The following is a 115,343-nucleotide window of genomic DNA, read 5'->3' on the forward strand; positions in this document are numbered from 1 at the left end:
GAGGGTTTCCCGAGCGCGCCGTAAGGGCGGGGGCGGCCGGTGCGGCAGGGGTCACCTGCGACGGGCACGGCGCCTCATCCGCCATTCGCTGATGGAGCGAGACGTTCGGCTCCTACCAAAGTAAGGGCTGAAAGCTGTAATGTCCCGCCGGTTAGTTGGCCTTCCTACTATCTGAGACGGGGCCTTCTCCGACCTGCGGTTTCGTCACTGTGACGCCGCACACTTCACCCGTTCGAGCGAGGGTTGGGGTCTTGTGGGCGCGCACGGGCGGACGGGCTCCGGCGTCCCCGGCCTGTTCGTCCCCCCGAGGACGACGCCGAGCACGTCACCGAGGACGGGCTGGGGCTGAAGGCGTCCTGTGTGGAGATGGTCGTCGAGGTGGTCTCCCGGGCACCGCGCGATCGAGCGCGACCGCATCCACAAGCGCCGCGCGTACGCCCGCGCAGGGGTGCCGGTGCACGTCCTGATCGACGACCACGACGACCACGACGGCCACGGCACCGTCACCGTGCTGACCTCCCCCTCCCCCGGCGAGGCCGTCTACGCCGCCGAGACCCGCGTCCCGTACGGGACCGAGGTGGCGATCCTCGACGGCGCGGCGAAGGGCTTCGTGATCGGGGAGGCGATCACCGGCCCGTGCCGCAACGCCTGACACCGCCTGGCCCGCACGCGGCGGCGCCCCCGCCCGGACGGATCCGGGCGGGGGCGCCGCTCATGGGCCGCTGAGGGAGGTCAGCCCATGTGGGGGTAGCGGTAGTCGGTCGGCGGGATCAGGTTCTCCTTGATGGAGCGGGTGGACGTCCAGCGCGTCAGGTTCTGCTTGGAGCCCGCCTTGTCGTTGGTGCCCGAGGCCCGGCCTCCGCCGAAGGGCTGCTGGCCGACGACGGCGCCGGTGGGCTTGTCGTTGATGTAGAAGTTGCCGGCGGCGAAGCGCAGCTTCTCGCAGGCGTGCGCGGCGGCGGCGCGGTCCTGGGCGATGACGCAGCCGGTCAGGCCGTAGGGGGCGACCGACTCCATCTGCTCCAGCACCGCCTCGTACTCCGCGTCCTCGTAGACGTGGACGGCCAGGATCGGGCCGAAGTACTCCTGCCGGAAGACCTCGCCGGCCGGGTCGGTGCAGGTGATGACGGTCGGGCGGACGAAGTAGCCGACGCTGTCGTCGCAGCTTCCGCCGGCGACGATCTCGCAGGCCGGGTCGGACTCCGCACGCTCGATGGCGGCCTTGTTCTTGGCGAAGGCGCGCTCGTCGATGACGGCGCCCATGAAGTTCGACAGGTCGGTGACGTCGCCCATGGTCAGGCCCTCGACCTCGGCCGTGAACTCCTCCTTGAAACCGCCCTCCCAGATGGAGCGCGGCACGTAGGCGCGCGAGGCGGCCGAGCACTTCTGGCCCTGGTACTCGAAGGCGCCGCGGGTCAGCGCGGTCCTGAGCACCGCCGGATCGGCCGAGGGGTGGGCGACGACGAAGTCCTTGCCGCCGGTCTCGCCGACCAGGCGCGGGTAGGTCTTGTAGTTCTCGATGTTGTTGCCGACCGTCTTCCACAGGTACTGGAAGGTCTTCGTCGAGCCGGTGAAGTGGATGCCGGCCAGGTCGGGGTGGGCCAGCGCCACCTCCGAGACCTCCTTGCCGTCACCGGTCAGCAGGTTGATGACGCCGTCCGGCAGCCCCGCCTCCTCCAGCAGGCGCATCAGCAGCACGGCGGCGTGCGTCTGGGTCGGGGAGGGCTTCCAGATCACCGTGTTGCCCATCAGGGCCGGTGCGGTGGGGAGGTTGCCCGCGATGGCGGTGAAGTTGAAGGGCGTGATCGCGTAGACGAAGCCCTCCAGCGGCCGGTGGTCCATCCGGTTCCACACGCCCGGGGAGTTGGCGACCGGCTGCTCGGCCAGGATCTGGCGTGCGTAGTGGACGTTGAAGCGCCAGAAGTCGATCAGCTCGCAGGGGGTGTCGATCTCCGCCTGCTGCGCCGTCTTGGACTGGCCGAGCATGGTGGAGGCGGCCATCGTCTCGCGCCAGGGACCGGCCAGCAGTTCGGCGGCCCGCAGGAAGACCGCGGCACGGTCGTCGAAGGAGAGCGAGCGCCACATCGGGGCGGCGGCCAGCGCCGCGTCGATGGCCTCCTGCGCGTCCTGCCGGGTGGCGTGGGCCGCGGTGCCCAGCACCGCCTTGTGGTTGTGGGGCTGTACGACGTCGAAGCGCTCACCGCCGCCGAGCCGCCGCTTCCCGCCGATCGTCATCGTCAGGTCGATCGGGTTCTCGGCCAGCTCCTTGAGCCTGGCCTCGAGACGGGCGCGCTCCGGGGTGCCGGGTGCGTAGGTGTGCACCGGCTCGTTCACCGGCGTGGGGACCTGGGTCACAGCGTCCATGAGCCGTGCCTCCTTCGAGGGTTCGGGTCTGTCGTCGTGCGTCGGGGCCTTGCGCGGTAGCGCCCCGCTCAGCCTCTGGTGGCCAGCGAGCGCAGGAAGAACGCCAGGTTCGCGGGGCGCTCGGCCAGGCGCCGCATGAAGTACCCGTACCAGTCGGTGCCGTACGGGACGTACACGCGCATCCGGTGGCCGGCGCCTGCCAGCCGCTCCTGCTCGGCGGTGCGGATGCCGTACAGCATCTGGAACTCGTACTCGTCCGGCTTGCGGCCGGCGCGGCGGGCCAGTTCCTGGGCGATGGCCACCATCCGCGGGTCGTGGGAGCCGATCATCGGGTAGCCCTCGCCCGCCATCAGGATCCGCAGGCAGCGGACGTACGCCCGGTCCACCTCGCGCTTGTCCTGGAGGGCGACGGACGCGGGCTCCTTGTAGGCGCCCTTGACCAGCCGGACCCGGGATCCCTCGCCGGCCAGGGCGCGGCAGTCGTCCTCGGTGCGGTACAGGTACGACTGGAGCACCGCGCCCGTGGCGGGGAAGCGCTCGCGCAGCTTCGCCAGGATGGCCAGCGTGGAGTCGACCGTGGTGTGGTCCTCCATGTCCAGGGTGACGGTCGTGCCCGCCTCGGCGGCGGCCTCCGCGACCCGCAGGACGCCCTCGTAGGCGATGTCGTCGCCGTCCGGCAGGGACTGCCCGAAAGCGGAGAGCTTCACCGACATCTCGGCCCGAACCCCGAGGCCGGCCTCCCGCAGCGCCTCGGCCAGGGCCAGGTAGGCGTCGCGGGCGCGCAGGGCCTCGGTGCGGTCGGTGACGTCCTCGCCCAGGTGGTCGAGGGTGACCTCCAGGCCCCGGCCGGTCAGGGAGCGGACGGTCTCCATGGCCTGGTCGAGGCGCTCTCCGGCGATGAAGCGGTCCACCACGGGACGGGTGACCGGTGCGGCCGACACGACGCGGCGGATGTTGTCGCTGCGCGCGGCCGCGAGGAGCACGGGACCCAGCACGGGGCACCTCCACGGGCGGTTCTCTGACGGTGTTCGAGCGGCTGGTGAGCCACCGTCGAAACTAAGGATCGCTCCGCTTTCCCGCCATCGACAGCTGTCACGCTTCCATGGCCCGGATCTCATACACCTGTATGACAATGGCGGTGTCCGCGGGTGTGCCGCGGGCGGTGTGCGAAAGGCGGCGCGAAACGGTGCGCGAGGACTACCAGGTGCTGATCGACGAGGTGACCGCTCTCCTCGGTACCCCCGCGACACTGGAGAACCGCGACTTCGGGCTGATCGCCTTCGGTGCCCACGAGGGGGAGGGCGACGAAGAGGACGGCGCCCTTCTGATGGACCCGGTGCGCACCCGCTCGATCCTCCAGCGCCGCTCCACCGCCCGGGTGCGGGCGTGGTTCGAGAGCTTCGGCATCACCCGGGCGGTGGAGCCCGTACGGATTCCGCCGGACCCGTCGGCCGGGGTGCTGCGGGGCCGGATCTGCGTGCCGGTGCGGCACGGCGGTGTGGTGCTGGGTTACATCTGGCTGCTGGACGACGGTGCGCTGGAGCTGTCCGATCCCCGGCTGGCGGACGTGCAGGCCGTCGCGCGCCGCATCGGTGCGCTGCTGGCCGACGAGTCCCGGGCGGGCGCGCGCCGGGGCGAGCTGCTGTGCGCGCTGCTCACCGCGGCACCGGGGCACCGGGCGGCCGCGGAACTCGCGGAGGCGGAACTGGCCGGGGAGCTGGGGCCGGTGGCGGCGGGTCCGCTGGCGGTGGTGGCCGTGGTGCCGTGGGAGGGCGAGGCGGAAGCGGAGACGGAGGGCCGGTCGGCGGCGGCGCCCGGGATCCCCGGCGCGGTCGCGATGTGCGCGGTGCCGGGGGCGGAGGGCCTGGCCGTGCTGGTGCGGCTGCGCACCCCCGGCGGCATGGATCCGGCCCGCACCGCCGCCGAACGGCTGCTGCGCTCGCCGCGCGCCGGGGCGGCGGCGGGGATCGGCGAGCCCTGCACGGGCCTGGGAGGAGTGCCCGGCGCCTGGCGGCAGGCGCTGGCCGCGGCACGGGCGGCACGGGCGGAGAGCAGGTTCGGGCCGGTGGCGCGGTGGGACCGGATCGGGCCGTACCGGCTGCTGGCCATGCTCGCCCGCCCGTCCGGCTCGCCGTCGGCGGCCGGTGCGCCGGACCCGTCGGTGCGGGCGCTGCTGGAGCCCGGCCACCGGGAGATGGCCCGTACCGCCGAGGCGTTCCTGGACTGCGCGGGCCAGGCGGGCCGCACCGCGGCGCTGCTGGGCGTCCACCGGCAGACGCTGTACTACCGGCTGTCGCGGGTGGAGCAGCTCACCGGCCTCGACCTGGACGACGGCGAGGACCGGCTGCTGCTGCACATGGCACTGAAGACGGCGCGGCTGCTCCGGGGCTGACGGGCCGCCCCCGCGGGGCGCCGGCTGCTGTGCGGCGGACCGCCACGGCCCCGGCGCGGACGTCCGCGCCGGGGCCGTGGCGGTCTGCGGATCCCACCCCCGGAAGTTCACCCGGGAGAGGGACCTGAGATCAGTCCTCCAGGTTGACGTTGCGGGCCGAGGTGGCGCCGATCTCCTGGGCGATCTCACCCATCACCGGAAGCGGGATGGGGCCGTCCACGGTGAGGGCGACCAGTGCCTCACCGCCCTCCTCGGCGCGGGAGACCTGCATGCCGGCGATGTTGACGCCGGCCTCGCCCAGGATGCGGCCGACGGTGCCGACCACACCGGGACGGTCGGCGTACCGCAGGAAGGCCATGTGCTCGGCCAGCGCCAGGTCGACGTCGTACTCGCCGACGGCGACGATCTTCTGGACGTGCTTGGGACCGGAGAGGGTGCCCGAGACCGAGACCTCCTGGCCGTCGGCCAGGGTGCCGCGCACGGTCACCACGTTGCGGTGCTCCGGGGACTCCGAGCTGGTGGTCAGCCGGACCTCCACCCCGCGCTCCTGCGCGAACAGCGGCGCGTTGACGTAGCTGACCGTCTCGTCGACGACGTCCTCGAAGACGCCCTTGAGCGCGGAGAGTTCGAGCACCTTGACGTCGTGCTGGGTGATCTCGCCGTAGACCTCGACATCGAGCCGGACGGCGACCTCGCCCGCCAGCGCGGTGAAGATCCGCCCCAGCCGCTCGGCCAGCGGCAGCCCGGGCCGGACGTCCTCGGCGATCACGCCGCCCTGGACGTTGACCGCGTCCGGGACCAGCTCGCCGGCCAGCGCCAGCCGCACCGAGCGGGCGACCGCGATGCCCGCCTTCTCCTGGGCCTCGCCGGTGGAGGCGCCCAGGTGCGGGGTGCACACGACGTTGTCGAAGGCGAACAGCGGGGAGTCGGTGCACGGCTCGGTGGCGTACACGTCCAGGCCCGCGCCCGCGACCCGGCCCTCCTTCAGGGCCGACAGCAGCGCCGCCTCGTCCACGATGCCGCCGCGCGCGGCGTTGACGATCCGCACGCTCGGCTTGACCTTGTGGAGCGCCTCGTCGCCGATCAGACCCAGCGTCTCGGGGGTCTTGGGCAGGTGGACGGTGATGAAGTCGGCGGTCTCCAGCAGCTCGTCCAGGGAGAGCAGCTTGACGCCCATCTGCGCGGCCCGGGCGGGCTGCACATAGGGGTCGTAGGCGACGACCTTCATGCCGAAGGCGGACATCCGCTGGGCGACCAGGACGCCGATGCGGCCGAGGCCGACGACGCCGAGGGTCTTCTCCGACAGCTCCACGCCGGTGTACTTGCTGCGCTTCCACTCGCCGTTCTTCAGGGCGGTGTTGGCCTGCGGGATGTTGCGGGCGGTGGCGATGAGCAGGCCGCAGGCCAGCTCGGCCGCGGTGACGATGTTGGAGGTCGGCGCGTTGACGACCATCACGCCGGCCTTGGTGGCGGCGGAGACGTCGACGTTGTCCAGGCCGACTCCCGCGCGGGCGACGACCTTCAGCCGCCGGGCCGCGGCGATGGCCTCGGCGTCGACCTTGGTGGCGCTGCGCACCAGGATCGCGTCGACGCCGGCGATGGCGGTCAGGAGCTCGGCTCGGTCGGCTCCGTTGCAGTGCCGGATCTCGAAGTCCGGGCCGAGGGCGTCGACCGTGGCCGGGGAGAGTTCTTCGGCGATGAGTACTACGGGTTTGCTCACTTCGGTCTTCAGTCCTCACTGGTCCGTGCCGGCGGCCGCGTCCCGACGGCCGAGGGCGGTGGAGGTGGGCAGCCGCGTGGAGACGCACGACGCTGTGAGCCTGTGACGCGCTTGTGTGTGCAGTGTATCGGCGGAGGGGCGGCCCGGTGGCCGATCACCGGGGCCGCCCCGTCCCGTCGCGGGCCGCGGCGTCCACCTGCGGGCGGGGCGGGCGGCGCCGGGCCGTCAGGCCGGCCCGGCGGTCCGCTCAGTTCTCGTCGTCGACCCAGCTCATGAGCTTGCGCAGCTCACGGCCGGTGGTCTCCAGCAGGTGGTCGCCGTCGGCCTTCTTGTACTCGTTGTACTTGGGCAGGCCGGCGTTGTACTCGGCCATCCAGTTCCTGGCGAAGGTGCCGTCCTGGATCTCGGCCAGGACCTTCTTCATCTCGGCCTTGGTGTTCTCGTTGATGATCCGCGGGCCGGTGACGTAGTCGCCCCACTCGGCGGTCTCGGAGACCGACCAGCGCATCTTCTCCAGGCCGCCCTCGTACATCAGGTCCACGATCAGCTTCAGCTCGTGGAGGCACTCGAAGTACGCGATCTCGGGCTGGTAGCCGGCCTCGACCAGGGTCTCGAAGCCCGCCTTGACCAGGGCCGAGGCGCCGCCGCACAGCACGGCCTGCTCACCGAACAGGTCGGTCTCGGTCTCCTCGGTGAAGGTGGTCTTGATGACGCCTGCGCGGGTGCCGCCGATGCCCTTGGCGTAGGACAGGGCCAGCTGGAAGGCGCCGCCGGTGGCGTCCTGCTCGACGGCCGCGATGCAGGGGACGCCGCGGCCCTCCTCGAACTGGCGGCGGACCAGGTGGCCCGGGCCCTTGGGCGCGACCATGCAGACGTCCACGCCGGCCGGGGGCTCGATGAAGCCGAAGCGGATGTTGAAGCCGTGGCCGAAGAAGAGGGCGTCGCCGTCCTTGAGGTTCGGGGCGATGGACTCCTCGTAGACCTTGGCCTGGATCGGGTCCGGCACCAGGACCATGATCACGTCGGCCTCGGCGGCGGCCTCCGCCGGGGTGACCACGCGCAGCCCCTGCTCCTCGGCCTTGGCCCGGGACTTGGAGCCCTCCGGGAGACCGACTCGGACGTCGACGCCCGAGTCGCGCAGGGACAGGGCGTGGGCGTGGCCCTGGCTGCCGTAACCGAGGACCGCGACCTTGCGGCCCTGGATGATGGACAGGTCGGCGTCGTCGTCGTAGAACAGCTCGGCCACTTGGGATATCTCCTTGTTGTTCTTGCCGCACCGGCGGTCTCGCCGTACGGGTCGGGGGTGCGGGGCCCGTCCCCGGAACCGCCGCCGGAGCCACCGTATGCCGGTGCGGGCGGGGACGGGCTGGGGTCTCGCTATGCGGTCCGGTCGAGCGCGCGCAGCGAACGGTCGGTGATCGACCTCGCTCCGCGGCCGATCGCGATAGTGCCGGACTGGACCAGTTCCTTGATGCCGAACTGCTCCAGCATCTTGAGCATGGCCTCCAGCTTGTCGCTGCTGCCGGTCGCCTCGATGGTGACGGCCTCCGGGGAGACGTCGACGGTCTTGGCGCGGAAGAGCTGGACGATCTCGACGATCTGCGAGCGCGTCTCGTTGTCGGCGCGGACCTTCACCAGGACGAGTTCGCGCTGGACGGCGGAACCCGGCTCCAGTTCGACGATCTTCAGTACGCTGACGAGCTTGTTGAGCTGCTTGGTCACCTGCTCCAGCGGCAGGTCCTCGACGTTCACCACGATGGTGATGCGGGAGATGTCGGGGTGCTCGGTGACGCCGACGGCGAGCGAGTCGATGTTGAAACCGCGACGGGAGAACAGGGCGGCGATCCGGGCGAGGATGCCGGGGGTGTTCTCCACCAGGACGGAGAGCGTGTGCTTGGACATCGGGCTGGGTGCTCCGTTCCTCTGGGTACTCAGTCGTCGCTGTCGCCGAAGTCGGGGCGGACGCCGCGCGCCGCCATGACCTCGTCGTTGGAGGTGCCGGCCGCGACCATCGGCCAGACCATGGCGTCCTCGTGGACGATGAAGTCCACGACCACGGGGCGGTCGTTGATGGAGTTGGCCTTCTCGATCACCGCGTCGAGCTGCGCGGGGTCCTCGCAGCGGATGCCGACGCAGCCCATGGCCTCCGCCAGCTTCACGAAGTCCGGGACGCGGGTGCCCCTGTTCTCGGGGCTGACGGCGTCCGGGCCGCTGTGCAGCACGGTGTTGGAGTAGCGCTGGTTGTAGAAGAGGGTCTGCCACTGGCGGACCATTCCCAGGGCGCCGTTGTTGATGATCGCGACCTTGATCGGGATGCCGTTGAGCGCGGCGGTCACCAGCTCCTGGTTGGTCATCTGGAAGCAGCCGTCGCCGTCGATCGCCCAGACGGTGCGGTCCGGGACGCCGGCCTTCGCGCCCAGCGCCGCCGGGACGGCGTAGCCCATGGTGCCCAGGCCGCCGGAGTTGAGCCAGGTGGCGGGCTTCTCGTACTTGATGAAGTGGGCGGCCCACATCTGGTGCTGGCCCACGCCGGCGGCGAAGACCGTGCCCTCGGGGGCCAGTGCGCCGATGCGCTCGATGACCTGCTGCGGGGCCAGGGAGCCGTCCTCGGGGTGGTCGTAGCCCAGCGGGTATGTCTCGCGCCAGCGGTTCAGCTGCTGCCACCACTCGGTGTGGTCGCCGGTGTTGCCCGCCTCCTGCTCGGCGCGCACGGCCACGATCAGGTCGGCGATGACCTCGCGGGCGTCACCGACGATCGGGACGTCGGCGGCGCGGTTCTTGCCGATCTCGGCCGGGTCGATGTCGGCGTGCACGATCTTCGCGTACGGCGCGAAGGAGTCCAGCCTGCCCGTGACGCGGTCGTCGAAGCGGGCGCCGAGCGCGACGATCAGATCGGCCTTCTGCAGGGCGGTGACGGCCGCGACGGTGCCGTGCATGCCGGGCATGCCCAGGTGCTGCGGATGGCTGTCGGGGAAGGCGCCCAGCGCCATCAGGGTGGTGGTCACGGGGGCGCCGGTCAGCTCGGCCAGCACCTTCAGCTCCGTGGTGGCCCCGGCCTTCAGGACGCCGCCGCCCACGTACAGCACCGGGCGTGCGGCCTCGGTGATCAGCCGGGCGGCCTCGCGGATCTGCTTGGCGTGCGGCTTGGTCACCGGGCGGTAGCCGGGCAGGTCCGTGGCGGGGGGCCAGGAGAAGGTCGTCCGCGCCTGGAGGGCGTCCTTGGCGATGTCCACCAGGACCGGGCCGGGCCGGCCGGTGGAGGCGATGTGGAACGCCTCGGCGATCACCCGCGGGATGTCCGCCGGGTCGGTGACCAGGTAGTTGTGCTTGGTGACCGGCATGGTGATGCCGCAGATGTCGGCTTCCTGGAAGGCGTCGGTGCCGATCGCCTTGGAGGCCACCTGGCCGGTGATCGCGACCAGCGGGACGGAGTCCATGTGCGCGTCGGCGATCGGGGTGACCAGATTGGTGGCGCCGGGGCCGGAGGTGGCCATGCAGACGCCGACCTTGCCGGTGGCCTGGGCGTAGCCGGTGGCGGCGTGGCCCGCGCCCTGCTCGTGGCGGACCAGGACGTGGCGCACCCGGGAGGAGTCCATCATCGGGTCGTACGCGGGCAGGATGGCGCCCCCCGGAATGCCGAATACCGTGTCGGCGCCGACTTCCTCGAGAGAACGGATGAGGGACTGGGCTCCCGTGACGTGCTCGACGGTGGCGGGCTGCGGCTGCGCTCCGCCGGTACGGGCCCGCGGCTGCGGGCGGGGGGCCCCGGTGGCCTGCTCGGTCATCACTTGTCTCTTCTCGGAGAGTTGAGGGTTTGACGCTCGTTGTAGGTGGCTGTGGGTGGGTCGCGCTCGAGTGCCGCTGGCACCGGTGCAACAAAAAACCCCTCGTGCCGTCAGGCAAGCGAGGGGAGCGCGTCGATGTCGTCCACGGGGCGGGCGTGCCCTGTGTCAGTCGACGCGCTTTCCAAGTACGAGAATTCGGGTGCGCATGGCACTGACCTTCCTCCCGCGGTGCCTGAGGTGTCAAGTGGGTGGGACGGACGTCTCACTATTTGAGCGCAATGGGGGATGCGCCGCCGGGCCGTGCGCGGCCGGTCCGCTCCTGCGCGCGGGCAGCGAACCGGCGACCACCACCGAGCGGCCGACTCCCGAGAGATGCTGCTCCTCACCGGAGACGGGGTAGCTCCCGCGGGCCAGTGCGCGCCTGAGCCGGTGCTCGTCCAGGGGCTTGGAGAAGGCGGCCCCCTGGGCGTGGGTGCAGCCCAGGGCGCGCAGCGCCGCGGCCTGCTCGGGCAGGTCCACGCCGTCGGCGACGGAGAGCATCCCGAGGTCGTCGGCGATCCGCAGCAGCCCTGTGGTGATTTTCCGCACCCTGGGGGAGTCCAGCACGCCGTCGACCAGGGCGCGGTCCAGCCTGAGCGCGTCGGCGGGAAGCCTGCGGAGCGCGGCGAGGCCGGAGTGGGCACCGCCGAAGCCGTCCAGGGTGATGCCGACCCCGATCCGCCGCAGCGCGGTGACCCACAGCTCCAGTTCGTCCAGGGAGACGCGGGGGTCGGTGTCGGCCAGTTCGATGACGAGGGCGTCGGGCGGCAGTCCGTGCCGGGACAGCAGCGCCTCGACGGTGGCCGGGGTCGTGGAGCGGTCGGTGAGGCGGCGCGCGTCCAGCCGTACGGACACCGGTACGCGGTAGCCCGCGTGGTGCCGTTCGGCGGCCTGCTCGACGGCCCTGCGCAGCAGCCAGCGGCCCGCGTCCGCGCCGCCGTCACCGCGGGGGTCGGCGGCGGGGACGTGCGGGGGCTGCGGGCCGTACTGCCCCGGCGGCGCGGTCTGGGCCTGGGGGGCGGGCTGGGGCCCGCCCGGCGGGAACAGCACGCCCCGGGCGGAGCGCCTGCGGGCCTGGGCCGCGACCGAGGCGATCTTTCCGCTGGAGAGTTCGACCACGGGCTGGTGGAGCAGCGCGAACTCGCTCTCGGCCAGCACTCCGCGCAGCCGGTCGGTGGTCAGCTCCGCCCGGCGGACGGCCTCGGCCTGCGGCTGCGAGGCGTACAGCTCGACCCGGTTCTTGCCCGCCTGCTTGGCGCGGTACATCGCCAGGTCGGCGTGGCGCATCAGCACGGCCGGGGTCACTCCGGGCTCGGCGAAGGCCACTCCGATGGAGGCGGCGACCCGCGCCTCGCCGCCCTCGACCCGGTAGGGCCGGGAGAGGGTGGTGCGCAGCCGCTCGGCGATCTCCAGGACGCGGTACTCGCGCTCGGCCCGGTCGCACTTCCCGTCGCCGACGATGAGCGCGGCGAACTCGTCGCCGCCGAGCCGGGCCGCGGTGTCCCCCGCGCGTACGGCCTCCCGCAGCCGGCGGGCCGCCTGGACCAGCAGTTCGTCCCCCGCCTGGTGTCCGATGGTGTCGTTGACGGCCTTGAAGCCGTCGAGGTCGATGTAGAGCACCGCCGTGTGGCCCGCCCCGGCGTCGCCCCGGCGCCGGCCGCCGAGCGCCTGGCGGACGCGCTCGGTGAACAGCGAGCGGTTGGGCAGGTCGGTCAGCGGGTCGTGGGAGGCGTTGTGCTGGAGCTGCGCCTGGAGCCGCACCCGTTCGGTCACGTCGCGGCTGTTGAAGATCAGGCCGCCCTGGTAGCGGTTGACCGTGGACTCCACGTTGAGCCAGCGGCCCGAGGCGTGCCGGATGCGGCACTCGATGCGGGTGGAGGGCTCCTCCCGGGGCGGGGTGGCCAGGAAGCGGCGCAACTCGTGCAGGACCCGGCCGAGGTCCTCGGGGTGGATGAGGGAGGCCAGTTCGGAGCCGACCAGCTTGTCCGGCTCCCGGCCGTAGACGCCGGCGGCGGCCGGGGAGACGTAGCGCAGCATCCCGGCCGGCGAGGCGATCATGATGACGTCGCTGGACCCCTGCACCAGTGACCTGAAGTGGTTCTCCTTCTGGGCCAGTTCCTGGGTGAGGCGGATGTTCTCCATCAGCATGATGCCCTGCCGGAGCACCAGGGCCAGGACGACGGTGCAGCCGGTGAGCAGCACCACCGGGTCGATGGCCCCGCCGCCGCGGACGTTGTAGAGGATCCCCAGGGTGCAGACGGCGGCCGCCAGGTACGGCGCGAGGGCGGCCAGCGATCCGGCCATCGCTCCGTTCGCCGGCGCGGGCGGACGGCCGGCCTGGCGCAGGGGCGCGTGCCGGCCGCCGCTCCCCTCCCGGGCGCCGACCCAGGGGGCGTACGCGAGCAGCAGCGAGCCGGCGAACCAGCCCGCGTCGAGGATCTGGCCGGAGGAGTAGTTCTCCCGCAGCAGGGGCGAGGTGAACAGGGCGTCGCAGAGCACGGTGAGGGCGAGGGCCCCGATGACGGTGTTGACCGCGGACCGGTGGGCGGACGAGCGGCGGAAGTGGAGTGCGAGGACCATGCTGATCAGCACGATGTCCATCAGGGGGTAGGCCAGCGAGAGGGCCACCAGGGAGAGGGACTCGCCCTGCCAGTACGAGGGGTGGTCCAGCGCCAGGCTCCAGGAGAGGGTGAGCAGCGAGCCGCCGACCAGCCAGGTGTCCAGGACCAGGCGCGTCCAGCCCGCCCGGGTGACCGGCCGTTTGGCGAGGACCAGCAGTCCGACGATGGCCGGGGGCGCGAACAGCAGGAAGCAGAAGTCCGCCGCCGAGGGGCTGGGCACGGGCACGCCCAGCACGACCTCGTACCAGCCCCAGATCCCGTTGCCGAGCCCGGCCATGGCCGAGGAGATCCCGAACAGCGTCCAGGCGGGCCGGAACGGCGTGTCCGGGTGGGTGCGGGCGTAGTGCACACACGACCCCGCGGCCGTGAAGGCCGCGGCGCTCAGCCCGAAGTCGCCCATGAACAGCGCCACCGCCGGCGATCCCCAGCCCAGCGCCGCGCCCACCGCGTACACCCCGCACACGGCGGCCAGCACCAGTCGCGGGAACGCCCGCCGCTCCCCGGCGCCCGCTCCGCCGTGCGGGCGGGCCGTACGGGGAAGCCGCGGGAAGCGCGGCTGCTCCGCCCCCCGGGCGCTCATCGCGCCGCCTCCGGGTGCGGCAGGCCCTCTCCCGGCCCGGGCCCCGCGGGCCGGGGCCGTGTCCAACACCGTTCGTGCGTCCGGTGGTTCGTCCGGTGGCCGTGCATGTCGCCCGTCCCCCCTCGCTGGTCTGGTACACCCCCGGATCGGACGATACACCAGGTCGGTCACTCAGGGACATAGGTCTTCTACACAGCGTGACGAATGGATGAATTGCCGATACAATCCGCAGCCACCCGTATCCGGAGCGTGCGGGCGACGGTGTGGGCGGTCATCCGCGCCTACACCACCCGCCTCACGCCCCCGCCCTCTTCCCGTCCCCTCCGCCGCCCGGACGGGTCGTCACCCGGCCGCCGCGACGACGTTCTCCGGTTCCTCCCCGGCCGCGAAACGCCGCAACTGGGCACGGAGGAGCCGCTTGGCACGCGGCATGAACGCGGACGTCGGCCCCCCCACGTGCGGCGTGATCAGGGTGCCGGGCGCCTTCCACAACGGGTGGTCGCCGGGCAGCGGCTCGGGGTCGGTGACGTCGAGCGCCGCCCTCAGCCGCCCGGACTCCAGCTCCGCCAGCAGCGCGCCGGTGTCCACGACGGCGCCGCGTCCGACGTTCACCAGCAGCGCTCCGTCCTTCATACGGGCCAGGAAGTCCGCGTCCACCAGACGGCGGGTGGCGTCGGTGAGCGGGGTGGCCAGGAAGACCACGTCGGCCCCGGGCAGCAGCCGGGGCAGGTCGGCGAGGGTGTGCACCGGACCGCGCGGAGTGGTGCGGGCGGTACGGGCCACCCGGTGGACCGCCTCCGGTTCGAAGGGCTCCAGCCGGTCCTCGATGGCGGCCCCGATGGAGCCGTAGCCGACGATCAGCGCCGTCCGGTCGGCGAGGGAGGGCCTGAATGCCTGACTCCACCGGCCGGCGTCCTGGGCGCGGACGAAGGAGGGGATGCCGCGCAGCGAGGCGAGGGCGAGGGCGAGGGCGAGTTCGGCGGTGCTCGCGTCGTGGACGCCGCGGGCGTTGCACAGCAGCGTGCCCCGGGGCAGTTGCGGTACGGCGGACTCCACGTGGTCGATGCCGGCGGTGAGCGTCTGCACCACCCGCACGTTCGGCATGTGCGCCAGCGGGCGTACGGCGACGGCCGGACCCTTCAGATAGGGAACGGCGTAGAAGACGCAGTCCGCGGGGTCCGCCGGGAACTCCTCCTCCCCGTCCCAGTGGACGTAGCGGAACGACTCGGGCAGTCCGTCCATCTCGGCGGGCGGAATGGGCAGCCAGACATCTGCGGAAGCCATGGCCAGAGGCTATCCGGAGGCTGTGCGGAGGCGCCGGGAGGCACCCGTTAGGTTGGGAGCGCCCTACGGGGGCGACCCCGCGGGGGCGAGGAGGGAGCACGTCCAGGTGGAGCGCAGGACAATCGGTGCGGGGGCACTGGAGGTGGGTGCCATCGGGCTCGGCTGCATGCCGATGAGCTGGGCCTACACCGCGTCCGAGCGGGACGGCGAGTCCTCGCTGCGCACGGTGCACGCGGCCCTGGACAGCGGGGTGACGCTGCTGGACACCGCCGACATGTACGGGCCGTTCACCAACGAGCTGCTGCTGGGCCGGGTGCTGCGGCGGCGCCGCGCGGACGTGTTCGTCTCCACCAAGTGCGGCCTCCTCGTCGGCGAGCAGCACATCGTCGCCAACGGGCGCCCCGGCTATGTGAAGCGCGCCTGCGACGCCTCGCTGCGCCGGCTGCAGACCGATGTGATCGACCTCTACCAGCTCCACCGCGCCGATCCCGAGGTGCCGGTGGAGGAGACCTGGGGCGCGATGGCCGAACTGGTCGCGGCCGGCAAGGTGCGCTCGCTGGGGCTGTGCGCGGTGGGCGCGCGGGATCGGCGCCGCGGCTCCGACGCGCCCGCGTACGCCGGAACGATCCGGCAGCTGGAGCGGATCCAGCAGGTCTTCCCGGTCGGTTGTGTGGAGGCCGAACTGTCGGTGTGGTCCCCCGAGGCCCTGGTCTCGCTGCTGCCGTGGTGCGAGGCGCGCGGGATCGGCCTCCTGGCGGCGATGCCGCTGGGCAGCGGCTTCCTGACCGGCACCCTCACCCCGGGCGGCGGCTTCGAGCGCGACGACGTACGCGCCCGGCATCCAAGGTTCACAGCCGAGATGATGGCCGCCAACCAGCCGATCGTCGCCGGGCTGCGGCGCGTCGCCGCCCGGCACGGCGACGCCACCCCGGCGCAGGTGGCCCTGGCCTGGCTGCTGGCCCAGGGGCGGCACGTGGTACCGGTGCCGGGCGCCAAGAAGGAGCGCTGGGCGGTGGAGAACGCGGCGGCGGCGCGTCTGGAGCTGACCGCGCGGGACCTGGCGGAGATAGCGGCGCTGCCCCCCGCGCAGGGGTCGTGGGACTGAGACGGGCACACCCGGCGCCTTTCCGTCGTACGGTCGGGTGTACGGGCCGGCGGCGCACACCGCGCACGACCGGACCGCGCACCGCCGGCCGAGAGCTGTCCGTAGTCGAAAGGCGCACCGATGCTGCGAAGCCGTCCCCTGCCCGTACGTCCGCACCCGCGACCGCCGCTGCGCAAGGCCGCCGCCGCCCTCGCCGGGCTCGCCCTGCTCGCGGCGGGCTGCTCGGACGGCGGATCCGGTGACGGCGCCCCGGAGCGCACCGGCGCCACCTCCTCCCCCTCCCCCGGCGGGTCCCGCTCCCCCGGCCCCTCCGCAGCGCCCGCCGAGGGTTCGGCCGAGGTCACCGGCACCGTGGCGGAGAACCTGGACTCCCCCTGGGGGCTCGCTCCGCTGCCCGACGGCGGCCTGCTGGTCTCCTCCCGGGACGAGGGCACGATCTCGCTGATCGACCCGGAGGACGGGAAGGCCACCGAGCTGGGCTCGGTGCCCGGGGTCGAGCCGGGCGGCGAGGGCGGCCTGCTGGGCATCGCCGTGTCACCCGACTTCGCCGAGGACCGCTACGTCTACGCGTACTTCACCAGCGCCTCCGACAACCGGGTCGTGCGCATGCTCTACGACGCCGGCAAGGAGGAGGGCAACCGCCTCGGCGCGCCCAGCACGGTCCTGCGCGGCATCCCCAAGGGGATGGTCCACAACGGCGGCCGGATCGCCTTCGGCCCGGACCGGATGCTCTACGTGGGCACCGGCGACTCCGGCGACCGGAGCCTCGCCCAGGACAGGGAGTCCCTCGGCGGCAAGATCCTGCGCATGACGCCGGAGGGTGAACCTCCCGGCCGCGGCAACCCCGAGGCGGACTCGGTCGTCTACTCCTGGGGCCACCGCAACGTCCAGGGGCTGGCCTGGGACGCGGAAGGGCGGCTGTGGGCGGCGGAGTTCGGCCAGAACACCTGGGACGAGCTCAACCTGATCCGGCCCGGCGGCAACTACGGCTGGCCCGAGGTGGAGGGCGAGGCCGGCGAGGAGGGCTTCATCGACCCCGTGGCGCAGTGGAGGCCCGCCGAGGCCTCCCCCAGCGGCATCGCCGTCGCCGAGGGGTCGGTGTGGATGGCGTCGCTGCGGGGGGAGCGGCTGTGGCGCGTTCCCCTGGACGGCGCGAAAAGGGTGGCGGAGCCACAGGCGTTCCTGGAAGGTGAGTACGGGCGGTTGCGGACGGTCGTCTCCGACGGCGGCGACGGGCTGTGGCTGGTGACCAGTGAGACCGACTCGCGCGGTACGCCCGCCGAGGACGACGACCGCATCCTGAAGCTGGAGGTCAGTTGATGTTCAACCTGATCGAGGAGCTGTTCAGCCCCGGGCGCCGCCACGCCGACGACGAGCGCAGGCGACTGGAGAACACCCGGGTGGAGGAGGGCAGCCACGATCCGGGGCGCGGCCCGATCGACCTCTCCTCCGGGCACGTCCTGATCAGGACCCGCGGTTCCGCACCGAAGTCGGCCTGACCCGGACACCGGCCCCGGACACGGCGGACGGCCCGGCCCCCGCGCTCCCGGACGGGGAGTGCGGGGGCCGGGCCGCGGCGGCCGGGCGGGCGTCAGCCCTGCACGCCCAGCTTCTCCAGGATGAGTTCGCGCACCCGGGCGGCGTCCGCCTGGCCGCGGGTGGCCTTCATGACGGCTCCGACGAGGGCGCCCGCCGCGGCCACCTTGCCGCCGCGGATCTTCTCGGCGATCGCCTCGTTGGCGGCGATCGCCTCGTCCACGGCCGCGCTCAGCGCGCCGGTGTCCGAGACGACCTTCAGACCGCGCTTCTCAACGACCTCGTCCGGCTCGCCCTCACCGGCGAGGACGCCCTCGATGACCTGACGGGCCAGCTTGTCGTTGAGGGAGCCGTCGGCGACCAGCTCGCACACCCGGGCGACCTGCGCCGGGGTGATCGGCAGGGCGGACAGCTCGGTGCCCTGCTCGTTCGCCCGGCGGGCCAGCTCGCCCATCCACCACTTGCGGGCCTGGTCGGCCGGGGCCCCGGCGTCGATGGTGGCGGTGATCAGGTCGATGGCGCCGGCGTTGAGGACGGACTGCATCTCGTGCTCGGAGATGCCCCACTCCTCGCGCAGCCGGTTGCGGCGCAGGCGCGGCAGCTCGGGCAGCCCGGCCCGCAGCTCCTCCACCCACTCGCGCGCGGGCGCGACGGGCACCAGGTCCGGCTCGGGGAAGTAGCGGTAGTCCTCCGCCTCCTCCTTGACCCGGCCGGAGGTGGTGGAGCCGTCGTCCTCGTGGAAGTGGCGGGTCTCCTGGACGATCGTCCCGCCCGAGCCCAGTACCGCGGCGTGGCGCTGGATCTCGAAGCGGGTGGCCCGCTCCACGCTGCGCAGCGAGTTGACGTTCTTGGTCTCCGAACGGGTGCCGAACGTCTCGGTGCCGTGCGGCCGCAGCGACAGGTTGACGTCGCAGCGCATCTGGCCCATCTCCATCCGGGCCTCGGACACCCCGAGGGCCCGGATGAGTTCGCGCAGCTCGGCGACGTACGCCTTGGCCACCTCCGGCGCGCGCTCGCCTGCGCCGGTGATCGGCTTGGTGACGATCTCGATCAGGGGGATGCCGGCGCGGTTGTAGTCCAGCAGCGAGTGCACGGCGCCGTGGATGCGCCCGGTGGCACCGCCGATGTGGGTGGACTTGCCGGTGTCCTCCTCCATGTGGGCGCGCTCGATCCCGACGCGGAAGACCTCCCCGTCCTCCAGCTGGACGTCCAGGTAGCCGTCGAAGGCGATCGGCTCGTCGTACTGGGAGATCTGGAAGTTCTTCGGCATGTCCGGATAGAAGTAGTTCTTCCGGGCGAAGCGGCACCACTGGGCGATCTCGCAGTTCAGCGCGAGGCCGATGCGCACGGCGGACTCCACCGCGGTGGCGTTGACCACCGGCAGCGAGCCGGGCAGTCCGAGGCAGACGGGGCACGTCTGCGTGTTGGGCTCGGCGCCCAGCGCGGTGGAGCAGCCGCAGAACATCTTGGTCCTGGTGCCCAGTTCGACATGGACCTCAAGGCCCATGACGGGGTCGTAGGAGGCCAGCGCGTCCTCGTACGACACCAGTTCGGTGACAGTCACGGAAAGTCAAACCTTTCAGGCGCTGCGGTCAGTCGTCGGCGAGGACGTCGTCGATGTCCAGGCGCCGCACCTCGCGGACGAGGATGGCGACGCTGGTCAGGATCGCGGCGCCGGAGACGATCGCGTCCAGGAGCTGGAGCTTGTCGTCCTCCCGCCGGGCGAGCTGCATCTGCTTGACGACGCCGACGGCGCCGAAGAGCGAGGTGCCGATGGACAGGTACAGGCCGGGCCGGGACTTCTTGAACCCCTTGGCCTTCTTCAGCGCGCTCACAGCCTGTCTCCATTCGCTTCTCCGCCCGCGCGGCGCAGAGGTGCGGCTCCGTATGTCGTCTGCGGCCCGGTGGCCGCACGTGCGACGCTCACAGCGAGGGTGCCTCCTCCAGCAGCGGGTGCCCCCAGCGTGCGTGGTACGCGGCCTCGACCGCCGCTCCGACACGGTAGAGCCGGTCGTCGGCCATGGCGGGGGCGATGATCTGCAGGCCCACCGGGAGCCCGTCCTCGGGGGCCAGGCCGCACGGCAGCGACATGGCCGCGTTGCCCGCCAGGTTGGACGGGATGGTGCACAGGTCCGCCAGGTACATGGCCATCGGGTCGTCGGCCCGCTCCCCGATGGGGAACGCGGTGGTCGGCGTAGTCGGCGAGACCAGCACGTCCACCCTCTCGAAGGCGGCGTCGAAGTCGCGCTTGATCAGGGTGCGCACCTTCTGGGCGGAGCCGTAGTAGGCGTCGTAGTAGCCGGAGGACAGCGCGTAGGTGCCCAGCATGATGCGGCGCTTGACCTCGGGGCCGAAGCCGGCCTCGCGGGTGAGGGAGGTGACCTCCTCCGCCGAGCGGGTGCCGTCGTCGCCGACGCGCAGGCCGTAGCGCATGGCGTCGAAGCGGGCCAGGTTGGAGGAGCACTCCGACGGCGCGATCAGGTAGTAGGCCGCCAGCGCCTTGTCGAAGGACGGGCAGGAGATCTCGACGATCTCGGCGCCCAGCTCGCGCAGCAGCTCCACCGACTCATTGAAGCGCTGCATGACCCCGGCCTGGTAGCCCTCGCCCGCGAACTCCCTGACCACGCCGACGCGCAGGCCCTTGACGTTCCCGTTGCGGGCGGCCTCGACCACCGGCGGGACGGGGGCGTCGATGGAGGTGGAGTCCAGCGGGTCGTGCCCGGCGATCGCCTCGTGCAGCAGGGCCGCGTCCAGGACGGTGCGGGCACAGGGCCCGCCCTGGTCGAGGGAGGAGGAGAAGGCGACCATGCCGTAGCGGGAGACGGCACCGTAGGTCGGCTTGACGCCGACGGTGCCGGTGACGGCCGCCGGCTGGCGGATGGAGCCGCCGGTGTCGGTGCCGATGGCCAGCGGGGCCTGGTAGGAGGCGAGCGCCGCCGAGGAGCCGCCGCCGGAGCCGCCCGGGATGCGGGTGAGGTCCCACGGGTTGCCGGTCGGGCCGTAGGCGCTGTTCTCCGTGGAGGAGCCCATGGCGAACTCGTCCATGTTGGTCTTGCCCAGGATCACCACGTCGGCGGCCTTGAGCCGCTTGGTGAGCGTGGCGTCGTACGGCGGGATCCAGCCCTCGAGGATCTTCGAGCCGACCGTGGTGGGCACGCCCTCGGTGGTGAAGATGTCCTTGAGCGCGAGCGGGACGCCGGCCAGCGGGCCGAGCCTCTCGCCGCGGGAGCGCTTGGCGTCCACGGTGCGGGCACGGGCCAGCGCGCCCTCGCGGTCCACGTGGAGGAAGGCGTGCACCTTCTCGTCCACGGCCTCGATGCGGGCGAGGTGGGCCTCGGTCACCTCGACGGCGCTCGCCTGGCCGGAGGCGATCCTCGCGGCGGTCTCGGCCGCGGTGAGCCTGGTCAGATCGCTCGAATGCGTCACGGCGTTCACTCCTCCCCCAGGATCTGCGGCACCTTGAAACGCTGCTGCTCCTGGGCGGGGGCGCCGGAGAGCGCCTGCTCCGGGGTCAGCGACGGACGGACCTCGTCCGGGCGCATGACGTTGGTCAGCGGCAGCGGGTGGGAGGTCGGCGGTACGTCCTCGTCGGCGACGTCGGAGACGCGGGCGACCGCGCCGATGATGTCGTCGAGCTGTCCGGCGAAGTGGTCGAGCTCTTCGTCCTTCAGCTCCAGACGTGCCAGCCGGGCGAGGTGGGCGACCTCCTCGCGCGTGATGCCAGGCATGCAGCGATTCCTCGGGGTGAGTGGTGGATCCTTCGGGGCTCGGCGGACTCTTCCGCCTTCCGCCCCGATCCTGTGACTCCTCCGTCTCCTGAGCGGGACGGCTTCCCCCCCGGCCTTCCGGCCGGGGCGCGGCCAAGTCCTGACCGCTGCCCGGAGGGCAGAACAGCATGCTAACAGTTTGGCCGCGGCGCACGGCGGTGCCGGGGACGGGGGCGGAGGCGGCCTCCGCCCCGCCCGGGCGCCCGGAGGGGCCCGCGCGCCTACCGCGCGGGCTGTCCTCGGTGTCCCGGGGCGGTCCTCCCGGCCGGTCCCGGCAGCGCGGGGTGCGCCGCCTCGACCGGGGGCGGCGCCCCGTCGCGCGCCCGCAGCCAGGCGGTCGCCTCGGACGGGGGCATCGCGGCCGACACCAGCCAGCCCTGCACGGCGTCGCAGCCCAGGTCGCGCAGGCGCTCCCAGGTCTCGTCGTCCTCCACTCCCTCGGCGACGACGAGCAGGCCGAGGGAGTGCGCGAGGTCCACCGTGCAGCGCACGATCTCGGCGTCCTCGGCGTCCACCGCGAGGCGTGCCACGAAGGAGCGGTCGATCTTCAGCTCGCTCACCGGCAGCCTCCGCAGGTGCACCAGGGAGGAGTAGCCGGTGCCGAAGTCGTCCAGGGACATCCGCACGCCGTGGCCGGTGAGCGCGGCGAGGGTGTCGGCGGCCTGCTGCGGGTCCTCCAGCAGGACGTGCTCGGTGATCTCCAGCTGGAGCGCCCCGGCCGGGACGCCGTGCCGGGCCAGCCGGGCGGCCACCGATCCGGCGAAGCCGGGGCTGTGGACGTCGCGGGGCGAGACGTTGACGGCGACCGGCACGGTCAGGCCCCAGGACCGCCAGCGGGCGACCTGGGCGAGCGCGGTCTCCAGCACGTAGTCGGTCAGGCGCGGCATCAGGCCGGAGGACTCGGCGATGGCGATGAACTCGTCCGGGGGCACCCTGCCCCGCTCCGGGTGCACCCAGCGGACCAGTGCCTCCAGGCCGCAGACCGAGCCGTCGAAGGCGACCTTGGGCTGGTAGTGCAGCTCGACCTCGCCCGCGTCCAGGGCGCGGCGCAGATCGCCCAGCAGGCCCAGCCGGTCGGGTGTGTTGCCGTCGCGGGTGGCCTCGTAGACCTCCACTCCGCTGCGGTCGCGCTTGGCCTGGTACATCGCGACGTCGGCGCGGCGCAGCAGGCCCTCGGCCTCACCGGCGTGGTCGGGGAAGACCGCGACCCCCGCGCTGGCCTCCAGCTCCAGGGTCAGCCCGTCCAGGTCCAGCGGCGAGCCGAGGGCGCAGACGAGCGCGCGGGCGACGCGCTGGGCGCTGGTGGGCGAGTCGGCGAACGGGAGCAGTACGGCGAACTCGTCGCCGCCGAGCCGGGCCACCTCGGCGCCGCGGGGCAGCGCCGTCCGCAGCCGGTCGGCGATCTGCAGCAGCAGCCGGTCGCCCGCCAGGTGGCCGAGGGTGTCGTTGACCGACCGGAAGCGGTCGAGGTCGATGAGGACGAGGGCGGAGCGGGCGCCCAGCCGGTCGGCCTCGTCCAGGGCGGACCAGGTGCGCTCCAGCAGCCACTGGCGGTTGGCGAGCCCGGTGAGGGGGTCGCGCAGCTGCTCCTCGGCGCGGGCCCGGGCGATCCACAGGGCGGAGTCCAGGGCGATCAGCGGTACCGAGAACAGCGGCAGCAGCAGCGGCATGTGGACGGCGACCACGACGATCAGCGGGGAGATGGCCAGCAGGGCGAGGGCGACCAGCCCCTGCCGCACCAGGGCGGTGCGGGCGACGGTGGGCAGTCCTCCCTGGCGCGGGGCCAGGATGTACCACAGCAGCGTCCGGGTGACGAGCAGGTAGGCGGCGGCGGCGAGCAGGACCTCGGGGAGCGCGTACACGCTCCAGGCGGCCGGGCGCCAGGGCTCCTCCACCGAGGGGTGCACGCCGAAGGCCGCCAGGCACAGCGCCGCGGCGCCGATGCCGAGGATGTCCACCGCGCCGTGCCGCAGCGCCTGGCGCCAGCGGTGCCGCCGGGCCGCGCCGACCAGGACCACCACCGCGAGGCTGACCAGGGTGGCCGGGATCCAGCCGTACAGCAGCAGGATGGCCAGGGTGAGGGCGGCGCCGGAGCCGGTGCCGCCCCACCAGCGGTCGCGGCCGAGGGCGACGAGGTGTCCGACGATGAGGCCGGTGAGGACGGCGAAGGACCAGCCCGCCGTGCCGCTGGGGAAGAGGGCGTGCCCCTCGGAGACCACCCGGTGGACCCCGGCGGCCAGCGCGGCGGCGGCGACCGCGACGACCGTGCGGGCGAGCCAGGGCACCTCCAGGGAGGCGACGCGCTGCAGCTTCGGCGCGCCGTCGGGGCTCTCGCCCGGCGGCGCCGTGACCGGCCGGGGCCGCCCGTGGCGGAGCCACTGCTGTCCCCGGTCCCGGGGTTTGTGCTGCATGCGCGTCCCTCTCACAGCCGTCGGTGCCCACGCCACGGCAGGCGCACCCCGTCAACAGTAGGGCGCGGACGGCCGGCTGGGCAGTGATCGTTCAGGGTTGCCCGAATGCGGACCGGTCGATCGCGTCCGTCTGATAAGCGCCGCGCGGCCCCTCCTCATCACTCAGTCAACGGCATTGTCCGAAAAGGGATTTGGCGGCGGTGACACCACCGCCGCCGACGCGCCGTCACTGTGCGGGCGGCTCCGCGGCGGGCTCGACGGGAACGACGGCGGCCTCCCGTGCGGCGTCGGGTCCCTGCTCCAGCAGGACGGCGAAACCGTCGTCGTCCAGGATCGGGACCTTCAACTGCACGGCCTTGTCATATTTCGACCCGGGACTGTCGCCCGCCACAACAAAACCGGTCTTCTTTGAAACAGAACCGGTCACTTTCGCTCCCAGGCCCTGCAGCGCCTCTTTTGCGCCATCCCGCGTGTACGACCGCAGGGTCCCGGTGACCACCACGGTGACCCCCTCCAGCGGACGCGGCCCCTCCTCGGCGCCGCCCTCCTCCTCCATCCGCACGCCGGCCGCCCGCCACTTCTCGACGATCTCGCGGTGCCAGTCCTCGGCGAACCAGGCCTTGAGCGAGGCGGCGATGGTCGGGCCGACCCCCTCGGTGGCCGCCAGCTCCTCCTCGGACGCCTCGGCGATCCGGTCCAGCGAGCGGAACTCCCTGGCCAGCGCCTCGGCCGCGACCGGGCCGACATGGCGGATCGACAGCCCCGCGATGATCCTGGCCAGCGGACGCTCCTTGGCCGCCTGGATGTTCTCCAGCATCGCCAGGGTGTTCTTCTTCGGCTCGCCCCTGAGGTTGGCGAAGAAGGTGACGACCTTCTCCTCCCCCGTCTTCGGGTCCCGCTTGGGCAGGCCGCTGTCCGGGTCCAGGACGTAGGTCCTGATGGGCAGCAGCTGCTCGACGGTGAGGTCGAACAGATCCCCCTCGTCCCGCAGCGGCGGTGCGGCCGGCTCCAGCGGCTGGGTCAGCGCGGTGGCGGCCACGTACCCGAAGTGCTCGATGTCCAGGCACTTGCGCCCCGCCAGGTAGTAGAGCCGCTCGCGCAACTGGCCCGGGCAGGAGCGGGCGTTGGGGCAGCGCAGATCGACGTCCCCCTCCTTGGCCGGCTTCAGCCCGGTGCCGCACTCGGGGCACTCGGCGGGCATCACGAACTCCCGCTCGCTGCCGTCCCGCAGATCGGCGACGGGGCCCAGGATCTCGGGGATGACGTCACCCGCCTTGCGCAGCGCGACGGTGTCCCCGATCAGCACGCCCTTGGCCCTGACCACGTCCTGGTTGTGCAAGGTGGCGAACTCCACCTCCGAGCCGGCCACCGTCACCGGCTCCACCACGGCGAACGGCGTGGCCCGCCCGGTGCGGCCGATGCTCACCTTGATGTCCAGCAGCCTGGTGTTGACCTCCTCGGGCGGGTACTTCCAGGCGATCGCCCAGCGCGGCGCCCGCGAGGTGGAGCCCAGCCGCCCCTGGAGGGGGATCTCGTCCAGCTTGACGACGACCCCGTCGATCTCGTGCTCCACCGAGTGCCGGTTGGCGCCGTAGTACGCGATGTACTCCCGCACCTCCTCGACGGAGCCGACCACCCTGGCGTGCGCGGCGGTCGGCAGCCCCCACTCGTGCAGCAGCTCGTAGGCGTGCGACAGCCGGTCGATGTCGAAGCCCTCGCGGGCGCCGATGCCGTGCACCACCATGTGCAGCGGGCGCTCCGCGGTGACCTTGGGATCCTTCTGCCGCAGCGAACCGGCCGCCGCGTTGCGGGGGTTGGCGAACGCCGGCTTGCCCCCCTCGACCAGCCGCGCGTTCAGCTCCTCGAAGCGCTCCATGGGGATGAACACCTCCCCGCGGATCTCCACCAGATCCGGGATGCGCTCCCCCTTCAGCCGCTCGGGGATCTGCGCGATGGTGCGGACGTTGGGCGTGATGTCCTCCCCGGTGCGCCCGTCGCCGCGGGTGGCGGCGCGCACCAGCCTGCCGTGCTCGTACGTCAGGTTGACCGCGAGGCCGTCCACCTTCAGCTCGCACAGGAAGTGGTAGGGCACACCGCCCAGTTCGCGTGCGATCCGGTCGGCCCAGGACTCCAGTTCCTCGTCGTCGAAGGCGTTGTCCAGCGACAGCATCCGCTCGCGGTGCTGTACGGCGGTGAACTCCGTCTCGTAGGAGCCGGCCACCTTCTGGGTCGGCGAGTCGGGTGTGACCAGCTCCGGGTACCTGGCCTCCAGCTCCTGGAGCTCGCGCATCAGGGCGTCGAACTCGGCGTCGCTGACGACCGGCGTCGTCACGTAGTACCGGAAGCGGTGCTCGTCGACCTCCCGGGCCAGCCGTGCGTGCCGTTCGCGCGCCTCGCTGTCCGGGCTCACCGTCTCCATGTATCCAAGCCTCCCGTTACTCAGGGTCGTTTACGAGCGAGCGTGCGGCCCGGACACAGTGCGCGAGCGCGGCCCGCGCGTAGGCGGGCGAGGCGCCCGCCAGACCGCAGGCGGGCGTGACGACCACCGATCGCGCCAGCAGCTTCGGAGACAGCCCCAGCCTGCGCCACAGCGTCCTGACACCCATGACGCTACCGGCAGGGTCTGACAGTGCCCTCGAGTACGGCTCCACCGCCGGGACCGCCCCGGCGAACAGCGCCGTGCCCGCCTCGACCGCCTCCCCGACCGCCTCGTCGTCACGTTCTGTGAGCAGCGAGAGGTCGAAGGAGATCCCGGCGGCGCCCGCCCTGCGCAGCAGCCCGAAGGGCACCCCCGGAGCGCAGGAGTGCACCACCACCGGGATCTCCTGCCCCGGTTCCGGCGCCGGGCCCCCCGCCTCCCTCACCGCCTCGACCACCTGCCGCAGCGCGCCCTCGGCCACGCCGCGGTCCACGGCCGGATGGGTGCGGTACCCGCTGGCGGTGGGCACCCTGCCCAGCAGCACCGCCGTCAGCGACGGCTCGTCGAGCTGGAGGACCGGCCTGGCCCCCGGCACCCTGCGCCGCACCTCGGCGAGATGGGCCCGCAGCCCCTCGGCCAGGGACTCGGCCAGGTAGCGGCAGGCGCCCGCGTCGCCGAGCATCGCCTCGCCGCCGCGGCGCTCCAGCGAGGCCGCCAGCGTCCAGGGCCCGACGGCGGAGACCTTCAGCGCCCCGGTGTAGCCCTGGGTGAACTCCTCCAGCGCGTCCAGGTCCTCCCCCAGCCAGGACCGGGCCCGCCGGGTGTCGCGCCCGGGGGCGTCGCCGACCCGCCAGCCGCTGGGCTCCAGGCGGGCGTACAGCTCCACCAGCAGCCCGGCCGTCCGCCCGATCATGTCGGCGCCGGGCCCGCGCGCGGGCAGCTCCGGCAGGTACGGGAAGTGCTCGAGGCTGCCGGTGACGGTCTTCACGGCCTCCCGGGCGTCGGTGCCGGGCATCGATCCGACGCCGGTCGCCGCCCCCTCCCCCCACACGTGCTCCCTCACGCCGACGGCCTCACCCTCAGATCGGTGATCTCCGAGCCCGCCGGCAGGTCGAGGGCCGTGAGGACGGCGGTCGCCACCGCGGACGGGGGGATCCAGCGCGCCGGGTCGTACTCCCTGCCCTCCTGCCGGTGCACCTTGGCCTGCATCGGCGTGGCGGTGCGCCCCGGGTAGACGGAGGTCACCCGCACCCCGGCGCCGCCCTCCTCCGCGCGCAGCGAGTCGGCGAGCGCCTTGAGCCCGTGCTTGCTGGCCGCGTACGCGCCCCAGTCGGCGTTGGCGTTCAGGCCCGCGCCGGAGTTGACGAAGACCACGTGGCCGTGCGCCAGGCGGATCTGCGGCAGCAGCAGCCGGGTCAGCTCGGCGGGGCCGACGAGGTTGACCGCCAGGGTGGCGTTCCAGACCTTCGGCGCCAGCTCCCCGACCTTCCCCAGGTCCACCACCCCGGCGACGTGCAGCAGCGAGTCCACCCGCTCCGGCAGCTCCTGGTGGGACAGCGCCCACGACAGCCTATCGGGCTCGGCCAGGTCTCCGACGAGGGTGCGGGCGCCGGGGAAGCGCTCGGCCAGTTCCCTGGCGCGGCCCGCGTCCCGCGCCAGCAGCCACAGCTCCTCGCCCCGCTCCCGCAGGCGCTCGGCGATCTCGGCTCCGATGCCGGAGCCCGCCCCGGTGATCACATGCGTTCCCATGGGCCCATCGTCCCATCCGGCGGGCCGTCCGACGGGCACCGCACCCGTCACCGGCGGGCACCGCGTCCGTCAGCAGAGCCCCGGCGTGCGAGCGGTGTCCTCGCCGCGCCGCGTGCGCTCCCGGGCCGCCGCCCTGGACTCGCGCCGCACCCGCACCCGCACCCGCACCGGTGTCCGGTCCGCTCCCCGTCCCACGGCGAGGCTGCCGCCGTCCACCCGTTCCAGGTGGTTGACGTCCACGACGAGTCCGTGGAGCCGAGTTCCCCGGGCGGCCGCCGGACGTGGTCGAATGATGTGTCATGGCCACCTCGTCCCCTCCGCCCACTCCCCCCGTGCCGGGGCCGGCCGTCCCGCCGCAGGGCGGGCGCCGGAGCGAACCGGCCGGCCTGGCCGGCCACATGGTCGTGTGCGGCGACAACTCCCTGTCCCAGCGGCTGGTGCGCGAGCTCGCCTCCGTCTACGGCCAGAAGGTCACCGTCGTCCTGCCCTCGCTGCGCGGCGGCGACCAGGGCCCGCAGATCGCCGCGCTGGTCGGCGACCGGTGCCTGGACGTACGGGCGGTGGAGGCGCAGGCGCCCGACGACGAGGCGCTGCGGGAGGCGGGCATCGAGCACGCCGCCGCGCTGGCGCTGACCTCCGGCGACGACCAGCTCAACATCCACACCGCACTGCGGGCCCGCCGTATCAACCCCGAACTGCGCCTGGTCATCCGGATGTTCAACCGGACCCTGGGCAGCTATCTGGAGGACCTGCTCGACCGGACCATCGCCGCCCGCGTCCCCGGCCTGGACCAGAGGGCCGTGGACGCCTCCACCACCGTCCTGTCCGACGCGGACACCGCCGCACCCTCCATGGTGGCGGCGGCCGTGGTCGGCACCAGCAAGGTGATCCACGCCGGCGGGCTGCTGCTGCGGGCCAAGGAGCGCACCGTGGGCACCGCCGACCGCCGCGACCCGCTGTGCACCCTGGCCCTGCTGCCCGACTCCCCGGACTCCGACGAGGGCGACGTCTACACCGACCCCGAGGACCACGACGGCCCCGTACTGCTGCCCGACCCGCGCGAGCTGGAAGGGCTGCCGGACGAGCGCGGCACCGTCGTCCTGGAGGCGATCACCCGCCGCCCCGACCGGGCCGGCGCCCCCGCTCCCCGCGTGCCGCGGTTACCGGTGGGCAGCTTCTTCTCCCGGAAGCTGCGGGCCGCCCTGCTCGGGCTCACCGCGGTGGTCGTCCTGCTCGCCGCCGCGAACTGGTACGTCACCCGCGAGACGCCGCTGCACGCCGCCTACGTCACCCTGCTCAACGTCATGTCCATCAACGAGCCCGAACTGGAGGGCAGCACCGGGGAGCAGGTCCTGCAACTGCTGGGCGGGCTGGCGGGCACCGCGCTGCTGCCGCTGATGGTCGCCGTCGTGCTGGAGAGCTACGGCACCTTCCGCCGGGCGGCCACCCTGCCGCCCCCGCCGCACGGCATCGAGAAGCACGTCGTCCTGCTGGGCCTGGGCAAGGTCGGCACCCGTGTGCTGGACCAGCTGCTGGAACTGGGCATCCCCGTGGTGTGCATCGAGCGCGACGACGAGGCCCGCGGCATCGCCACCGCCCGTGCGCGCCGGGTGCCGACCCTGGTCGCCGACGTCACCGAGGGCGGGGTGCTGGAGGAGGCGGGGATAGCGCGCAGCCGCGCCCTGCTGGCACTGACCAGCGACAGCGGCACCAACCTGGAGGCCACGCTCTACGCCCGCCAGGTCAACCCCGGCCTGCGGGTGGTGATGCGCCTGTTCGACGACGAGTTCGCCGCCACCGTCTACCGCACGCTGCGTGACACCTATCCCGGGGCGCAGACCCGCAGCCGCAGCGTCTCCGCGCTGGCGGCCCCGGCCTTCGCCGGAGCCATGATGGGCCGCCAGGTGCTGGGCGCCATACCCGTCGGCCGCCGGGTGCTGGTCTTCGCCGCGGTGTCGGTGACGGGCAACCGGCTGCTGGAGGGCCGCACCGTAGGCGAGGCGTCCCGCCCCGGCTCCTGGCGGATCCTGGCCCTGGACACCGCCCCGCCCGACCGCCGCCGCGCCGATCTGGGCTCCCTCACCTCCGGCGCCCGCACCTACACCCTCACCGGCGACCTCGCCTGGCGGCTGCACGACGGCTACCTGATGACGCCGGGCGACCGCGTGGTGGTGGCCGCCACCCGCGAGGGCCTGGGCGTCCTGCTCTCCGGCGAGGACCCGCGCGGGGCGGACGGGGCGGGTGCGGACGGCGTGCACGGCGCGGGCGGCGCCGGAGCGGGCAGCCCGGCCCCGGCGCCGTGAACCGCGCCGCCGCCCGCCCCGGCGCGCGCTACACGGGACTGCGCTCCGGTTCCGTCCCGCCCGCCGCCGCCCGGTCCGGCGCCGGAAGGGTGACGCGGATCTTGGACTGGCCGTGCGGGAGCCGCTCCCAGTCGTCCATGAGGCGCGCCGTCAGGCCGTGGCTGGCGGCGAGGTCGGTCAGCGTCTCGGTGCGGTAGTAGAAGTCCTCGCGCAGCACGTGGTGCTCGCGGCCCTCGGTGCGGTCGAAGGTGAAGTCGAAGAAGCCGCCCGGGGCGAGGATCCGCCCCACGTTCTCCAGGCACTGGTCGATGACGTCCAGCGGGGAGTGGGAGAAGACGCTGTGGGCGTGGACGACCGTGAAGTGCCCCTCGGGCAGGAAGTCGAAGGTCAGATCGTCGGCGATCGCCAGGTGGGGCAGCTTGTCCTGGAGTCCGTAGCGCACGACGGTCCGCTCGGCCTCGATCAGGATGTGGGGCGATATGTCGACCCCGTAGTAGTGGCCGGGCTGGAGATGGCCGATGAACAGCCGGCCGGCCCGCAGGTTGCCGCAGCCGATCTCCAGCATCCGGTCGTCCGGCTTCAGCCCGTGTTCCAGCAGGTAGTCGAACTGCATCCGCCCGATGGCCAGCCAGCGCTCGTACGACGGCCTGCCGCCGACCGCCGCCTCCGGGCTGCGGGCGGCGTCGGAGGCCATCACGGCCCGGTAGTACCCGATGTGGTCGTCACGGTACTTCGCCCGCAGCCAGGCGTCCCGGGCGGCCCGGCGCAGATGGGCGGGGACGCGTTCGGGATGGCCGATCGCGTAGCGCACCTTGTGGGCGAGGGTGGCGCGGTTCCGGGAGAGCCTGGAGTCGGATGGGGTCTTGGTTCCCATGGAGACCTCCGCGTCGCTCGGGGTCGGGCCGGTGGCGTCAGTATGGGCGCGGCGCCCTCGCCGCACCCTCCGGCTGATCCGATCGGGTGCCCGCCGGACGTCCCGGGTAAGCCCCCGCCCGGCGGGCCGGGGAAGGCATGGAGGCCGGGGCTCCGTGGTACCCGGCCGCACCAGGCCCTCTCCCCCGGCAAGGAAGCACACCATGATCGTCGTCACCGGAGCCGCCGGACAGCTCGGCCGTCTCACCGTCGAGGCCCTCCTGGAGCGCGGCGTGCCCGCGTCCCAGGTCGTCGCAGCCGTGCGCTCGCCGGAGAAGGCCGCCGGCCTCGCCCGGCGGGGCGTGCGGGTGCGGGAGGCCGACTACGACCGGCCCGGCACCCTGGCCGCCGCGTTCGAGGACGCCCGGCGGGTGCTGCTGGTCTCCGGCAGCGAGGTCGGCCGCCGCGTCCCGCAGCACCGGGCCGTCATCGACGCCGCCGGGGAGGCCGGGGCGGAACTGCTGGTCTACACCAGCGTCCTGCACGCCGACACCACCACCGTCCCCGTGGCGCCCGAGCACCGCGAGACCGAGGAGTACCTGCGCGACTTTGGCCTGCCCCACTGCCTGCTGCGCAACGGCTGGTACACGGAGAACTACGAGCAGGCCGCCCGCCAGGGCCTGAAGACCGGGATGATCGCCGGGGCCGCCGGAGACGGCCGGATCGCGTCCGCCTCCCGCGCCGACTACGCGGCGGCGGCCGCCGCCGTCCTGGCCGACGAGGGAACCGACGGCCACGGCACCCACACGAACGCCGTGTACGAGCTGTCCGGCGACACCGCCTGGACCATGGCCGACTTCGCCGCCGTCCTCACCGACCTGACCGGCACCGAGGTCGTCTACCGCGACCTGTCGGCGGACGGATACGCCAAGGCGCTCACCGGCGCCGGGCTGCCCGAGGAGACGGCCCGGTTCCTCGCCGGGACCGACGCCGCCATCGCCGCGGGCCACCTCGGCGACACCCCCGGCGACCTCTCCCGCCTCATCGGCCGCCCCACCACCCCGCTGCGCGACACCCTCGCCGCGCTCCTCGGGAGCTGACGCGGCACCCGCCGCGCCGCCGGGCGGCGGACACCAGGGTGGACGGATGCGGTGGCCCGCCCGGGGACACCACCGACCGCACCGCCTTCCGCTCGCTCGTCCAGGGCGCGAAGGCCGGAGCGTCCGACCGTCTCGCCCGGCAGGGCCGCCCGGGTTAGGCTCCCGGGCGGGACACGCCACCGGCGAAGGGGGCCGCTCCATGGGCGGGACGGGGACCGTGGTCGCGGTCAGCAGCAGCGGCGAGCACTCGTTCGGCAAGCCGAACCGGGAGAGCATCAGACTGCTGGCCGGGCTCGGGGTGGAGGGGGACGCGCACGCCGGACGGACGGTCAAGCACCGCTACCGCGTCGCCAAGGACCCCACCCAGCCGAACCTCCGGCAGGTGCACCTCATCCACGAGGAGCTGTTCGCCGAGGTCGGCGAGGCGGGCTTCACCGTGAAGCCCGGTGAACTGGGTGAGAACATCACCACCCGCGGTCTCGACCTGCTCGGCCTGCCCACCGGCACGCTGCTGCGCATCGGCGCCGAGGCGGTCGTCGAGGTCACCGGCCTGCGCAACCCGTGCTCGCAGATCGACGGCTTCCAGCGGGGTCTGCTGAAGCGGGTCGTCGGCCGCGACGAGGACGGCAACGTGGTGCGCAGGGCCGGGGTGATGGGCGTCGTGCGGACGGGCGGCACGGTGCGCCCCGGCGACGCGATCGGGGTCGAGCTGCCGGACGGCCCGCACCGCCCGCTGCAGATGGTCTGACGTCCGTCGGGCAGCCCGGGGTTACCGGGTGGCGGCGGCCGCCCCGCGGCGCTCGGTGGCGGCGATGGTGGCCGAGCCGACCACGCGGGTGCCGTCGTAGAGGACGATCGCCTGGCCCGGGGCCACGCCGCGCACCGGCTCGGTGAAGGCCACCTTCAGCTCGTCCCCGACGAGTTCGGCGGTGACCGGCGTCTCGCCGCCGTGGGCGCGCAGCTGGGCGGTGTACGCGCCCGGCCCGGTGGGCGGGGTGCCGCACCAGCGGGGGCGGATCGCCCTGAGGGCGACCACGTCCAGGGCGGAGGCCGGGCCGACGGTGACGGTGTTGTCCACCGGGGAGATGTCCAGTACGTAGCGCGGCTTGCCGTCGGGGGCGGGGTGGCCGATGCGCAGGCCCTTGCGCTGGCCGACGGTGAAGCCGTACGCGCCGGTGTGGGTGCCGAGCTTGTTGCCGTCCTCGTCGAGGATGTCGCCCTCGGCGGTGCCCAGGTGCTTCGCCAGGAAGCCCTGGGTGTCGCCGTCGGCGATGAAGCAGATGTCGTGGCTGTCGGGCTTCTTCGCCACCGCCAGGCCCCGGCGCTCGGCCTCGGCGCGGATCTCCTCCTTGGTGGTGGCGGTGTCGCCGAGGGGGAACATGGCGTGGGCGAGCTGCCGCTCGTCCAGCACGCCCAGCACATAGCTCTGGTCCTTGGCCGCGTCGGCGGCGCGGTGCAGCTCGCGGGTGCCGTCCTCGCGGACGACGACGGTGGCGTAGTGGCCGGTGCACACCGCGTCGAAGCCCAGCGCCAGGGCCTTGTCCAGCAGCGCGGCGAACTTGATCTTCTCGTTGCAGCGCAGGCAGGGGTTGGGGGTGCGGCCGGCCTCGTACTCGGCGACGAAGTCCTCCACCACGTCCTGGCGGAAGCGCTCGGCCAGGTCCCACACGTAGAAGGGGATGCCGATGACGTCGGCGGCGCGGCGGGCGTCGCGGGAGTCCTCGATCGTGCAGCAGCCGCGGGCGCCGGTGCGGAAGGACTGCGGGTTCGCCGAGAGGGCGAGGTGGACGCCGGTGACGTCGTGGCCCGCCTCCACCGCGCGGGCGGCGGCGACGGCGGAGTCCACGCCGCCGGACATGGCGGCGAGGACGCGGAGGCGGGGGGCGGGGCTGGGCGCACCGGTCGTGTCAGTCATAGCGCCCTCCAGGGTACGGGGCCGTGCGCGGCCCGGCGGAACCGTACGGGCGTTCCCGGGCGTTGTGCGGTCTGTGAACGAGAGAAACGCCCCGGACCACCGCAGGAGCCACCGGGCGGACGGCACGGGCCGCACGTCCCGGACCGCGATCGGCCGCCGCGCCCTGCTGGTCGGCGGCGCGGCGGTGGGGCTGGGCGCCCTCGGGTACGCGGCCCGCGACGAGGTGGCCCGGACGTGGTGGAGGGTGCCGGGCGTGGACCGGCCGCGCACCGAGGGCGAGGTGGACCATCCGGGAGCGGATTGGCTGCCGGCGTCCGAGGCGAACTGGCGGCGGGCCGACCGGCCCTACGACTACACCGTCGACCGGGTGGTGATCCACGTCATCCAGGGCCCCTACGCGGTGGCCCTGAAGGTCTTCCAGGATCCGTCCCACCGCGCCGCGACCCACTACGTGGTGCGCACCTCCGACGGGAAGGTGACGCAGATGGTGCGGGAGCTGGACGTGGCCTACCACGCGGGCAACCGCGAGTACAACGAGCGCAGCGTCGGCATCGAGCACGAGGGCTTCGTGGACCGTCCGGAGACGATCACCGACGCCACCTACCGGGCGTCGGCGGCGCTGACGGCCGGGATATGCGACCGGTACGGCCTGCCCCGGGACCGCGAGCACATCATCGGCCATGTCGAGGTGCCCGGCACCGACCACACCGACCCCGGGCCGCACTGGGACTGGGACCGGTACATGCGGATGGTGCGGGACGTTCCGGTCCGCAAGGCGTGAGCGGGCCGTGAACAGGCCGTGAGCGGGCCGTGAGCGGGCCGCCGCCGGAGGCGGACCGGCGGCCTGCTCACGGCTACGACAGACCGGCGCCGCGGGCGCGCTCCACGGCCGGGCCGATGGCGGCGGCCACCGCGTCCACGTCCGCCTTGGTGGAGGTGTGGCCCAGCGAGAAGCGCAGGGTGCCCCGGGCCAGCTCCGGATCGGTGCCCGTGGCCAGCAGGACGTGGCTGGGCTGGGCGATGCCGGCGGTGCAGGCCGATCCGGTGGAGCACTCGATGCCCTGGGCGTCCAGCAGGAGCAGCAGCGAGTCGCCCTCACAGCCGGGGAAGGAGAAGTGCGCGTTGGCGGGCAGCCGCCCGGCCGGGTCGGGGTCGCCGCCCAGGACCGCGTCCGGCACGGCCTCGGTCACGGCCGCCACCAGCGCGTCCCGCAGGGCGCCGACCTCACGGGCGAACTCCTCGCGCCGCTCGGCCGCCAGCCGCGCGGCGACCGCGAAGGCGGCGACGGCGGGCACGTCGAGGGTGCCGGAGCGCACGTCGCGCTCCTGGCCGCCGCCGTGCAGCAGCGGTGCGGGGGCCCACTGCCGGCCCAGCAGCAGTGCGCCGACGCCGTACGGACCGCCGATCTTGTGGCCGCTGACCGTCATCGCGGCCAGTCCGGAGGCTGCGAAGTCCACCGGCACCTGGCCGACGGCCTGGACGGCGTCCGCGTGCATCGGGATGCCGAACTCGGCCGCCATCGACGCCAGTTCGGCCGTGGGCTGGAGGGTGCCGATCTCGTTGTTGGCCCACATCACGGTGATCAGGGCGACATCCTCGGGCCTGCGCTCGACCGCCTCGCGCAGCGCCTCGGGGTGGACCCGCCCCAGGCGGTCGACCGGCAGCCACTCCACCCGGGCGCCCTCGTGGTCGGCGAGCCAGTGGACCGCGTCGAGGACCGCGTGGTGCTCCACGGGGCTGGCCAGGACGCGGGTGCGGACGGGATCGGCCGCGCGCCGGGCCCAGTACAGGCCCTTGACGGCGAGGTTGTCGGCCTCGGTGCCGCCGGAGGTGAGGACCACCTCGCTCGGCCGGGCGCCGAGGGCGGCGGCGAGGGCCTCGCGCCCCTCCTCAACCGTGCGCCGGGCCCGCCGCCCCGCCGCGTGGAGGGAGGAGGCGTTGCCGACGAGGCCGAGCTGGGCGGTCATCGCCTGCACCGCCTCCGGAAGCATCGGGGTGGTGGCGGCGTGGTCAAGGTAGGCCATGGTTAACCGATTCTACGAGCCGCCCGGGCCGGGACGGGAGCGAGGACCGGCCAGACGGCCGGTCCTCGCTCCGGAGCCCCGCCCCGGACGCCGCGGGGCGGGCGGGCGCCCCTCAGTCGACCTTGTGCTCGGCCTGGAACATCCAGTGGTGCTTCTCGAGGTCGGCGATGATCGAGATGAGGATGTCCTGGGTCACCGGGTCCGGCTTCTCCGTGGCGTCCATGCGCTCGCGCATCCGGTTCACCACGGAGGCCAGCGCGCCGACCATGACCTCGACGGCCTTGTCGTCCTGGTGCCAGCCGCTCTCCACTCCGGTGATGGCGCTGCCGGAGGCGAGGGCGGAGGCACGGCCGTCGGGGGCCAGGCCCAGGGCCGCGGCGCGTTCGGCGACGGTGTCGGAGTAGGTGCGCGCGGTCTCCACGACCTCGTCGAGCTGGAGGTGGATGGAGCGGAACCGCGGCCCGATCACGGTCCAGTGGACCTGCTTGGCCACCAGCGACAGATCGACCAGGTCCACCAGTGCGCCCTGCAGCGCCTCTCCGACGACCTTGAGGTCCTGGTCGGGCAGTGTGCTCTTCACGGCGTACATCCGTTGACCACCTTCACTTCTCTCACGGGGGAGATTTGTCGCATTTGGCGTTTTTCGTCCCTTTTCAGGCTACCCGTGAAGGGCTTCGCCACTCCCGCGCCACCGGCCCCGCCCACCCGGTCGCGCACCGCGTTCGCGCCGGTCACGGCGGGTGCCGGGGCACTCGGGCGACGTCGTTACGTGTGCCCCGTACCGCCCTCCGCATGCGGTCGCGGCCCTGGCCCCCGCGGAGGGGGCCAGGGCCGCGACCGGGTCCGGGACCGCGCTCAGGCCGGCAGGGCGCGGGCGAGCTGGCGGGACTGGGCGACGAGCCGGTCCTCGCTGTCCCAGACGTCGGCGTCCTCCTCCAGGAAGCCGCCGGCCAGGTTGCGGGTGGTGACGGCCACCCGCACCGGCCCGGGGGCCGGGCGCCGGCGGACGTGGACGGTCAGCTCCACCGTCGGGACCCAGCCCGACAGGCCCAGCTCGAAGGCGGTGGGCGGCAGGGCGTCCACGGCCAGCAGCAGGGAGAGGGGGTCGTGGTCGCGGCCGTCGGCCAGCCCGAACCAGCCGCGCATCTCGCCGCGCCCGCTGGGCGCGCCGACCGCCCACCCGACGGTGGCCGGATCCAGACGCAGGTCGATCTGGTGGGTGATGGGCGGAACGGCGGACGGGTCCATGCCGTCCCTGGCCCCGAGGCAGCTCTCGTACGGCGGGATCTGCGGCGGCTTGGCGCTGGTGCGGACGTCGTCGGGCAGCGCGGCCAGGTCCCCGTAGCTCGCCAGTACGCGGATGCGCTCCACCTCCCGCCCGTCCTCGTCCCGCTGGAGGAGGGAGGCGGCGCCGGTGGACAGGGTGCGGCCGGCGCGCACGGCGGTGGTGCGCACGGTCGCCGGGCCGGGCCGGGAGGCGGTGAGGTAGTGCGCGGTGATGGTGAAGGGGTCGGGGTGCGGCAGTGCGTCGCCGAGGGCGCGGCCGAGCAGGGCCAGCAGGTAGCCGCCGTTGACGGCGTGCCCGATGGTCCACTGGGCGGAGAGGTCGGCGCCGTAGACGCCCTCTCCCTGTGCGGTGACGGCCGTGTCGCGATCGAACGCGCTGGTACCGATGGTTGCCTCGGTCATGGCAGTACACGGTACAGGCTTTTATTACCGGCTAGTAGCCAGGTCTCGGCAGCCCTCACGCCTCCTCCTCGCTCCCCTCGGTCCGCTGGCTGCGGCGGTGCCAGGCCCTCGGCGCGCGCCAGTTGCAGCGCAGGGCCAGCAGCCGCAGCACGAAGGCGAGGGCGGCCGCCGCGCCGCTGGTCACCCCGTTCAGCTCCCCGGCCTTGATCAGCAGTGCCACCGCCGTCGCCCCGACGACGGCCGGCACCGCGTAGACCTCGCGGTCCCAGCGCAGCAGCGAGGGGACCTCGTTGGCCAGGACGTCGCGCAGCACACCGCCGCCCGCCGCCGTGGCCAGCCCCATGACGACCGAGGCGGTCAGGCCGAGCCCGTAGGCGTGCGCCTTGACCGTGCCGGTGACGCAGAACAGGCCGAGCCCGGCCGCGTCGAAGACCATCACCGCCCGGTTGATCCGCTCCACCTGCGGGTGGAGGAAGAAGACCAGCACCGTGGCGGCCAGCGGGGTCAGCAGATAGCCGAGATCGGTGAAGGCGGCCGGGGGCACCGCCCCGATCACCAGGTCCCGGAAGAGCCCGCCGCCCAGCCCGGTGACCGAGGCGAGCAGCGCCATGCCGACGACGTCGAAGTTCTTGCGGACGGCGAGCAGCGCGCCGGAGACGGCGAAGACGAAGATCCCGGCCAGGTCGAGCCAGTGCTGGACGGAGGGGGTGAACAGATCCACCCCCCGGTTGTAACAGGTGCCGCGTACGCCGCACCGCCCGCCTCCGCGCTCATGGGGCGGAGGCGGGCGGTGCGGGGGGACACGGCGCCCGAGGGGCCGGGAGAGCGGGGCGTACGGCTCACTCGGCCGCGGTCGCGGCCTCCTCCGTCTGCTCGGCCCTCCCCGTGTTCACGGCAGCGGCCGGCTCGGCGCGCCGGTCGTGGTGCTCGGCGTGCCCGGCCGGGACCACCTGGGCCGCGTTGTGCGTGGGGCTGATCCGGCCGTCGGCGATCTCCTCGGCCCAGTGGCAGGCCACCCGGTGCCCGCCGCCCAGGTCCCGCAGCTCGGGGCGCTCGGTCGCACAGCGCGTCTCCTGCTTCCACGGGCAGCGGGTGTGGAAGCGGCAGCCCGCCGGCGGGTTCGCCGGGGAGGGCAGGTCGCCGGTGAGCAGGATGCGCTCGCGGCTGTCCTCGACCTCCGGATCGGGCACCGGCACGGCCGACATCAGCGCCCGGGTGTACGGGTGCCGGGGCTCGGCGTACAGCGTGTCGCTGGGCGCCTCCTCCACCAGCGAGCCCAGGTACATCACCCCGACGACGTCGGAGATGTGCCGCACCACGGCCAGGTCGTGGGCGATGACCACGTAGGTCAGGCCCATCTCCTGCTGGAGCTCCTCCAGCAGGTTGATCACCTGGGCCTGGATGGAGACGTCCAGCGCGGAGACCGGCTCGTCGCAGATGATCACGTCCGGTTCCAGGACCAGCGCCCGGGCGATGCCGATGCGCTGGCGCTGCCCGCCGGAGAACTCGTGCGGATAGCGGGAGAGCGCGTTGGCCGGCAGCCCGACCCTCGCCAGGATCGCGCGGATCCTCTCCCTGCGCTCGGCCTGGTCCGCGCCGATGCCGTGGGCCTCCATGCCCTCGGAGAGGATCGACTCGATGTTCTGCCGGGGGTTGAGGCTGCCCAGCGGGTCCTGGAAGACCATCTGGAGCCGGCGGCGGAAGCGGCGCATCTCCTCGTCCGGCAGCTTCGCCAGATCGGTGCCGTCGAAGACGACCTCGCCGTCGGTGACGTCCACCAGCCGCAGGACCGCCCGGCCCAGCGTGGTCTTGCCGCAGCCCGACTCGCCCACCAGGCCGTACGTCTGGCCCGGCTCGACGGAGAGCGAGACCCCGTCGACGGCGTAGACGTGGCCGACCGTGCGGTCGAAGAGGATGCCCCTCCTCACCGGGAAGTGGACCTTCACACCGTTCAGTTGGAGCAGGCTCATGCTCCGGCCTCCTTCTCGGCCGTGCCGGCCGTTCCGACCGCCACGTCCCTCTCCGCCGGATCGGCCTTCTCCACCGAATCGGCCTTCCCCGGGCCAGCGCCGTCGGCGGCGTCCGTCCCGGGCACCTCGTCCGGCTCGGGCAGCGCGGACCGGCGCAGTTCGGCGGCGCCCCCGGAGAGCACCGGGTTGACGCACCGCACCTGGTGCCCGGGCTTGCGGGGCTCGCCCAGCACCGGGGTGCCCTGGAGGCACTCCAGCGTGTAGTGGTCGCACCGGGGGGCGAAGGCGCAGCCGTCCTCCCAGGCGATCGTGTCGTTGATGGAACCGCGCACCGGCCTCAGCGGCTCGCCGCGCGGCGCGTCGAGCCGGGGGATGGACCCCAGCAGCCCGTTGGCGTACGGGTGGGTCGGCGCCTCGAACAGCTCACGCCGCGCGGCGGACTCCACCACCTTGCCCGCGTAGAGCACGTTGACCTGGTCGCACAGGCCCGCGACCACGCCCAGGTCGTGGGTGATCATCAGCAGGGCGGTGCCCTCCTGGTCGACCAGTTCCTTGAGCAGTTCCAGGATCTGGGCCTGGATCGTCACGTCCAGGGCGGTGGTCGGCTCGTCGGCGATCAGCAGCCGCGGTGCGCAGGCCACCGCCATGGCGATCAGGGCGCGCTGCCGCATGCCGCCGGAGAGCTGGTGCGGGTACTCCTTCAGCCGCCGGTCGGGGTCGGGGATGCCGACCCGGTCCAGCAGGGAGGCGGCCTCCTTGCGGGCGGCCTCGCCCTTGAGCCCACGGTGCCGGTTCAGGATCTCGGTGACCTGGACCCCGATGGGGACCACCGGGTTCAGCGAGGACAGCGGGTCCTGGAAGATCATCGCCAGCTGGGAGCCGCGCAGGTCGCGCATCCTCTTCGGGCTCAGGGTCAGCAGGTCGGTGCCGTCGAAGTCGGCCCGGCCCCCCACCTTCACGCCCCTGGAGGGCAGCAGCCCCATCAGGGCCAGCGAGGTGACGGACTTGCCGCAGCCCGACTCCCCGACCAGGCCGACGACCTGGCCCTGGTCGACGTCGAAGGACACTCCCGACACGGCCTTCACATCGCGCCGGCCGCGCTGGGTGAAGGTGACGGTCAGTTCGTCCACGGAAAGCAGGGCCATGTGATCAACTCCGCAGTTTCGGGTCGAGGGCTTCCCGCATCGCCTCGCCCAGCAGGGTGAAGCCGAGCGCGGTGACGATGATGCCCAGCGCGGGGTAGATCGCGAGCATCGGTGCGCTGTCGAAGTAGCTCTGCGCCTGGGCCAGCATGACGCCCCACTCCGGTTCGGCGGCGTCGGGGTTGCCCAGACCGAGGTAGGACAGCGCCGCCGCCTCGATGATGGCGGTCGCCAGACTCAAGGTGGCCTGGACGATCACCGGGCTCAGGGAGTTGGGCAGCACATGGCCGAGCGCGATGCGCCGCTTGCGCACTCCGAGGGCCCGGGCGGCCAGCACGTAGTCCGAGCCGCCCTGCGCCAGCATGGCACCGCGCAGCAGCCGGGCGAAGATGGGGATCTGCACCACGCCCACCGCGATCATCACGGTGGTCAGGGACTGGCCCAGGACCGCCGCGATGGAGACGGCCAGCAGCAGCGAGGGCAGCGCCAGCATGATGTCGATGACGCGCATCACGGCGGTGTCGATCCGGCGTCCTGCCCTGCCGCCCAGCACGAGGGCCGCACCCGAGGCACCGCCGATCAGCGCGCCGATGGTGAAGCCCAGCAGTGTGGCGACGATTCCGACCAGCAGTGTCTGGCGGGCTCCCACCAGCATCCGGGAGAACTCGTCACGGGCCAGGTGGTCCAGGCCGAGCCAGTTCTCGGCGCGGGGGCCGACGAAGATGTTCTGGTTGGTGAGGACCTCACCGCGCCACAGCTGCGCGGTGGGGCTGTACGGGGCGACCCACGGGCCCACGATCGCGACCACCACGAACACACCGATGATGCACGCGCCGATCACGGCCATCTTGCTGGCCTTCAGCCTTCGCCAGGCCTCGACCCACAGACTGGCGCCCGTGGAGGTCTCGGTGGAGGCGGTGAGCTCGGCGAGCCGGTCGATCTTGTCGGTCTTGGTGCTCATCAGTGCACCCGCACTCTCGGGTCGATAAGGCTGTAGGCGAGGTCAACCAGCAGGTTGATGACGACGTACGCAGCCGCGATGAACATGATGAAGCCCACCAGGACCGGGTAGTCGCGCTCGTCGATGGCGGTCTTGATGAACGAGCCGATGCCTCCGAAGGCGAATACCGACTCGGTGAGCACCGCACCCGACAGCAGACCGCCGGTGAGCAGGCCGACGGCGGTGACGATCGGCAGCAGCGCGTTGCGCAGCACATGGCGGCCGCGCACCACCTGGCGGCTCAGCCCCTTGGACTCGGCGGTGCGCACGTAGTCCTCGCCCAGCACCTCCAGGACGCTGGCCCGGGTCATGCGGGTGATGATGGCCAGCGGGATCGAGGAGAGCGCCAGAGCGGGGAGCACCAGGTGCATCGCCGCGTCCCAGGCCGCGTCGAACTCGCCGGTCAGGATGCCGTCCAGGACGTAGAAGCCGGTGACCTCGGTGGCGTCGATGCCGGTGGTCTGGCGGCCGAAGCTGGGGAACCAGCCGAGCTGGACGGCGAAGACCGCCTTGAGCAGGAAGGCCAGGAAGAACACCGGGATGCAGATGCCCACCAGGGAGCCGGAGACCGCGGTGACGTCCAGCCAACTGCCGCGCCGGCGGGCGGCGAAGTAGCCCAGCGGCACACCGACGGCGATGGCGATGATCATGGCCGAGATCCCGAGCTCCACCGTGGCGGGGAACGCCCGGGTGAACTCGTCCCACACCGGCTGGCCGGTCTGGGTGGAGACTCCCAGGTCCAGCTCGGACAGCCGCCTGAGGAAGCGGCCGTACTGCACCCACACGGGCTGGTCGAGCCCGAGGGCCGCCTCGATGCGGGCCCTGTCGGCGGCTGTGGCACGCTCGCCGAGCATGGCCGCAGCGGGTCCGCCGGGCAGCCGGTTCAGCCAGACGAACAGCAGAACCGACAGGCCCAGCAGGGTGGGTATCAGTTGGAGCAGTCTTCGTACGACGAGACGCAACACCCCGCGATGCCCCTTTCTTGGTCCTCATGGGCAGGTCCGCCCGGCCACTTCGGATGCCGTGGCCGGGCGGACCTGCGCGCGGTCATGCGTTTACTTGAAGGAGACCTCGGCGAAGTTCTCCTGCGTCAGCGGGGAGACCTCGGGAAGGTTGACGTCCTTGGCGAACGCGATGGACGGCGGGGAGGAGGAGACCGGAACACCCGGGATGTACTCCATGATCGCCTCGTTGGCCTTCTTGTACAGCTCGACCCGCTTGGTGACGTCCGGCTCGGCGCTGGACTTCTTCACGGCGTCGAAGACCTTGTCGTCGCGGAAGCCCCACTGCTTGTCGTAGCCGGCGAACCAGGTGCCGATGAAGTTGTAGGCGTCGTTGAAGTCACCGGTCCAGCCCAGCAGGTGCAGGTCGCAGGTGCCGGCCTCGGTGGCGTCGATGTAGTCCGGGGCCCACTTCATGGGCTTGGGCGTGACGCTGATGCCGGCCTTCTCCAGGTCCGCCTTCATCAGCTCGAACATGTCGGCCGGGGCGGGCATGTACGGGCGGGTGACCTCGGTCGGGTAGCAGAAGGTGACCTTGAGGTTCTCCTCACCGGCCTTCTTCAGCAGGTCCTCGGCCTTCTTCGTGTCGAACTCGTAGGTGGGGACGTCCTTGGAGTGGCCGTCGACGGTGTCCGGCATGAACTGGGTGGCCACCACGCCGCCCTCGGGGAGCTGCGTCTTGACGATGTTCTCGCGGTCGATGGCGTGGGTGATCGCCTGGCGGACGTCCTTCTTCTTCAGGGCCTTGTTCGCCTCCTGCGACATGCCCATGTAGAAGATGTTGAACACGCCGCGGACCGGGACCTGGAAGCCTTCCTTCTCCAGGGTCTTCACGTCCGAGGGCGCGACCAGGTCGTAACCGTGGATGTTGCCGGCCTGCAGGGCCTGGCGGCGCGCGGACTCCTCGGCGATGGTGCGGAAGACCAGCTTCTCGACGCCGGCCTTCTCACCCCAGTAGTCGTCGAACCGCTCGAGGGTGACTTCCTTGTTGCCCTTGTCCCACTTGGTGATCCGGAAGGGACCGGTGCCCGCGACGGTGCCGGCCTCCTGGCTGTACTTGGGGTAGGAGATGGCGTCGCCCTCGCCGCTCAGCTCCTGCTTCTTGTAGGCGTCGATGGCCTTCGGGGAGTGGATGGCCAGCGCCTGGAGCGAGAAGCCGCCGGGCAGGTTGGCCGTGGCCTCGTGCACGTTGATGACGACCGTGTGCTCGTCCTTCGCCTCGCAGCCCTTGTAGTTGGCCTTGGGCGTGTCCTTGTTCTCGTTCTTGGCGAAGCCGCCGAAGATCTTCTGCCAGTAGTAGGAGACCGCGCTCTCCTGGTACGTACCGGTCCAGTTGAACCAGTGGTCGTAGTTCTTGCACACCGCCTCGGCGGTCAGCTTCTCGCCGTCGTGGAACTTCACGCCCTCGCGGAGTTTGAAGGTCCACTCGGTGCCGCTCTCGTCGGCCTCCCACGACTCCGCGAGGCCGCCGACCAGCTTGGTGCCGCCCGGCTCGTGCTCGATCAGCGCCTCGAATGCCTGGCGGGTGACCCGGAACGTCTCACCGTCACTGGCCAGCGCCGGGTCCAGCGAGCCCGGGTCTCCGGCGGCGCCGAAGACGAAGGTGTCCCCACCCTTGCCTTCGTTCTTCTCGCCTCGTTCACTGGCACATCCAGTGGCGATCACACCAACCGCGAGGGTCGCCGCGATCGTCTGGACGACCCTGGAACCGGTTATTCGCATGTTCCACCTCAGGGGTCGGTGACGGTTTGACTGCTGGTCGCCCGAACAGTACTGCGCCCAACCATCGGTGTGAACTGTCCGCATGTCGGTGATATAGACCTGAGACCCTGGCGCCCGAAACGGCGACAGCGCAGGTCAAAGCGTGGATACCGGACGAAACAACCGGCCGCCGGCGGGCCGCGGGAAGGCGCCTGCGGGACCCTCGGCGCCCCACCGCTCCGGCCCCGCCGCAGACCCCTCCGCGAGCCCTGCGGTGCGGGTGCGTCCGGCCGGTGATTCCACGTCAGTAGGGGCGGGGGTAGCCGTAGCCGTGCCCGGGGGCCGCCGCGGGGGCGGCGGCGTGGGCGTCGCGGTCGAAGAACGGGCGGGAGTTGGCCCGCAGCCACATGGCGACCGGGTCGTACTCGTCCGACATCGACACCGTGGACACCGCCAGTCCGTCCGGCACCGCGGCCACCGACTGCTGCATCATCGACCGCACCGACTCCACCGCCTGCGGCGCGGAGTCGTACAGGTCGAGCCCGATCACCAGCTGCGGCGCGCCCAGGGCGGGCTGCACCCAGGCCCGGCGCAGGGTGCGCACGGCGGGCGTGCGGTGGGCGTTGTGCACCAGTTGGGCGTAGAAGTGCGGTACGTCCACGGTCGGTTCACCGATGCGCAGCGGTCCGGCCGGCAGCCTCTCCAGCCCGCCCGCGATCCGGCGCAGGTCCAGCCAGGGGACGCCGACGCCGCCGCCGGGCGCGTGCGGGTTGAGCCACAGCCCCCAGCGGTCGGGGAAGAGGGCGGCGGCGATCTCGCGTCCGCCGACCACCTCGTGCTCCCTGGTCCAGCCGGAGGCGGCCAGCTCCTGCTCGGAGGTCACACAGGGCGCGTAGCCGTGCCCGGCGACCTCCATGTTCCCGTACTGGGCGTCGGGGGATCCGGCCCGGCCGTGCCAGAGCAGCATCCACACCCGGCCGGAGGCGAGGGCGTGCAGCAGCGATTCATAGGTGTCGTACCGCCCGGGCGCCACCTGCCGCAGCAGCTGCTCAACGCTTCCACCCGCGCTCACGTGGGCCGCCCCTTCTCGCGTCGTCCTCGCTCACCGGGCCGCGCGCGCGTCCCGCCCCGACATCCAACCAGCTTACGGTCCGCACCCGACAGTGCCCGGACCACTCGACCGTCTCCGGACACGGACGCCCGGAGTGCGACCGGACCGGCTCCCCGGGCGCAGCCGCCCGGGACACCGTCCGGCCCGGGTGTCAGTACGGCTGGTCCTGGCGGTTGTAGAAGGGCCGCACGCACTGGCGCATCCAGTCCACGACCGGGTCCTGGGCCGCGTCCAGCAGCACCATCTGCACCGGCCAGCGCACCGGCTCCCGGCCCAGCGCGCGGCCGAGCGCGTCGTGCGCCGCCGCACGGGCCTGCGGGTCCAGCAGGTCCAGCTCCACTCCGACGAACAGCGCGGGCGGGTCGCCCTCGACGCTGGCCAGGCCGCGGCGCGCGGTGCGGACCTGCGGCAGCACCGCGAACTCCCCGGCCGCGGCGGCCAGGAAGTCCACCGGCTCCTCCTGCCAGTCGGGCTCGAAGAGCCGGACCCGGGCGCCGCTCGCCACCCCCGGGATCCCCTCGGCCCCGCCCTCCCGGCACAGTTCGGCCACGGCGGCCGGGGGCAGGGGGACGCCGACGGTGCCCTCGGGGTTGACCGCGATCCCCACCTGCGGCGGCAGGCCGCGGGCGAACTCCCGTGCGGGCGCGACGGCGAAGGACAGGTGCGAGCCGACGCACTGCAGGAACTGCTGCTCGGAGCTGAAGACGGGGACGTAGGGCGCTCCGTCGAGCTGGATCGTGGGCAGGTCCAGATTGGGGCTCGCCGGCCCGCCGCCCTCGGGCAGCGGCACCCACAGACTGCTGCGCCCGAGCACCTCCAGCAGCCGGGCGCCCGCTCCGGGGGCGCCGAGGGAGGCGGCGAGGGTCTCCTCCAGCTCGTTGCCGGGCCAGCCGCCGCCGTGCCCCGGTCCGTACTGCTGCGGGATGGTCATGGGAAAACCCTATCGGCACCGGGCGGGTGCGTCCGTCCGCCGTCCGCGCCCGCCTCCACGGGGGCGCGGACGGCGGGCGTCAGTCGAACACCACCCCGCGCAGCGCCCCCGCGGCCGTCCGGTCCAGCAGTACCGAGGCGACGCAGCCCGGGGGCAGCCGCCCGGCCTCCGCGTCCGCCACCAGGCGGCGCACCGCACGCCGGTGCCGGGCGAAGGCGTACGCCGACACCCCGCGCCCCCGCTCCGCCTGCCCGGCCAGCGCCACCTGGGGCGGTACGTCCAGCAGCACCAGGTGCACGGCCCGCCCGCGCCGCCGCGCGTCCAGGGCCAGCCAGCGGCGCACCCAGCCCTGGGCGCCGCAGTCGTGCACCACCACACCGGCCCCCGAGGCCAGGGCCCGCCGCAGCGCGAGGTAGTGCGCGACCCTCACCAGGGGGCGGTAGACGGCGTACGGCAGCCGGGCGGGCATCCGCCGCTCCCAGCGCTCCCTCATGTCCTGGGAGTCGATCCGCACGACCGCGTCGTCCTCGGCGACCACGCGGCGGATCAGGGTGGACTTGCCGCTGCCCGGCAGCCCGGAGACGACCACGCGGTCGCCCGCGGGGAAGCGCAGGACCCGGACCGCCGCGGTGCCGCGCAGATCGCGGCCGTCCGCTCTGCCCGCCGCCGCGGGCACCGCCTTGCCCGCCGCCTTCCCCGGCACCGCCCTCCCCGGCACCGCCTTTCCCGGCGCCTTCGCGGGCCTGCGCCGGGGCGGCGCCCCGCCCTGTGCCGTACAAGCACTCTCCAGGCTGCTCACCGGATACGTCCTCCCCGCTTTCGCGCCACGCGCTCGCGGCGTCACCCAGAGCGTGTCAAGAAGGATGACGGCGGACAAGGTGGCCGCTCACCAGGTGTGTCACGGCGCCGTACCCGTCTCGTCACCCCTCTCGTCCGGGACGTGGCGGCGCGGCTTCGCGCCCGCCCGGGGGCGGTGTGCGCCGGGCGTGCGATGATGAGCGTGTCAACTGCATACCGGCCGATCGAGTCCGCACGGGAGAGTTCCCGGAAAACGCAGGTCACGACGGTTTCCGGGGCGCCGAAGGAGCAAGTCCTCCCTTGAATCTCTCAGGCCCCGATACCGTGTGGACGAGGCAGATCTGAAAAGCGGGCGGCCCCGAGCGGAGCCGTCCCACCCAAGGTGCAAGCCGTGGCCCGCCCGTGCGGACTCGCGGCGAACCTCTCAGGTTCCGATGACAGATGGGGAGGGCGTGTCCTTCCCGCCGTCCTCGTACGACATCGCCACCTCGCCTGGGAGCTTGCCGACCATGAGTGATTCCCCCCGCCGCACCGCCCTCGACGCCGTGCACCGCGCCCTGGGCGCGACCATGACGGACTTCGCGGGCTGGGAGATGCCGCTGCGCTACGGCAGCGAGCGCGACGAGCACAACGCCGTGCGCACCCGCGCCGGCCTGTTCGACCTGAGCCACATGGGCGAGATCACCGTCACCGGCCCGCAGGCCGGCGAGCTGCTGGACCGCGCCCTGGTCGGCCATCTGTCCGCCGTCCCCGTGGGCCGGGCGCGCTACACCATGATCTGCGACGAGTCCGGCGGCATCCTCGACGACCTGATCGTCTACCGGCTGGGCGAGGAGGAGTACCTGGTCGTCGCCAACGCCTCCAACGCCCAGGTGGTGCTGGACGCCCTCGCCGAGCGGCTCGACGGCTCCGGTCTCACGGGCGCCGCCGTGCGCGACGACCGCGACGCCTACGCCCTCCTGGCCGTCCAGGGACCCCAGGCGCCCGCCGTCCTGGCCGAGCTCACCGACGCCGACCTCGACGGCCTGAAGTACTACGCCGGGCTGCCCGGCACGGTGGCGGGCGTGGAGGCGCTGATCGCCCGCACCGGCTACACCGGCGAGGACGGCTTCGAGCTGTTCGTCGCCCCGGGCGACGCCGAGGCGCTGTGGCGGGCGCTGACCGAGGCCGGCGCGGACGCGGGCCTGGTGCCGTGCGGGCTGTCCTGCCGCGACACGCTGCGGCTGGAGGCGGGCATGCCGCTGTACGGGCACGAGCTGACCCGCTCCACCACCCCCTTCGACGCCGGACTCGGCCGCGTGGTGAAGTTCGACAAGCCGGGCGACTTCACCGGCCGTACCGCCCTGGAGGCCGCCGCCGGGCGGGTCGCCGAGAACCCGCCGCGCAAGCTGGTCGGCCTGGTCGCCGCCGGCCGCCGGGTGCCGCGCGCGGGGTACGCGGTGGTCGGCGCGGACGGCTCGGTGATCGGCGAGGTCACCTCCGGGGCCCCCTCCCCCACGCTGGGCAGGCCGATCGCCATGGCGTACGTGGACGCCGCCCACGCCGCCCCGGGCACCGAGGGTGTGGCGGTGGACATCCGCGGTACGCATGAGCCCTACGAGGTCGTCGCGCTGCCGTTCTACCGGCGCGAACGCTGACGGCCCCGGCCGCCCCCGCACCACCGGCCGCACCACCCGCCCGGGACACCGTCCCACCTGGCAAGACCCGTTTCTCACACCGCACCCCTGATCAGGAGAATCACGCCATGAGCAACCCCCAGCAGCTGCGCTACAGCAAGGAGCACGAGTGGCTGTCGGCCGCCGAGGACGGCGTCTCGACGATCGGCATCACCGAGCACGCGGCGAACGCGCTCGGCGACGTCGTCTTCGTGCAGCTCCCGGAGGTCGGCGACACGGTGACCGCGGGCGAACCCTGCGGCGAGCTGGAGTCGACCAAGTCGGTCAGCGACCTGTACGCGCCGGTCACCGGTGAGGTCACCGAGGTCAACCAGGACGTGGTGGACGACCCGGCGCTGGTGAACTCCGCCCCCTACGAGGGCGGTTGGCTGTTCAAGGTCCGGGTGGCGGACGAGCCGGGGGACCTGCTGTCCGCCGACGAGTACGCCGCCTTCACCGGCCAGTGAGCGGCGGCCCGCCCGCCTGCTCCGCGCCCGGACCCGCCGTCCGCCGCCAGCCCACCACGATCGGAAAGACCCGGATGTCGCTTCTGAACAGTTCCCTGCACGAGGTCGATCCCGACGTCGCCGCAGCCGTCGACGCCGAGCTGCGCCGCCAGCAGACCACCCTGGAGATGATCGCCTCGGAGAACTTCGCCCCGGTCGCCGCGCTCCAGGCCCAGGGCTCGGTCCTCACCAACAAGTACGCCGAGGGCTACCCCGGCCGCCGCTACTACGGCGGCTGCGAGCACGTCGACGTGATCGAGGACATCGCCCGCGAGCGGGTGAAGGCCCTCTTCGGCGCCGAGGCCGCCAACGTCCAGCCGCACTCGGGCGCCTCGGCCAACGCCGCGGCGATGTTCGCCCTGCTGCAGCCGGGCGACACCATCCTGGGCCTGGACCTGGCGCACGGCGGCCACCTGACCCACGGCATGAAGATCAACTTCTCCGGCAAGCTGTACGACGTGGTCGCCTACCACGTCGACGCCGCCACCGGCCTGGTCGACATGGAGGAGGTCGAGCGGCTGGCGAAGGAGCGCCGCCCGAAGCTGATCATCGCCGGCTGGTCGGCGTACCCGAGGCAGCTCGACTTCGCCGCCTTCCGCCGCATCGCCGACGAGGTGGGCGCGCTGCTGATGGTGGACATGGCGCACTTCGCCGGCCTGGTGGCCGCAGGGCTCCACCCCAACCCGGTGCCGTACGCGGACGTGGTCACCACCACGACCCACAAGACCCTCGGCGGCCCGCGCGGCGGGGTGATCCTGTCGAAGCAGGAGCACGCCAAGAAGATCAACTCGGCGGTCTTCCCCGGCCAGCAGGGCGGCCCGCTGGAGCACGTCATCGCGGCGAAGGCGGTCTCCTTCAAGATCGCGGCGACGGAGGAGTTCAAGGACCGCCAGCGCCGTACCCTGGAGGGCGCGAAGCTGCTGGCCGAACGGCTGACGCGGCCGGACGCCGCCGAGGCGGGCGTCGCCGTGCTGTCCGGCGGCACCGACGTCCACCTGGTCCTGGTCGACCTGCGCGACAGCGAGCTGGACGGCCGCCAGGCCGAGGACCGCCTGCACTCCATCGGCATCACCGTCAACCGCAACGCCATCCCGAACGACCCCCGCCCGCCGATGGTCACCTCGGGCCTGCGCATCGGCACCCCGGCGCTGGCCACGCGCGGCTTCACCGCCGACGACTTCCGCGAGGTCGCGGACGTCATCGCCGAGACGCTGAAGCCCTCGTTCGACGAGGCGAAGGCCAAGGAGCTGGCCGGCCGCGTCTCCGCGCTGGCCGACAAGCACCCGCTGTACCCGGGCCTGTAGGCCCGGGACGCGGCACCCGGGTGCGCCGCCCGGCCGGCGGCGCGCCCGGACCCCGGCACCGTCCGGCACCATCCGGCACCGTTCTCCGCCCCGCGCACCCGCGGGGCTCCACGCCCGCCGCGCCCGGCGGGCCGCGAACCACGAGCAGACAAGGGAGTCCGCCACCGTGGCCATCTCCGTCTTCGACCTCTTCTCCATCGGCATCGGCCCCTCCAGCTCCCACACCGTCGGCCCGATGCGGGCGGCCGGGATGTTCGCACGCCGGCTGCGCAAGGAAGGCGTGCTGGACCGCACCGCCTCGCTGCGGGCCGAGCTGTTCGGGTCCCTGGGCGCCACCGGCCACGGCCACGGCACGCCCAAGGCGGTGCTGCTGGGCCTGGCGGGCCACTCGCCGCGCACCGTCGACGTGGAGGCCGCGGAGGCGGAGGTCGAGCGGGTGCGGCGGTCGGGCCGGCTGGGCCTGCTCACCGCCGGGAGCGGGGAGGGGGACCCCGAGGGCGGTGAGGGCCGTGAGATCGCCTTCGACGTCGACCGCGATCTGGTGCTGCACCGCCGCCGCTCGCTGCCGTACCACGCCAACGGCATGACCCTGGCCGCGTACGGCGCCGACGGCGCACCGCTGCTGGAGAAGACCTACTACTCGGTGGGCGGCGGCTTCGTGGTGGACGAGGACGCGGCCGGCTCCGGCCGCATCAAACTCGACGACACGGTGCTGAAGTACCCCTTCCGCACCGGTGACGAGCTGCTGCGCGCCACCCGCGAGACGGGCCTGTCCGTCTCCGCGCTGATGCTGGAGAACGAGCGGGCCTGGCGGAGCGAGGAGGAGATCCGCGCGGGCCTGCTGGAGATCTGGCGGGTGATGCGCGAGTGCGTGGCCCGCGGCCTGTCCCGGGAGGGCATCCTGCCCGGCGGCCTGAAGGTCCGCCGCCGCGCGGCCGCCTCGGCGCGGCGGCTGCGCGCCGAGGGGGACGCCGCGGCGCGCGCCATGGAGTGGCTGACGCTCTACGCGATGGCGGTCAACGAGGAGAACGCCGCCGGCGGGCGCGTCGTCACCGCCCCCACCAACGGCGCGGCGGGCATCATCCCGGCCGTGCTGCACTACGCCATGGAGTTCGTGCCCGGAGCGGACGACGACACGGTCGTGCGCTTCCTGCTGACCGCGGGCGCCATCGGCCTGCTGTTCAAGGAGAACGCCTCCATCTCCGGTGCCGAGGTCGGCTGCCAGGGAGAGGTCGGCTCGGCCTGCTCCATGGCCGCCGGCGGCCTCGCGGAGGTCCTGGGCGGCTCCCCCGAGCAGGTCGAGAACGCCGCCGAGATCGGCATCGAGCACAACCTGGGCCTGACCTGCGACCCCGTGGGCGGCCTGGTCCAGATCCCGTGCATCGAGCGCAACGGCATGGCCGCGGTCAAGGCGGTCACCGCGGCCCGGATGTCCCTGCGCGGCGACGGCCGCCACCACGTATCCCTGGACAAGGCCATCAAGACGATGAAGGAGACGGGCGCGGACATGAAGGTCAAGTACAAGGAGACCGCCCGCGGCGGGCTGGCCGTCAACGTCATCGAGTGCTGAGGCGGCGGCCCCGGCCGCCCCGCTCCCCTCGCTCCGTCCCCCGTCCGGATCTCTTCCGGACCGGGGACGGCCTTGTTCCGTCCCGTCCCCCGCCGCATCCGGCCACACCCGACCCCGTAACTTCCGGAACTGATCCGGAAGTTACGGGGTCGATCTCCCGAGACCTGACCGCAAGGTCGAGGACGCTGGCGGGAGAAGCCGAGAACCTCCCGCGCTGCACGGCATTTGAGCAGGGATTATGCCAACCCGGAAAGATTCACGGCACCAGGCTCCTTCCGTAATCCTTGCGGAAACTGTTGACAACCCATCAGGGCAAATCAACACTGTCGGCGTCGACAGGCCCCGACCGCTGTCGGCCCGGGCCACCCACCGTGGCCCGGCTCCTCGGTCGTCGGCCGTGCGACGACCGACCGATCGACTCCCACCGTCGTCGTACGGCACCGGCGTGCGGTGACCGGTCCCACCCGGGGCCGGCGTAGCTCATGCCGGTCCGTACGCGCTGCCTGGCATCGCCGCCAACCCCTACGAGGAGGCACGCACATGCACGACGCCCCCGCACAGCGGAAGAGACGCAGACCCGGCCGCATCGGCCCGCTGCCGAGGAGGGGCCGGTTCGCCCGGCTGAAGCTGCTCATCGCCAGTGCCTGCGCCGCACTGCTCGCGACCCTGGCGCTCCCGCCCGGTGCCGCCCACGCCCAGACCGTCACCTCGAACCAGACGGGCAACCACAACGGGTACTTCTACTCGTTCTGGACCGATGCCCCGGGGACGGTCTCCGCCACCATGGGCTCCGGCGGCAACTACAGCACCTCGTGGCGCAACACCGGCAACTTCGTCATCGGCAAGGGCTGGAGCACCGGCGGCCGCCGGACCGTGACCTACTCCGGCAGCTTCAACCCGTCCGGCAACGCCTATCTGACGCTCTACGGGTGGTCCAGGAACCCGCTCGTGGAGTACTACATCGTCGACAACTGGGGCACCTACCGGCCCACCGGGACCTTCAAGGGCACGGTCACCACCGACGGCGGCACGTACGACATCTACCAGACCACGCGGTACAACGCCCCCTCCATCGAGGGGAACAGGACCTTCAACCAGTACTGGAGCGTGCGGCAGCAGAAGAGGACCGGCGGGACCATCACCACCGGCAACCACTTCGACGCGTGGGCCCGGGCCGGAATGCAGCTGGGCAGCCATGACTACATGATCATGGCGACCGAGGGCTACCAGAGCAGCGGAAGCTCCAACATCACCGTGGGCGGCACCTCCGGCGGTGGTGGCGGTGGTGGTGGCGGTGGCGGCGGCTGCACCGCGACCCTGTCCGCGGGCGAGAGGTGGGACGACCGGTACAACCTCAACGTCTCGGTGTCCGGCTCCAGCAACTGGACGGTGACGATGAACGTCCCCTCCCCCGCCACGATCCTGTCGACCTGGAACATCACCGCCACCTGGCCCAGCAGCCAGGTGCTGGTGGCCAGGCCCAACGGCAGCGGCAACAACTTCGGGGTCACGATCAAGCACAACGGCAACTGGACCTGGCCGACGGTGTCCTGCAGCACCGGCTAGCTCCCGAAGAGCACTCCGAGCACCGCACCTGTGGCGCGGCGGCCCACCGGCCGCCGCGCCACGGCGTCCACGAGGAGACCCCCGGACGGGCGGGCGGCACGCGGCAGGCACCGGGCGTCAGGCGTCACCGCGGGCCCGGGGGCTCCCCCCGCCCGGCCCGGCCCGTCCGCTCCCGCCCCGTCCGGGGACACGCTCACGGCGGCGGACCGCCCACAGGGCGCGGGCCTGGGTGAGGTGGTGGCGCATGCGCCGCTCGGCGCCGTCCGCGTCACCGGCCAGCATCAGGTCCAGCAGCTCGATGTGCTCGCGCGCGGACTCCACCAGCACACGCGTGCCACCGGCGCCGGTGAGGGCGCCGGCCAGCCCGTGGAGACGGGAGCGGCGGCGCAGGTCGCCCACGGTCTCGACGAGGCGGGGGTTGCCCGCCAGGGAGAGCAGGCCGAGGTGGAAGCGGTGGTCCGCGTCCAGATAGGAGACCAGATCGCCGGCGCGGGCGGCGGCCATGGCCTCGTCGGCGGCAGGCCTCAGCTCGGCCAGTTGCCCGGCGGTGGCCGCCCGTGCCAGCCGGGCGGCGGTCGGGACCTCTATCAGTGCGCGGATCTCGGTGAAGTCCGCCAGGTCCCGCTCGGTGGTCTCGGCCACGCGGAACCCTTTGTTCCGCACCGTCTCGACCAGCCCCTCGCGTGCCAGGTCCAGCATGGCCTCGCGCACGGGGGTGGCCGAGACGCCGTACTCGGCGGCGAGAGCGGGAGCGGAGTAGACCCTCCCGGGCCGCAGCTCGCCCGCGGTCAGCGCGGCGCGGAGGGCGTCGGCCACCTGTTCGCGCACGGGCTGGTGCGGCGAGACGGATCTGCGGGGCCGGGAGTCGCTCATGCTGGCCTTTCGTGACTGGCTGACCCCCAGCGTAGGGCGTGGCGTGGGCCCCTCCGGAATCCGTGTCCGGCCCGGTCGCGTCCTGGACGAACATCAAGCCGCTGCGTCTCATCGCTCATTGCGGCTCTTTACGAGGCGGTGGAGCATTGTTTTGGCTCACACCGATAAACGAGGAGGCCTTGATGCGCAGCCACGGGCCGAAATTATCCGTGAGCGAGACGATCCGGAGATCCGAGCAGGCCAACCGAAAACTGGGGCACGAAAACCTCGGTCCTCTGTCCTTCGAACACGGCTTCATACCCGCCGAACCCCCGGTATCAGAATTCCCCGCCTCGCACCGCCTGTGGGACGAGGTTGCCGCCGAGCTCCCCGACCTCTACGCCGCCCTCGCCCTCCGGCTGCGCCTGGAGGCACTCCCCGTACTCGACGCGGGCCCCGAGGCCCTGCCCGACCGCTGGCTCCAGCGGGCCGCCAGCGTGCTCGGCATCCTCGTCCACGCGTACCACCGAGTCGAGCCGCGGCGCGGGACGCCGACCCCCCGGTCCGTCGCCGAACCGTGGGAGGAGGTGTGCCGCCGTCTCGGCCGCGGCACCCCGTTCCTCGCCTATTCGGATCTCGCCGTCTGCAATTGGCGCCACTGCGATCCGGCGGCGGAACGAGTGGTGCGGGTCGGAAACACCCGCCTGCTCGTCCCGACCGTCGGAACCGATGAGGAGCAATTCTTCCACCTCACCCAGCTGGAAATGCTCGCCCGCGGAACGCACGTGGTGTCCGCGGCCGCGGCATCGGCGCGACCGCCTGCCGGGAGGCGCGGTACTCCCCCGGGGTGACGCCGAACTCCTTGCGGAAGGCGATGTGGAACCCGACGGCGCTCCGGTAGCCGACCCTCTCCGGGATGTCCGCCTGCGCCACGGTCGGGTCCGCCAGCAACAGCCTCGCCTCCTGCATCCTCCGAACAGCCAGATGACGCGCCGGCGGCTCGCCGACGAGCCGCCGGAACGTCTGGGCGAACGCGGACCGCGACATGCCCGCCTCGCGGGACAGCGACTCGACCGTCCACGGCTCGTGGTATCCGGCGTACATCGCCAGCAGCGCCCTGCCGATGCCCGGATGCCTGAGCGCCTGAAGCGCGGGCGAGGTCTCGGCGAGTTGCTCCAGTGCCGTGCGCAGGGCCAGAACGAAGATCATCTCGAAGGCGCGCAACGTCACCAGCCTGGTGCCCGGGGCCGTCCGCTCGATCTCGGTGGTGAGGGACTCCAGCGTGCGCTGCAGCAGGAGTTCGCCCTCGAGTATGTCCCTGCGCAGCACGATCACCCGGGGCAGCGCGCGGTACAGGGACGGCTCACCGGCCGGGTCGTAGTGGAGGCTCGCGCACAGTATCTCCGTGTCCGGCTCCTCGCTGCCTACCGTCACGCACAGGGAGGAGCCGGGGCTGGTGTCGGGCAGGAGGGACTTCAGCGGAAGCACGGATCGCCCCCGGCCCTCGCTGTCGGCGAACGTGTGCGCGGTGCCGTAGGGGAAGACCGCGAGGTCCCCGGTGTCCAGCCGCAGTGCCTCCGATCCGTCGCCGAAGGAGATGACGCACCCGTTCCTGAGCATGTAGTGCAGGACGGCACAGCTGTCGTCGGCGCCCTGGACTCCCCAGTGACCTCCCGCGATCCACTTGCTGTAGAAGATGCCGTGCAGTCGTAAGGGGCGCAGAAGCTCGCTGAGCACATCGATACCAGCGGCCATGGACGATCCTTAAATCGGGACAGCGCTTCATTTATTGATCGTAATCACCGCATGCAGAACGCTTGGTTCAGGGACGGTGTTCCGACCCGCACCGACCCGTTCGACCGACCTCACAGAGGGCTGGAGCATGCGCATCCTGATCGCCGGGGCCGGGATCGGAGGACTCTCGGCGGCGCTGGGTCCGCACGACGCGGGATTCGAGGATCTGGTCGTCGCGGAGGCCGCGCCGGCGCTCCGCCCCCTGGGAGCCGGTCTCAACCTGCTGCCCAACGCGGTGCGCGAACTCGCCGCGCTCGGGCTGTACCGAGAGGTGGCGGCCGTCTCCGTACCGGTCCGCGAACTGGTCTACTGCACCCACCGGGGGGCCGTGGTCTGGCGCGAGCCCCGCGGACAGGCCGCGGGACACCGCCGGCCCCAGTTGTCCGTGCACCGCGGCAGGCTCCAGGAGGTTCTGGCGGACGCGGTGCGCCGCAGGCTGGGACCGGACGCCGTCCTCACCGACTCCCGGCTCGCCTCCTTCACCGAGACGGCCGGCGGCCGGCTGAGCGTACTGCTGGAACATCCCGCGGCGGGCACCTCGGACACCCTGGACGCGGACGTCCTGGTGGGTGCCGACGGCATCCGCTCGGCGGTACGCCGCCTCCTGTACCCGGAGGAGGGCAGTCCGGCCTGCGACGGCACGGTGGTGTGGCGCGGCACGCCCCGGAGCGAGCCCTTCCTCACCGGGTGCTCCATGGTCGTCATGGGTGACGGCCTGCGGAAAGTGGTCGCCTACCCCCTCCCCGGCCCAGGACCGGACGGCCGCGTCCTCATCAACTGGGCCGCCTCCCGTGCCCCCGCCGACGGCGAACCCGTCGACCGCACCGACTGGAACCGGCCCGTGCCCCGCGAGAAGTTCCTCTCCCACTTCGCCGGCCGGCGGTACGGCGACCTGTCGATCGAGGATCTGCTGGAGGGCGACGGACCGGTGGTGGAGTTCCCCCTGCTGGACCGGGACCCCCTGCCGAGGTGGTCCTTCGGACGGACGACACTGCTGGGAGACGCGGCGCACGCCATGGCTCCGATGGGCTCCAACGCCACCACCCGGTCTGTCGTCGACGCCCGCGCCCCGGCCTACGCCCTCGCCCGGCACGACGACCCCGCCGGCGCACTGGCGGCCTACGAGCGCGACCGGCGGCCCGCCATGACCCGGCTCCAGCTGGCCAGCCGCGCCAAGGGCCCGGAGGTGGTGATCGACCTGGCCTGCGCGCGCCCCGGCCGGTTTCGACCACGTCCACGACGTCATCTCCCCTGCGGAGCTCACCGAGGTGTCCCAGCGCTACGCGCGTGCCGGCGGCTTCCAGCCGGGGACCGCGAACGGCCGCTCGCCCTACGACGTGCGGCGGGCCCAGCGGACGGGCCCGCCGGACGGTGGCCGGACCATGACCGCATGACCGCGGGAGTTCCCGCCTCCCGTTCCCGTATCGACACCGCTTCATGAGGAGAGACATGACCCGCACCGGGCAGGAATACCTCGAGTCGCTGCGCGACGGCCGCGCCGTATGGCTCGACGGCGAGCTGGTCAAGGACATCACCGAGCACCCTGCCTTCCGCAACACCGCCCGGTCGATAGCCCGTCTGTACGACCTGGCGCACAAGCCGGAGCTGCGGGACACGCTCACGGTGCCGTCCGGGGAGTCCGGCGGCCCGGACGACCGGATCCTGCGCGCCTACCGCCAACCCACCTCCCACGCCGAACTGGTGGAGCGCCGCAGGGCGTTCAAGACGTGGGCGGAGGCCGGCTTCGGTTTCCTCGGCCGCTCCCCCGGCCACCCCGCCGAGCAGCGCATCAAGCTGTTCAAGCTGGCCTGGGACGCGCTCGGCTCGGAGTTCGCCGGGCGCCACGAGCAGTACGAGCGCTTCTACCACAGAGCCCCGCACGTCTACCTTCCCGGCATCGTCCGCAACGGCAGCCCCGAGGCCCTGGAGGCGCTCACGCGCTCCTGCCTCGACGGTTACGACCTGCACGACGAGCCGGCCCTCACCCCGGGAGGCGTCCATGGCCCCGCCTGACCGCAGGCACGCGCTGGCGCTGCTGGCCTGCACGCAGTTCGTCCTCATCCTCGACACGGCGATCATCAACGTCGCGGCCCCGTCCATGGGGCGTGAGCTGGGCATCTCGCCCGCCGAGCTGTCCTGGGTCGCCAACGCCTACCTGGTCTCCTTCGGTGGTCTGCTGCTGCTCAGCGGACGAGTGGCCGATCTCGTCGGCCGCCGCAGGCTGTTCGTGGCCGGACTGGGGTTGCTGGCGGCCGCCTCCCTGCTCGGGGCCCTGGCCGACAGCGCGTTCCTGCTGATCACCGCGCGCGCAGCGCAGGGTGTCGGCGCCGCCATGGCCGCCGCCTCGGCGCTGGCCCTGCTGCTGATGCTCTTCGAGAGCGGACCCGAGCGGCACCGGGCGCTGGGCATCTTCGCGGCGATGGCCGGTGCGGGCGGCGCGGCGGGGACGGTGCTGGGCGGAGTGCTCACCGACTGGCTCGGCTGGGAGTCCACCTTCGCGATGAACGTCGTCGTCGCGGTGGTGCTGGCCGTTCTGGCACCGCGGCTGCTGCCGCCGGGCACAGTGCGGCGTGACGGCCGCGGTTTCGACCTCGTCGGTGCGGTGACCGTGACGGCCGGGCTCGCCCTGCTGGCGTACGCGCTGGTGAACGCCGGGGAGGCCGGCTGGAGCAGGCCGGGCACGGTACTGCCCGGCGGCGCAGCCTGTCTCGCCCTGCTGCTGTTCGTGCTGGTCGAGCGGCGCGCGGCCGCCCCCCTGGTGCCGCTGGCGGTCTTCGGCCGTCCGACCCTGCGGTTGGCCAACGTCCTGGCCGGCATGTGGCAGATGTCGCTGTTCCCGATGTTCTTCTTGGTGAGCCTGTTCCTCCAGGCGGTGCTGGGCTACGAGCCCGTCATGGGAGGACTGGGCCTGCTGCCCCTGTCGCTGACGGTCGTGGTGGTGGCCTCGTACGCCGACCGGCTCATCGGCCGGTTCGGCCTGCGCTCCGTCATGTGCGCGGGCTTCGTCATGGTGGCCGTCGGCATGGCCTGGCAGTCCGCGCTCTCCGCCTCGGGCTCGTTCGTCACCGACGTGCTGCCGCCGAGCCTGCTGCTGGGGGTGGCGCTTCCGCTGGTGTCGGTCACCACCAACGTCGCCGCCACCCTCGACACCTCGCCGGAGGAGGTGGGGCTGGCCTCCGGTCTGGTCAACACCAGTCTCCAGTTCGGGTCCGTCATCGGCCTCGCGGTGCTGTCCGGGGTCGCGGCGGCCCGGACGGAGTCGCGGGGCCCCATCGGCTCCGAGGGGGTCATGGACCCGGTCGCGCTCACCGACGGGTTCAGCGCGGCGTTCCTGGTCGGTGCGGGAGTGGCCGTGGTGGCCGCCCTGCTGACCCTGCGGCTGCGCGTCCCCGCGCCCGGAGAAGTCCGGGGCGGCGCCGGGGCGGGCGCCGCCGAGCGGTCTCCCGCCGCTCCCCAGCACCTCTGGACGATCGCTATATCCCACAGGTCTTCGGTTGATTGCGCCGCGGCGCGGCGGCCGGAAGGGTCTGGGGCGCGAGGTCGGCCGGAACAACCCGAGAAGCAGAGAGGCAAGAGATGACTGACACTCGCCGGAAACAGTTCCTGGTGACAGGAGCCACCGGCTTCCAGGGCGGGCCGTGGCCCGGCTGCTGGCCGACCGGGGACACGCCGTACGAGGCCTGGCCCGCCGCCCGGGGGCCGGGGCGGCTCCCACGTCCGCCGCCGTCGACTACGTGTCCTGCGACCTGGGCGCCGCGGACGAGGTACGCCGTGCCTTCGAGGGCGTCACCCACGCCTCCGTGGTGATGCCACTGGTGTACGACTCCGAAACGGTGCTGCGCTACGCGCGGAATATCGCCGACGCGGCACGTGAGGCGGGAGTGGAACGGCTCGTCTACAACGTCAACACCCCGCTGCCGAAGGAGACCACTGCGTACGCCGCGTTCGAGACCCGCCGCGCGGCGGAGTCCGTCCTGCGCGAGAGCGGCGTGCCCACGGTGGTGTTGCGCCCGCCGGTGTACCTGGACAACCTGTTCAGCCCGTGGAACGGCCCGGCGCTGGTCAACGACGGCGTGCTCGCCTACCCGCTGCCGGCCGGGCAGCCGGTGGCGTGGATGTCGCACGGCGACCTGGCGGCGGCGACTGCCGCGGCCATGGAGGGGGAGGACCTGGCGGGACAGGTGATCGGCGTCGGCGGGGCCGAGGTCGTCACCGGCCCGGAGCTGGCCGAGGCCTTCTCCTCGGCCCTGGGGCGAGAGGTGTCCTACCAGCAGCTCGACGTCGACCACTTCGAGGCCGGCCTGGCCCAGCTCCTGGGCGCCGAGTCGGCTGCCGGGGTCGCGGGCATCTACCGCTACGCCGCCGACGGCGGGGACCCGGACCTGCTCGCCCCGGACCCGACCGGGGTCGAGCACACGCTGGGCATCCGGCTGATCCCGATCGTCGAGTGGGTCAAGGCCCAGCCCTGGGAGCACTGGGCGGTCAAGAACACCGGCTGACGCCGGACAGGGAGGAACTGCAGTTCCACAGGGGGATGGAAGTGAGTACACCGAGCGCGCGGCCCGAGTGTGACGGTGGACGCCGCCCAGGCCTCTTCCCTGACCGCCGTCCACCTGGCCTGCCTCAGCCTGCGCAGCGGCGAGTCCACGCCGGCGCTGGCCTGCGGCGCCACTCGTCCTCGGCCCGGCGGCGAGCGCCATGTACGCCCGGGCAGGTGTGCTTTCCCCCGACGGCCTCTGCAAGTTCGGCGACGCGAGGGCCGACGGCTTCGTACGCGCCGAGGGGATCGGCGTGGTGGTCCTGAAGCCGCTCGGCCGCGCCCTCGCCGACGGGGACCGGGTGCGGGCGGTCCTGCTGGGCAGCGCCGTGAGCAACGACGGCCGCAGCGAGGAGCGGATCACCACCCCCTCCCGGACCGGGCAGGAACTGGCGATGCGCTGGGCGTACGAGGACGCCGGGCTCCCACCCGGAACCGTCGACTACGTCGAGGCGCACGGCACCGGCACCCGCATCGACGCCGTCGAACTGGCCGCGCTCAACGAGGTCCTCACCGATGGACGTCCGCCCGGCCGCCGCTGCCTGGTCGGCTCCGTGAAGACCAACATCGCGCACTGCGAGGCCGCGGCCGGTACCCTCGGCGTCCGCGACACCGAGCACAGGGGGGCGTCATGGCCGTCGACTACGTGAAGAGGCCTGGTTCCGGGTCCGGATCCGCGATCAGTCTGAAGAAGGTGGAGGCCACCGCACCCGGGCTGGTGAGCCTGTACAAGCAGGCCGCGGTCAGCCTGGAGAAGCACCGGCTGTCCGGGCAGCGCGCCGCGGTCTACCTGGTGCTGGACCGCTCCGGGTCGATGCGGCCGTACTACCGCGACGGCACCGTCCAGCACCTGGCCGAGCAGGTCCTCGGACTGGCCGCGCACCTGGACGACGACGGGCGGGTGCCGGTGGTCTTCTTCAGCACCGGTGTGGACGGGGTCGCCGAGGTGGCGCTGGAGGACTACGCCGGGCGCGTCGAGGCCCTCCACTCCCGTCTGGGGCACATGGGCCGCACCAACTACCACCTCGCGATGGAGGCGGTGATCGACCACTACCGGGCGAGCGGTTCCACCGATCCGGCGCTGGTGGTCTTCCAGACCGACGGCGGCCCCACCTCGAAGGCCGCCGCCGAGCGCGTGCTGTGCGAGGCCTCGCGCCTGCCGCTGTTCTGGCAGTTCGTCGGGTTCGGGGAGGACGAGTTCCGCTTCCTGCGGAAGCTGGACGACCTGCCCGCGCCGGGGAAGCGGGCGGTGGACAACGCCGGGTTCTTCGCGGCCGGCCCCGATCCGCGCGCCATACCCGACGCGGAGTTGTACGACCGGCTGACCGGCGAGTTCCCCGACTGGCTGCGGGCCGCCCGGGACGGCGGCATCGTGCGCTGACCCGGGCGGCCGGCGGCCCGGGTCAGCGGCGGCCCGTCCACAGGTAGGTGACGGTCACCCAGCCGTTGTCGCGCAGCCCGACATCGCGGAAGGTGCCGTCGGCCAGGTCGATGCCGGCGGGGTTGAGCACCCGGCGGCCCTTCCCGTCGCGTCCGCCGTTGTAGCCCGTGTAGTACGCGGCCTCCGCCTCGGGCACCCCTCGCGGCAGGTCGCGGAAGGTCTGGCGCACCGAGGACGGGTTCCAGTAGTCGTCCCGGATGTTCCAGGGCCCGACGTCCCACACGGGGGCGGTCACGCAGCGGGCCGGGCCGCAGACCCGCACCGAGTACTCCCTGCCGCCCTTGCGCGACAGGCCCCGCCGGGAGGGCAGGGCCACGAACCGGTCGTTCTTCCGGATGACGTGCCCGTTGGCGGTGGTACGGCCGACCAGGCCGATCCGGGTGGCGAAGACCCGGGCGCCGTACGCGGCGGCCGCCTGCGGCTCCGGCCGGGCGTCCGGGTCGGTGTCGGCCCTCACCTCCAGGCCGCGCAGCCGGATCGCGCCCTCGGGGTCCCACATCGCCAGCCGGACCTGGACGGTGGTGACGGCGCGCGGCAGGACGGCGGCGCCGCCGCCCGCGCCGCCCGCCTCGCGCCACTCGGTCCACGGGCCGCTCCCGTCGCGTCCGCGGACGTCGAAGGCGATCCCCGATCCGTCGGGCACCTGTCCGGTGGGCCTGATCCGGATCCGGTTGGCCTGCCGGTCGAGCCGGTGCGGGGCCAGGACCTGGACGCCGTAGTCGCCGGTCGTGCGCAGTTCCCCGCCGGCGTGGCGGACGCCGCTGTCGTCGGCGTCCACCCGGGACAGATCGGCCGCCCAGGTCTGGACGGGGCCGGGCGCCTCGCGCGCGGCCGGGGCGGGGGCCGGGGCGGCAGGCGGTGCGAGACCGAGGCAGAGCAGGGCCACGGCCGGCAGCGCGGTACGCGTGGCGCGGAGCGATCGGGGGGCCCGGGGCGCGGAGCGGTGGGGGGCTGGGCGTCTGGTGCGCATCGCGGTCCTTCTGTGTCGTGCCGCGCGCCCGGACCCGGTCGGGGGACGGGGCCGGGCTCGGCGGGTTCGGTGGACGCGGCGGACCGGATGGGTTCGTCGGTACCGCCGCACCGGTCGGTGCCACATGGGGTGCACCGACCGACAAAAGCCACTTATGACACAGAAAAGCGGGGCGGTCACCCTGGGTTGCTCCCTGTGGTGACCGCCCCGCCGCGCCACGGGCGGCGCGGCGCGCCCTACGCCGAACGGGTGGCGGCCTTCTGGCGGGCCTGCCAGAACTCCTCGAAGGACAGCAGTCCGTCGCCGTCGCTGTCGTGCTGGTCGATCAGGGTCTGGGCCATGTCCACGGTGAGGGTGTAGTCCCCCAGCTCGCCCAGCACCTTGCGGAACTCCGCCGCGGTGACCAGCCCGTCCCCGTCCAGGTCGAAACGGTCGAACGCCTCGCGCGCGGTCTCCATGTCGGCCATCGCCTGTCGTCCCCTCCCTCGTTCGGTCGTGACGCGCACACCCTAGCGGGTCGTCACTCCCACCACTCGGGTCACTCGCATATCTCACGACATCACACGCCACACCAGCACCGAGCGCGCCGGGAGCGCGACCGCCTCGCCCGCCGGGTGGACCGTGCCCGGCTCCTCCCGCTGCTCCTCCCGCGCGGTGTCCACCAGCAGCTCGTACGCCTGCCCCCACGGCGGCCCCGGCAGCTTGAAGCCTCCGTCCTCGTGTCCGGCGTGGAGGACGACCAGGAAGCTGTCGTCGACGACCGGGCCGCCCAGCTCGTCGCGCTGCGGGATGTCCCTGCCGGACAGGTACATGCCCAGCGTGGCACCGGGCGCGTACCAGTCGGGCTCGCTCATCTCCTGGCCGCTCCCGGTGAACCAGGCCAGGTCCCGCAGCCCCTCCGGGCCGTGCGCGCGCCCGGAGAAGAAGGCCTTGCGCCGCAGGACCGGGTGGGAGCGGCGCAGCGCGATCAGCCGCGAGGCCAGGGCGTACAGCTCGCGCCAGGCGGGCTCCTCCAGCAGCGACCAGTCCACCCAGCCGATCTCGTTGTCCTGGCAGTAGGCGTTGTTGTTGCCGCCCTGGGTGCGGCCCATCTCGTCGCCCGCCACCAGCATCGGCACGCCGGTGGACAGCAGCAGGGTGGACAGCAGGTTGCGCAGCTGGCGCCGCCGCAGGGCCAGGACCGCCTCGTCGCCGGTCTCCCCCTCCACTCCGCAGTTCCAGGAGCGGTTGTCGTCGGTACCGTCGCGGTTGTCCTCGCCGTTGGCCTCGTTGTGCTTGCGCTCGTAGCTCACCAGGTCGCGCAGGGTGAAGCCGTCGTGGGCGGTGACGAAGTTGACCGACGCGTACGGCCGCCGCCCGCCCCAGGCGTACAGGTCGCTGGAGCCCGACAGCCGGTAGCCCAGGTCCCGCACGTCCGGCAGGGCGCCGCGCCAGAAGTCGCGGACGGTGTCGCGGTAGCGGTCGTTCCACTCCGTCCACAGCGGCGGGAAGGCGCCCACCTGGTAGCCGCCCGCGCCCACGTCCCAGGGCTCGGCGATCAGCTTCACCCGGCGCAGCACCGGGTCCTGGGCGATGACCGCGAGGAAGGGGGAGAGCATGTCCACGTCGTGCATGGAGCGGGCCAGCGCCGCGGCCAGGTCGAAGCGGAAGCCGTCCACACCCATCTCCTGCACCCAGTAGCGCAGCGAGTCGGTGATCAGCCGCAGCACCTGGGGCTGGACGACGTGCAGGGTGTTCCCGCAGCCGGTGTAGTCGGCGTAGTGGCGCGGGTCGTCGGCCAGCCGGTAGTAGCCGCGGTTGTCGATGCCGCGCAGGGAGAGGGTCGGTCCCAGCTCGCTGCCCTCGGCGGTGTGGTTGTAGACCACGTCGAGGATGACCTCGATCCCGGCGGCGTGCAGCGCCCGGACCATCTCCCGGAACTCCCCCACCTGCCGGCCGCGCGTTCCGGTGGCGGCGTACGCGGCGTGCGGCGCGAAGTAGCCGATGGAGTTGTAGCCCCAGTAGTTGCGCAGGCCGCGGCGGAGCAGGTGGTCCTCGTGGGCGAACTGGTGCACCGGCAGCAGCTCCACCGCCGTCACGCCCAGTTTCACCAGGTGCTCGATCGCGGCCGGGTGCGCGAGCCCGGCGTAGGTGCCGCGCAGCTCGGGCGGGATGCCGGGGTGGCGCATGGTGAAGCCGCGCACGTGCAGCTCGTAGATGACCGAGTCGGCCCAGGGGGTCTTGGGGCGGCGGTCGTCGACCCACTCGTCCTCGCCTCCCGGCCCCGCGCCGAGGGCCGAGTCGACGACGACGCCCTTGGGCACGTACGGCGCCGAGTCCCTCTCGTCGCGCACGGTGTCGGCCAGGTGCCGCTGCGGCCAGTCGCGCACGTGGCCGTAGACCTCCGGCGGCAGGAGGTAGTCGCCGTCCACCGCTCGGGCGTACGGGTCCAGCAGCAGCTTGGCCGGGTTCCAGCGGGCGCCCGTCCACGGGTCCCAGCGGCCGTGCACCCGGTAGCCGTAGAGCTGCCCGGGGCCGACGCCGGGGACGAAACCGTGCCAGATCTCCTGGGTGTGCTCCGTCAGCGGGTACCGGGTCTCGTTGCCGCCGTCGTCGAAGAGGCAGACCTCGACGGCCTCGGCTCCGGCCGACCACAGCGCGAAGTTGGTGCCCGCCACCCCGTCCGGGCCGATGTGGTGGCGGGCCCCCAGCGGCTGGGGACTGCCGGGCCGGAGGGCGGGGGCGGCCGCAGGGGCCGCAGGGGCCCGGGTGTACCGGGACTCCCGGCGCGTCTGCTGTTCGGGTGCGCTCGACACGTCCGACACTTCGTGGCCTCCGGCGGCTCGCGGCGGGGGCGGGTTCGGGGCCCGTACGGCGTCCCTGCCGCGCGGGTCCGGCGCCCGGGTCTGGCAGGAGTGTTCCCGTTGGGGCCGCCCGCCTCACCCGTGTGATCGTCTTCTTTCCACCGCCCTGCTCCGGCCGGGTGAGGGCGGGGCGGGACCGGCCCGTGCCCGCCCCGGGGGCCCGCACGGCCGGGAGGCGGGGGACCGCACGGCGTTAACGGGGGCTAACCTGCCCCCATGACTGTGACTCTTGAGGTCGCCGAGGGCGTCGGCACCATCCGACTGAACCGTCCCCCCATGAACGCGCTGGACATCGCCACCCAGGACCGGCTGCGCGAGCTGGCCGAGGAGGCGACGCACCGCGACGACGTACGGGCAGTGGTGATCTACGGCGGGGAGAAGGTGTTCGCGGCGGGCGCGGACATCAAGGAGATGCGCGAGATGGACCACGCGGCCATGGTCGCCAGGTCCCGGGGGCTGCAGGACTCCTTCACCGCCGTGGCCCGCATCCCCAAGCCGGTGGTGGCCGCGGTGACTGGCTACGCGCTGGGCGGCGGCTGCGAGCTGGCGCTGTGCGCCGACATCCGGATCGCCGCCGACAACGCCAAGCTCGGGCAGCCCGAGATCCTGCTGGGGCTGATCCCCGGCGCCGGCGGCACCCAGCGGCTGTCCCGGCTGGTCGGCCCCTCCAGGGCCAAGGACCTGATCTTCACCGGCCGCCAGGTGAAGGCGGACGAGGCCCTGGCCATCGGCCTGGTGGACAAGGTCGTGCCCGCGGCCGAGGTCTACGAGCAGGCGCACGCCTGGGCGGCGAGGCTGGCCGCCGGTCCGGCGATCGCCCTGCGCGCCGCCAAGGAGTGCGTCGACGCCGGGCTGGAGGCGGACATCGACACCGGGCTGGCGATCGAGCGCACCTGGTTCGCCGGACTCTTCGCCACCGAGGACCGTGAGACCGGTATGCGCAGCTTCGTCGAGGAGGGGCCGGGCAAGGCGAAGTTCCGCTGACTCCCGGTCGGCGGGCCGGCGGGCCGGTGGGTCGGCGGACCGGCTCACCGGCCCGCGGGAACCGGGCGGAGCACGGGGCGCGGAACGGCGCGCGAGCCGTTCCGCGCCCCGCCCCGGCGCACACGACCGGTGCGCAGAGGGCACGGCGAGCCCCCAACGGCCTGCCGCCGGACGGGAATTCGCGCTGTACGGCCGCAGGGCGGCCGTTTCGCGGCCATGATGGGCCCATGGCGGGAGTTGACACGGCGCGCACGGCATCGGCACCGGGGGAGGAACCGGCCCCCGCGATCCCCGGCGGCGGACTGGGCGGGACCGGCTCACTCGGCGAGCCGGCCGGGTCCGCCGATACGGCCGGGTTCGGCGACCCGGCCGCCGCGGAGGTACGGCTGCCCAACCGCCCCGAGTCCGCGCGCACCGCGCGCCGCCTCGTCCGCTCCGTCCTGCTGACCCGCTGGGGACTGCCCGAGGCCCTCACCGAGGACACCGTGCTGCTCGTCTCCGAACTGGTCGGCAACGCCGTACGGCACACCGGGGCCCAGTCCCTCGGGCTGCGGCTGCGGCGGCAGCCCGGCCGGATCCGCGTGGAGGTGCGCGACCCCTCGCGCGGACTGCCCTGCCTGCTGCCCGTCCACGAACTCGACGTCAGCGGGCGCGGGCTGTTCCTGGTGGACCACCTCTCCGACCGCTGGGGCGTGGACCTGCTGCCGCTGGGCAAGACGACCTGGTTCGAGCTGCGGGCCGAGGAGCCCTGACCGCCTCAGCGCCCCGCGTACCGCCGCGCGCCCGCCCGGCGCCGCCGGTCGTTGCACAGCAGGCACCGCCCCCAGCCCGGCGGCAGCGGATCGTCCTTGTCCCCGTACAGCGGATCGACCGCTCCGCGCGGATGCTCGCGGCAGCCCGTGCCGCCGCGGTCCTCCCCCAGCGCCCGGGCCGCGTCCAGCGCCCGGCGCAGCGCGTCCGCCAGCTGGTCCGCCTGCTCCGCCGAGGGCTCGCCGTCCAGCGTGAAGACGATGTCGGACGCCGTGTGCAGCGCGGCCCGCAGCTCTCGTAGCTCTGCCTGACTCATACCGGGCAGCGTAGGGGCCCGCACCGACAGCCGCCCGCGGCCCGGGGATCGCACCCCAGGGCTCGCGGAACGAGGCGGGCCCGGCCGTCAGTCCTACGGCGGAAAACCGAGTGTGTCCTGTCAGTGGTGAAACGTAGTCTCACTCGTGATGTCTGCCACCGCCGCCAGTCCACCGCGTCCCGATCCCCCGCACCCCGAGCCCGGCGGCCCCGGCCCCGGCGCGCCCGCCGGCCCCGCGGCACCCGCCGGGGAGCGGAGCCGTTCCGCCGTACGCTCGCTGCTGCGGCTGTGGCCCTTCGTCCGCCCGGTGCGGGCCCGGCTGTTCACGGCGGCGTTCGTCGCGGTCCTCGCCTCCTGCCTGGGCCTGGTCATCCCCCTGATCCTGAAGTGGATGGTGGACGGGCCGATCGCCGCCCGCGACACGGGCGGGGTGTGGCTGGGCGGCACCCTGCTGCTGGCCGTCGGTGTGCTGGAGGCCGCGCTGTTCGGGCTGCGGCGCTGGCTGGTGGCCCGTCCGCTGGCCGGGGTGGAGGCGTCGATGCGCGCCGCCCTGTTCCGGCACCTGCAGCGGCTGCCGGTCGCCTTCCACGACCGCTGGGCGAGCGGGCAGCTGCTGTCGCGCGCCACGGGCGACCTGCATCTGATCCGCCTGTTCCTGGCGTTCCCGCTCACCTTCCTGCTGGTGAACGGCACCACCATCGCCGTCGGCTTCGCCGTGCTGCTGTCCCAGGAGTGGACGCTGGGGCTGGTGCTGCTGGCCCCGGTGGCGCCGCTGGTGGTGTTCTGCTCGGTCTTCGAGACGAGGTTCTCCCTCCAGGCCCGCCGGGCCCAGGACCAGATCGGCGATCTGACCACGGTCGTGGAGGAGGCCGTGCTCGGCATCCGGATCATCAAGGGCTTCGGCCGCCACCGCAGCCAGGCCCGTGCCTTCCGCGAGCTCTCGCGGCGGCTGCTGGGCACCGAGCTGCGCAAGGCGCGGCTGCTGGGGGGAATCTGGGCGGCCGTCACGGCGCTGCCGGAACTGGCCATCGGCGCGACCCTGGTGTGGGGCACGATCCAGGTGGCCGACGGCGAGCTGTCGGCGGGCACCCTGGTCGCCTTCCTCACCACGGCCCTGGCACTGCGCTGGCCGGTGGAGTCCCTCGGCTTCCTGATCGCCATGAGCAACGAGTCGGCGACGGCGGCCGACCGCTACTTCGAGGTGCTGGACGAGCCGATTCCGCCGGACACCCTCGCCACCGGGCGCCCCTCCCCCGACCCGCGCGGGGAGGCGGAGGCCGCGCGGGACGGACTGCGCTTCGAGCGGGTGGTCTTCCGCCACCCGGACTCGCCCCCGGACGCCCCGCCCGTCCTGGACGGCGTCGACCTGCACATCCGCTCCGGCGAGACCATGGCCCTGGTCGGTGCCACCGGCAGTGGCAAGACCACGCTCACGGCCCTGATCCCCCGGCTGTACGAGGCGACCTCCGGCCGGATCACCCTCGACGGCCGGGACATCGCCGCGATGTCCCGCGAGGAGCTGCGCTCGCTGGTCTCCGTCGCCTTCGAGGAGGCCACGCTCTTCTCCGCCTCCGTGCGCGAGAACGTGCTGATGGGTGCGGCGGGGGATCCGGCGGAGGGGGACCTGGCCCGTGCTCTGCGGGTCGCCCAGGCCGAGGAGTTCACCGCGGCGCTGCCGCGGGGGCCGGAGACCCAGGTCGGCGAGCAGGGGCTGAGCCTGTCCGGCGGGCAGCGCCAGCGGCTGGCGCTGGCGCGCGCCGTCGTGGGCCGTCCCCGCTTCCTGGTGCTGGACGATCCGCTGTCCGCGCTCGACGTCCACACCGAGGCGCTGGTGGAGGCCGCCCTGCGCGAGGTGCTGGCCGGCACCACCGCCCTGGTGGTGGCGCACCGGCCGTCCACGGTGCTGCTGGCCGACCGGGTCGCGCTGCTGTCGCGGGGCCGGATCGCCGCCGTCGGCACCCATGCCGAACTGCTGCGCTCCAGCGCGGAGTACCGCCATCTGATGTCCGGCGAGCAGCACGGGCAGTGCGAGGAGGAGCGATGACCGCCACCGTCACCGAGCCGTCCCCCGGAGACGGGGACGCGCGGGACTCACGGGGCGCGCAGGCAGCGCCGTCCGGACCTCCCGGACCGCCCGGCCCGTCGGAGGAGTCCGAGCGGCCCGATGCGTCCGACGCCTTCGACCGCGATGTGCTGCCCGCGCCGAAGGGCGCCTCGCTCCGGCTGCTCGGCTCGCTGCTGCGCCCGCTCCGGCCGCGGGTCGCGGTGGCCGCCCTCCTGCTGCTGCTCCAGCAGGCCGCCGTACAGGCCGGGCCGCTGCTGGTCGCGTACGCCATCGACCGGGCGGTGCCCGCCCTGCGCGCCGGCGACGGCGGGCCGCTGGCCGCCGTCGCGGCGGGGTACGCGGTGTGCGCGCTGTCCTCGGGCGGCCTGCAGTACGCCTTCGTCCGCGCCGCCGCCCGAGTCAACCAGAGCGTGCTGCTGGAGCTGCGCGGCCGGATCTACCGGCACGCCCAGGAACTCAGCGTGGACTTCCACGACCGCTACACCTCCGGGCGGCTGATCTCCCGCGCCACCACCGACGTCGAAGCGCTGCGCGAGCTGCTCGACGAGGGCCTGCAGGAGCTGCTGGGCGTGATCCTGTCGGTGGTCTACATCTGCTCGGTGCTGCTCTGGCTCGACCTCGGCCTGGGCGGCGCGGCCCTGCTCTCCTTCGTCCCGCTCCTGCTGATCGTGCGGAACTTCCGGCGCCGCTCGATGCGGGTCTACCGCAGGAAGTCCACGGCCACCGCGGCGATGATCGTGAAGTTCGTGGAGACCATGAACGGCATCCGCCCCGTGCAGGCGTTCCGCCGCGAGCGGGCGGGCGAGGCGGAGTTCGGCCGCCTCAACGACCGGCATCTGCGGTTCAACGGGGACGCCATCCTGGAGATGGCCCGCTATGTGGTCTCCTCCCGGCTGGTGGCCAACACCGCGCTCGCCGCCATCGTGCTGTGGGGCGCGTACCGGGTGGCGTCCGGCTCTCTGGAACTGGGCGTGCTGGCCGCGGCGGCGCTGTACCTGCGGCGGCTGTACGACCCGATCGACCGGCTGGGGATGTTCCTCAACTCCTACCAGGCCGCGGCGGCCTCGCTGGAGAAGATCGCCGGGCTGCTCGCCCAGGCGCCCGGCGTCCCCGAGCCGGAACGCCCCCGGCGGCTGCCGCGGCCGGCCGGCGGGCGCCCGGGCCGTGCCGTGGTCTTCGAGGGGGTGCGCTTCGCCTACCGCACGGGGGGCGAGGTGCTGCCCCGCTTCGATCTGGAGATCCCGGCCGGGCAGACGGTCGCGGTGGTCGGTTCCACCGGCGCGGGCAAGTCCACCCTGGCCAAGCTGCTGGCGCGCTTCTACGACCCCACGGCGGGCCGGGTCCTGCTGGACGGCACCGACCTGCGGGAGCTGGCCACCCCCGAACTGCGGCGCGGGGTCGTCATGGTGACCCAGGAGGCGTTCCTGTTCTCGGGCACGGTCGCCGACAACATCGCGATCGGCCGACCGGAGGCGACCCGGGAGGAGATCGAGCGGGCGGCGCGGGCGATCGGCGCCCACGACTTCATCGCCGCCCTCCCCGAGGGATACGACACCGACGTGCGCAAGCGCGGCGGCCGGATCTCCGCCGGGCAGCGCCAGTTGGTCGCCTTCGCCCGGGCGCTGCTGGCCGATCCGGCCGTGCTCATCCTGGACGAGGCGACCTCCTCCCTGGACATCCCCGGTGAGCGCGCGGTCCAGCGGGCCATGGACACGGTGCTGCGCGGGCGCACCGCCGTGGTGATCGCCCACCGGCTGTCGACGGTGGAGATCGCCGACCGGGTGCTGGTCATGGATGCGGGGCGCATCGTCGAGGACGGCTCGCCGGCCGATCTCATCGCGGGCGACGGCCGCTTCGCCGGGCTCCACCGCGCCTGGCGCGACAGCCTGGCCTGACGGGCCGTCCGGCGGGCCCCGGGCGGACCGCCTGACGGGACGCCTGGCGGGACGCCTGACGGTGTCCCCTCCGGCGGGCCGCATCCGCCGGAGGGGACACCCCCGCACCCGGCCTCCGTCAGCCTGGCAGGGGCCGATGACGGTCCGGTTTCGCCGCCGTTTCCCTCGTGTTCGGTCATCGGACAGCGATTTTCCGACAGCGGACAGGTTCCGGCCATTTTCTTGACCTGACCCTGTCATCACCACCGTTTCGGTGTCACTCTCTCCACGCTGTGCACGGCCGCCTCCCCCCACGGGCCCCACACCCGCAGGCGCACCATCTCCGTCCCCACACCGCTCTCCAGCGAGGAGTTCAGCGTGACAGGCAGATCCACCCCCCGCAGACGCGCCACCGCCGCCGGCGTCCTCGTCGCCGCCTCGGCGCTCCTGGCCGTCGGCCTCCAGGCACAGGTCTCCACCGCCGCGCCCCAGGCCAAGCCCGACCCCGGCGCCCTCTCGGTCAAGCTCTCGCCCTCCCAGCGGGCCGAGCTGCTCCGCGACGCGGAGGCCGGCAGCTCCGCCACCGCCAGGGCCCTCGGCCTGGGCGCCAAGGAGAGGCTCGTCGTCCGCGATGTCGTCAAGAACGCCGACGGCACCGTCCACACCCGCTACGAGCGCACCTACGACGGACTGCCCGTGCTCGGCGGCGACCTGGTCGTCGAGGAGTCGCCCGGCGGTGCGATAACCGAGGTCGCCAAGGCCACCACGGCGAGGATCGCCGTCCCCACCACCACCGCCCCGGCCTCGAAGAAGCCCGCGAAGGCCGCGGCCGAGGGCAGCAGTGCCCCCCGCAAGGTGGTCTGGGCCGCCGACGGCGAGCCCGTGCTCGCCTGGGAGCGCGTGGTCGGCGGCACCCAGGAGGACGGCACCCCCAGCGAGCTGCACATCGTCACCGACGCGGCCACCGGCGAGAAGCTGGCCGAGTGGGAGGGCGTGCACACCGGCACCGGCGAGAGCATGTACAGCGGCCGGGTCACCCTGGGCACCAGCGGATCCAGCGGCGCGTACACCATGACCGACGCGGGCCGCGGCAACCACCGGACCTACGACCTGAACGGCGGCTCCTCCGGCACCGGCACGCTGTTCTCCGACGCCGACGACCTCTGGGGCAACGGCTCGCCGTCCAACCGTCAGACCGCCGGTGTGGACGCCCACTACGGCGCGGCCCTGACCTGGGACTACTACAAGAACGTCCACGGCCGCAACGGCATCCGCAACGACGGCAGGGCCCCCTACAGCCGCGTGCACTACGGCAACGCCTACGTCAACGCGTTCTGGACGGACTCCTGCTTCTGCATGACCTACGGCGACGGCGCGAACAACGCCAAGCCGCTCACCTCCATCGACGTCGCCGCCCACGAGATGACCCACGGCCTGACCTCCAACACCGCGGGCCTGCGCTACAGCGGCGAGTCCGGCGGCCTGAACGAGGCGACCTCCGACATCTTCGCCGCCGCCGTGGAGTTCAGGGCGAACAACAGCTCGGACCCCGGCGACTACCTCGTCGGCGAGAAGATCGACATCCGCGGCAACGGCACCCCGCTGCGCTACATGGACAAACCCAGCCGGGACGGCAACTCCAAGGACTACTGGTACTCCGGCATCGGCAGCGTGGACGTCCACTACTCCTCGGGTCCGGCCAACCACTTCTTCTACCTGCTCAGCGAGGGCAGCGGCGCCAAGACCATCAACGGCGTCGCCTACGACTCGCCGACCTCCGACGGCAAGCCGGTGACCGGCATCGGGATCGCGGCCGCCGAGAAGATCTGGTTCAAGGCGCTCACCGAGAAGATGACGTCGACGACCAACTACGCCGGCGCCCGCACCGCCACCCTCTCCGCCGCGGCCGACCTGTTCGGCACGGACAGCGTCCAGCACAAGGCGGTGGCCCACGCCTGGGCCGCGGTCAACGTCGGCTCCCGGCCCGACGACGGCGGCAGCGAGCAGCCGCCCGGCGACAACGTCTTCGAGAACACCGACGACCACGCCATCCCGGACCCGGGCACCGTGGAGTCGCCGATCACGGTGAACAGGTCCGGCAACGCGCCCAGCACCCTGAAGGTGGACGTGGACATCGTCCACACCTACCGCGGTGACCTCGTCATCGACCTGGTGGCCCCGGACGGGAGCACCTACCGGCTGAAGAACAGCTCCTGGGACTCGGGCGACGACGTCCGGGCCTCCTACACCGTCAACGCCTCCTCCGAGGCGGCCTCCGGCACCTGGAAGCTGCGCGTCCAGGACGTCTACCGCACCGACTCCGGCTACATCGACAGCTGGAAGCTGACGTTCTGATCCGCATCCCGGTCCACGGTCCGCCCCACGTCCCGGCCCGCCCTCCGGGCCGGTGAACGCGGTGGGTACGCAGACGGAAGGGGAGCCGCGCCATCGGCGCGGCTCCCCTTCCCCGTGTCCCGGCCGGCTCAGCGCAGCAGCACCCCGGCGGCCTCCCGGGCGCCGAGGCCGTCCGGCGGCAGGGTCACCAGGCCCATCTCGGCCGGGCTCGCCAGCAGCGGGTGTGAGGGCAGGACGCGGACGGTGTAGCCGAACGGCCCGGTGCGGTCCAGCGCCAGCGGCCCCTCGTACAGCCAGCTCCCGTCCTCCTCCGGCCCGCCGGAGGGCTTGAGCGGTACGCGTACGGCGTCGTCGCCCGCGATGGAGTCCGACTCGTCCACCCGGCCCGCGACCGCCTGCACCTCCACGTCGCCCGGCTCCAGGCCGCCCAGGGCCACCCGCACCCGCAGCGACAGCGAACCGCCCAGCTCGACGGACTCGCAGACAGACTCCACATGGTCGACCGCCACGCGCGGCCAGCCCGCGCGCACCCGGGCCTTCCACTCCGCCAGCCGTCCGGCGGCGCCGGCGTCGGCCTCCAGCGCCCGGTGGGCGTGGGCGGCGGGGGTGTACAGCCGCTCGGTGTACTCGCGCACCATGCGGTCGGCGAGCACCTTCGGCCCGAGCCGCTCCCGGGTCTGGCGGACCATCTCGATCCACCGCTCGGGCAGCCCGTCGCCGGCCGGCCCGCGATCGTAGAAGCACGGCGCCACATGCTCGCGGAGCAGTTCGTAGAGCGCCGCGGCCTCTATGTCGTCGCGCCGCTCGCGGTCCTGCGCGCTCTCGTGCGCGGCGCCCAGGCCGCCGCCGTCGGCGGTCGGGACGGCCCAGCCGAAGTCCGGCTCGTACCACTCCTCCCACCAGCCGTCCCGCACCGAGAGGTTGAGGCAGCCGTTGAGCGCCGCCTTCATCCCGGAGGTCCCGCACGCCTCCAGCGGGCGCAGCGGGTTGTTCAGCCAGACGTCGCAGCCGGTGTAGAGCTTCTGCGCCATGGCCATGCCGTAGTCGGGCAGGAAGACGATCCGGTGGCGTACCCGGGGGTCGTCGGCGAACCTCACCAGCTCCTGGATCAGCCGCTTGCCGCCGTCGTCGGCCGGGTGCGCCTTGCCCGCGACGACGAGCTGGACGGGCCGGGTGGGATGCAGCAGCAGCTCGGTGAGCCGCTCGCGGTCGCGCAGCATCAGCGTCAGCCGCTTGTAGGACGGGACGCGGCGGGCGAAGCCGACGGTGAGCACGTCCGGGTCCAGGACGCCGTCGATCCAGCCGAGTTCGGCGTCCGAGGCCCCGCGCTGCCGCCAGGAGGCGCGCAGGCGCCGCCGCACCTCGTGCACGAGCCGCTCGCGCAGGGTGCGGCGGACCTGCCACAGCCCGGCGCCGCCGGCGTCGGCGGGCAGCGCCCGCATCTCGTCGGCGGTCCAGGTGGGGGCGTGCACGCCGTTGGTGATGGAGGTGATGGGCACCTCGGCGGCGTCGAAGCCCGGCCACAGCCCGGCGAACATCTCCCGGCTGACCGAGCCGTGCAGCGTGGAGACGCCGTTGGCGCGCTGGGCGAGCCGAAGGCCCATCACGGCCATGTTGAACAGCCCCGGGTCGCCGCCGGGATAGGTCTCGGTGCCCAGCCGCAGCACCTGCTCCACGTCCACGCCGGGCAACTCGCCGTCGTCGCCGAGGTGGCGGGCGACCAGAGCGCGGTCGAAGCGGTCGATGCCGGCGGGGACGGGGGTGTGGGTGGTGAACACCGTCCCGGCGCGCACGGCCTCCAGTGCGGTGTCGAAGGGGACGCCCTTCCCGCTCATCTCCCGGATGCGCTCCAGGCCGAGGAAACCGGCGTGCCCCTCGTTGGTGTGGAACACCTCGGGCGCGGGGTGGCCGGTGACGCGGCAGTACGCGCGCACCGCCCGCACCCCGCCGATGCCCAGCAGCATCTCCTGGAGCAGCCGGTGCTCGCTGCCGCCGCCGTAGAGCCGGTCGGTGACATCGCGTTCACGCGGGGCGTTCTCCTCCACGTCGGAGTCGAGCAGCAGCAGGGGGACGCGGCCGACGCGGGCCTGCCAGACGTGGGCGCGCAGGGTGCGCCCGCCGGGCAGCCGCAGATCCACGCGGACCGGTGCGCCGTCCGGCTCGCGCAGCAGTTCCAGCGGCAGCTCGTTGGGGTCCAGGACGGGGTAGTGCTCCTGCTGCCAGCCGTCGCGCGACAGGCTCTGGCGGAAGTAGCCGTGGCGGTACAGCAGGCCCACCCCGATCAGCGGGACGCCGAGGTCGCTGGCGGCCTTGAGGTGGTCCCCGGCGAGGATGCCGAGCCCGCCGGAGTACTGGGGCAGGGCGGCGGTGATGCCGAACTCGGGAGAGAAGTAGGCGACGGCGGCGGGCAGTTCGCCCTCCGCGCGCTGGTACCAGCGCGGCTCGGTCAGGTACTCCCGCAGATCTCCCGCGGCGGCGGACAGCCGCTCCAGGAAGTCGCGGTCGTGGGCCAGCTCCTCCAGCCTCCGGGCGGACAGGGTGCCCAGCGTCCGCACCGGATCGCCGCCGGACGCCCCCCAGCCGTCGGGGTCGGCGCCGCGGAAGAGCTCTCTGGTCTCGGGGTGCCAGGACCAGCGCAGGTTGTGCGCCAGGTCGCTGAGCGGTCGTAGGGGTTCCGGAAGGACGGGACGTACAGAGAATCGACGAATGGCCTTCACACCTCGACGGTAGCCGGATCTCCCCCCTTTTCGCCCTGTAACCGGGAATCACGTCCCCAACGGCTCCATAGGAGCATATGCGCGCACTCGTCGTGCGCCCGCGCACCGCCTCCCCCGGCCCGCCGCCTGGCACCGGGTGCCGCCACCGGCGCGAAGACGGAAGGAGTTTCCCGGCCCATGGCGGGAACGGTCAGATTGGGCACGTTTGCTTACGAGTAGTTCACGTTGAGGCGGATGCCCGTCCCACCCGGGCGGGCAGTCTCTCCTCCTACCGCCCTTCCCGGGTTCTCCCGGAACAACCGTCACGCCAGCCGAGTGAAAGCGGACAGGAGCGGCCATGCCCCCGGCCCGTCAACGGTCTGTGGAACAGATAGAAAGAACAAAACCATCCGTAACGCCACCAGGTGATCCAATGATCGGTCGCATCCCCGTACTGGACGTCCATCCGCTCGTCGACTGCGGGCGCCGCCCGGCGAAGGCCGTGGCAGGCGAGACCTTCCGGGTCTCGGCCACGGTCTTCCGCGAAGGCCACGACGCGGTCGGCGCGAACGTCGTCCTGCGCGACCCGAGCGGGAACCCGGGCCCGTGGACCCCGATGCGGGAACTGGCGCCGGGCACCGACCGCTGGGGCGCCGACGTCACCCCCGGCTCGGAGGGCCGCTGGTCCTACACCGTGGAGGCGTGGGGGGACCCGGTCGGCACCTGGCGGCACAACGCGAGGATCAAGGTCCCGGCGGGGATCGACGCCGAGCTGACCCTCACCGAGGGTGCGCTGCTGCACGAGCGGGCCGCCGCGGGAGTGCCCGAGGACGACGGCCGCGCGGCCGTCCTGGAGGCGGCGGAGGGTCTGCGCGACGCCTCCCGCCCGGTCGCCGCGCGGCTGGCCGCGGCGCTGGCGCCCGAGGTGGTGTCCGCGCTGGACCGCCACCCGCTGCGCGAGCCGGTCACCGCCACCCGTCCCCTGCCGCTGCTGGTGGAGCGGAAGAGGGCGCTGTTCGGCTCCTGGTACGAGTTCTTCCCCCGCTCGGAGGGCGCGGTGGTGCGGGAGGGCGAGCCGCCCGTCTCCGGGACCCTGCGCACGGCCGCCGAGCGGCTGCCCGCTATCGCCGACATGGGCTTCGACGTGGTCTACCTGCCGCCCGTCCACCCCATCGGCGAATCGTTCCGCAAGGGGCCCAACAACTCCCTGACCGCCGGCCCCCACGACGTGGGCAGCCCCTGGGCCATCGGCTCGGCCGCCGGCGGGCACGACGCGATCCACCCGGACCTGGGCACCTTCGAGGACTTCGACCGCTTCGTGGCGCGCGCCCGCGAACTGCGCATGGAGGTGGCCCTGGACTTCGCGCTGCAGTGCTCCCCGGACCACCCCTGGGTCAAGGAGCACCCGGAGTGGTTCCACCACCGCCCCGACGGGACGATCGCCTACGCCGAGAACCCGCCGAAGAAGTACCAGGACATCTACCCCATCGCGTTCGACGCGGACATGGACGGGCTCGTCGCCGAGACGGTGCGGATCCTGCGGATGTGGATGTCCCACGGGGTGCGGATCTTCCGGGTGGACAATCCCCACACCAAGCCGGTCGTCTTCTGGGAGAGGGTGATCGGCGAGGTCAACGGGACCGATCCCGACGTCGTCTTCCTGGCCGAGGCCTTCACCCGCCCGGCGATGATGCACACCCTCGCCAAGATCGGCTTCCAGCAGTCCTACACCTACTTCACCTGGCGCAACGGCAAGGACGAGCTGACCGAGTACCTCACCGAACTCTCCGGGGACGCCGCCTCGTACATGAGGCCCAACTTCTTCGTCAACACTCCCGACATCCTCAACGAGTACCTCCAGAGCGGCGGCCGCCACGCCTTCGAGGTCCGTGCGGTGCTCGCCGCGACCCTCTCTCCCACCTGGGGGGTCTACTCGGGCTACGAGCTGTGCGAGTCGACACCGGTCAGGCCGGGCAGCGAGGAGTACCTTGACTCGGAGAAGTACCAGCTCCGCCCGCGCGACTGGGCGGCCGCGGAGCGTGCGGGCACCACCATCGCCCCGCTCCTCACCGAACTGAACCGGCTGCGCCGCCGCCATCCGGCACTGCAGGAGCTGCGCAACCTGCGCTTCCACCACAGCGACAACCCGTCGATCATCGTCTACTCGAAGCACTGCGCACACCCGTACGCCGACACGGTTCTCACGGTGGTCAACCTCGATCCCCACCACACCCACGAGGCCACGGTCTCGTTGGACCTGGCGGAACTCGGCCTCACGCCCGCTCAGGCGAGTGGCGCCGACCTTTTTCCGGTGCGCGACGAGCTCACCGGCGAGACCTATCACTGGGGCAGGGACAACTATGTGCGCCTGGAGCCGGGCCGTGCCGCGGCGCCCGCGCACATCCTCTCCCTGCGACCGTCCCCACAGACCGGAGGGTCACCCAACCATGACCGTCAATGAACCCGTCATCGACACGTTCGAGGACACGCCCGCCAAGGACCGCGATCCCGATTGGTTCAAGAGGGCCGTCTTCTATGAAGTGCTGGTCCGGTCCTTCCAGGACAGCAACGGCGACGGCATCGGCGATCTGAAGGGCCTCACCGCCCGGCTCGACTACCTGCAGTGGCTGGGCGTGGACTGCCTCTGGCTGCCCCCGTTCTTCAAGTCCCCGCTGCGGGACGGCGGCTACGACGTCGCCGACTACACCTCCGTGCTCCCCGAGTTCGGCGACCTGGCCGACTTCGTGGAGTTCGTGGACGCCGCGCACCAGCGCGGCATGCGGATCATCATCGACATGGTCATGAACCACACCAGCGACCAGCACCCGTGGTTCCAGGAGTCCCGGCGCAACCCCGACGGGCCCTACGGCGACTACTACATGTGGGCCGACGACGACAAGCAGTACCCGGACGCCCGCATCATCTTCGTCGACACCGAGGCGTCCAACTGGACGTTCGACCCGGTGCGCAAGCAGTACTACTGGCACCGCTTCTTCTCCCACCAGCCGGATCTCAACTACGAGAACCCGCAGGTCCAGGAGGAGATGATCTCGGCACTGAAGTTCTGGCTGGACCTGGGCATCGACGGGTTCCGGCTGGACGCGGTCCCCTACCTGTACGCGCAGGAGGGCACCAACTGCGAGAACCTCCCGCAGACCCACGAGTTCCTCAAGAAGGTCCGCGCCGAGATCGACGCCCACTACCCCGACACCGTGCTGCTGGCCGAGGCCAACCAGTGGCCGGAGGACGTCGTCGACTACTTCGGCGACTACTCCAAGGGCGGCGACGAGTGCCACATGGCGTTCCACTTCCCCGTCATGCCGCGCATCTTCATGGCGGTGCGGCGCGAGTCGCGCTATCCGGTCTCCGAGGTCCTGGCCAAGACCCCGGCCATCCCCTCGGGCTGCCAGTGGGGCATCTTCCTGCGCAACCACGACGAGCTGACCCTGGAGATGGTCACCGACGAGGAGCGCGACTACATGTACGCGGAGTACGCCAAGGATCCGCGGATGCGCGCCAACATCGGCATCCGGCGGCGGCTGGCCCCGCTGCTGGACAACGACCGCAACCAGATCGAGCTGTTCACCGCCCTGCTGCTGTCCCTGCCGGGCTCGCCGATCCTGTACTACGGCGACGAGATCGGCATGGGCGACAACATCTGGCTGGGTGACCGGGACGCGGTGCGCACCCCGATGCAGTGGACGCCCGATCGCAACGCGGGCTTCTCCTCCTGCGATCCGGGCCGGCTGTTCCTGCCCACGATCATGGACCCGGTCCACGGCTACCAGGTCACCAACGTCGAGGCCGCCATGAGCAGCCCCTCGTCGCTGCTGCACTGGACCCGCCGGATGATCGAGATCCGCAAGCAGAACCCGGCATTCGGGCTCGGCACGTACACCGAACTGCCCTCGTCCAACCCGGCGGTGCTCGCCTTCCTGCGCGAGTACGGGGACGACCTGGTGCTGTGCGTGAACAACTTCTCGCGGTTCCCGCAGCCGACCGAGCTGGATCTGAACGCCTTCAGCGGACGCCATCCGGTGGAGCTGATCGGCGGGGTGCGGTTCCCTCCCATCGGGGAGCTGCCGTACCTGCTGACCCTCGCCGGGCACGGCTTCTACTGGTTCCGGCTGCGCGAGCAGGCGTGAGGCGGGAGTAGGGCAGGCATGGACGGCGGCGGCCCGGGAACAAGCCAGGACACGGATTGGGCCCGGGCCGCCGCGGGCAGTATTCCTCCCACCGCCGATCGCACCGCTCACAGGAGTTCGCTAGCCCGCTTGGTGGGTACTCCCCGACACGTCCCGCACCGCCGGACAGCCACAGCCGCAATCCGGGACACTCTGCCGTACCTTTCGTGTGCCCGGGGAAAGGACGCCATGTCGGACAGCTCCTCGCCGCGCGCCGCCGTCGTCGCCACGCGCGAGCCGGAGGGCGCGGCGCTGCTGCGTTCGCTCACGCCACTGCTCACCGAATGGCTTCCGCGGCAACGCTGGTTCGCCGGGAAGGGGCGGCCCGTCAGCGGGTTCGCCCTCGTCGCCGCCACCGAGCTGCTGCCGTGCACGAGCGGGGCCGCGCCGGGCCTGCTGCACCTGCTCGTCCGGGCCCGCCAGCCCGGAGGGCCGGAGCAGACCCATCCGGTTCCCGCCGACTGCTACCAGTTGCTGCTCGGCGTGCGCGACGCCCTGCCGCCGCCGCTGGCCGGGTCCCTGATCGGCCACCCCGCCGACGGGCCGCTGGCCGGCCGCACGGTGTACGAGGCCCTGCACGACCCGCGGCTGGCCGCCGTACTTCTGGAGCGGCTGCGCTCCCCCGGCCGGCTCGGCCCGCTGCTCTTCCAGCGGGAGCGCGGCACCACGATCCCGCAGGGGCTGCCGCCCAGGCCGCTGAGCGTGGAGCAGTCGAACTCCTCGGTGGTCTACGGCGACAGCCACATCCTCAAGCTGTTCCGCCGCGTCAGCCCCGGCGTCAACCCCGACCTGGAGCTGCCCCTCGCTCTGGCCCGGGCCAGGTCGGACCGGGTGCCCGCGCCGGCCGCCTGGTTCGAGGCGCGCCCCGGCGAGCGCCCCGGCGAGGGCGGCGAGGCGGGCGAGCCGATGACGCTGGGCGTGCTCCAGCCCTTCCTCCCCGGCACCAGCGACGGCTGGCAGCTCGCGCTGGATTCGCTGGCGTCGCACGGCGACTTCTCCCCCTCCGCGCGTACGCTGGGCCAGGCGATCGCCGAGGTGCACACCACACTGGCGCAGGCCCTGCCGGTGACGGCGCTGGGGCGCCGCCAGCTGGAGTTCATCGCCTCCGGCATGAACGAGCGCCTGGAGGCCGCGGCCGCCGCCGTGCCCGCCCTGCGCCCGTACCGGGGGAAGCTGCACACCGTCTTCGACGCCGTCGCCGGGCTCGGCCGCGGCGGACGGTCCTGGTCCGCCCAGCGCATCCACGGCGACCTCCACCTGGGCCAGGCGCTGTGCGCGGGGGACGGCGGCCGCTGGTCGATCATCGACTTCGAGGGCGAGCCCGCCCGCCCCATCGCCGAACGCCGCCGTCCCCAGCCGGTGGTGCGGGACATCGCGGGCATACTGCGCTCCTTCGACTACGCGGCGTGCCAGCACGCCCGCTCCTCCCCCGAAGAAGCCGGGTGGGCCCGCGAGTGGTCCGAGAAGAACCGTGACGCCTACTGCTCCGGCTACGCCGACGCCTCCGGCTCCGACCCGCGCGACGAGGACGTCCTGCTGCGCGCGTACGAGACGGACAAGGCCGTCTACGAAGTGCTCTACGAGGCCAGGCACCGCCCCGCCTGGCTCGCCATCCCGATGTCCGCCGTCCGGCGGCTCGCGGACACCTGAACGATTCCGTGCACAGGAGGCCCCTTCCGTGACCCCCCGTCCCGACAGCCGACCGTTCTCCGAAACCTCCCCGCGGCCCGTCCGCACCGGCGGCCGGGACGAGGACGCCGTCCCGGCCGCTTCCCCCGGAGCCGCCGGCCCGAAGGACCCGGCCGGAGACCCGGCCCCCTCCGGGGGAGAGGCCGCCGTGCAGAAGGCCGCGGCGAAGAAGGCCGCCGCCAGGAAGACCGCGGGCGGGTCCGCCGGGAAGACCGCCGCGAAGAAGACGGCCGTCAAGAAGGCCGCCGCCGGGTCCGCCGGGAAGGCCGTGACGAAGAAGGCGGTCACGAAGAAGGCCGCGGCGAAGAGGACCGCGAAGAAGGCCGCCGCCGAGCCCGCCGGGAAGACGGCCGCGAAGGCCACCGCGAAAACCGCCGGGAAAACCGCCGGCAAGAAGGCCCCGGCGAGGAAGGTCGCGGCCGGGAAGCCGGCGGCGTCCGAGCCCGTGGCGCTGCGCCGGGACGAGCCTCTGAAGGACCACGCCCCCAACTGGCCCGGCGCCCGCCCGCCCGCACCGCGCCGGAGCGACGACGCCCCGGCCGGGCAGGACGTCGGGCGCGCCGCCGCGCTCGACCCCGGCGAGCGGCAGCGCCTGCTGCACGGCTCCCACCACGACCCGCACACGGTGCTCGGCGCGCACCGGGTGCCCGGCGGGGTGCTGTTCCGGGCGCTGCGGCCGTACGCCCGCTCCGTCGCCGTCCTGGCCGGGGGCGTGCGGGCCGAGCTGCACGACGACGGGGACGGGCTGTTCTCCGGCGTGCTCCCGCTGGCCGCCGACCCCTCGATGCCCTCCTACCGGCTGCTGGTGCGCTACGGGGAGGAGCCCGGCGAGGACGAGGTCGAGACCGAGGACCCGTACCGCTTCCTGCCCTCGATCGGCGAGCTGGACCTGCACCTGATCGGCGAGGGCCGCCACGAGGAGCTGTGGCGGGCGCTGGGCGCGCGCCCCATGACCGTCGACGGGGTGGCCGGCACCCGCTTCACCGTCTGGGCCCCCAACGCCCTGGGCGTGCGGGTCGCCGGGGACTTCAACTACTGGGACGGGACGGCCTCCCCCATGCGCTCGCTGGGCGGCAGCGGCGTGTGGGAGCTGTTCCTGCCGGGGGTCGGCGCGGGCGCGCTGTACAAGTTCGACATCACCCGCGCGGACGGCTCGCACACCCTGCGCGCCGATCCGATGGCCCGCCGCACCGAGACCCCGCCGGCGACCGCCTCGATCGTGGAGGAGTCGGCGTACACCTGGCACGACGAGGAGTGGCTGGCGCGCCGCGCCGAACGCGCTCCCCACCAAGCGCCCCTGTCCGTCTACGAGGTGCACCTGCCCTCCTGGCGCCCCGGGCTGACCTACCGCGAGCTGGCCGAGCAGCTTCCGGCGTACGTGAAGGACCTGGGCTTCACCCATGTGGAGCTGATGCCCGTCGCCGAGCACCCCTTCGGCGGCTCCTGGGGCTACCAGGTCACCGGCTTCTACGCGCCCACCGCGCGCATGGGCACCCCCGACGACTTCCGGTACCTGGTGGACCGCCTCCACCAGGAGGGCATCGGGGTGCTGATGGACTGGGTGCCCGCGCACTTCCCCAAGGACGAGTGGGCGCTGGCCCGCTTCGACGGCACCGCCCTGTACGAGCACTCCGACCCGGCCCGCGCCGAGCACCCGGACTGGGGGACGCTGGAGTTCAACTTCGGCCGCACCGAGGTCCGCAACTTCCTGGTCGCCAACGCCGTCTACTGGTGCGAGGAGTTCCACATCGACGGCCTGCGCGTGGACGCCGTCGCATCGATGCTCTACCTGGACTACTCGCGCGAGCCCGGCCAGTGGACCCCCAACGTGTACGGCGGACGGGAGAACCTGGACGCGGTGGCCTTCCTGCAGGAGATGAACGCCACCGTCTACCGCCGCTGCCCCGGCGTGATCACCGCCGCCGAGGAGTCCACCGCCTGGGACGGCGTCACCCGTGCCACCCACCACACCGGGCCGGGCGGCTTCGGCGGGCTGGGCTTCGGCTTCAAGTGGAACATGGGGTGGATGCACGACTCCCTGGAGTACATGGTCAAGGAGCCGGTCCACCGCAAGTACCACCACAACGAGATGACGTTCTCGATGGTGTACGCCTACTCGGAGAACTACATCCTGCCCATCTCCCACGACGAGGTGGTGCACGGCAAGCGGTCGCTGGTGTCGAAGATGCCGGGCGACTGGTGGCAGCAGCGGGCCGACCACCGGGCGTACCTGGCCTTCATGTGGTCCCACCCGGGCAAGCAACTGCTTTTCATGGGCCAGGAGTTCGCCCAGGGATCGGAGTGGTCGGAGGCGCACGGGCCGGACTGGTGGCTGCTGGACCCGGCGTACTCGGCCGCCGGCGACCACCAGGGGGTGCGGGACCTGGTCCGCGACCTCAACCGCGTCTACACCGCCACGCCCGCTCTGTGGGAGCTGGACACCGATCCGGCCGGCTTCTCCTGGATCGAGGGGGGCGCGGCCGACGACAACGTCTTCGCGTTCCTGCGGTACGCCGCCGACGGCTCGCCGCTGATCGCCGTCTCCAACTTCTCCCCCGTCGTCCGGCACGACTACCCGATCGGCGTCCCCGAGGGGATCGCCGCCTGGCGGGAGGTGCTCAACACCGACGCCGCGCGGTACGGCGGGAGCGGCGTGGGCAATCCCGGGACGCTGAAGGCGGACGCGGCCCCGGCGCACGGCCGTCCGGCCGGCATCGCCCCGACACTGCCGCCGCTGGCGACGATCTGGCTCGTTCCCGCCTGACCGGCGACGAGCCGCGGCGGCCCTGTCCCGGGGGAACGGGACAGGGCCGCCGCGGGTGGCCCAGGGCGTTCACGGGGAGGTCACACGCCCGCGGGCTCCTTGGCGGCGGGCCCTGTGGGGTCGGGGTCCCGCGTGGTCTCGTCACCGGTGGTCCGGTCGGGGGCGCCGTGGGCAGCGCCGTGGGAGTGGGCGGCGCCGTGGGAGTGGGCGTCGTCGAGGAGGGTCCGCTCGTCGAAGGGGACGCGCCCGGCCAGCACCTCGCCGACCCGCTCCTTGTCGATCTCCCTGGTCCAGGTGCCGACCAGCACCGTGGCGACCGCGTTGCCGGCGAAGTTCGTCAGTGCGCGGGCCTCGCTCATGAAGCGGTCGATGCCGACGATCAGGCCGACGCCGTCCACCAGCTCCGGGCGGTGGGACTGCAGGCCGCCGGCGAGAGTGGCGAGGCCCGCGCCGGTGACGCCGGCCGCGCCCTTCGAGGCGATGATCATGAAGACGAGCAGGGAGATCTGCTGCCCCACCGTGAGCGGGTCGCCCATCGCCTCGGCCACGAACAGGGAGGCCATCGTCAGGTAGATCGCGGTGCCGTCGAGGTTGAAGGAGTAGCCCGTGGGGACGGTGATGCCCACCACCGGCCGGCTCACCCCCAGGTGCTCCATCTTCGCGATGAGGCGCGGCAGTGCCGACTCCGACGAGGATGTGGACAGGATCAGCAGGAACTCGCGGCCCAGGTACCTCAGCAGGGCGAGGATGTTCACCCCCGCCACCAGCTTCAGCAGCGCGCCCAGCACGACGAGGACGAACAGCAGGCAGGTGGCGTAGAAGCCGATCATGATGACGGCCAGGGACGTCAGCGCGTCCACCCCGGTCTCGCCGACCACCGCGGCGATGGCGCCGAAGGCTCCGACCGGGGCCACCCACATGATCATGGCCAGCACCCGGAAGACCAGCCGCTGTACGTGGCCGATGCCCCGCAGCACCGGCTCGCCGGCCGGGCCCATCGCCTGGAGCGCGAAGCCCACCAGCAGGGCCACCAGCAGGGTCTGGAGGACCTCGCCCCCGGTGAAGGCGGAGACCAGCGTCGTCGGGATGACACCGAGCAGGAAGTCGACGGTGCCCTCACCGGCGCCCTCGGCCTGCGCCGCGCCGGCGCTCCTGGCCTCCTCGGTGAGCTGGAGTCCGGATCCGGGGTCCAGCACGTTGCCGACGGCCAGGCCGATGGCCAGGGCGACGGTGGACATCACCAGGAAGTAGCCGAGCGCGAGCCCGCCCACCGCGCCGACCTTGGCGGCCTTCCGCACGGAGCCGATGCCCAGCACGATGGTGCAGAAGATCACCGGCGAGATCATCATCTTGATGAGGTCGACGAATCCGGTGCCCAGCGGCTTGAGCTCCTTGGCCACGCCCGGGGCCGCGAAACCGAGCGCGATGCCCGCCAGAACGGCGGCGATCACGGCGATGTAGAGGTAGTGGGTGCGGTCCCGCCCCTTGGGCCGGGCGGCCTGCCCGGCCTGCGCGGCCTGTTCGTTGTGCTCGTTCTGCGGTGGCACGTCGGGCTCCTCCGTGTTGCGGCTCCGACTCGCGTGGAGTCCCGGCGACTATGCACCCGGCTGTGAGGCCGATCACGGTTGCGTGCATTACGTGCACGGAAAACCCGTTCGGAAGGCGGGATTCCGGCCGCACCGGCTCCCGCGGGCAGGGCCGGCCGCCGTCTCCCGCGGTCCCGGGGAGGGCCGCTCGGCGTATGAGCGGGCAGACTGGTGCCCATGCGTCTGTCCCGCCCCCGCAGCCTGGCAGGCCAGCTCTTCGCGATGCAGGTCGTGGTGGTGGCCGCCGTGGTGGCCGGGTGCGCGCTGTTCACCTACCTGAACGACTGGCGGCAGGCCGAGACCGCCGCCCGGTACCGCGCCACCGCCACCGCCCGTGCGATCGCCGACTCGCCCTCGGTGGCGGAGGCGATCGGCTCGCCGGACCCGAGCGCGCTCCTCCAGCCGTACGCCGAGCGGGTCCGCCGCGACACCGGCGTCACCTTCGTCACGATCATGGACCCGAGCGGCATCCGCTGGACCCACCCCGAGCCGGACCGGATCGGCCTGCGCTTCGTGGGCCACATCGGCCCCGCCCGGCGCGGCGAGACCTTCCACGAGACCTACACCGGCACCCTCGGCCCCTCGGTGCGGGTGGTCACGCCCGTGCGCGACGGCGGCGGACGGATCGTGGGGCTGGTGAGCGCGGGGATAGCCGTGGAGCGGATCACCGACGAGGTGGAGCGCCAGATGGCCGTCCTGCTCGCGGTGGCCTCGGGCGCGGTACTGCTCGGCGGGCTGGGCACCTACGTGATCAACGCCCGGCTGCGCCGCCACACCCACGGCATGAACGCCGCCGAGCTGAGCCGGATGCACGCCTACCACCAGGCCACGCTGCACGCCGTTCGCGAGGGGCTGGTCATGCTCGACGGGCAGCGCCGCGTCGCCCTGATCAACGACGGCGCCCGCGAGCTGCTCGGCCTGGCCGGACGCGAGGTCGTGGGCCTGGGCGTCGCCGAGCTGGGGCTGCCCGCGCCGCTGACCGGGGCGCTGCTGGCCTCCGAGCCCCGGGTGGACGAGGTCCATCTGACGGGCGAGAGGGTGATCGTGGTGAACACCTCGCCGGTCTCGGCGCGCGATCTGCGCGGCACGGTGGTCACCCTGCGCGACCACACCGAGCTCCAGGCACTCGCCGGCGAGCTGGACTCGGTGCGCGGCTTCGCCGAGGCGCTGCGCTCGCAGGCGCACGAGGCCGCCAACCGGCTGCACACCGTGGTCTCCCTGATCGAGCTGGGGCGCGAGCGGGAGGCGGTGGAGTTCGCCACCGCCGAGCTGGAGCTGGCCCAGGCGCTGACCGACCAGGTGGTCGCGGCGGTCGCCGAGCCGGTACTGGCCGCGCTGCTGCTGGGCAAGGCGGCACAGGCCAACGAGCGCGGGGTGGAGCTGGTGCTCACCCGGGACAGCAGCGTCGACGACGGCCTGCTGCCGCCGGGCCTGCCCGCCCGGGATCTGGTGACGGTGCTGGGCAACCTGATCGACAACGCGCTCGACGCCGCGTCCGGGGACACCACCGGGGACGCCGCCGCCCGGGTCGCGGTGACCGTACGGGCCTCGGAGCACGAGCTGCTGCTGCGCGTGGCCGACACCGGGCCGGGCATCGGCCCGGAGCAGGCCGAGGAGGTCTTCCGGCGCGGCTGGTCCACCAAGTCCGGCGGGCCCGCGAACCGGGGACTGGGCCTGGCGCTGGTACGGCAGACCGCGCGGCGGCACGGCGGCACCGTGGAGCTGGCCGGCGCGCCCGGCGGCGGCGCGGAGTTCACCGTGCGGCTGCCGCTGCGCGCCGCCGCGGGGGCGACGGCGTGACCGGGCCGGGAGCGGGGACCGGGGGCGGGGGCGGCGGTACGGGGCCCGGGCCGATCAGGGTGCTGGTGGTCGAGGACGACCCCGTGGCCGCCGACGCCCACGCCCTGTACGTCTCCCGGGTGCCGGGCTTCGCCGTCGCGGGGGTGGCGCGCTCCCGGGCGGAGGCCGGCCGGGCCCTGGAGCGGCTGGACGTCGATCTGGTCCTGCTCGACCTCTACCTCCCCGACGGCCACGGCCTGGCCCTGGTGCGGGCGCTGCGCGCGGCGGGCCACACCACCGACGTCTTCGCCGTCACCTCGGCCCGCGATCTGGCCGTCGTACGCGAGGGGGTCTCACTCGGGGTGGTCCAGCACGTGCTCAAGCCCTTCACCTTCCCCGCACTGCGCGAGAGGCTCCAGCGGTACGCCCGGTTCCGGGAGACGATCGCCTGCGCGGGCGCGGAGGCCCGCAGCCAGGCGGAGGTGGACCGGGCGCTGGCCGCGCTGCGGGCGCCGGGGCGCGTCACGCTGCCCAAGGGACTGAGCCCCGCCACCCTGGAGGCGGTCACCTCCGCCCTGCGCGCGGCCGCCGGGGAGGGGCTGACGGCCTCCGCGGCGGCCCGGCGGGTGGGCGTCAACCGGATCACCGCCCGCCGCTATCTGGAGTACCTGGCCGGCACCGGGCAGGCCGAACGCGCTCCGCGGTACGGGCAGGTGGGGCGGCCGGAGCTGCACTACCGCTGGCGCGGCTGACGGCGGCCGGCCGCCTCCGCTGCGGCCCCGGGACCGGGTCCGGACGCGCACCGCGCCCGCGGCGGCCCGTGGGAGGGGGCACGCGGCGGGCGCGGGTGGCGCAGGCGGCGGGAACGGCCTCGGGCCGGTGGACGCACCGGTCAGAAGACGGCCTCGGTCTCGTCCATCCGGTCCTGCGGCACCGTCTTCAGCTCGGTGACCGCGTCCGCCAGCGGCGCCATGACGATCTCGGTGCCGCGCAGGGCCGTCATCATGCCGAAGTCGCCGCGGTGCGCGGCCTCCACGGCGTGCCAGCCGAAGCGGGTGGCCAGCACCCGGTCGTACGCGGTGGGGGTGCCGCCGCGCTGCACGTGGCCGAGGATGACGGGGCGGGCCTCCTTGCCCAGGCGGTGCTCCAGCTCGATGGCGAGCCGGTTGCCGATGCCGGTGAAGCGCTCGTGCCCGTACTGGTCGATCTGCCCCTTCTCGTAGGGCATCGAGCCCTCGGCAGGACGCGCGCCCTCGGCGACGCAGAGGACCGCGAACTTCTTGCCGCGCGCGAAGCGCTCCTCGATCATCTTGCACAGGTCGTCGACCTGGAAGGGCCGCTCGGGCACGCAGATGCCGTGGGCGCCGCCGGCCATCCCCGCCTCCAGCGCGATCCAGCCCGCGTGGCGCCCCATGACCTCGACGACCATCACGCGCTGGTGGGACTCGGCCGTCGTCTTCAGCCGGTCGATGGCCTCGGTGGCCACCGTGACGGCCGTGTCGAAGCCGAAGGTGCGGTCGGTGGCGGAGATGTCGTTGTCGATCGTCTTGGGCACGCCCACCACCGGCAGCCCGGCGTCGGCGAGCATCCGGGCGGCGGTGAGGGTGCCCTCGCCGCCGATCGGGATGAGCGCGTCGAGGCCGAGCCTCTCCAGCAGCTCCTCGGAGTTCTGGCACGCCTCCCGCAGCCGGTCGCGCTCCAGCCGGGCCGAGCCCAGGATGGTGCCGCCTCTGGCGAGGATGCCGGAGACGGAGTCGATGTCGAGTTCGCGGTAGCGGCCGTCGAGCAGGCCCTTGAAGCCGTCTTCGAAGCCGATGACTTCGTCGTGCCGGTCGACCACGGCGCGGTGCACGACCGAACGGATCACGGCGTTCAGACCGGGGCAGTCGCCGCCTGCGGTGAGGACTCCGATGCGCATGGGGATCGCTTCTCCTGCTCGCTGCTGGTTCGGGGGTGCGCCGCCGCGATTGTTTCACGCCCTGAACGCATTCCCGCCTCCCGTCTCACATACCGTTCGAGACACGACCGGCACGCGGCATCGCGGGCCACGGCGGTAGGGTCAAGGGTAGTCAAAGGAACAAGTGCCCGGATAAGCCCTGTCGGGACCGTTTCCCGGGTTTTTGCGGGGTCCCGCGGGGTTCCCCCGGATCCGCGCGGCCTCCCGGGGGCCGTCTCCCGGCTTCCGGCACTTTTCCGCCACGGCGTGCCCGGGTACCCGACGGGAGCAGGGCCCGGAGGGGCCCTGGGCACGACGAACAGGGAGAAGCACACGTGACGCGCAGCGTGTACGTGACCGGCATCGGCCGCGGGGACGGCCGCCAGGTCGTGGAGCTGGGAGTCATGGAACTCCTGTCCCGGCGGACCGGCCGGGTCGGCGTCTTCCGCCCGCTCGCCCACGACGGTCCCGATCCCATCTACGACCTGCTGCGCAGCCGCTACCGGCTCTCCCAGCCCGCCGGGACCGTGGTCGGGCTCGGCTACGACGAGGCCGTGGCCGTCCTGGCCGACCGGGGCATCGACGAACTGGTGTCCCGGCTGGTGGACCGCTTCCACACGGTCGCCCGCGGCTACGAGGCCGTCCTCGTCCTGGGCACCGACTTCGCCGACACCGGTCTGCCCGCCGAGCTGGCGCTCAACGCGCGTCTGGCCAACGAGTTCGGCGCCCCGGTGCTGCCGGTGGTGGCCGGCACCGGCCAGGACACCGACTCGCTGACCGCCGAGGTCCGCAACGCCTACCACGCGTACGCCTCGCTGGGCTGCGAGGTCCTCGCGATGATCGCCAACCGGGTCCCCGACGGCGCGGCGGTGGGCGCCATCGGCCTGGACGGGCATCTTCCGGTACCGGTGTACGCCCTGCCCGAGGAACCCGCGCTGGCCGCGCCGACCGTCGCCCAGGTCTCCGAGGCGCTGGGCGCGAAGGTCCTCCAGGGGGACCCGGCCGGGCTCGCCCGCGATGTGCGCGGTTTCGTCTTCGGCGGCGCCACGCTGCCGACCTTCCTGCCCGCCCTCACCGAGGGCTGCATGGTCCTCACCCCCGGCGACCGCGCGGATCTGGTCGTCGGCGCGCTGGCCGCCCACTCCGCGGGCTCCCCCGCCATCGCCGGGGTGCTGCTCACCGTCGGGGAGCACCCCGGCGAGGAGACGATGGCGCTGGCCGCCCGGCTCTCCCCGGGCACCCCGGTGCTGTCGGTGCCCGGGGGCTCGTTCTCCACCGCCGGCGAGCTGATGTCCCTGGAGGGCAGGCTGACCACGGCCAACCCGCGCAAGGCGGAGATCGCCCTCGGCCTCTTCGAGGGCCATGTGGACACCGCCCGGCTCACCGAGCGGCTCTCGGTGGTCCGCGGCGACCGGGTCACCCCGATGATGTTCGAGCACGAGCTGATCGAGCGGGCGCGGACCGACCGCCGCCACGTCGTCCTGCCGGAGGGCACCGAGGAGCGGGTGCTGCGGGCGGCCGAGGTGCTGCTGCGCCGGGGCGTGTGCGACCTGACGCTGCTGGGCGACGAGACCGCGATCCGCAAGCGCGCCGCCGAGCTGGGCATCGACCTGGGCCTGCTGGGGCCCGAGGAGCTGCCCGAGGGGCCGGGCGCCTCCGCCCGTGCCGTGGACCCGTACACCTCGCCGCTGCGCGAGCGCTTCGCCGAGCTGTACGCCAGGCTGCGCGCCCACCGGGGCGTCACCTACGAACTGGCCTACGACCAGGTGGCCGACGTGTCGTACTTCGGCACCCTGATGGTCCAGGAGGGGCTGGCCGACGGCATGGTCTCGGGCGCGGCCCACTCGACGGCGGCGACGCTGCGGCCCGCCTTCGAGATCATCCGCACCAAGCCGGACGCCGAGATCGTCTCCTCGGTGTTCTTCATGTGCCTGGCCGAGAAGGTGCTGGTCTACGGCGACTGCGCGGTCAACCCCGACCCGGACGCCGAGCAGCTCGCCGACATCGCCGTCCAGTCCGCCGCCACCGCCGCCCGGTTCGGCGTGGACCCGCGGATCGCGATGCTGTCGTACTCCACCGGCACCTCCGGCTCCGGCGCGGACGTGGACAAGGTGCGGCGGGCGACGGAGCTGGTGCGCGAACGCCGCCCGGACCTGCTGGTGGAGGGGCCCATCCAGTACGACGCGGCGGTGGAGCCGTCGGTGGCGGCGACCAAGCTGCCTGAGTCGAAGGTCGCGGGACGGGCCACCGTGCTGGTGTTCCCGGACCTGAACACCGGCAACAACACCTACAAGGCCGTCCAGCGCTCGGCCGGCGCGGTGGCCGTCGGCCCGGTCCTGCAGGGTCTGCGCAAGCCGGTCAACGACCTCTCGCGCGGCGCTCTGGTTCAGGACATCGTCACAACCGTGGCGATCACCGCGATCCAGGCGCAGCAGAGCCGGCGGGCGGCGGACGCGGCGGCCGGTCCCGCGGATCCCGCCGGACCCACCGAACCGACCGGCCCCGAGGGGAAGGCTGCGAACGAGTGAGAGGCACCCGCGTCCTCGTCCTGAACACCGGCTCCTCGTCGGTGAAGTACCAGCTCCTGGACATGGCCGACGGCTCCCGCCCGGCCGGCGGCCTGGTCGAGCGGATCGGCGAGCGCGCCTCGTACCTGCGCCACGCCCCGGCCGGCGGCCCCCGGCGCGAGCGCGAGGAGCCGGTGCCCGACCACCAGGCGGCGCTCAAGGCGGTCGCCGACGAACTGGCCCGTGACGGACTGGGCCTGGACTCCCCCGAACTGGCCGCCATCGGCCACCGGGTGGTGCACGGCGGGCGCCGCTTCACCGAGCCGACCGTGATCGACGACGCGGTGCTGGCCGAGATCGAGCGCCTGGTGCCCGTCGCGCCGCTGCACAACCCGGCCAATCTGGCGGGCATCCGCACGGCCATGGCGCTGGCGCCGCACCTGCCGCAGGTTGCGGTCTTCGACACCGCCTTCCACACGACGATGCCGGAGTACGCCGCCCGGTACGCCATCGACACCGCCGTCGCCGACGCCCACCGGGTGCGCCGCTACGGCTTCCACGGCACCTCGCACGCGTACGTCTCGCGCAGGACGGCCGAGCTGCTGGGCCGGGATCCCTCCGAGGTGAACGTCATCGTGCTGCACCTGGGCAACGGCTCGTCGGCCTCGGCGGTGCGCGGCGGGCGGTGCGTGGACACCTCCATGGGGCTCACCCCGCTGGAGGGCCTGGTGATGGGCACCCGTTCGGGTGATATCGACCCGGCGGTGGTCTTCCATCTGGCGCGGGTCGCCGGGATGTCGGTGGACGAGATCGACGTCCTGCTGAACAAGCGCAGCGGCCTGCTGGGCCTGTGCGGGGACAACGACATGCGGGAGGTCCTGCGCCGGATGGCGGGCGAGGGGCCGGACGCGGAGTCGGCGAGACTGGCCTTCGACGTCTACGTCCACCGGCTGAAGAAGTACATCGGCGCCTACTGCGCGGTGCTCGGCCGGGTGGACGCGGTGGCCTTCACCGCCGGGGTCGGCGAGAACGCCGCCCCGGTGCGGCAGGCCGCCGTCGACGGGCTGGAGGGACTGGGCCTGGCCGTGGACGCGGAGCTGAACGCCGCGCGCGGCGGCGGACCCCGGCTGGTGTCCCCGCCCACCGCGCGGGTGGCGGTGGCCGTGGTGCCCACCGACGAGGAGCTGGAGATCGCCGGCCAGACGTATGCGCTGGTGGGCGACGGCACCGCGGGACGGAAGTGAGCCAGCTCACCCCCTGGAACGTTCCGCCACTGAACAAAAGATAGGATCGCCCCCATGCGCCGTTCCAAAATCGTCTGCACCCTGGGCCCCGCCGTGGACTCCTACGATCAGCTCAAGACGCTGATCGAGGCCGGCATGAACGTGGCCCGCTTCAACATGAGCCATGGCAGCCACGCCGAACACGAGGAGCGCTACCACCGTCTGCGCAAGGCCTCCCAGGAGACGGGGCGCGCGATCGGCGTGCTCGCCGACCTCCAGGGACCCAAGATCCGCCTGGAGACCTTCGCCGACGGCCCCGTCGAGCTGGTGCGCGGCGACGAGTTCACCATCACCACCGAGGACGTTCCCGGCGACCGCACCATCTGCGGCACCACCTACAAGGGCCTGCCGGGCGACGTCTCCAAGGGCGAGACGGTCCTGATCAACGACGGCAACGTCTCCCTCCAGGTGATCGACGTGGACGGCCCCCGGGTGCGCTGCATCGTCATCGAGGGCGGTGTGATCTCCGACCACAAGGGCATCAACCTGCCCGGTGTGGCCGTCAACGTCCCGGCCCTGTCGGACAAGGACGTCGAGGACCTGAAGTTCGCGCTGGAGATGGGCTGCGACATGGTGGCGCTGTCCTTCGTGCGCGACGCCGCCGACGTCCGCGACGTCCACCGGGTGATGGACGAGGTGGGCCGCCGGGTGCCGGTGATCGCCAAGGTGGAGAAGCCGCAGGCGGTGGAGAACATGGAGGAGGTCGTCCTCGCGTTCGACGGCGTGATGGTGGCCCGCGGCGACCTGGCGGTGGAGTATCCGCTGGAGAAGGTGCCGATGGTGCAGAAGCGGCTGATCGAGATGTGCCGCCGCAACGCCAAGCCGGTGATCGTGGCGACCCAGATGATGGAGTCGATGATCACCAACTCCCGGCCCACCCGCGCCGAGGCCTCCGACGTGGCCAACGCGATCCTGGACGGCACGGACGCGGTGATGCTCTCGGCGGAGTCCTCGGTGGGCCAGTACCCGATCGAGACCGTCAAGACGATGTCGAAGATCGTCCAGGCCGCCGAGGAGGAGCTGCTCTCGCGCGGCCTCCAGCCGCTGGTGCCCGGCAAGAAGCCGCGCACCCAGGGCGGTTCGGTGGCCCGCGCGGCCTGCGAGATGGCGGACTTCCTCAACGGCAAGGCGCTGGTCGCCTTCACCAAGTCCGGCGACACCGCCCGGCGGCTCTCCCGCTACCGGGCCGCCCAGCCGATCCTGGCCTTCACCACCGAGCCCTCCACCGCCTGCCAGCTCACGCTGAGCTGGGGCGTGGAGTCCTTCGTGGTGCCGCACGTGGACCACACCGACGACATGGTGGACCTGGTCGACGCCGAACTGCTCAAGCTCCAGCGGTACAACACCGGCGACACCATGATCATGACGGCCGGCTCGCCTCCCGGCATCCCCGGCACCACCAACATGGTGCTGGTGCACCACCTGGGCAGCGACAAGCGCTGACCCGGCCCCTCGGCTCCCCGGCATCTCGCCCGCGGCGCGGCGAACGGCGGCGGCCCGCGTACCCCTGGAGGTACGCGGGCCGCCGCCGTTCGCCGCGCCGTTCCGCGGGCTCAGTTCTCGTTGTAGAGGTTCATGCCCGGGATGTGCAGGTCGCCACCGAACTGGCCTGCCTGTCTGACCGACACGTCCGTGAAGAACACCTCCGGGATGTTCAGCGGCGGCGGCGACTCGGGGCTGAAGGTGATCGGGATGAGCCCGAAGAGCCTGCCCTTGAGCTCCTCGGTGTACATCGTCACCGTGCCGTTGCGGATGGTGGAGGTGCTCCCCTTGGCCGCCTCGACGTGCGCGGTGCTGCCGCCGGGGCCTTCCACCAGCTGGTGCAGATCCCGGATGTCCACCGAGCGGGCGGTGAACTTCAGGGCGTTCTTGACCGTGCCGTTGTGGGTGCGGACCTTGACGATGCCGTGGTAGTCCAGGCCGTGGAGGGTGAGCAGACTGGTCTTCAGCACCCACGGGGCGTTGGGCAGCACCGCCTCGGTCTGCTCCTCCTCCGCGTCGGCCAGCGCCTCGGCGTCGTAGGTCGGGCAGGGGAAGGGCTCCTTGCCGGAGGCGTCCGCCCCGGGGGCGGCCGTGTCGTCCGGTTCCCCGGCGGCCTTCTCACGCGCCTCGCCGGCCTTCTCACGCGCATCGCCGACGGTGTCCTCCACCGCGTCGCCGACGGTGTCCTCCACCGCCTCGCCGATGCGGTCGGTGGCGTCCTTCAGGCCCTCCCCGACACCGTCGACGGCACCATCCGCGGCGTCGCCGGCGGCGTCCTCCACCGGGGTGCCGGAGTCGCCCCCGGACTCCCCGGACTCCCCGGACGGCGACGGACTCGGCGAGGCGGAGGGCTCGGCCGCGGCCCCGGTCCCCTTCCCGCCCGGGGTGAACAGGTTCTTGATGGCGTCGCCGATGCCCAGCGGGTCCAGCGGGTTGCGCTCCTCGGTCTCCGAGAGGCTCGGCTCGGGCTCCGGCGTGCCGGCGTCCTTCTCCTCCCCGCCTCCGGTGCCACCGGATGCGGATCCCGGCCCGGAGCCGGTTCCGCCGCCGACCGGGAGCTCGGCGGGCGGCGTGGCGCCGGGCTCGGGCTCGGGCTCGGGGGAGGCACCGGGCTTCGCGTCCCGGCCGTCCTGCCCGTCCTGCCCGTTCCGGCCGTCCTGCCCGGACTTCTCCTTCTCCGCCTGCCGCCCGCCGTCCTCCTCCGCCTCCTTGTCGGGCGCGGTCACACACGGCCCGTCCCTGAAGGGGTTCTTCGGCAGCGGCTCGGCGAGCGCGAGCTTGGGGGTCAGCCCCATGCCCATGAGCACGGCCGACGGCATGGCGGCCAGGGCTATCGCCTTGCCCGCGGGAACGTGCAGCCGGGTCAGCAGCGGCTTCCTCGGGGCGGCGTGGCGCGGTCCGCTCCTGGTACGCCGGGGCGGCGCGGCCGCGGTCGCGTCCTCCCGGTTCAACTCGTCAGGCATCACGGCGCGTCCCGTTCTGTCGGTCGTCCGCCCCGGCGGGGGCCTGCTCGACGATGGCCAGGCCCACCTCCTGCGGAGCCTCTTCGGGCGCGGGACCACCGGAAACGTCCCCGGTCTCCGCGGGCTCGGCCGGCCGCTCCTTGTTCTGCACCCAGGAGAGGCCCATCGCGCCGCCGACCATCGCCAGCAGGAAGCCCACGAAGAGGCCTCCGAGGTTGGAGACCACCAGCGAGACCAGTGCCAGCAGGATGGCGGCGACTCCGGCGAACACCCGGGAGTGCGGCTGGAACCACAGGGTCAGGCCCAGCACGAACAGCAGCACGCCGATGATCAGCGATCCGGAGCCCGTGGTGGTCGCCAGCCGGAAGGACAACTGGCTCAGGCTGGGGTCGGCGTACGGGATCCAGATGATCGGCACGCCGCCCAGCAGCGTCAGCAGTCCCGCCCAGAAGGGGCGCTGCCAGCGCCACAGACGGAACGACTGCCGCCAGTGGCTGATGCGTTCACGCGCTCCCGGCGACTCGGCACTCATCAGAAAACAGCTCCCTAGGGCCGAACTGTCCATAAAGATCGATGGCACTGCGGAGAGGCGGAAGACCGGCTCGGCGGCCCCCCGCCCCCTCTCCGCTCAGTGCGTCAGAAGCACTCGTTCTTGCCCTTGGCGACATTCAGCGAAAGGCCGGAGAGCTTGAAGGTGCCGGCGCTGGTGGCCCAGGACGTCTGCTTGACGCCGGTGAGCACGGCCTCGTCGGCCTCCTGCGCGAAGGAGCCCGGAAGCACGGTGTCGCCGTCCTTCAGACCCGGGCCCTTGCTGGTGTCATTCGCCGAGACGCCGATGTTGATGTTCTTGAACGTGGCGTCGGCGTCGAGCTGGTCGAGGTCGATGTAGAGGTTCTTCGCCTCGACGACCTTGCCGTTGTTGCCCGCGTTCAGCTTCACCGAGACATCGCCGAAGACCGGAACGGGGATCACGACGGACTGGCACAGCCCCCTGAGCTCGGCGCTCTTGAAGGCCGACACCGCGACGGGGACCTTCTTGCCCCCGTGCACGGTGTCGATCGTGCCGTACTGCACGAACCCCTTGCCGTCCAGCCGGTCAACCGAGACCTTCGCCTGCTGGCCGGAGACGCTGAACGACGCGGCGAGTGCACCCTGTGCCAGGGCGACCCCGACCGCCGCCGTGGCGGCAACGCTGGGGACCATGACGACGGCGAACCGCTTCCATCTGGTCCCGCCACGAGCCACAGACTCCATGACTTTCCTCCTTCTCGGACGTACATCTCCGGCCCGGGCCGGACCCGGACGGGATGGGAGAAGTGCTACGTCCTCGGGAAGGAGAGCGCCGTTCCCCGGATTCACCAGATTCCGAAGCGCCGGCGATCACCCCCGAGCGACAACCACTGGCCGCGCTCTCGCGCGGCCTGCCGGACAGGCCCTGCCTCTGGGCAGGGACCCCCCTGTCCGCGGCCGGCGTCACCGACGCCGACCCACCCGGTGGGGACCCATGGTCCGGTTGTGCCCGGATGTGGTGTGCCGGGCTGCGGACGATGGACCGAGCGTGGCCGATCGTGGTCCATGAGAGGCCGGGGCACAAGGGGCTCGTTACTTGCGAGTAACGGGAAGATGACCGCGCCTGCGCCGAGCGTGACCAGACGGGCACCCAGGGTTGCCGGAAGAAACGATGGGCGAGCGGATCAACCGGACTCCACGGGATCAATCCCCCCAGGCGGTTTACTGCGAGTAACAGCGGCCGCGATTACCAAGTTTCGGTAAAGGCGCGGCCGCTGTTGATCGTTATGTCAACAAGCCCCGGACGGTGGAACCGGCAGGTCAGAAGAGGACACGGGCAAGGGCACCGCGTGCCGCGACCACCCTCGGATCCTCGTGTCCGACCACCTCGAACAGCTCCAGCAGACGGACGCGTGCGGCCTCCCGGTCGTCACCCGCCGTGCGGCGGACCGTCTCCACCAGCCGTCCGAAGGCGTCCTCGACGTGCCCGCCCGCCAGGTCGAGGTCAGCCGCCCTCAGCTGCGCCCGGACGTCGGCGGGCGCATCGGCCGCCTCCTTGCGCACCTGGGCCGCGTCCAGACCCTGGACGCGCTGCAGAAGCTCGGCCTGGGCCAGTCCCAGCTTGGCCTCAGTGCTGGCCGGGTCGTCGGCGAGCACGTTCCGGTACGCCTGGATCGCACCGCCCAGGTCCCCCGCGTCCAGCGCGGAGTGGGCGGCGGCCAGCGCCGGGTCCTCCGGGACACCGGGGGCGGCCGGGGCCTGCTCGCCGCCCTCGCCGCCCTCCACGGAGATGCCGGTGATGCCGAAGCGCTGCTCGGCGACCTGGACGAGCTGGTCCAGCACCTCGCGCACCTGCTGCTCGGGCGCCGCACCCTGGAAGAGCGGCAGGGCCTGGCCGGCCACCACCGCGAAGACGGCCGGGATGCCCTGCACCCCGAACTGCTGGAAGAGCATCTGGTTGCGGTCGACATCGATCTTGGCGAGGAGGAAGCGTCCGGCGTACTCGTGCGCCAGCCGCTCCAGCAGCGGCCCGAGCTGCTTGCACGGGCCGCACCACTCGGCCCAGAAGTCGATGACGACCGGGACCTCGGCGGAGCGCTGGAGCACCTCCTGCTCGAAGTCCGCCTCCTCGACGTCGATCACCAGGGACACAGGGGCCGCTCCGGCCGCGCCGGCACCACCGGCCCCGCCCTGCTGCCGTGCGGCCCGGGCACGGGCCTCCTCGGCCTTCTGCTTGGCCTCCCCGGCCGCCTTCACCGCGGCGAGGTCGACCACTCCGCTCATGGACATGTTGCGTGGCTGCATGTGACCAGTCTCCCCCGTTCCGGGACCGTTCCGTGCAGCGTGCCGCACATCGGCACCGGGTCCCCGTCCGGCGCCGGTGGTTGCCGCGTGATCACCGCCGCTCCGGGGCCCTCTCCGGGCTCCGCGCAACCGGCACTGGAACCAGCGTTTCGATACGGCTCGTAGCGTAACTCATGGCCCCGGCTACAGTCACCCCATGGCCGATTCCGCTCGACGCACGGGCAGGCCGCGCAGCGCCGCGGCGGACCGCGCGATCCTCGACGCGACGCGCTCGGCCCTGGTCGAGCTGGGGTGGAGCGGGCTGACCATGGGGGACGTGGCCATGCGCGCGGGAGTGGCCAAAACCACCCTCTACCGCCGCTGGACGAACAAGAGCGAGATGGTCGTGGACGCCGTCGCCGTCCTCTTCGACGAGCTGGAACTGCCCGACCGCGGCAGTCTGCGGGCGGACGTCGAGGGCGTGGTGCTCTCCTTCGCCGCGCTGCTGGAGCGGCCGGAGGCGAAGACGGCGCTGATGGCCGTCGTCGCCGAGGCCACCCGCGACGAGGCGCTGCGCGCCCGCATCCGCGCCGCCATCGTGGAACGCCAGAAGCACCTGGTGGTCACGGGCCGCCGCCGCGCCCAGGCCCGCGGCGAGCTCCCGCCCGACGCGCCCGGCCCGGAGGGCGCCGCCGCGGCGGACCGCGCCGCGGACCTGATCTTCGACGTGGTCGCGGGCGCGGTCCTCCACCGCTCACTGGTCAGCGCGCAGAGGGCCACCCCGGCGTGGGCCCGCGCCCTGACCGCCCTGCTGCTGCACGGTCTGTCCCCCGCCGCCGGGCCCGCCCCCGGGCCCGCCCCGGAAGGCTCCGGCGGCGCCTGACGGCGGCCGGCCGCCCGGCCCCTTCCCCGGAAGGACGGTGGCCGACGGCCGGTCGCACGCCGCGCCGCCTCAGAAGCCGGCGGGCTCGGTGTAGACGCCCCACTCCTCGCGCAGCACCCCGCAGATCTCGCCCAGCGTCGCCTCGGCGCGCACCGCGTCCAGCATGGGCTCGATCATGTTGGAGCCGTCCCGGGCGGCGGCCAGCATCCCGTCCAGGGCGGCGCGCACGCGCGCGTCGTCGCGTGCGGCCTTGCGGTCGGCCAGCACGCGCACCTGCTCGCGCTCGACCTCGTGGCTGACCCGCAGGATCTCCAGGTCGCCGGTGACCGAGCCGGTGTGGCAGTTGACGCCGACGACCTTCTTCTCGCCCTTCTCCAGCGACTGCTGGTAGCGGAAGGCGGCCTCGGCGATCTCGCCGGTGAACCAGCCGTCCTCGATGCCGCGCAGGATGCCGGAGGTGATCGGGCCGATGGGGTGGTTGCCGTCCGGCACCGCGCGGCGGCCGCGCTCCCTGATCTGCTCGAAGATCTTCTCGGCGTCGGCCTCGATCCGGTCGGTCAGCGCCTCGACGTACCAGGAGCCGCCCAGCGGGTCGGCCACGTTGGCCACGCCCGTCTCCTCCATCAGCACCTGCTGGGTGCGCAGCGCGATCTCCGCGGCCTGCTCGCTGGGCAGGGCGAGGGTCTCGTCCAGGGCGTTGGTGTGCAGGGAGTTGGTGCCGCCCAGCACGGCCGCCAGCGCCTCCACGGCGGTGCGCACCACGTTGTTGTACGGCTGCTGGGCGGTGAGCGAGACGCCCGCGGTCTGGGTGTGGAAGCGCAGCCACTGCGCCTTCTCGCTCTTCGCGCCGTACACGTCCCGCATCCAGCGCGCCCAGATCCGCCGGGCGGCGCGGAACTTGGCGATCTCCTCGAAGAAGTCCACGTGCGCGTCGAAGAAGAACGACAGGCCGGGCGCGAAGGCGTCCACGTCCAGGCCGCGCGAGAGGCCCAGCTCCACGTAGCCGAAGCCGTCGGCGAGGGTGTACGCCAGCTCCTGCGCGGCCGTCGAGCCGGCCTCGCGGATGTGGTAACCGGAGACCGACAGCGGCTTGTACGCCGGGATGCCCCGGGCGCAGTACTCCATCAGGTCGCCGATCAGGCGCAGATGCGGCTCCGGCTCGAAGAGCCACTCCTTCTGCGCGATGTACTCCTTGAAGATGTCCGTCTGGAGCGTGCCGTTGAGGACGGAGGTGTCCACGCCCTGCCGCTCGGCGGCCACCAGGTACATGCAGAACACCGGCACGGCCGGGCCGCTGATCGTCATCGAGGTGGTGACGTCGCCCAGCGGGATGTCCCGGAAGAGGATCTCCATGTCGGCGGCGGAGTCGATGGCGACACCGCAGTGGCCGACCTCGCCCAGCGAGCGGGGGTCGTCGGAGTCGCGGCCCATCAGGGTCGGCATGTCGAAGGCGACCGACAGCCCGCCGCCGCCGGCCGCGAGGATCATCTTGTAGCGCTCGTTGGTCTGCTCGGCGTTGCCGAAGCCCGCGAACTGGCGGATGGTCCAGGTCCGGCCGCGGTAGCCGGTGGGATACAGGCCGCGGGTGAAGGGGAACTCACCGGGCCAGCCGATCCGCTCGAACCCCTCGACGGTGTCGCCGGGCGCGGGGCCGTAGACCGGCTCGACGGGGTCGCCGGAGAGCGTGGTGAAGTCGGCGTCCCGCTTGCGTGCGGCGTCGTACCGGGCCTGCCAGCGGCGGCGGCCCTCTGCGATGGCGTCAGCGTCCATACGCACAAATTTACTAGGACGTCCAAGTAATTGTCGATGGAAGACCGCCCGGTGCGGCGTGGCGCACACGGGCGGCCCAGTGGATCCCGAGGGGCGCGCGAGGACCGGCCCCGGCGCGCGGGGCGGCGGTCAGGCCTCGGCGGAAACGGCCGCGTCGTCCTCGACCAGCGGCCCGACCTCGCGCGACACCTTCCGCTCGACGAAGAACGCGGCGGTGGGGACGGTGCCCGCGAGCAGCACCCAGGCCAGCTTGCCGAACTTCCACTTCGCCTTGGAGCCCAGGTCGAAGGCGAAGACCAGGTACAGCACGTACAGCCAGCCGTGGGCGATGCTGACGACGCTGGTGAAGCCCTCGGCGCCGTCCATCCCCAGCAGGTACTTGCCGATCATGCCGATGACCAGCAGGACCAGCAGGACACCGGTGACGTAGGCCATCACCCGGTAGCGGGTGAGCACGCTCTTCTTCATGCACACGAGCGTAACCGGCGCTCCGCGGGCCCCGGCCGGGACCCCGGTCCGGCGGATTCCGGCGGAAAGCCCGGCTCAGCTCTCCTTGAAGTCCCCCGCGGCCACGCGCAGCGGCCTGAGCAGCGCGAAGATCTCGTCGCACTCCTCGTCGTCGTACGCGCCGAGCCCGAAGTCCATCGCCATCAGGTCGCGGGTGGCCGCCTCGCACACCTCTCGCCCCCGGTCGGTGATGGAGGCGAGCGTGCCGCGGCCGTCGTTGGGGTTGGGGCGCTTGGCCACCAGGCCGGACCTCACCAGGCGGTCGACGGTGTTGGTCACGGAGGTGGGGTGGACCATCAGCCGCTCGCCGATCTTCGACATCGGCAGCTCGCCCGCCTTGGAGAAGGTCAGCAGCACCAGCGCCTCGTAGCGGGCGAAGGTCAGCCCGTAGGGCTTGACGACGGCGTCGACCTCGGCGAGCAGGATCTGGTGCGCGCGCATGATCGAGGTGATCGCGGCCATCGAGGGCACGGAGCCCCATCGCTGCTTCCACAGTTCGTCGGCGCGGGCGATCGGGTCGAACGTCAGGCTGAGCGGCTTCGGCACGGTTACGACCTTACCGGCCGGTCATATCGTGGTCAGCTCCGTCTCAGCACTCGGGCCGCCCGGCGGCACGGCCGCCGCCGGGCGGGGAGAGGGGCGGCGGTCAGCCCAGGTGCCGCTCGACGGTGGCGACCTTCGAGGCCAGGCCGTCGGTGACACCGGGGCGGACGTCGGCCTTGAGGACGAGCGAGACGCGCGGCGCCCGGGCCTCGACGGCGGCCACCGCCCGCCGCACGACCTCCATGCACTCGTCCCACTCGCCCTCGATCGAGGTGAACATCGCGTCGGTGCGGTTGGGCAGCCCGGACTCGCGCACCACGCGCACCGCGTCGGCGACGTACTCCCCCACGTCCTCGCCGACCCCGAGCGGAGTGACCGAGAAGGCGACGATCACGCGTCCACCGCCCCCGTGCGGGGCCGCTCGGCCTGCTTGGCCCGCTCGGCGCGGGCCCGGGCGGCGATCACGCTCGCCTCGGCCTCGCGGCGCAGCAGCCTGTCGGCGTAGAAACCGCCGCCGGGCAGCACCGAGAGCACGAAGTAGAGCGCGGCGCGGCCCAGCGGCCACTTGGCACGGTTCCAGGCGTCCAGCCAGAAGATCACGTAGAGCACGAAGAGGGCGCCGTGGACGGCGCCCATCACCGGTACCGCGTTGAACTCGGTCGTGCGCTTGAGCACGGAGCACACCAGCAGCAGGAGGAAGGAGACTGCCTCCGGGGTGGAGATCAGCCGGAGGCGGCGGAGCGCTGAAGCGGTCTTGAGGTCCACGGGGAGATCCTTTGTGAAGGGATGCACAAGCTCTGCCATTGTGGCAGCCTCCCCCCGGAGACCCTCGTCCGGGTAGATTCGCACCGTGGCTCGGTTCCGACTCCAAGGCGGCAAGGTCCTCGCCGTCGACCTGGCAGGCGACACGGTCAGGGCCAAGAACGGCTCGATGGTCGCCTACGAGGGCCAGATGGCCTTCAAGAAGCTCACCGGCGGCGGCGAGGGCCTGCGCGGCATGGTCACCCGCCGCCTCACCGGTGAGCAGATGGAGATGATGGAGGTGAAAGGGCAGGGCACCTGCTACTTCGCCGACCGCGCGAGCGACATCAGCCTGGTGGCGCTCCAGGGGCAGAAGCTCCACGTGGAGTCCAGCAATCTGCTGTGCGCCGACGGCTCCCTGCGCACCGGCACCGCCTTCACCGGACTGCGCGGCGCCTCGCAGGGCAACGGCCTGTTCACCACCACCGTCGAGGGCAGCGGCACGGCGGCGCTGATGTCGGACGGCCCGGCGGTGGTGCTGCGCGTCACACCGCAGTCGCCGCTCCAGGTGGACCCGGGGGCGTACGTGGCCCACACCGGGGATCTGCGGCAGGAGTTCCAGACGGGCGTGAACTTCCGGACCTTCATGGGCGAGGGGTCGGGCGAGTCCTTCCAGATCCGCTTCGAGGGCGAAGGACTGGTCTACGTCCAGCCCAGCGAGCGGAACACGATCGGCGGTGACGTCTGATGCCGTTCAGGGAGATCAGCTCCAAGATGGTCGAGGCCCGGGTGGCGCCCGGGCAGCGGATGTTCAGCCAGCGCGGCGCGATGATCGCGTACAGGGGCGAGGTCTCCTTCACCCCCAGCATCCAGGGAGGCCAGGGCGGCATCGGCTCGATGATCGGGCGGCGGCTGGCCGGCGAGGCGGCTCCGCTGATGACGGTCGAGGGCGACGGCACCGTGCTGTTCGGCCACGGCGGCCACCACGTCGAGGTGATCGAACTGTCCGGCGACACCCTCTACGTGGAGGCGGACCGGCTGCTCGCCTTCGACGGGACGCTGGAGCAGGGCACGATGTTCATGGGCTCCCAGGGCGGGGTCATGGGCATGGTGCGCGGCCAGGTGACCGGGCAGGGGCTGTTCACCACGACGCTCAAGGGGCACGGCTCGGTGGCCGTGATGGCCCACGGCGGAGTGCTCCGGCTCCCGATCGCCCCGGGCCGCCCCGTCCACGTCGATCCGCAGGCGTACGTCGCCCACCACGGGGACGTACGGAACAAGCTCTCCACGGCGCTCGGCTGGCGGGACATGGTCGGACGCGGCTCGGGCGAGGCGTTCCAGCTCGAACTGTCCGGGCAGGGCGAGGTGTTCGTACAGGCCAGCGAGGAGAAGCTGTGAACGGTCCGGTGGTCCACGACGCCCACACACTGCCGTCGAACGACAACGTCAACCCCTACGCGTTCTGCGTCGACCTGTCGGGCCGGTGGTTCCTGCAGAAGGGGAAGATGATCGCCTACTACGGGCAGATCACCTTCAACGGCATCGGCCACGGCCCCCTGGACCGGCTGGTCGCCGCCAGCTTCCACTCCCCGCTGCACGCCTCGGACTGGGTGGTCGCCGAGGGCAAGGGCAAGATGCTGCTCGCCGACCGGGCGTTCGACGTGAACTCGTACGACCTGGAGGACGGAAACCTCACCATCCGCTCGGGCAACCTGCTGGCCTTCGAGCCGAGCCTGGCGCTGAAGCAGTCGATCGTCCCCGGTTTCGTGACCCTGCTGGGGACGGGGAAGTTCGTGGCGGCCTCCAACGGCGAGGTGCACTTCGTGGAGCCGCCGGTCCGGGTCGATCCGCAGGCGCTGGTCGGCTGGGCCGACTGCCCCTCGCCCTGTCACCACTACGACCACCAGTACATGCGCGGCGTGCTCGGCGGGCTGCGGGCGATGACCGGCATCGGCGGCGTCTCCGGCGAGGAGCACCAGTTCGACTTCACCGGGGCGGGCACGGTGCTGATCCAGTCGACCGAGGTGCTGATGGAGGAGCGGGACACCGGCGCCCCTCCGCCGTCGCAGCCGGGCGTCCCCGGTGCGGGCGGTGGGCACGGCGGACATGGTGGTCAGCAACTGCCTCAGCTTCCGGGCCAGTTGGGCGGCATCCAGCGCCGCTTCGGGCTGTGACCGGATCGCTGCCCCGGGTGAGGATCCCCGGCGGGAGCGCTTCCGGCCGCCGGGTAGAGTCCGGGGCATGGAGAGCGACAAGGAAACCCGCTGGCTGAGCGGAGGGGAACAGCGCGCCTGGCGCGTCCACCTCGACGTCAACAGGCTCCTCATGCACCAACTGGAGCGGGACCTCCAGCCGTTCGGGCTGACCATGAACGACTACGAGATCCTGGTGAACCTCTCCGAGTCGGACGGCCACCGGATGCGGATGAGCGACCTGGCCGCCGCCACCCTGCAGTCCAAGAGCCGTCTGTCCCACCAGGTCACCCGCATGGAGAAGGCCGGGCTGGTGCGCCGGGAGAACTGCGAGTCCGACAAGCGCGGGCTGTTCGCGGTGCTGACCGAGCACGGCTGGAAGACGATGCGCGAGGTCGCGCCGCACCACGTCGCCTCCGTACGGCGCCACTTCATCGATCTGCTCGCGCCCGAGGCGCTCGACGGACTGCACGGCTCGCTGGTCCCGGTCGCCGAACACCTGCGGTCGCTGCGCGGACGCGGTTGAGGCACCCCGCCAAACCCCCGCGCCCCGCGGGGAGTCCGTAGGGAATGATGAGGGGGACCCGCTCGACTGCCGTGACGGACAAGACGCGGCGGGTCCGCGGCTGACTGGCCCTTTCCGGGGGAGCGCTGGACCGGACGAGCGGGAGGGTCCTCTGCCGCCGGACCCGCGCCAAGAGGTAACCGCCGATGAGCCAGCCACCACCGGGCCAGCCCCCGCACGACGGCTTCGGCCCTCCGCAGTATCCGGGCGGGCAGCCGCAGCAGCCCCCGCCGCCGCAGGGCGGCCCGCCCCAGGCTCCGCCGCCGGGCTACGGCGGGCCCGCGGCGTACCCCCAGGGCGGGCAGCCGGGTTACGCCTACCCGCAGCCCGGGCAGCAGCCGCCCCAGCAGCCCTACGGGCAGCCGAACCCGTACGCCGCCTACCCGCCGCCGCAGGGCGGCGGAGGATCCGGTCCCAGGGGCGCGCAGGGCAGGGTGGCCCTCATCGCCGGCGGCGCCGTGGTGGCGCTCGCCCTCATCGGCGGCGGGGTCTACCTTGCGGTCGGCGGTGACGACGGCGAGCCCGCCGCCACCGCCGCGAGCCCCTCCCCCGGCGTCTCCTCCGAACCGGCCGAGGAGACGGACGAACCGGAGGAGCCGGCCGGGGAGCCGACCGAGGACCCGCTCGACGAATACGACGAGCCCACCGACGAACCGGCCGACGAACCGGCCGGGGCCCCGCCCGCCCAGAACGACTTCAAGGGGCAGTGGCAGGGCGAGGGCGCCAGGACGCTGACCGTCGGCAGGGTGTTCGAGAGCGGGGAGGCCGAGGGGAAGAACTCGGTCTCCTGGATCGAGTTCGGCGGCGACGGCATATGCGTGGGCATCGGCGAGAACCAGAGCCGCGGCTACCGGATCGCGCTCAAGTGCGGCGAGGGCGATGACGAGGAGTACATCGCGGGCACCGCCAACAAGACCTCGGACGGCGAGAGCATCAAGATCAAGTGGGACGACGGGGGCGGAACCGACACCCTCGACTGGATCGGCAACGACAACGTCTAGTGCCGCCCCGGGCGGGCCGGGGCCGCGGCGGGCAGCCGCAGGGTGAACAGGGCGCCGCCCCCGGCCGCCCGGCCGGCGGTGAGGGTGCCGCCGTGCCGGGCCGCCACGTCGCGGGCGATGGCCAGCCCCAGCCCGGCGCCGCCGTCGTCCCGGCTGCGCGCGTCGTCCAGCCGTACGAACCGTTCGAAGATCCTCTCCCGCTCCTCCTCCGGCACCCCGGCGCCGTCGTCGGCGACCTCCAGCACGGCCTGCCCGTGTTCGCGGCCCACCCGCACCCGGACGCGGGAGGCCGCGTGGCGCTGGGCGTTGTCCAGGAGGTTGCCGAGCACCCGGGCGAGCTGGCCGCGCGAGCCCGACACCTCCACCGGTTCCCCGTCCTCGCCGCCCCCGCCGCCCCCGCCGCCCCCGCCGTCCTCCAGGACGACGGCGATCCGGTCCCCGGTGCGCTGCGCCAGCTCCTCCCGCACCAGCGCGTACAGGTCCACCCGCGCGTCACCGGGACGCTCCCCGGCGTCCAGGCGGGCCAGCAGCAGCAGATCGGCGGCGAGGGCCTGCAGCCGTACGGTGTCGTGGACCGCGCCGTCGATGTCGAGCAGCCCGGGGTGGGCGGCGGCGACCTCCAGCTGGGTGCGCAGGGAGGCGATCGGACTGCGCAGTTCGTGCGAGGCGTCGGCGACGAAGCGGCGCTGCCGTTCGACGGACGCCTCCAGGGCGCTCAGGGTCTCGTTGGTGGTCCGCGCCAGGCGCGCGATCTCGTCGCGGGAGGGGGGCTCGGGCACGCGCCGGGACAGGTCGGTGCCGGCCGCGACGGCCGCCATCTCCCGGCGGATGCCCTCCACCGGGCGCAGCGCGCCCCGGGTGACCAGCCAGGTGACGCCGCCGACGACGGCGAGCAGCGCGGGCAGCCCGGCGAGCATGGTGCCGGTGACGGTCGAGACGGCCTCCTCCTGCTCGGCGAGGGAGGCCCCGGCGTAGACGGTGACGGGGACGCGGTCGCGGGTGACGCCCTGCACGGCGACCAGGCGGAAGTCCTGCGTCGCCGCCGCCCGGGAGCGGTCGTAGGTCACCTCGCCGTCCTCGTCGACGGGCAGGGCGACGGTGCGGGTGACACTGTTGCGGTCCACCGCGACGGGCTCGTCGGACGGCGCCGGGGTGGCGCCGCCCCCGTCATCGTCGTCGCGGTCGTCGTCACCGCTGTCGTCATGGTCGTCGTCGCGGTCGTCGTCGCCGCTGTCCTCCGGAGAGGGCGTGACGGGCGTCCGCCGGGGTTCCGCGGGCCTGTTGAAGTCGGCGATGGGCCCGCGTCCGCGCAGCGGGGTGCCGGCCCCGAGCACCGTGCCGGAGGCGTCCACCACCTGCACCGGCTCGTCGTCCGCCAGCGCGTCCACTCCCGCCACCTCGTCCGCCGGCACGTCGGCGACCCCGGCGGCGACCTCGCGGGCGGTGGTCTCGGCGTGCAGCCGGGCGTTCTCGGCGAGGCCTCCGCGGAGCACCTCGACCACCGCGACACCGGCCGCCACCAGTGCGACCGCCACCACGAGCGTGGCGCCGAGCGCGGCGCGCACCCGGACGGTGAGCCGGGCCAGCGGGGAGGGCAGGGGCCTACGCACCGTTCCGCACCAGCCGGTACCCGGCGCCGCGCACCGTGGCGATCGCCGCGCTGCCCAGCTTGCGGCGCAGCGCGCTGACGTACACCTCGACGATGTTGACGTCGCCCTCGTAGGCGAAGTCCCAGACGTGTTCGAGGACCTCCGCCTTGGAGACCACCTCCCCGGCGCGCACCGCCAGGTACTCCAGGACGGCGAACTCCTTGGCGGTCAGCGCCACCTCGCGCCCGTCCAGGGTCACCTGCCGCGCGGCGGGGTCCACGGTCAGCCCGCCCACCCGCAGCACGGCCGCCCCGCCCCGGGTGCGGCGGCGCAGCAGCGCCCTCACCCGGGCGAGCAGCACCACGTAGGAGAACGGCTTGGTGAGGTAGTCATCGGCGCCGGTGTCGAGTCCCTCGGCCTCGTCGTACTCGCCGTCCTTGGCGGTCAGCATCAGGATCGGCGTCTCGTCCCCGGCGGCGCGCAGGGCCGAGCAGACCCGGTAGCCGTTCATGCCCGGCAGCATGATGTCGAGGACGATCAGGTCGTAGGAGCCCTCGGTCGCCCGGTGCAGCCCGTCCCGGCCGTCGTGGACCACGTCGACGGCGAACCCCTCGGCCGTCAGGCCCCTGGCCAGCGACAGGGCGAGCCGCTTCTCGTCCTCCACGATCAGTACGCGCATGGGGTCAGCCTGCCAAAAGCCGCCTGAAGAGATCTTCAGGCGGCTTCAGGAAGCCCTCAGCCGCACCCTGCGACGGTGTTCACGTCAGATGCGGAACCCGTCTGCAGGGAGGAACACCCATGAACCGCAAGCTGGTCGTCGCCGCCGTCGCCACCGCCGCCCTCGCCGTCGGCGGTGGCACCCTCGCCTTCGCCGAGGACGACACCGATCGGAGCGCCCTGGCCGCGAGCCTGCGGGCCGGCGCCGACACCGGCGACCGGGACGACACCGATGACCGGGACGACCGGGACGACGACGGCCGGGACGACCGGGACGAGCGGCAGACGCTGCGCGGCGCCGGGGTCACCCTCCAGGAGGCCGTCGCGGCCGCGCTGAAGGCCGTGCCGGGCACGGCGGAGTCCGCCGAGCTGGACGACGACGACAGCGACCGGCTGGTCTGGGACGTCGACGTCCTGGGCGAGGACGGCGCCTGGCACGAGGTCTCGGTGGACGCGGACAGCGCCGACGTGCTGGAGCGGGGCGCCGGATCGGACGACGGCGACGACGCTGCGGAGGACCGGGACGACCGGGACGACGCTGCGAACGACCGCGGTGACGACGCGGACGACCGGGGCGGGGACGACGCCGACGACCAGGACGACGACCGGGACGACGACAAGGGCGGCGACGACCGGGACGACGACAGCCGCGAGGGCTGACGGCCGTCCCCCGCCGGGCTCACTCGCCCGTCAGCCCCGCCACCAGCTCGTCGGCCGCCGCGTACGGGTCGAGCGTCCCGCCCACGATCCGCTCGGCCAGCGCGTCCAGGCGCCGGTCGCCGTGCAGGTCGCCGATGCGCTCGCGCAGCGCGGTCACCGCGATGGTCTCCACCTCGCGGGCCGCGCGCGCCCGGCGGCGCTCGGCGAGCACCCCGCGCTCCTCCATCCAGGCCCGGTGCTTCTCCAGCGCCTCGACGACCTCGTCGACGCCCTCGCCGCGCGCGGCGACGGTCTTGACGATCGGCGGGCGCCAGTCGCCGGGCCCCCGGGCCTCGCCCAGGCCCAGCATGTGGTTGAGCTCGCGGGCGGTGGCGTCGGCGCCGTCGCGGTCGGCCTTGTTGACCACGTACACGTCGCCGATCTCCAGGATCCCGGCCTTGGCGGCCTGGATGCCGTCGCCCATGCCGGGTGCGAGGAGGACGACGGAGGTGTCGGCCTGCGAGGCGATCTCGACCTCGGACTGGCCGACGCCGACCGTCTCCACCAGGACCACGTCGCAGCCGGCCGCGTCCAGGACGCGGATGGCCTGCGGGGCGGCCCAGGCCAGGCCGCCGAGGTGGCCGCGGGTGGCCATGGAGCGGATGTAGACGCCGGGATCGGAGGCGTGCTCGGACATCCGCACCCGGTCGCCCAGCAGCGCGCCGCCGGAGAAGGGCGAGGAGGGGTCCACCGCGAGGACGCCGACCCGCCTGCCGGCCTTGCGGTACGCGGTCACCAGCGCCGAGGTGGAGGTGGACTTGCCCACCCCCGGCGAGCCGGTCAGACCGACGACGTACGCGTTGCCCGTCAGCGGCGCCAGCGCCGCCATGACCTCCCTGAGCTGCGGGGAGGCGCCCTCCACCAGCGAGATCAGCCGGGCCACGGCCCGGGGCCTGCCCTGCCGTGCCTGCTCCACCAGTCCGGGGACGTCCACCGCCATGCGTGCTGCGCTCCTCGCGTTACTCGGCCGTCACCGGCCCGTGTCGGCCTTCATCGGCCCTCGTCGGCCGGACCGGGCGGCCGCTGTGGCCGACCGCCCGGTCCGGCCGTCATTCTTCCCGCGCCGCTCGCGCGCCGCCGTGCCGCCGGTCACACGGGCCCGCACCCGTCGGGTACGGCGTACGGGCCCGTGCGACCGCGCCGTCACTTCCCGGGCACCCGCACGATCAGGGCGTCGCCCTGGCCGCCGCCGCCGCACAGCGCCGCGGCGCCGACGCCGCCGCCGCGGCGCTTGAGCTCCAGGGCGAGGTGGAGCACGATGCGCGCGCCGGACATACCGATCGGGTGACCCAGCGCGATCGCGCCGCCGTTGACGTTCACCTTTTCGTGGTCGATGCCGAGGTCCTTCATCGACTGCACCGCGACGGCCGCGAACGCCTCGTTGATCTCGATCAGGTCGAGGTCGCCGACCTCCAGGCCGTCCTTCTTCAGGGCGTGGCGGATGGCGCTGGACGGCTGCGACTGCAGGGAGTTGTCGGGGCCCGCGACGTTGCCGTGGGCGCCGATCTCGGCGATCCACTCCAGGCCCAGCTCCTCGGCCTTGGCCCTGCTCATCACGACCACCGCGGCGGCGCCGTCGGAGATCTGCGAGGAGCTGCCGGCGGTGATGGTGCCGTCCTTGGCGAAGGCCGGGCGCAGCCTGCCCAGGGACTCGGCGGTGGTCTCGGGCCGGATGCCCTCGTCCTTGGAGAACAGGATCGGGTCGCCCTTGCGCTGCGGGATCTCCACCGGGGTGATCTCGGCGTCGAACAGACCGTTCTTCTGCGCGGCGGCGGCCCGCTGGTGGGAGAGGGCGGCGATCTCGTCCTGCTCGGCGCGGCCGATGCCCAGGCGGGTGTTGTGCTTCTCCGTGGACTCGCCCATGGCGACGTTCTCGAAGGAGTCGGTCAGGCCGTCGTGGGCCATGGCGTCCAGCATCTGCACCGCGCCGTACTTGAAGCCCTCGCGGGACTTCGGCAGCAGGTGGGGGGCGTTGGTCATGGACTCCTGGCCGCCGGCGACGACCACGTCGAACTCGCCGGCGCGGATGAGCTGGTCGGCCAGCGCGATGGCGTCCAGGCCCGACAGGCAGACCTTGTTGATCGTCAGCGCGGGGACGTTCATGGGGATGCCGGCCTTGACGGCGGCCTGGCGCGCCGGGATCTGCCCGGCGCCGGCCTGGAGCACCTGGCCCATGATCACGTACTCGACCTGGTCCCCGCCGATGCCCGCGCGGTCCAGGGCCGCCTTGATGGCGAAGCCGCCCAGGTCGGCGCCGGAGAAGGTCTTCAGGGAGCCCAGCAGGCGGCCCATGGGCGTACGGGCGCCCGCGACGATCACGGAGGTGGCGGCGGACGCCGAACGGGTCTCGGGGTTCGTCTTTTCGGTCACGGTGCGGCCCCTTCGGAGCAGGGAGTTAACGAGGGTTATCGCCAATGTACTGAGCGGTACCGTCCCGGGTCACCGGTCGGTCGGTGTGACCGTGCGCACGTTGCGTAACCACACTCCGGGACGGTGCACTGTCTTCCATGCTGACGCGCATCGACCACATCGGTATCGCCTGTTTCGACCTGGACAAGACGGTGGACTTCTACCGTGCCACCTACGGCTTCGAGGTGTTCCACACCGAGGTGAACGAGGAGCAGGGGGTGCGCGAGGCCATGCTGCGGATCAACGGCACGGACGACGGCGGCGCCTCCTACCTCCAGCTCCTGGAACCGACCCGCGACGACTCCACGGTGGCCAAGTGGCTGGCGAAGAACGGCGAGGGCGTGCACCACATCGCCTTCGGCACCGCGGACGTCGACGGGGAGGCCGAGGCGATCCGGAACAAGGGCGTCCGGGTGCTGTACGACGAGCCGCGCACCGGCTCGATGGGCTCGCGGATCACCTTCCTCCACCCCAAGGACTGCCACGGCGTACTCACCGAACTGGTCACCTCCGCTTCCTCACACCACTGACGCCCGCTCCCCCGGCCGGTAGAGTGGCCGTTCGGCCGGGGCTGCGGGCCGGCAGGGGCCCGTCCCATGTTCCGCCGATGATCTGACACCATTTCTCCGAAGGGTCAGTTCACCTTCACCACGACCAGGGGACGGATGGGACCGCGCAGTGCGGGGCTACGACCGCTACGAGGCTGACGACCACCTCTCTCAGCTCGAAGCCGAGATGAAGCGGCTGAAGGACGAGCGGGAAAAGGCGATCGACCACGCCGACGACCTCGGCTACCAGGTCGAAGTGCTGCGCGCCAAGCTGCACGAGGCGCGCCGCGCTCTCGCCGCGCGCCCGGCCGGCTACGACAACCTGT

At 72.9% G+C, this 115,343-nt stretch carries 97 protein-coding genes, 1 pseudogene and 1 riboswitch (1 of these 99 cut by a window edge); of the genes and pseudogenes, 45 read left to right on the forward strand and 53 right to left on the reverse strand.

Annotation, left to right across the window (positions count from 1 at the left end; translation table 11 throughout):
• Positions 1-454 precede the first annotated feature (454 nt).
• Positions 455-652 carry a hypothetical protein gene (locus tag QPK52_RS07315; protein ID WP_410536282.1) on the forward strand — a complete coding sequence of 66 codons (198 nt, stop codon included), beginning with the start codon at positions 455-457 and terminating at the stop codon, positions 650-652.
• A gap of 80 nt (positions 653-732) precedes the next feature.
• Here QPK52_RS07315 and pruA read toward each other — a convergent pair whose 3' ends face one another.
• Both pruA and QPK52_RS07325 read right to left on the reverse strand, forming a co-directional pair.
• Positions 733-2,364: an L-glutamate gamma-semialdehyde dehydrogenase gene (pruA, locus tag QPK52_RS07320; protein WP_410536284.1), complete on the reverse strand. Its 1,632-nt coding sequence runs from the start codon at positions 2,362-2,364 to the stop codon at positions 733-735.
• Between the two features lie 68 nt (positions 2,365-2,432).
• Positions 2,433-3,359 (reverse strand): proline dehydrogenase family protein, encoded by a 927-nt coding sequence (locus QPK52_RS07325; protein ID WP_410536285.1) that lies wholly within the window; start codon positions 3,357-3,359, stop codon positions 2,433-2,435.
• 191 nt (positions 3,360-3,550) lie between these two features.
• Here QPK52_RS07325 and QPK52_RS07330 point away from each other — a divergent pair, with 191 nt between their 5' ends.
• Entirely contained in the window at positions 3,551-4,756 is a 1,206-nt protein-coding gene (locus QPK52_RS07330) for a PucR family transcriptional regulator (protein ID WP_410536287.1), read from the forward strand.
• A gap of 130 nt (positions 4,757-4,886) precedes the next feature.
• Here the strand turns inward: QPK52_RS07330 and serA are convergent, their stop codons facing one another.
• The 6 genes from serA to QPK52_RS07360 form a co-directional block, all read right to left on the reverse strand.
• Positions 4,887-6,476 (reverse strand): phosphoglycerate dehydrogenase, encoded by a 1,590-nt coding sequence (gene serA / locus QPK52_RS07335; protein WP_410536289.1) that lies wholly within the window; start codon positions 6,474-6,476, stop codon positions 4,887-4,889.
• 247 nt (positions 6,477-6,723) lie between these two features.
• Positions 6,724-7,722, reverse strand: coding sequence for a ketol-acid reductoisomerase (gene ilvC / locus QPK52_RS07340; RefSeq protein ID WP_410536291.1), 999 nt, complete (start codon positions 7,720-7,722; stop codon positions 6,724-6,726).
• A 131-nt stretch (positions 7,723-7,853) separates the two neighbouring features.
• The gene (ilvN, locus tag QPK52_RS07345; RefSeq protein ID WP_093663300.1) at positions 7,854-8,378 is read right to left on the reverse strand and encodes an acetolactate synthase small subunit; all 525 of its coding nucleotides are present in this window, start codon (positions 8,376-8,378) and stop codon (positions 7,854-7,856) included.
• A 29-nt stretch (positions 8,379-8,407) separates the two neighbouring features.
• Positions 8,408-10,261, reverse strand: a complete 1,854-nt coding sequence (locus QPK52_RS07350) for an acetolactate synthase large subunit (RefSeq protein ID WP_093663312.1) — start codon at positions 10,259-10,261, stop codon at positions 8,408-8,410.
• Between the two features lie 240 nt (positions 10,262-10,501).
• Positions 10,502-13,501: a putative bifunctional diguanylate cyclase/phosphodiesterase gene (locus QPK52_RS07355; RefSeq protein ID WP_410536293.1), complete on the reverse strand. Its 3,000-nt coding sequence runs from the start codon at positions 13,499-13,501 to the stop codon at positions 10,502-10,504.
• 342 nt (positions 13,502-13,843) lie between these two features.
• Positions 13,844-14,785 carry a 2-hydroxyacid dehydrogenase gene (locus QPK52_RS07360; RefSeq protein WP_410536295.1) on the reverse strand — a complete coding sequence of 314 codons (942 nt, stop codon included), beginning with the start codon at positions 14,783-14,785 and terminating at the stop codon, positions 13,844-13,846.
• A 106-nt stretch (positions 14,786-14,891) separates the two neighbouring features.
• Here QPK52_RS07360 and QPK52_RS07365 point away from each other — a divergent pair, with 106 nt between their 5' ends.
• The 3 genes from QPK52_RS07365 (at position 14,892) to QPK52_RS07375 (ending at position 17,389) form a co-directional block, all read left to right on the forward strand.
• A complete protein-coding gene (locus tag QPK52_RS07365) occupies positions 14,892-15,890 on the forward strand; it encodes an aldo/keto reductase (RefSeq protein ID WP_410536296.1) in 999 nt (332 codons plus the stop codon).
• A gap of 120 nt (positions 15,891-16,010) precedes the next feature.
• On the forward strand, positions 16,011-17,210 hold the full coding sequence (locus tag QPK52_RS07370) for a PQQ-dependent sugar dehydrogenase (protein WP_410536297.1): 1,200 nt from the start codon (positions 16,011-16,013) through the stop codon (positions 17,208-17,210).
• A complete protein-coding gene (locus QPK52_RS07375) occupies positions 17,210-17,389 on the forward strand; it encodes a DUF6191 domain-containing protein (protein ID WP_093663295.1) in 180 nt (59 codons plus the stop codon). The genes QPK52_RS07370 and QPK52_RS07375 overlap by 1 nt, the downstream gene beginning before the upstream one ends.
• A 92-nt stretch (positions 17,390-17,481) precedes the next feature.
• On the opposite strand, the gene gatB is transcribed toward QPK52_RS07375, so the two are convergent.
• From gatB to QPK52_RS07420, 9 genes are all read right to left on the reverse strand, one after another.
• Entirely contained in the window at positions 17,482-18,990 is a 1,509-nt protein-coding gene (gene gatB / locus QPK52_RS07380; protein ID WP_237880604.1) for an Asp-tRNA(Asn)/Glu-tRNA(Gln) amidotransferase subunit GatB, read from the reverse strand.
• Positions 18,991-19,018: 28 nt separating this feature from the next.
• Positions 19,019-19,261, reverse strand: a complete 243-nt coding sequence (locus QPK52_RS07385; RefSeq protein WP_410536300.1) for a hypothetical protein — start codon at positions 19,259-19,261, stop codon at positions 19,019-19,021.
• An 88-nt stretch (positions 19,262-19,349) separates the two neighbouring features.
• Complete coding sequence (gene gatA, locus QPK52_RS07390; protein ID WP_410536301.1) at positions 19,350-20,852, reverse strand: Asp-tRNA(Asn)/Glu-tRNA(Gln) amidotransferase subunit GatA; 1,503 nt, start codon at positions 20,850-20,852, stop codon at positions 19,350-19,352.
• A gap of 5 nt (positions 20,853-20,857) precedes the next feature.
• Positions 20,858-21,154: an Asp-tRNA(Asn)/Glu-tRNA(Gln) amidotransferase subunit GatC gene (gene gatC / locus QPK52_RS07395; protein WP_031505700.1), complete on the reverse strand. Its 297-nt coding sequence runs from the start codon at positions 21,152-21,154 to the stop codon at positions 20,858-20,860.
• A gap of 260 nt (positions 21,155-21,414) precedes the next feature.
• Positions 21,415-23,604: a putative bifunctional diguanylate cyclase/phosphodiesterase gene (locus tag QPK52_RS07400; protein ID WP_410536303.1), complete on the reverse strand. Its 2,190-nt coding sequence runs from the start codon at positions 23,602-23,604 to the stop codon at positions 21,415-21,417.
• Positions 23,605-23,830: 226 nt separating this feature from the next.
• The gene (gene ligA, locus QPK52_RS07405; protein ID WP_410536305.1) at positions 23,831-26,023 is read right to left on the reverse strand and encodes an NAD-dependent DNA ligase LigA; all 2,193 of its coding nucleotides are present in this window, start codon (positions 26,021-26,023) and stop codon (positions 23,831-23,833) included.
• A 16-nt stretch (positions 26,024-26,039) separates the two neighbouring features.
• Positions 26,040-27,038 (reverse strand): methionine synthase, encoded by a 999-nt coding sequence (locus QPK52_RS07410; protein WP_410540243.1) that lies wholly within the window; start codon positions 27,036-27,038, stop codon positions 26,040-26,042.
• A gap of 44 nt (positions 27,039-27,082) precedes the next feature.
• Positions 27,083-27,772: an SDR family oxidoreductase gene (locus tag QPK52_RS07415; protein ID WP_410536307.1), complete on the reverse strand. Its 690-nt coding sequence runs from the start codon at positions 27,770-27,772 to the stop codon at positions 27,083-27,085.
• Between the two features lie 69 nt (positions 27,773-27,841).
• Positions 27,842-28,012: a hypothetical protein gene (locus QPK52_RS07420; protein ID WP_410536308.1), complete on the reverse strand. Its 171-nt coding sequence runs from the start codon at positions 28,010-28,012 to the stop codon at positions 27,842-27,844.
• 59 nt (positions 28,013-28,071) lie between these two features.
• Here QPK52_RS07420 and QPK52_RS07425 point away from each other — a divergent pair, with 59 nt between their 5' ends.
• Entirely contained in the window at positions 28,072-30,075 is a 2,004-nt protein-coding gene (locus QPK52_RS07425; RefSeq protein ID WP_410536310.1) for an NAD-binding protein, read from the forward strand.
• Positions 30,076-30,103: 28 nt separating this feature from the next.
• Here the strand turns inward: QPK52_RS07425 and QPK52_RS07430 are convergent, their stop codons facing one another.
• Positions 30,104-30,949, reverse strand: a complete 846-nt coding sequence (locus tag QPK52_RS07430; RefSeq protein WP_410536312.1) for a class I SAM-dependent methyltransferase — start codon at positions 30,947-30,949, stop codon at positions 30,104-30,106.
• A gap of 202 nt (positions 30,950-31,151) precedes the next feature.
• Here QPK52_RS07430 and QPK52_RS07435 point away from each other — a divergent pair, with 202 nt between their 5' ends.
• Both QPK52_RS07435 and QPK52_RS07440 read left to right on the forward strand, forming a co-directional pair.
• Entirely contained in the window at positions 31,152-32,027 is an 876-nt protein-coding gene (locus tag QPK52_RS07435) for an SDR family oxidoreductase (RefSeq protein ID WP_410536314.1), read from the forward strand.
• 199 nt (positions 32,028-32,226) lie between these two features.
• The gene (locus QPK52_RS07440) at positions 32,227-32,775 is read left to right on the forward strand and encodes an MOSC domain-containing protein (RefSeq protein ID WP_410536316.1); all 549 of its coding nucleotides are present in this window, start codon (positions 32,227-32,229) and stop codon (positions 32,773-32,775) included.
• Positions 32,776-32,796: 21 nt separating this feature from the next.
• Here the strand turns inward: QPK52_RS07440 and mnmA are convergent, their stop codons facing one another.
• Positions 32,797-33,942 carry a tRNA 2-thiouridine(34) synthase MnmA gene (gene mnmA, locus QPK52_RS07445; protein ID WP_410536318.1) on the reverse strand — a complete coding sequence of 382 codons (1,146 nt, stop codon included), beginning with the start codon at positions 33,940-33,942 and terminating at the stop codon, positions 32,797-32,799.
• 148 nt (positions 33,943-34,090) lie between these two features.
• Between mnmA and QPK52_RS07450 the strand changes: the two genes are divergently transcribed.
• Positions 34,091-34,723: an N-acetylmuramoyl-L-alanine amidase gene (locus QPK52_RS07450; protein WP_410540244.1), complete on the forward strand. Its 633-nt coding sequence runs from the start codon at positions 34,091-34,093 to the stop codon at positions 34,721-34,723.
• Between the two features lie 73 nt (positions 34,724-34,796).
• Here the strand turns inward: QPK52_RS07450 and QPK52_RS07455 are convergent, their stop codons facing one another.
• From QPK52_RS07455 to QPK52_RS07510, 12 genes are all read right to left on the reverse strand, one after another.
• Entirely contained in the window at positions 34,797-35,966 is a 1,170-nt protein-coding gene (locus QPK52_RS07455; RefSeq protein WP_410536320.1) for a cysteine desulfurase family protein, read from the reverse strand.
• A gap of 112 nt (positions 35,967-36,078) precedes the next feature.
• The gene (locus tag QPK52_RS07460; RefSeq protein WP_093661789.1) at positions 36,079-36,555 is read right to left on the reverse strand and encodes a Dps family protein; all 477 of its coding nucleotides are present in this window, start codon (positions 36,553-36,555) and stop codon (positions 36,079-36,081) included.
• 266 nt (positions 36,556-36,821) lie between these two features.
• The gene (locus tag QPK52_RS07465) at positions 36,822-37,655 is read right to left on the reverse strand and encodes a thioesterase family protein (RefSeq protein WP_093661791.1); all 834 of its coding nucleotides are present in this window, start codon (positions 37,653-37,655) and stop codon (positions 36,822-36,824) included.
• 55 nt (positions 37,656-37,710) lie between these two features.
• Positions 37,711-38,376 (reverse strand): trimeric intracellular cation channel family protein, encoded by a 666-nt coding sequence (locus QPK52_RS07470; protein ID WP_410536322.1) that lies wholly within the window; start codon positions 38,374-38,376, stop codon positions 37,711-37,713.
• Between the two features lie 118 nt (positions 38,377-38,494).
• Positions 38,495-39,625 carry an ABC transporter ATP-binding protein gene (locus QPK52_RS07475; protein ID WP_410536324.1) on the reverse strand — a complete coding sequence of 377 codons (1,131 nt, stop codon included), beginning with the start codon at positions 39,623-39,625 and terminating at the stop codon, positions 38,495-38,497.
• On the reverse strand, positions 39,622-40,770 hold the full coding sequence (locus QPK52_RS07480; protein WP_410536326.1) for an ABC transporter ATP-binding protein: 1,149 nt from the start codon (positions 40,768-40,770) through the stop codon (positions 39,622-39,624). The genes QPK52_RS07475 and QPK52_RS07480 overlap by 4 nt, the downstream gene beginning before the upstream one ends.
• A 4-nt stretch (positions 40,771-40,774) precedes the next feature.
• On the reverse strand, positions 40,775-41,728 hold the full coding sequence (locus tag QPK52_RS07485; protein WP_410536328.1) for an ABC transporter permease: 954 nt from the start codon (positions 41,726-41,728) through the stop codon (positions 40,775-40,777).
• Positions 41,728-42,732, reverse strand: a complete 1,005-nt coding sequence (locus QPK52_RS07490; protein ID WP_410536330.1) for an ABC transporter permease — start codon at positions 42,730-42,732, stop codon at positions 41,728-41,730. Before QPK52_RS07490 ends, QPK52_RS07485 begins: the two co-directional genes overlap by 1 nt.
• Positions 42,733-42,822: 90 nt before the next feature.
• On the reverse strand, positions 42,823-44,490 hold the full coding sequence (locus tag QPK52_RS07495; RefSeq protein WP_410536332.1) for an ABC transporter substrate-binding protein: 1,668 nt from the start codon (positions 44,488-44,490) through the stop codon (positions 42,823-42,825).
• 283 nt (positions 44,491-44,773) lie between these two features.
• Entirely contained in the window at positions 44,774-45,541 is a 768-nt protein-coding gene (locus tag QPK52_RS07500; protein WP_410536334.1) for an enhanced serine sensitivity protein SseB C-terminal domain-containing protein, read from the reverse strand.
• Between the two features lie 190 nt (positions 45,542-45,731).
• Positions 45,732-46,511, reverse strand: coding sequence for an enhanced serine sensitivity protein SseB (locus QPK52_RS07505; protein WP_410536335.1), 780 nt, complete (start codon positions 46,509-46,511; stop codon positions 45,732-45,734).
• A 79-nt stretch (positions 46,512-46,590) separates the two neighbouring features.
• Positions 46,591-47,310: an AAA family ATPase gene (locus tag QPK52_RS07510; RefSeq protein ID WP_410536336.1), complete on the reverse strand. Its 720-nt coding sequence runs from the start codon at positions 47,308-47,310 to the stop codon at positions 46,591-46,593.
• A 224-nt stretch (positions 47,311-47,534) separates the two neighbouring features.
• Positions 47,535-47,644: riboswitch (glycine riboswitch) on the forward strand.
• Between the two features lie 174 nt (positions 47,645-47,818).
• Here QPK52_RS07510 and gcvT point away from each other — a divergent pair.
• The 5 genes from gcvT to QPK52_RS07535 all read left to right on the forward strand — a co-directional run bounded on the left by gcvT (position 47,819) and on the right by QPK52_RS07535 (position 53,910).
• On the forward strand, positions 47,819-48,946 hold the full coding sequence (gcvT, locus tag QPK52_RS07515; RefSeq protein WP_410536337.1) for a glycine cleavage system aminomethyltransferase GcvT: 1,128 nt from the start codon (positions 47,819-47,821) through the stop codon (positions 48,944-48,946).
• A 107-nt stretch (positions 48,947-49,053) separates the two neighbouring features.
• Positions 49,054-49,431, forward strand: a complete 378-nt coding sequence (gcvH, locus tag QPK52_RS07520) for a glycine cleavage system protein GcvH (RefSeq protein WP_410536338.1) — start codon at positions 49,054-49,056, stop codon at positions 49,429-49,431.
• 74 nt (positions 49,432-49,505) lie between these two features.
• Positions 49,506-50,774: a serine hydroxymethyltransferase gene (gene glyA / locus QPK52_RS07525; protein ID WP_410536339.1), complete on the forward strand. Its 1,269-nt coding sequence runs from the start codon at positions 49,506-49,508 to the stop codon at positions 50,772-50,774.
• 166 nt (positions 50,775-50,940) lie between these two features.
• The gene (locus QPK52_RS07530; protein ID WP_410536341.1) at positions 50,941-52,344 is read left to right on the forward strand and encodes an L-serine ammonia-lyase; all 1,404 of its coding nucleotides are present in this window, start codon (positions 50,941-50,943) and stop codon (positions 52,342-52,344) included.
• A gap of 540 nt (positions 52,345-52,884) precedes the next feature.
• The gene (locus QPK52_RS07535; protein WP_410536343.1) at positions 52,885-53,910 is read left to right on the forward strand and encodes a glycoside hydrolase family 11 protein; all 1,026 of its coding nucleotides are present in this window, start codon (positions 52,885-52,887) and stop codon (positions 53,908-53,910) included.
• A gap of 117 nt (positions 53,911-54,027) precedes the next feature.
• On the opposite strand, the gene QPK52_RS07540 is transcribed toward QPK52_RS07535, so the two are convergent.
• Entirely contained in the window at positions 54,028-54,783 is a 756-nt protein-coding gene (locus QPK52_RS07540; RefSeq protein ID WP_410536345.1) for a GntR family transcriptional regulator, read from the reverse strand.
• A gap of 182 nt (positions 54,784-54,965) precedes the next feature.
• Between QPK52_RS07540 and QPK52_RS07545 the strand changes: the two genes are divergently transcribed.
• Entirely contained in the window at positions 54,966-55,613 is a 648-nt protein-coding gene (locus QPK52_RS07545) for a hypothetical protein (protein WP_410536346.1), read from the forward strand.
• On the opposite strand, the gene QPK52_RS07550 is transcribed toward QPK52_RS07545, so the two are convergent.
• Complete coding sequence (locus QPK52_RS07550) at positions 55,513-56,517, reverse strand: AraC family transcriptional regulator (protein ID WP_410536347.1); 1,005 nt, start codon at positions 56,515-56,517, stop codon at positions 55,513-55,515. The genes QPK52_RS07545 and QPK52_RS07550 overlap by 101 nt on opposite strands.
• A 127-nt stretch (positions 56,518-56,644) precedes the next feature.
• Between QPK52_RS07550 and QPK52_RS07555 the strand changes: the two genes are divergently transcribed.
• The 7 genes and pseudogenes from QPK52_RS07555 to QPK52_RS07585 all read left to right on the forward strand — a co-directional run bounded on the left by QPK52_RS07555 (position 56,645) and on the right by QPK52_RS07585 (position 62,474).
• Positions 56,645-57,997: an FAD-dependent monooxygenase gene (locus QPK52_RS07555; RefSeq protein WP_410536348.1), complete on the forward strand. Its 1,353-nt coding sequence runs from the start codon at positions 56,645-56,647 to the stop codon at positions 57,995-57,997.
• Positions 57,998-58,005: 8 nt separating this feature from the next.
• Entirely contained in the window at positions 58,006-58,569 is a 564-nt protein-coding gene (locus QPK52_RS07560) for a 4-hydroxyphenylacetate 3-hydroxylase N-terminal domain-containing protein (protein ID WP_410536350.1), read from the forward strand.
• The gene (locus QPK52_RS07565; RefSeq protein ID WP_410536351.1) at positions 58,556-60,136 is read left to right on the forward strand and encodes an MFS transporter; all 1,581 of its coding nucleotides are present in this window, start codon (positions 58,556-58,558) and stop codon (positions 60,134-60,136) included. The genes QPK52_RS07560 and QPK52_RS07565 overlap by 14 nt, the downstream gene beginning before the upstream one ends.
• A gap of 58 nt (positions 60,137-60,194) precedes the next feature.
• Positions 60,195-61,055, forward strand: a complete 861-nt coding sequence (locus tag QPK52_RS07570; RefSeq protein ID WP_410536354.1) for an SDR family oxidoreductase — start codon at positions 60,195-60,197, stop codon at positions 61,053-61,055.
• Positions 61,056-61,130: 75 nt separating this feature from the next.
• Positions 61,131-61,308, forward strand: a pseudogene (locus QPK52_RS07575) (beta-ketoacyl synthase N-terminal-like domain-containing protein); the annotation flags it as partial.
• A gap of 114 nt (positions 61,309-61,422) precedes the next feature.
• Complete coding sequence (locus QPK52_RS07580) at positions 61,423-61,743, forward strand: hypothetical protein (protein ID WP_410540245.1); 321 nt, start codon at positions 61,423-61,425, stop codon at positions 61,741-61,743.
• Complete coding sequence (locus tag QPK52_RS07585) at positions 61,725-62,474, forward strand: vWA domain-containing protein (protein WP_410536356.1); 750 nt, start codon at positions 61,725-61,727, stop codon at positions 62,472-62,474. Before QPK52_RS07580 ends, QPK52_RS07585 begins: the two co-directional genes overlap by 19 nt.
• Positions 62,475-62,496: 22 nt before the next feature.
• On the opposite strand, the gene QPK52_RS07590 is transcribed toward QPK52_RS07585, so the two are convergent.
• From QPK52_RS07590 to glgX, 3 genes are all read right to left on the reverse strand, one after another.
• Positions 62,497-63,504 (reverse strand): hypothetical protein, encoded by a 1,008-nt coding sequence (locus tag QPK52_RS07590; RefSeq protein WP_410536357.1) that lies wholly within the window; start codon positions 63,502-63,504, stop codon positions 62,497-62,499.
• 236 nt (positions 63,505-63,740) lie between these two features.
• Complete coding sequence (locus QPK52_RS07595; protein WP_410536359.1) at positions 63,741-63,971, reverse strand: EF-hand domain-containing protein; 231 nt, start codon at positions 63,969-63,971, stop codon at positions 63,741-63,743.
• Between the two features lie 84 nt (positions 63,972-64,055).
• Entirely contained in the window at positions 64,056-66,194 is a 2,139-nt protein-coding gene (gene glgX / locus QPK52_RS07600; RefSeq protein ID WP_410540246.1) for a glycogen debranching protein GlgX, read from the reverse strand.
• Positions 66,195-66,563: 369 nt separating this feature from the next.
• On the opposite strand from glgX, the gene QPK52_RS07605 reads away from it, so the two are divergent.
• Both QPK52_RS07605 and QPK52_RS07610 read left to right on the forward strand, forming a co-directional pair.
• Positions 66,564-67,331: an enoyl-CoA hydratase/isomerase family protein gene (locus QPK52_RS07605; RefSeq protein ID WP_093661829.1), complete on the forward strand. Its 768-nt coding sequence runs from the start codon at positions 66,564-66,566 to the stop codon at positions 67,329-67,331.
• 227 nt (positions 67,332-67,558) lie between these two features.
• Entirely contained in the window at positions 67,559-68,083 is a 525-nt protein-coding gene (locus tag QPK52_RS07610) for an ATP-binding protein (RefSeq protein ID WP_410536361.1), read from the forward strand.
• Positions 68,084-68,088: 5 nt separating this feature from the next.
• On the opposite strand, the gene QPK52_RS07615 is transcribed toward QPK52_RS07610, so the two are convergent.
• A complete protein-coding gene (locus QPK52_RS07615; RefSeq protein ID WP_093661833.1) occupies positions 68,089-68,397 on the reverse strand; it encodes a hypothetical protein in 309 nt (102 codons plus the stop codon).
• Positions 68,398-68,545: 148 nt separating this feature from the next.
• On the opposite strand from QPK52_RS07615, the gene QPK52_RS07620 reads away from it, so the two are divergent.
• The 3 genes from QPK52_RS07620 (at position 68,546) to QPK52_RS07630 (ending at position 74,691) form a co-directional block, all read left to right on the forward strand.
• Positions 68,546-70,441: an ABC transporter ATP-binding protein gene (locus tag QPK52_RS07620; RefSeq protein WP_410536362.1), complete on the forward strand. Its 1,896-nt coding sequence runs from the start codon at positions 68,546-68,548 to the stop codon at positions 70,439-70,441.
• Complete coding sequence (locus QPK52_RS07625; RefSeq protein WP_410536364.1) at positions 70,438-72,357, forward strand: ABC transporter ATP-binding protein; 1,920 nt, start codon at positions 70,438-70,440, stop codon at positions 72,355-72,357. Before QPK52_RS07620 ends, QPK52_RS07625 begins: the two co-directional genes overlap by 4 nt.
• 357 nt (positions 72,358-72,714) lie before the next feature.
• Positions 72,715-74,691 (forward strand): M4 family metallopeptidase, encoded by a 1,977-nt coding sequence (locus QPK52_RS07630; protein ID WP_410536366.1) that lies wholly within the window; start codon positions 72,715-72,717, stop codon positions 74,689-74,691.
• Between the two features lie 128 nt (positions 74,692-74,819).
• Here QPK52_RS07630 and glgP read toward each other — a convergent pair whose 3' ends face one another.
• Complete coding sequence (glgP, locus tag QPK52_RS07635) at positions 74,820-77,408, reverse strand: alpha-glucan family phosphorylase (protein WP_410536368.1); 2,589 nt, start codon at positions 77,406-77,408, stop codon at positions 74,820-74,822.
• A 412-nt stretch (positions 77,409-77,820) separates the two neighbouring features.
• Here glgP and QPK52_RS07640 point away from each other — a divergent pair, with 412 nt between their 5' ends.
• From QPK52_RS07640 to glgB, 4 genes are all read left to right on the forward strand, one after another.
• Entirely contained in the window at positions 77,821-79,848 is a 2,028-nt protein-coding gene (locus QPK52_RS07640) for an alpha-1,4-glucan--maltose-1-phosphate maltosyltransferase (RefSeq protein ID WP_410536369.1), read from the forward strand.
• Complete coding sequence (treS, locus tag QPK52_RS07645) at positions 79,835-81,532, forward strand: maltose alpha-D-glucosyltransferase (protein WP_410536371.1); 1,698 nt, start codon at positions 79,835-79,837, stop codon at positions 81,530-81,532. Before QPK52_RS07640 ends, treS begins: the two co-directional genes overlap by 14 nt.
• A gap of 228 nt (positions 81,533-81,760) precedes the next feature.
• A complete protein-coding gene (locus tag QPK52_RS07650; protein ID WP_410536372.1) occupies positions 81,761-83,221 on the forward strand; it encodes a maltokinase N-terminal cap-like domain-containing protein in 1,461 nt (486 codons plus the stop codon).
• Positions 83,222-83,249: 28 nt separating this feature from the next.
• Entirely contained in the window at positions 83,250-86,024 is a 2,775-nt protein-coding gene (gene glgB / locus QPK52_RS07655; RefSeq protein WP_410536374.1) for a 1,4-alpha-glucan branching enzyme, read from the forward strand.
• An 80-nt stretch (positions 86,025-86,104) separates the two neighbouring features.
• Here glgB and QPK52_RS07660 read toward each other — a convergent pair whose 3' ends face one another.
• Complete coding sequence (locus QPK52_RS07660) at positions 86,105-87,481, reverse strand: cation:dicarboxylate symporter family transporter (protein WP_410540247.1); 1,377 nt, start codon at positions 87,479-87,481, stop codon at positions 86,105-86,107.
• Positions 87,482-87,787: 306 nt separating this feature from the next.
• Here QPK52_RS07660 and QPK52_RS07665 point away from each other — a divergent pair, with 306 nt between their 5' ends.
• Positions 87,788-89,410, forward strand: coding sequence for an ATP-binding protein (locus QPK52_RS07665; RefSeq protein WP_410536376.1), 1,623 nt, complete (start codon positions 87,788-87,790; stop codon positions 89,408-89,410).
• On the forward strand, positions 89,407-90,141 hold the full coding sequence (locus tag QPK52_RS07670; protein WP_410536377.1) for a response regulator: 735 nt from the start codon (positions 89,407-89,409) through the stop codon (positions 90,139-90,141). Before QPK52_RS07665 ends, QPK52_RS07670 begins: the two co-directional genes overlap by 4 nt.
• A gap of 140 nt (positions 90,142-90,281) precedes the next feature.
• Here QPK52_RS07670 and QPK52_RS07675 read toward each other — a convergent pair whose 3' ends face one another.
• Positions 90,282-91,307, reverse strand: a complete 1,026-nt coding sequence (locus tag QPK52_RS07675; protein WP_410536378.1) for an ATP-dependent 6-phosphofructokinase — start codon at positions 91,305-91,307, stop codon at positions 90,282-90,284.
• Positions 91,308-91,660: 353 nt separating this feature from the next.
• On the opposite strand from QPK52_RS07675, the gene pta reads away from it, so the two are divergent.
• From pta to pyk, 3 genes are read left to right on the forward strand one after another with little or no spacing between them, the layout of a single operon-like run.
• Complete coding sequence (gene pta / locus QPK52_RS07680) at positions 91,661-93,853, forward strand: phosphate acetyltransferase (protein ID WP_410536380.1); 2,193 nt, start codon at positions 91,661-91,663, stop codon at positions 93,851-93,853.
• Complete coding sequence (locus tag QPK52_RS07685) at positions 93,850-95,076, forward strand: acetate kinase (RefSeq protein WP_410536382.1); 1,227 nt, start codon at positions 93,850-93,852, stop codon at positions 95,074-95,076. Before pta ends, QPK52_RS07685 begins: the two co-directional genes overlap by 4 nt.
• 54 nt (positions 95,077-95,130) lie before the next feature.
• Positions 95,131-96,558: a pyruvate kinase gene (pyk, locus tag QPK52_RS07690; RefSeq protein WP_410536384.1), complete on the forward strand. Its 1,428-nt coding sequence runs from the start codon at positions 95,131-95,133 to the stop codon at positions 96,556-96,558.
• 110 nt (positions 96,559-96,668) lie between these two features.
• Here the strand turns inward: pyk and QPK52_RS07695 are convergent, their stop codons facing one another.
• From QPK52_RS07695 to QPK52_RS07710, 4 genes are all read right to left on the reverse strand, one after another.
• Positions 96,669-98,060, reverse strand: a complete 1,392-nt coding sequence (locus tag QPK52_RS07695; protein ID WP_410536386.1) for a hydrogenase expression protein HypF — start codon at positions 98,058-98,060, stop codon at positions 96,669-96,671.
• Positions 98,053-98,592 (reverse strand): DUF6114 domain-containing protein, encoded by a 540-nt coding sequence (locus QPK52_RS07700; RefSeq protein WP_410536388.1) that lies wholly within the window; start codon positions 98,590-98,592, stop codon positions 98,053-98,055. Before QPK52_RS07700 ends, QPK52_RS07695 begins: the two co-directional genes overlap by 8 nt.
• A 104-nt stretch (positions 98,593-98,696) precedes the next feature.
• Entirely contained in the window at positions 98,697-99,314 is a 618-nt protein-coding gene (locus QPK52_RS07705) for a DUF6230 family protein (RefSeq protein ID WP_410536389.1), read from the reverse strand.
• 576 nt (positions 99,315-99,890) lie between these two features.
• Positions 99,891-100,874: a tetratricopeptide repeat protein gene (locus QPK52_RS07710; RefSeq protein WP_410536390.1), complete on the reverse strand. Its 984-nt coding sequence runs from the start codon at positions 100,872-100,874 to the stop codon at positions 99,891-99,893.
• Positions 100,875-101,070: 196 nt separating this feature from the next.
• Between QPK52_RS07710 and QPK52_RS07715 the strand changes: the two genes are divergently transcribed.
• Positions 101,071-101,736 (forward strand): TetR/AcrR family transcriptional regulator, encoded by a 666-nt coding sequence (locus QPK52_RS07715; RefSeq protein ID WP_410536392.1) that lies wholly within the window; start codon positions 101,071-101,073, stop codon positions 101,734-101,736.
• Positions 101,737-101,805: 69 nt separating this feature from the next.
• Here the strand turns inward: QPK52_RS07715 and QPK52_RS07720 are convergent, their stop codons facing one another.
• The 5 genes from QPK52_RS07720 to QPK52_RS07740 form a co-directional block, all read right to left on the reverse strand.
• Entirely contained in the window at positions 101,806-103,506 is a 1,701-nt protein-coding gene (locus QPK52_RS07720) for a methylmalonyl-CoA mutase (protein WP_410536393.1), read from the reverse strand.
• 129 nt (positions 103,507-103,635) lie between these two features.
• Positions 103,636-103,974, reverse strand: a complete 339-nt coding sequence (locus tag QPK52_RS07725) for a DUF3817 domain-containing protein (protein WP_410536395.1) — start codon at positions 103,972-103,974, stop codon at positions 103,636-103,638.
• 75 nt (positions 103,975-104,049) lie between these two features.
• Positions 104,050-104,559 carry a MarR family winged helix-turn-helix transcriptional regulator gene (locus QPK52_RS07730; RefSeq protein WP_093661877.1) on the reverse strand — a complete coding sequence of 170 codons (510 nt, stop codon included), beginning with the start codon at positions 104,557-104,559 and terminating at the stop codon, positions 104,050-104,052.
• A 100-nt stretch (positions 104,560-104,659) separates the two neighbouring features.
• Entirely contained in the window at positions 104,660-104,950 is a 291-nt protein-coding gene (locus tag QPK52_RS07735; RefSeq protein ID WP_394634659.1) for an MTH1187 family thiamine-binding protein, read from the reverse strand.
• Positions 104,947-105,321 carry a DUF3817 domain-containing protein gene (locus tag QPK52_RS07740; RefSeq protein WP_410536398.1) on the reverse strand — a complete coding sequence of 125 codons (375 nt, stop codon included), beginning with the start codon at positions 105,319-105,321 and terminating at the stop codon, positions 104,947-104,949. Before QPK52_RS07740 ends, QPK52_RS07735 begins: the two co-directional genes overlap by 4 nt.
• An 85-nt stretch (positions 105,322-105,406) precedes the next feature.
• On the opposite strand from QPK52_RS07740, the gene QPK52_RS07745 reads away from it, so the two are divergent.
• From QPK52_RS07745 to QPK52_RS07765, 5 genes are all read left to right on the forward strand, one after another.
• The gene (locus tag QPK52_RS07745; protein ID WP_410536400.1) at positions 105,407-106,045 is read left to right on the forward strand and encodes an AIM24 family protein; all 639 of its coding nucleotides are present in this window, start codon (positions 105,407-105,409) and stop codon (positions 106,043-106,045) included.
• A complete protein-coding gene (locus tag QPK52_RS07750) occupies positions 106,045-106,695 on the forward strand; it encodes an AIM24 family protein (protein WP_410536402.1) in 651 nt (216 codons plus the stop codon). The genes QPK52_RS07745 and QPK52_RS07750 overlap by 1 nt, the downstream gene beginning before the upstream one ends.
• Entirely contained in the window at positions 106,692-107,471 is a 780-nt protein-coding gene (locus tag QPK52_RS07755) for an AIM24 family protein (protein WP_410536404.1), read from the forward strand. Before QPK52_RS07750 ends, QPK52_RS07755 begins: the two co-directional genes overlap by 4 nt.
• A 67-nt stretch (positions 107,472-107,538) precedes the next feature.
• On the forward strand, positions 107,539-108,015 hold the full coding sequence (locus QPK52_RS07760) for a MarR family winged helix-turn-helix transcriptional regulator (protein WP_410536406.1): 477 nt from the start codon (positions 107,539-107,541) through the stop codon (positions 108,013-108,015).
• A gap of 185 nt (positions 108,016-108,200) precedes the next feature.
• Positions 108,201-109,055, forward strand: coding sequence for a hypothetical protein (locus QPK52_RS07765; RefSeq protein ID WP_410536408.1), 855 nt, complete (start codon positions 108,201-108,203; stop codon positions 109,053-109,055).
• Here the strand turns inward: QPK52_RS07765 and QPK52_RS07770 are convergent.
• Positions 109,052-110,593, reverse strand: coding sequence for a sensor histidine kinase (locus QPK52_RS07770; RefSeq protein WP_410540249.1), 1,542 nt, complete (start codon positions 110,591-110,593; stop codon positions 109,052-109,054). The two genes, QPK52_RS07765 and QPK52_RS07770, sit on opposite strands and share 4 nt — an antisense overlap.
• Positions 110,594-110,657: 64 nt before the next feature.
• A complete protein-coding gene (locus QPK52_RS07775; protein ID WP_410536410.1) occupies positions 110,658-111,323 on the reverse strand; it encodes a response regulator transcription factor in 666 nt (221 codons plus the stop codon).
• A 119-nt stretch (positions 111,324-111,442) separates the two neighbouring features.
• On the opposite strand from QPK52_RS07775, the gene QPK52_RS07780 reads away from it, so the two are divergent.
• On the forward strand, positions 111,443-112,021 hold the full coding sequence (locus QPK52_RS07780) for a PepSY domain-containing protein (protein ID WP_410536411.1): 579 nt from the start codon (positions 111,443-111,445) through the stop codon (positions 112,019-112,021).
• A gap of 19 nt (positions 112,022-112,040) precedes the next feature.
• On the opposite strand, the gene meaB is transcribed toward QPK52_RS07780, so the two are convergent.
• Entirely contained in the window at positions 112,041-113,000 is a 960-nt protein-coding gene (meaB, locus tag QPK52_RS07785; protein WP_410536413.1) for a methylmalonyl Co-A mutase-associated GTPase MeaB, read from the reverse strand.
• Positions 113,001-113,203: 203 nt separating this feature from the next.
• Positions 113,204-114,430, reverse strand: coding sequence for an acetyl-CoA C-acetyltransferase (locus QPK52_RS07790; protein ID WP_410536415.1), 1,227 nt, complete (start codon positions 114,428-114,430; stop codon positions 113,204-113,206).
• Between the two features lie 137 nt (positions 114,431-114,567).
• Between QPK52_RS07790 and mce the strand changes: the two genes are divergently transcribed.
• Together mce and scy are read left to right on the forward strand one after the other, a co-directional pair.
• The gene (mce, locus tag QPK52_RS07795) at positions 114,568-114,999 is read left to right on the forward strand and encodes a methylmalonyl-CoA epimerase (RefSeq protein ID WP_093661901.1); all 432 of its coding nucleotides are present in this window, start codon (positions 114,568-114,570) and stop codon (positions 114,997-114,999) included.
• Positions 115,000-115,147: 148 nt separating this feature from the next.
• On the forward strand, positions 115,148-115,343 hold the start of the coding sequence (gene scy, locus QPK52_RS07800; RefSeq protein ID WP_410536416.1) for a polarized growth protein Scy. Its footprint extends 3,188 nt past the window's final position; the window shows 196 of its 3,384 coding nt (coding positions 1-196); its start codon is at positions 115,148-115,150; the stop codon falls past the right edge of the window.

Source organism: Streptomyces sp. KL2 (assembly GCF_046529545.1).
Lineage (GTDB): Bacteria > Actinomycetota > Actinomycetes > Streptomycetales > Streptomycetaceae > Streptomyces > Streptomyces radiopugnans.

Coding starts and splice junctions, on each gene's coding strand:
- pruA (WP_410536284.1), bottom strand. CDS start 2,364: ATGGACGCTGTGACCCAGGTCCCCACGCCGGTGAACGAGCCGGTGCAC.
- ilvN (WP_093663300.1), bottom strand. CDS start 8,378: ATGTCCAAGCACACGCTCTCCGTCCTGGTGGAGAACACCCCCGGCATC.
- QPK52_RS07350 (WP_093663312.1), bottom strand. CDS start 10,261: ATGACCGAGCAGGCCACCGGGGCCCCCCGCCCGCAGCCGCGGGCCCGT.
- QPK52_RS07355 (WP_410536293.1), bottom strand. CDS start 13,501: ATGAGCGCCCGGGGGGCGGAGCAGCCGCGCTTCCCGCGGCTTCCCCGT.
- QPK52_RS07360 (WP_410536295.1), bottom strand. CDS start 14,785: ATGGCTTCCGCAGATGTCTGGCTGCCCATTCCGCCCGCCGAGATGGAC.
- QPK52_RS07370 (WP_410536297.1), top strand. CDS start 16,011: ATGCTGCGAAGCCGTCCCCTGCCCGTACGTCCGCACCCGCGACCGCCG.
- QPK52_RS07375 (WP_093663295.1), top strand. CDS start 17,210: ATGTTCAACCTGATCGAGGAGCTGTTCAGCCCCGGGCGCCGCCACGCC.
- gatC (WP_031505700.1), bottom strand. CDS start 21,154: ATGCCTGGCATCACGCGCGAGGAGGTCGCCCACCTCGCCCGGCTGGCA.
- QPK52_RS07400 (WP_410536303.1), bottom strand. CDS start 23,604: ATGCAGCACAAACCCCGGGACCGGGGACAGCAGTGGCTCCGCCACGGG.
- ligA (WP_410536305.1), bottom strand. CDS start 26,023: ATGGAGACGGTGAGCCCGGACAGCGAGGCGCGCGAACGGCACGCACGG.
- QPK52_RS07410 (WP_410540243.1), bottom strand. CDS start 27,038: ATGCCCGGCACCGACGCCCGGGAGGCCGTGAAGACCGTCACCGGCAGC.
- QPK52_RS07415 (WP_410536307.1), bottom strand. CDS start 27,772: ATGGGAACGCATGTGATCACCGGGGCGGGCTCCGGCATCGGAGCCGAG.
- QPK52_RS07425 (WP_410536310.1), top strand. CDS start 28,072: ATGGCCACCTCGTCCCCTCCGCCCACTCCCCCCGTGCCGGGGCCGGCC.
- QPK52_RS07430 (WP_410536312.1), bottom strand. CDS start 30,949: ATGGGAACCAAGACCCCATCCGACTCCAGGCTCTCCCGGAACCGCGCC.
- QPK52_RS07435 (WP_410536314.1), top strand. CDS start 31,152: ATGATCGTCGTCACCGGAGCCGCCGGACAGCTCGGCCGTCTCACCGTC.
- QPK52_RS07440 (WP_410536316.1), top strand. CDS start 32,227: ATGGGCGGGACGGGGACCGTGGTCGCGGTCAGCAGCAGCGGCGAGCAC.
- mnmA (WP_410536318.1), bottom strand. CDS start 33,942: ATGACTGACACGACCGGTGCGCCCAGCCCCGCCCCCCGCCTCCGCGTC.
- QPK52_RS07455 (WP_410536320.1), bottom strand. CDS start 35,966: ATGGCCTACCTTGACCACGCCGCCACCACCCCGATGCTTCCGGAGGCG.
- QPK52_RS07460 (WP_093661789.1), bottom strand. CDS start 36,555: ATGTACGCCGTGAAGAGCACACTGCCCGACCAGGACCTCAAGGTCGTC.
- QPK52_RS07465 (WP_093661791.1), bottom strand. CDS start 37,655: ATGACCGAGGCAACCATCGGTACCAGCGCGTTCGATCGCGACACGGCC.
- QPK52_RS07475 (WP_410536324.1), bottom strand. CDS start 39,625: ATGAGCCTGCTCCAACTGAACGGTGTGAAGGTCCACTTCCCGGTGAGG.
- QPK52_RS07480 (WP_410536326.1), bottom strand. CDS start 40,770: ATGGCCCTGCTTTCCGTGGACGAACTGACCGTCACCTTCACCCAGCGC.
- QPK52_RS07485 (WP_410536328.1), bottom strand. CDS start 41,728: ATGAGCACCAAGACCGACAAGATCGACCGGCTCGCCGAGCTCACCGCC.
- QPK52_RS07495 (WP_410536332.1), bottom strand. CDS start 44,490: ATGCGAATAACCGGTTCCAGGGTCGTCCAGACGATCGCGGCGACCCTC.
- QPK52_RS07505 (WP_410536335.1), bottom strand. CDS start 46,511: ATGACCATCCCGCAGCAGTACGGACCGGGGCACGGCGGCGGCTGGCCC.
- gcvT (WP_410536337.1), top strand. CDS start 47,819: ATGAGTGATTCCCCCCGCCGCACCGCCCTCGACGCCGTGCACCGCGCC.
- gcvH (WP_410536338.1), top strand. CDS start 49,054: ATGAGCAACCCCCAGCAGCTGCGCTACAGCAAGGAGCACGAGTGGCTG.
- glyA (WP_410536339.1), top strand. CDS start 49,506: ATGTCGCTTCTGAACAGTTCCCTGCACGAGGTCGATCCCGACGTCGCC.
- QPK52_RS07535 (WP_410536343.1), top strand. CDS start 52,885: ATGCACGACGCCCCCGCACAGCGGAAGAGACGCAGACCCGGCCGCATC.
- QPK52_RS07540 (WP_410536345.1), bottom strand. CDS start 54,783: ATGAGCGACTCCCGGCCCCGCAGATCCGTCTCGCCGCACCAGCCCGTG.
- QPK52_RS07545 (WP_410536346.1), top strand. CDS start 54,966: ATGCGCAGCCACGGGCCGAAATTATCCGTGAGCGAGACGATCCGGAGA.
- QPK52_RS07550 (WP_410536347.1), bottom strand. CDS start 56,517: ATGGCCGCTGGTATCGATGTGCTCAGCGAGCTTCTGCGCCCCTTACGA.
- QPK52_RS07555 (WP_410536348.1), top strand. CDS start 56,645: ATGCGCATCCTGATCGCCGGGGCCGGGATCGGAGGACTCTCGGCGGCG.
- QPK52_RS07560 (WP_410536350.1), top strand. CDS start 58,006: ATGACCCGCACCGGGCAGGAATACCTCGAGTCGCTGCGCGACGGCCGC.
- QPK52_RS07565 (WP_410536351.1), top strand. CDS start 58,556: ATGGCCCCGCCTGACCGCAGGCACGCGCTGGCGCTGCTGGCCTGCACG.
- QPK52_RS07585 (WP_410536356.1), top strand. CDS start 61,725: ATGGCCGTCGACTACGTGAAGAGGCCTGGTTCCGGGTCCGGATCCGCG.
- QPK52_RS07590 (WP_410536357.1), bottom strand. CDS start 63,504: ATGCGCACCAGACGCCCAGCCCCCCACCGCTCCGCGCCCCGGGCCCCC.
- QPK52_RS07595 (WP_410536359.1), bottom strand. CDS start 63,971: ATGGCCGACATGGAGACCGCGCGCGAGGCGTTCGACCGTTTCGACCTG.
- QPK52_RS07605 (WP_093661829.1), top strand. CDS start 66,564: ATGACTGTGACTCTTGAGGTCGCCGAGGGCGTCGGCACCATCCGACTG.
- QPK52_RS07610 (WP_410536361.1), top strand. CDS start 67,559: ATGGCGGGAGTTGACACGGCGCGCACGGCATCGGCACCGGGGGAGGAA.
- QPK52_RS07615 (WP_093661833.1), bottom strand. CDS start 68,397: ATGAGTCAGGCAGAGCTACGAGAGCTGCGGGCCGCGCTGCACACGGCG.
- QPK52_RS07620 (WP_410536362.1), top strand. CDS start 68,546: ATGTCTGCCACCGCCGCCAGTCCACCGCGTCCCGATCCCCCGCACCCC.
- QPK52_RS07625 (WP_410536364.1), top strand. CDS start 70,438: ATGACCGCCACCGTCACCGAGCCGTCCCCCGGAGACGGGGACGCGCGG.
- QPK52_RS07640 (WP_410536369.1), top strand. CDS start 77,821: ATGATCGGTCGCATCCCCGTACTGGACGTCCATCCGCTCGTCGACTGC.
- treS (WP_410536371.1), top strand. CDS start 79,835: ATGACCGTCAATGAACCCGTCATCGACACGTTCGAGGACACGCCCGCC.
- QPK52_RS07650 (WP_410536372.1), top strand. CDS start 81,761: ATGTCGGACAGCTCCTCGCCGCGCGCCGCCGTCGTCGCCACGCGCGAG.
- QPK52_RS07665 (WP_410536376.1), top strand. CDS start 87,788: ATGCGTCTGTCCCGCCCCCGCAGCCTGGCAGGCCAGCTCTTCGCGATG.
- QPK52_RS07675 (WP_410536378.1), bottom strand. CDS start 91,307: ATGCGCATCGGAGTCCTCACCGCAGGCGGCGACTGCCCCGGTCTGAAC.
- pyk (WP_410536384.1), top strand. CDS start 95,131: ATGCGCCGTTCCAAAATCGTCTGCACCCTGGGCCCCGCCGTGGACTCC.
- QPK52_RS07695 (WP_410536386.1), bottom strand. CDS start 98,060: ATGCCTGACGAGTTGAACCGGGAGGACGCGACCGCGGCCGCGCCGCCC.
- QPK52_RS07700 (WP_410536388.1), bottom strand. CDS start 98,592: ATGAGTGCCGAGTCGCCGGGAGCGCGTGAACGCATCAGCCACTGGCGG.
- QPK52_RS07705 (WP_410536389.1), bottom strand. CDS start 99,314: ATGGAGTCTGTGGCTCGTGGCGGGACCAGATGGAAGCGGTTCGCCGTC.
- QPK52_RS07710 (WP_410536390.1), bottom strand. CDS start 100,874: ATGCAGCCACGCAACATGTCCATGAGCGGAGTGGTCGACCTCGCCGCG.
- QPK52_RS07715 (WP_410536392.1), top strand. CDS start 101,071: ATGGCCGATTCCGCTCGACGCACGGGCAGGCCGCGCAGCGCCGCGGCG.
- QPK52_RS07720 (WP_410536393.1), bottom strand. CDS start 103,506: ATGGACGCTGACGCCATCGCAGAGGGCCGCCGCCGCTGGCAGGCCCGG.
- QPK52_RS07725 (WP_410536395.1), bottom strand. CDS start 103,974: ATGAAGAAGAGCGTGCTCACCCGCTACCGGGTGATGGCCTACGTCACC.
- QPK52_RS07750 (WP_410536402.1), top strand. CDS start 106,045: ATGCCGTTCAGGGAGATCAGCTCCAAGATGGTCGAGGCCCGGGTGGCG.
- QPK52_RS07760 (WP_410536406.1), top strand. CDS start 107,539: ATGGAGAGCGACAAGGAAACCCGCTGGCTGAGCGGAGGGGAACAGCGC.
- QPK52_RS07765 (WP_410536408.1), top strand. CDS start 108,201: ATGAGCCAGCCACCACCGGGCCAGCCCCCGCACGACGGCTTCGGCCCT.
- QPK52_RS07775 (WP_410536410.1), bottom strand. CDS start 111,323: ATGCGCGTACTGATCGTGGAGGACGAGAAGCGGCTCGCCCTGTCGCTG.
- QPK52_RS07780 (WP_410536411.1), top strand. CDS start 111,443: ATGAACCGCAAGCTGGTCGTCGCCGCCGTCGCCACCGCCGCCCTCGCC.
- meaB (WP_410536413.1), bottom strand. CDS start 113,000: ATGGCGGTGGACGTCCCCGGACTGGTGGAGCAGGCACGGCAGGGCAGG.
- mce (WP_093661901.1), top strand. CDS start 114,568: ATGCTGACGCGCATCGACCACATCGGTATCGCCTGTTTCGACCTGGAC.